The organism is Bacillus sp. N1(2025), from assembly GCF_053470005.1.
On the sequence record NZ_JBLTJB010000004.1, the window covers coordinates 278585 to 392620 of the forward strand.

Annotated in this window: 116 protein-coding genes (2 of these 116 only partly in view); 49 read left to right on the plus strand and 67 right to left on the minus strand. The window is 47.5% G+C overall.

What is annotated here, in order from left to right; genetic code table 11:
• Positions 1–394: the 3' portion of an acetyl-CoA C-acyltransferase gene (locus ACNFN4_RS11805; RefSeq protein WP_095060904.1), read on the plus strand. The gene continues 698 nt to the left of window position 1, outside the view; the window shows 394 of its 1092 coding nt (coding positions 699–1092); the start codon falls outside the window, past its left edge; it ends in the stop codon at positions 392–394.
• A 51-nt stretch (positions 395–445) separates the two neighbouring features.
• Entirely contained in the window at positions 446–1021 is a 576-nt protein-coding gene (locus ACNFN4_RS11810) for a histidine phosphatase family protein (protein WP_017417397.1), read from the plus strand.
• 15 nt (positions 1022–1036) lie between these two features.
• Here ACNFN4_RS11810 and ACNFN4_RS11815 read toward each other — a convergent pair whose 3' ends face one another.
• Positions 1037–1915 carry an ABC transporter substrate-binding protein gene (locus ACNFN4_RS11815; RefSeq protein ID WP_014417350.1) on the minus strand — a complete coding sequence of 293 codons (879 nt, stop codon included), beginning with the start codon at positions 1913–1915 and terminating at the stop codon, positions 1037–1039.
• A 489-nt stretch (positions 1916–2404) separates the two neighbouring features.
• Here ACNFN4_RS11815 and ACNFN4_RS11820 point away from each other — a divergent pair, with 489 nt between their 5' ends.
• Positions 2405–3553, plus strand: coding sequence for a S8 family peptidase (locus ACNFN4_RS11820; RefSeq protein WP_061862038.1), 1149 nt, complete (start codon positions 2405–2407; stop codon positions 3551–3553).
• A 44-nt stretch (positions 3554–3597) separates the two neighbouring features.
• On the opposite strand, the gene ACNFN4_RS11825 is transcribed toward ACNFN4_RS11820, so the two are convergent.
• Entirely contained in the window at positions 3598–4848 is a 1251-nt protein-coding gene (locus tag ACNFN4_RS11825; RefSeq protein WP_003155197.1) for a M48 family metallopeptidase, read from the minus strand.
• A 154-nt stretch (positions 4849–5002) separates the two neighbouring features.
• On the opposite strand from ACNFN4_RS11825, the gene ACNFN4_RS11830 reads away from it, so the two are divergent.
• Positions 5003–5398: a hypothetical protein gene (locus ACNFN4_RS11830; protein ID WP_007409201.1), complete on the plus strand. Its 396-nt coding sequence runs from the start codon at positions 5003–5005 to the stop codon at positions 5396–5398.
• Positions 5399–5445: 47 nt separating this feature from the next.
• Here ACNFN4_RS11830 and ACNFN4_RS11835 read toward each other — a convergent pair whose 3' ends face one another.
• The 4 genes from ACNFN4_RS11835 to ACNFN4_RS11850 form a co-directional block, all read right to left on the minus strand.
• Complete coding sequence (locus ACNFN4_RS11835) at positions 5446–6987, minus strand: fatty acid--CoA ligase family protein (RefSeq protein WP_014417347.1); 1542 nt, start codon at positions 6985–6987, stop codon at positions 5446–5448.
• A gap of 131 nt (positions 6988–7118) precedes the next feature.
• Positions 7119–7763: an SDR family oxidoreductase gene (locus ACNFN4_RS11840; RefSeq protein WP_032863814.1), complete on the minus strand. Its 645-nt coding sequence runs from the start codon at positions 7761–7763 to the stop codon at positions 7119–7121.
• Between the two features lie 80 nt (positions 7764–7843).
• A complete protein-coding gene (gene lplJ, locus ACNFN4_RS11845) occupies positions 7844–8839 on the minus strand; it encodes a lipoate--protein ligase LplJ (protein WP_003155205.1) in 996 nt (331 codons plus the stop codon).
• 12 nt (positions 8840–8851) lie between these two features.
• Complete coding sequence (locus ACNFN4_RS11850) at positions 8852–9586, minus strand: MBL fold metallo-hydrolase (protein WP_017417389.1); 735 nt, start codon at positions 9584–9586, stop codon at positions 8852–8854.
• 169 nt (positions 9587–9755) lie between these two features.
• On the opposite strand from ACNFN4_RS11850, the gene yhfH reads away from it, so the two are divergent.
• Complete coding sequence (gene yhfH / locus ACNFN4_RS11855; protein WP_370465857.1) at positions 9756–9878, plus strand: protein YhfH; 123 nt, start codon at positions 9756–9758, stop codon at positions 9876–9878.
• 234 nt (positions 9879–10112) lie between these two features.
• On the plus strand, positions 10113–11402 hold the full coding sequence (locus tag ACNFN4_RS11860; protein WP_007610442.1) for a cation:dicarboxylate symporter family transporter: 1290 nt from the start codon (positions 10113–10115) through the stop codon (positions 11400–11402).
• Between the two features lie 38 nt (positions 11403–11440).
• On the opposite strand, the gene ACNFN4_RS11865 is transcribed toward ACNFN4_RS11860, so the two are convergent.
• Positions 11441–12472 (minus strand): M42 family metallopeptidase, encoded by a 1032-nt coding sequence (locus ACNFN4_RS11865; protein ID WP_204283013.1) that lies wholly within the window; start codon positions 12470–12472, stop codon positions 11441–11443.
• Positions 12473–12603: 131 nt separating this feature from the next.
• Between ACNFN4_RS11865 and ACNFN4_RS11870 the strand changes: the two genes are divergently transcribed.
• Together ACNFN4_RS11870 and fabHB are read left to right on the plus strand one after the other, a co-directional pair.
• Positions 12604–12822, plus strand: a complete 219-nt coding sequence (locus ACNFN4_RS11870) for a hypothetical protein (RefSeq protein ID WP_017417388.1) — start codon at positions 12604–12606, stop codon at positions 12820–12822.
• A gap of 136 nt (positions 12823–12958) precedes the next feature.
• Positions 12959–13936, plus strand: coding sequence for a beta-ketoacyl-ACP synthase III FabHB (gene fabHB, locus ACNFN4_RS11875; protein ID WP_003155217.1), 978 nt, complete (start codon positions 12959–12961; stop codon positions 13934–13936).
• Positions 13937–13998: 62 nt separating this feature from the next.
• On the opposite strand, the gene ACNFN4_RS11880 is transcribed toward fabHB, so the two are convergent.
• The 6 genes from ACNFN4_RS11880 to ACNFN4_RS11905 form a co-directional block, all read right to left on the minus strand.
• Positions 13999–16332, minus strand: coding sequence for a YhgE/Pip family protein (locus tag ACNFN4_RS11880; protein WP_448200196.1), 2334 nt, complete (start codon positions 16330–16332; stop codon positions 13999–14001).
• 74 nt (positions 16333–16406) lie between these two features.
• Complete coding sequence (locus ACNFN4_RS11885) at positions 16407–16979, minus strand: TetR/AcrR family transcriptional regulator (RefSeq protein ID WP_003155219.1); 573 nt, start codon at positions 16977–16979, stop codon at positions 16407–16409.
• Between the two features lie 148 nt (positions 16980–17127).
• Positions 17128–18561, minus strand: coding sequence for a protoporphyrinogen oxidase (gene hemY, locus ACNFN4_RS11890; RefSeq protein WP_182072516.1), 1434 nt, complete (start codon positions 18559–18561; stop codon positions 17128–17130).
• Between the two features lie 27 nt (positions 18562–18588).
• Positions 18589–19524 carry a ferrochelatase gene (gene hemH, locus ACNFN4_RS11895; protein ID WP_003155221.1) on the minus strand — a complete coding sequence of 312 codons (936 nt, stop codon included), beginning with the start codon at positions 19522–19524 and terminating at the stop codon, positions 18589–18591.
• 75 nt (positions 19525–19599) lie between these two features.
• Positions 19600–20661, minus strand: coding sequence for a uroporphyrinogen decarboxylase (gene hemE, locus ACNFN4_RS11900; RefSeq protein WP_174532638.1), 1062 nt, complete (start codon positions 20659–20661; stop codon positions 19600–19602).
• A gap of 123 nt (positions 20662–20784) precedes the next feature.
• Complete coding sequence (locus ACNFN4_RS11905) at positions 20785–22926, minus strand: transglycosylase domain-containing protein (protein ID WP_448200197.1); 2142 nt, start codon at positions 22924–22926, stop codon at positions 20785–20787.
• Positions 22927–23048: 122 nt separating this feature from the next.
• On the opposite strand from ACNFN4_RS11905, the gene hmoB reads away from it, so the two are divergent.
• The 3 genes from hmoB (at position 23049) to ACNFN4_RS11920 (ending at position 26309) form a co-directional block, all read left to right on the plus strand.
• Entirely contained in the window at positions 23049–23549 is a 501-nt protein-coding gene (gene hmoB, locus ACNFN4_RS11910; protein WP_014417337.1) for a heme-degrading oxygenase HmoB, read from the plus strand.
• 118 nt (positions 23550–23667) lie between these two features.
• On the plus strand, positions 23668–25053 hold the full coding sequence (locus ACNFN4_RS11915; protein WP_017417381.1) for a membrane protein: 1386 nt from the start codon (positions 23668–23670) through the stop codon (positions 25051–25053).
• Between the two features lie 68 nt (positions 25054–25121).
• Positions 25122–26309, plus strand: a complete 1188-nt coding sequence (locus ACNFN4_RS11920; RefSeq protein ID WP_448200198.1) for a M20 family metallopeptidase — start codon at positions 25122–25124, stop codon at positions 26307–26309.
• Between the two features lie 20 nt (positions 26310–26329).
• Here the strand turns inward: ACNFN4_RS11920 and ACNFN4_RS11925 are convergent, their stop codons facing one another.
• From ACNFN4_RS11925 to ecsA, 3 genes are read right to left on the minus strand one after another with little or no spacing between them, the layout of a single operon-like run.
• Entirely contained in the window at positions 26330–27034 is a 705-nt protein-coding gene (locus tag ACNFN4_RS11925) for an EcsC family protein (RefSeq protein ID WP_020955586.1), read from the minus strand.
• Between the two features lie 42 nt (positions 27035–27076).
• Positions 27077–28303, minus strand: a complete 1227-nt coding sequence (locus ACNFN4_RS11930) for an ABC transporter permease (protein WP_007409219.1) — start codon at positions 28301–28303, stop codon at positions 27077–27079.
• Positions 28296–29039, minus strand: coding sequence for an ABC transporter ATP-binding protein EcsA (gene ecsA, locus ACNFN4_RS11935; RefSeq protein ID WP_003155231.1), 744 nt, complete (start codon positions 29037–29039; stop codon positions 28296–28298). Before ecsA ends, ACNFN4_RS11930 begins: the two co-directional genes overlap by 8 nt.
• A gap of 490 nt (positions 29040–29529) precedes the next feature.
• Between ecsA and ACNFN4_RS11940 the strand changes: the two genes are divergently transcribed.
• From ACNFN4_RS11940 to ACNFN4_RS11950, 3 genes are all read left to right on the plus strand, one after another.
• A complete protein-coding gene (locus ACNFN4_RS11940; RefSeq protein ID WP_104678847.1) occupies positions 29530–29967 on the plus strand; it encodes an HIT family protein in 438 nt (145 codons plus the stop codon).
• Positions 29968–30103: 136 nt separating this feature from the next.
• Positions 30104–31183: a 3-phosphoserine/phosphohydroxythreonine transaminase gene (gene serC, locus ACNFN4_RS11945; RefSeq protein ID WP_022553600.1), complete on the plus strand. Its 1080-nt coding sequence runs from the start codon at positions 30104–30106 to the stop codon at positions 31181–31183.
• 120 nt (positions 31184–31303) lie between these two features.
• A complete protein-coding gene (locus tag ACNFN4_RS11950) occupies positions 31304–31822 on the plus strand; it encodes a tryptophan transporter (protein ID WP_014417331.1) in 519 nt (172 codons plus the stop codon).
• A gap of 57 nt (positions 31823–31879) precedes the next feature.
• On the opposite strand, the gene ACNFN4_RS11955 is transcribed toward ACNFN4_RS11950, so the two are convergent.
• The gene (locus tag ACNFN4_RS11955; RefSeq protein WP_007409223.1) at positions 31880–32071 is read right to left on the minus strand and encodes a hypothetical protein; all 192 of its coding nucleotides are present in this window, start codon (positions 32069–32071) and stop codon (positions 31880–31882) included.
• 117 nt (positions 32072–32188) lie between these two features.
• On the opposite strand from ACNFN4_RS11955, the gene ACNFN4_RS11960 reads away from it, so the two are divergent.
• Both ACNFN4_RS11960 and ACNFN4_RS11965 read left to right on the plus strand, forming a co-directional pair.
• On the plus strand, positions 32189–32545 hold the full coding sequence (locus tag ACNFN4_RS11960) for a YtxH domain-containing protein (protein ID WP_007409224.1): 357 nt from the start codon (positions 32189–32191) through the stop codon (positions 32543–32545).
• A gap of 179 nt (positions 32546–32724) precedes the next feature.
• Positions 32725–33336 carry an HTH-type transcriptional regulator Hpr gene (locus tag ACNFN4_RS11965; RefSeq protein ID WP_014417329.1) on the plus strand — a complete coding sequence of 204 codons (612 nt, stop codon included), beginning with the start codon at positions 32725–32727 and terminating at the stop codon, positions 33334–33336.
• Here ACNFN4_RS11965 and ACNFN4_RS11970 read toward each other — a convergent pair.
• Entirely contained in the window at positions 33333–33674 is a 342-nt protein-coding gene (locus tag ACNFN4_RS11970; protein WP_003155243.1) for a YhaI family protein, read from the minus strand. The two genes, ACNFN4_RS11965 and ACNFN4_RS11970, sit on opposite strands and share 4 nt — an antisense overlap.
• 210 nt (positions 33675–33884) lie before the next feature.
• Between ACNFN4_RS11970 and ACNFN4_RS11975 the strand changes: the two genes are divergently transcribed.
• Positions 33885–34415, plus strand: a complete 531-nt coding sequence (locus ACNFN4_RS11975) for a DUF3267 domain-containing protein (RefSeq protein ID WP_007409225.1) — start codon at positions 33885–33887, stop codon at positions 34413–34415.
• Between the two features lie 60 nt (positions 34416–34475).
• Positions 34476–34694, plus strand: coding sequence for a hypothetical protein (locus tag ACNFN4_RS11980; protein WP_003155245.1), 219 nt, complete (start codon positions 34476–34478; stop codon positions 34692–34694).
• A gap of 56 nt (positions 34695–34750) precedes the next feature.
• Here ACNFN4_RS11980 and yhzE2 read toward each other — a convergent pair whose 3' ends face one another.
• Complete coding sequence (yhzE2, locus tag ACNFN4_RS11985) at positions 34751–34837, minus strand: sporulation protein YhzE2 (RefSeq protein ID WP_003155248.1); 87 nt, start codon at positions 34835–34837, stop codon at positions 34751–34753.
• 124 nt (positions 34838–34961) lie between these two features.
• The gene (gene yhzE1 / locus ACNFN4_RS11990) at positions 34962–35048 is read right to left on the minus strand and encodes a sporulation protein YhzE1 (RefSeq protein WP_017417375.1); all 87 of its coding nucleotides are present in this window, start codon (positions 35046–35048) and stop codon (positions 34962–34964) included.
• A 158-nt stretch (positions 35049–35206) separates the two neighbouring features.
• Here yhzE1 and ACNFN4_RS11995 point away from each other — a divergent pair, with 158 nt between their 5' ends.
• The gene (locus ACNFN4_RS11995; RefSeq protein ID WP_021494927.1) at positions 35207–36058 is read left to right on the plus strand and encodes a peptidylprolyl isomerase; all 852 of its coding nucleotides are present in this window, start codon (positions 35207–35209) and stop codon (positions 36056–36058) included.
• A 38-nt stretch (positions 36059–36096) separates the two neighbouring features.
• Here ACNFN4_RS11995 and ACNFN4_RS12000 read toward each other — a convergent pair whose 3' ends face one another.
• From ACNFN4_RS12000 to ACNFN4_RS12025, 6 genes are all read right to left on the minus strand, one after another.
• Complete coding sequence (locus ACNFN4_RS12000) at positions 36097–36324, minus strand: sporulation YhaL family protein (RefSeq protein WP_012117207.1); 228 nt, start codon at positions 36322–36324, stop codon at positions 36097–36099.
• A 114-nt stretch (positions 36325–36438) separates the two neighbouring features.
• Entirely contained in the window at positions 36439–37383 is a 945-nt protein-coding gene (yhaM, locus tag ACNFN4_RS12005) for a 3'-5' exoribonuclease YhaM (RefSeq protein WP_003155251.1), read from the minus strand.
• Between the two features lie 73 nt (positions 37384–37456).
• Positions 37457–40339: an AAA family ATPase gene (locus ACNFN4_RS12010; protein WP_448200199.1), complete on the minus strand. Its 2883-nt coding sequence runs from the start codon at positions 40337–40339 to the stop codon at positions 37457–37459.
• Positions 40336–41559 (minus strand): metallophosphoesterase family protein, encoded by a 1224-nt coding sequence (locus ACNFN4_RS12015; protein ID WP_448200200.1) that lies wholly within the window; start codon positions 41557–41559, stop codon positions 40336–40338. The genes ACNFN4_RS12010 and ACNFN4_RS12015 overlap by 4 nt, the downstream gene beginning before the upstream one ends.
• Before the next feature lie 110 nt (positions 41560–41669).
• The gene (locus ACNFN4_RS12020) at positions 41670–42929 is read right to left on the minus strand and encodes an ABC transporter permease (protein ID WP_014417324.1); all 1260 of its coding nucleotides are present in this window, start codon (positions 42927–42929) and stop codon (positions 41670–41672) included.
• Entirely contained in the window at positions 42922–43818 is an 897-nt protein-coding gene (locus ACNFN4_RS12025) for an ABC transporter ATP-binding protein (RefSeq protein WP_007409231.1), read from the minus strand. Before ACNFN4_RS12025 ends, ACNFN4_RS12020 begins: the two co-directional genes overlap by 8 nt.
• Before the next feature lie 105 nt (positions 43819–43923).
• Between ACNFN4_RS12025 and ACNFN4_RS12030 the strand changes: the two genes are divergently transcribed.
• Positions 43924–44109 carry a YhzD family protein gene (locus tag ACNFN4_RS12030; protein WP_015239502.1) on the plus strand — a complete coding sequence of 62 codons (186 nt, stop codon included), beginning with the start codon at positions 43924–43926 and terminating at the stop codon, positions 44107–44109.
• A 24-nt stretch (positions 44110–44133) separates the two neighbouring features.
• On the opposite strand, the gene ACNFN4_RS12035 is transcribed toward ACNFN4_RS12030, so the two are convergent.
• Entirely contained in the window at positions 44134–44901 is a 768-nt protein-coding gene (locus tag ACNFN4_RS12035) for an enoyl-CoA hydratase (protein WP_017417370.1), read from the minus strand.
• Positions 44902–45085: 184 nt separating this feature from the next.
• Between ACNFN4_RS12035 and ACNFN4_RS12040 the strand changes: the two genes are divergently transcribed.
• The 3 genes from ACNFN4_RS12040 to ACNFN4_RS12050 are packed head-to-tail and all read left to right on the plus strand — an operon-like array spanning position 45086 to position 47186.
• On the plus strand, positions 45086–45439 hold the full coding sequence (locus tag ACNFN4_RS12040; RefSeq protein WP_029973201.1) for a hypothetical protein: 354 nt from the start codon (positions 45086–45088) through the stop codon (positions 45437–45439).
• A gap of 27 nt (positions 45440–45466) precedes the next feature.
• Positions 45467–45964, plus strand: a complete 498-nt coding sequence (locus ACNFN4_RS12045) for a cation:proton antiporter regulatory subunit (RefSeq protein WP_012117200.1) — start codon at positions 45467–45469, stop codon at positions 45962–45964.
• Between the two features lie 7 nt (positions 45965–45971).
• The gene (locus ACNFN4_RS12050; RefSeq protein ID WP_003155266.1) at positions 45972–47186 is read left to right on the plus strand and encodes a cation:proton antiporter; all 1215 of its coding nucleotides are present in this window, start codon (positions 45972–45974) and stop codon (positions 47184–47186) included.
• A 24-nt stretch (positions 47187–47210) separates the two neighbouring features.
• Here ACNFN4_RS12050 and ACNFN4_RS12055 read toward each other — a convergent pair whose 3' ends face one another.
• The 3 genes from ACNFN4_RS12055 to ACNFN4_RS12065 form a co-directional block, all read right to left on the minus strand.
• The gene (locus ACNFN4_RS12055) at positions 47211–48500 is read right to left on the minus strand and encodes a lysine N(6)-hydroxylase/L-ornithine N(5)-oxygenase family protein (RefSeq protein ID WP_110124817.1); all 1290 of its coding nucleotides are present in this window, start codon (positions 48498–48500) and stop codon (positions 47211–47213) included.
• 101 nt (positions 48501–48601) lie between these two features.
• Positions 48602–50104, minus strand: a complete 1503-nt coding sequence (locus tag ACNFN4_RS12060; RefSeq protein WP_007409236.1) for a coproporphyrinogen III oxidase — start codon at positions 50102–50104, stop codon at positions 48602–48604.
• Between the two features lie 112 nt (positions 50105–50216).
• Positions 50217–51083: a Cof-type HAD-IIB family hydrolase gene (locus tag ACNFN4_RS12065; RefSeq protein ID WP_012117197.1), complete on the minus strand. Its 867-nt coding sequence runs from the start codon at positions 51081–51083 to the stop codon at positions 50217–50219.
• A gap of 383 nt (positions 51084–51466) precedes the next feature.
• Here ACNFN4_RS12065 and ACNFN4_RS12070 point away from each other — a divergent pair, with 383 nt between their 5' ends.
• Positions 51467–52606 (plus strand): DNA alkylation repair protein, encoded by a 1140-nt coding sequence (locus tag ACNFN4_RS12070; RefSeq protein WP_182072496.1) that lies wholly within the window; start codon positions 51467–51469, stop codon positions 52604–52606.
• Between the two features lie 38 nt (positions 52607–52644).
• On the opposite strand, the gene ACNFN4_RS12075 is transcribed toward ACNFN4_RS12070, so the two are convergent.
• Positions 52645–52995, minus strand: a complete 351-nt coding sequence (locus ACNFN4_RS12075) for a YlbF family regulator (RefSeq protein WP_014720937.1) — start codon at positions 52993–52995, stop codon at positions 52645–52647.
• 85 nt (positions 52996–53080) lie between these two features.
• Positions 53081–54214: a DUF445 domain-containing protein gene (locus tag ACNFN4_RS12080; protein ID WP_022553604.1), complete on the minus strand. Its 1134-nt coding sequence runs from the start codon at positions 54212–54214 to the stop codon at positions 53081–53083.
• 238 nt (positions 54215–54452) lie between these two features.
• Between ACNFN4_RS12080 and ACNFN4_RS12085 the strand changes: the two genes are divergently transcribed.
• The 6 genes from ACNFN4_RS12085 to ACNFN4_RS12110 all read left to right on the plus strand — a co-directional run bounded on the left by ACNFN4_RS12085 (position 54453) and on the right by ACNFN4_RS12110 (position 58497).
• Complete coding sequence (locus ACNFN4_RS12085; protein ID WP_017417366.1) at positions 54453–55544, plus strand: YheC/YheD family endospore coat-associated protein; 1092 nt, start codon at positions 54453–54455, stop codon at positions 55542–55544.
• Positions 55534–56892, plus strand: coding sequence for a YheC/YheD family endospore coat-associated protein (locus ACNFN4_RS12090; protein WP_110124611.1), 1359 nt, complete (start codon positions 55534–55536; stop codon positions 56890–56892). Before ACNFN4_RS12085 ends, ACNFN4_RS12090 begins: the two co-directional genes overlap by 11 nt.
• A gap of 82 nt (positions 56893–56974) precedes the next feature.
• The gene (locus tag ACNFN4_RS12095) at positions 56975–57190 is read left to right on the plus strand and encodes a YheE family protein (protein WP_012117190.1); all 216 of its coding nucleotides are present in this window, start codon (positions 56975–56977) and stop codon (positions 57188–57190) included.
• 224 nt (positions 57191–57414) lie between these two features.
• Positions 57415–57621: an alpha/beta-type small acid-soluble spore protein gene (locus ACNFN4_RS12100; RefSeq protein WP_022553606.1), complete on the plus strand. Its 207-nt coding sequence runs from the start codon at positions 57415–57417 to the stop codon at positions 57619–57621.
• 101 nt (positions 57622–57722) lie between these two features.
• Positions 57723–57848, plus strand: a complete 126-nt coding sequence (locus ACNFN4_RS12105; RefSeq protein ID WP_007610363.1) for a hypothetical protein — start codon at positions 57723–57725, stop codon at positions 57846–57848.
• A 28-nt stretch (positions 57849–57876) separates the two neighbouring features.
• Complete coding sequence (locus tag ACNFN4_RS12110) at positions 57877–58497, plus strand: NAD(P)-dependent oxidoreductase (RefSeq protein WP_029973208.1); 621 nt, start codon at positions 57877–57879, stop codon at positions 58495–58497.
• 39 nt (positions 58498–58536) lie between these two features.
• Here the strand turns inward: ACNFN4_RS12110 and ACNFN4_RS12115 are convergent, their stop codons facing one another.
• Together ACNFN4_RS12115 and ACNFN4_RS12120 are read right to left on the minus strand one after the other, a co-directional pair.
• Positions 58537–60558: an ABC transporter ATP-binding protein gene (locus ACNFN4_RS12115; protein ID WP_249684867.1), complete on the minus strand. Its 2022-nt coding sequence runs from the start codon at positions 60556–60558 to the stop codon at positions 58537–58539.
• Entirely contained in the window at positions 60555–62312 is a 1758-nt protein-coding gene (locus ACNFN4_RS12120) for an ABC transporter ATP-binding protein (protein WP_022553609.1), read from the minus strand. Before ACNFN4_RS12120 ends, ACNFN4_RS12115 begins: the two co-directional genes overlap by 4 nt.
• Before the next feature lie 421 nt (positions 62313–62733).
• Here ACNFN4_RS12120 and ACNFN4_RS12125 point away from each other — a divergent pair, with 421 nt between their 5' ends.
• Positions 62734–63234, plus strand: a complete 501-nt coding sequence (locus tag ACNFN4_RS12125; protein ID WP_007409250.1) for a universal stress protein — start codon at positions 62734–62736, stop codon at positions 63232–63234.
• A gap of 38 nt (positions 63235–63272) precedes the next feature.
• Here the strand turns inward: ACNFN4_RS12125 and ACNFN4_RS12130 are convergent, their stop codons facing one another.
• Positions 63273–63824: a hypothetical protein gene (locus ACNFN4_RS12130; RefSeq protein WP_014417310.1), complete on the minus strand. Its 552-nt coding sequence runs from the start codon at positions 63822–63824 to the stop codon at positions 63273–63275.
• Positions 63825–63932: 108 nt separating this feature from the next.
• Between ACNFN4_RS12130 and ACNFN4_RS12135 the strand changes: the two genes are divergently transcribed.
• Positions 63933–64517, plus strand: a complete 585-nt coding sequence (locus ACNFN4_RS12135; RefSeq protein WP_095060926.1) for a TetR/AcrR family transcriptional regulator — start codon at positions 63933–63935, stop codon at positions 64515–64517.
• Positions 64518–64558: 41 nt separating this feature from the next.
• Here ACNFN4_RS12135 and dat read toward each other — a convergent pair whose 3' ends face one another.
• On the minus strand, positions 64559–65410 hold the full coding sequence (dat, locus tag ACNFN4_RS12140) for a D-amino-acid transaminase (RefSeq protein ID WP_014417308.1): 852 nt from the start codon (positions 65408–65410) through the stop codon (positions 64559–64561).
• A gap of 256 nt (positions 65411–65666) precedes the next feature.
• Here dat and ACNFN4_RS12145 point away from each other — a divergent pair, with 256 nt between their 5' ends.
• Complete coding sequence (locus ACNFN4_RS12145; RefSeq protein WP_014417307.1) at positions 65667–66515, plus strand: polysaccharide deacetylase family protein; 849 nt, start codon at positions 65667–65669, stop codon at positions 66513–66515.
• 32 nt (positions 66516–66547) lie between these two features.
• Here the strand turns inward: ACNFN4_RS12145 and ACNFN4_RS12150 are convergent, their stop codons facing one another.
• The 3 genes from ACNFN4_RS12150 to ACNFN4_RS12160 form a co-directional block, all read right to left on the minus strand.
• The gene (locus tag ACNFN4_RS12150) at positions 66548–67279 is read right to left on the minus strand and encodes an NAD-dependent protein deacylase (protein WP_370531147.1); all 732 of its coding nucleotides are present in this window, start codon (positions 67277–67279) and stop codon (positions 66548–66550) included.
• 63 nt (positions 67280–67342) lie between these two features.
• Positions 67343–68458 carry a mechanosensitive ion channel family protein gene (locus tag ACNFN4_RS12155; protein ID WP_015239489.1) on the minus strand — a complete coding sequence of 372 codons (1116 nt, stop codon included), beginning with the start codon at positions 68456–68458 and terminating at the stop codon, positions 67343–67345.
• A 162-nt stretch (positions 68459–68620) separates the two neighbouring features.
• A complete protein-coding gene (locus ACNFN4_RS12160; RefSeq protein WP_003155299.1) occupies positions 68621–68725 on the minus strand; it encodes a YhdX family protein in 105 nt (34 codons plus the stop codon).
• A 169-nt stretch (positions 68726–68894) separates the two neighbouring features.
• Between ACNFN4_RS12160 and ACNFN4_RS12165 the strand changes: the two genes are divergently transcribed.
• Genes ACNFN4_RS12165 through crcB form a run of 3 tightly spaced genes read left to right on the plus strand, consistent with a single transcriptional unit; the run spans position 68895 to position 70364 of the window.
• Entirely contained in the window at positions 68895–69611 is a 717-nt protein-coding gene (locus ACNFN4_RS12165; RefSeq protein ID WP_063636877.1) for a glycerophosphodiester phosphodiesterase, read from the plus strand.
• A gap of 1 nt (position 69612) precedes the next feature.
• Complete coding sequence (locus ACNFN4_RS12170) at positions 69613–70008, plus strand: fluoride efflux transporter FluC (protein WP_014417303.1); 396 nt, start codon at positions 69613–69615, stop codon at positions 70006–70008.
• On the plus strand, positions 70005–70364 hold the full coding sequence (gene crcB, locus ACNFN4_RS12175; protein ID WP_017417357.1) for a fluoride efflux transporter CrcB: 360 nt from the start codon (positions 70005–70007) through the stop codon (positions 70362–70364). Before ACNFN4_RS12170 ends, crcB begins: the two co-directional genes overlap by 4 nt.
• 13 nt (positions 70365–70377) lie before the next feature.
• Here the strand turns inward: crcB and ACNFN4_RS12180 are convergent, their stop codons facing one another.
• From ACNFN4_RS12180 to ACNFN4_RS12190, 3 genes are all read right to left on the minus strand, one after another.
• Complete coding sequence (locus ACNFN4_RS12180) at positions 70378–71766, minus strand: hemolysin family protein (protein WP_007610337.1); 1389 nt, start codon at positions 71764–71766, stop codon at positions 70378–70380.
• Positions 71767–71997: 231 nt separating this feature from the next.
• Positions 71998–73242, minus strand: coding sequence for a beta-ketoacyl synthase N-terminal-like domain-containing protein (locus ACNFN4_RS12185; RefSeq protein WP_014417300.1), 1245 nt, complete (start codon positions 73240–73242; stop codon positions 71998–72000).
• Between the two features lie 32 nt (positions 73243–73274).
• On the minus strand, positions 73275–74459 hold the full coding sequence (locus ACNFN4_RS12190; protein WP_015417125.1) for a pyridoxal phosphate-dependent aminotransferase: 1185 nt from the start codon (positions 74457–74459) through the stop codon (positions 73275–73277).
• 179 nt (positions 74460–74638) lie between these two features.
• Between ACNFN4_RS12190 and ACNFN4_RS12195 the strand changes: the two genes are divergently transcribed.
• Positions 74639–75064: a MerR family transcriptional regulator gene (locus tag ACNFN4_RS12195; RefSeq protein WP_007409263.1), complete on the plus strand. Its 426-nt coding sequence runs from the start codon at positions 74639–74641 to the stop codon at positions 75062–75064.
• Positions 75065–75125: 61 nt separating this feature from the next.
• The gene (locus tag ACNFN4_RS12200; protein WP_003155308.1) at positions 75126–76460 is read left to right on the plus strand and encodes a hemolysin family protein; all 1335 of its coding nucleotides are present in this window, start codon (positions 75126–75128) and stop codon (positions 76458–76460) included.
• Between the two features lie 45 nt (positions 76461–76505).
• On the opposite strand, the gene ACNFN4_RS12205 is transcribed toward ACNFN4_RS12200, so the two are convergent.
• Positions 76506–77105: a lysophospholipid acyltransferase family protein gene (locus tag ACNFN4_RS12205; protein ID WP_007409265.1), complete on the minus strand. Its 600-nt coding sequence runs from the start codon at positions 77103–77105 to the stop codon at positions 76506–76508.
• Positions 77106–77347: 242 nt separating this feature from the next.
• Between ACNFN4_RS12205 and sigM the strand changes: the two genes are divergently transcribed.
• The 3 genes from sigM to ACNFN4_RS12220 are packed head-to-tail and all read left to right on the plus strand — an operon-like array spanning position 77348 to position 79183.
• Positions 77348–77839: an RNA polymerase sigma factor SigM gene (gene sigM, locus ACNFN4_RS12210; RefSeq protein ID WP_003155312.1), complete on the plus strand. Its 492-nt coding sequence runs from the start codon at positions 77348–77350 to the stop codon at positions 77837–77839.
• Positions 77829–78905, plus strand: coding sequence for an anti-sigma factor (locus tag ACNFN4_RS12215; protein WP_087920756.1), 1077 nt, complete (start codon positions 77829–77831; stop codon positions 78903–78905). The genes sigM and ACNFN4_RS12215 overlap by 11 nt, the downstream gene beginning before the upstream one ends.
• A complete protein-coding gene (locus ACNFN4_RS12220) occupies positions 78893–79183 on the plus strand; it encodes an anti-sigma-M factor (protein ID WP_003155315.1) in 291 nt (96 codons plus the stop codon). Before ACNFN4_RS12215 ends, ACNFN4_RS12220 begins: the two co-directional genes overlap by 13 nt.
• Before the next feature lie 36 nt (positions 79184–79219).
• On the opposite strand, the gene ACNFN4_RS12225 is transcribed toward ACNFN4_RS12220, so the two are convergent.
• From ACNFN4_RS12225 to ACNFN4_RS12240, 4 genes are all read right to left on the minus strand, one after another.
• On the minus strand, positions 79220–80575 hold the full coding sequence (locus ACNFN4_RS12225; RefSeq protein ID WP_072177634.1) for a sodium-dependent transporter: 1356 nt from the start codon (positions 80573–80575) through the stop codon (positions 79220–79222).
• Positions 80576–80689: 114 nt separating this feature from the next.
• Positions 80690–82093: an amino acid permease gene (locus tag ACNFN4_RS12230; RefSeq protein WP_014417297.1), complete on the minus strand. Its 1404-nt coding sequence runs from the start codon at positions 82091–82093 to the stop codon at positions 80690–80692.
• Between the two features lie 334 nt (positions 82094–82427).
• The gene (locus ACNFN4_RS12235) at positions 82428–83297 is read right to left on the minus strand and encodes an SDR family oxidoreductase (protein ID WP_017417350.1); all 870 of its coding nucleotides are present in this window, start codon (positions 83295–83297) and stop codon (positions 82428–82430) included.
• Between the two features lie 79 nt (positions 83298–83376).
• Positions 83377–84480 (minus strand): citrate synthase/methylcitrate synthase, encoded by a 1104-nt coding sequence (locus ACNFN4_RS12240; protein WP_094296109.1) that lies wholly within the window; start codon positions 84478–84480, stop codon positions 83377–83379.
• A 108-nt stretch (positions 84481–84588) separates the two neighbouring features.
• Here ACNFN4_RS12240 and ACNFN4_RS12245 point away from each other — a divergent pair, with 108 nt between their 5' ends.
• Positions 84589–85467 (plus strand): LysR family transcriptional regulator, encoded by an 879-nt coding sequence (locus ACNFN4_RS12245; protein ID WP_025649531.1) that lies wholly within the window; start codon positions 84589–84591, stop codon positions 85465–85467.
• 64 nt (positions 85468–85531) lie between these two features.
• Here ACNFN4_RS12245 and ACNFN4_RS12250 read toward each other — a convergent pair whose 3' ends face one another.
• Positions 85532–86356 (minus strand): C40 family peptidase, encoded by an 825-nt coding sequence (locus tag ACNFN4_RS12250; RefSeq protein ID WP_014417294.1) that lies wholly within the window; start codon positions 86354–86356, stop codon positions 85532–85534.
• A 458-nt stretch (positions 86357–86814) separates the two neighbouring features.
• Between ACNFN4_RS12250 and ACNFN4_RS12255 the strand changes: the two genes are divergently transcribed.
• A complete protein-coding gene (locus ACNFN4_RS12255; RefSeq protein ID WP_100261668.1) occupies positions 86815–88194 on the plus strand; it encodes an alkaline phosphatase in 1380 nt (459 codons plus the stop codon).
• A gap of 38 nt (positions 88195–88232) precedes the next feature.
• On the opposite strand, the gene ACNFN4_RS12260 is transcribed toward ACNFN4_RS12255, so the two are convergent.
• Positions 88233–89639, minus strand: coding sequence for a SpoVR family protein (locus ACNFN4_RS12260; protein WP_014417292.1), 1407 nt, complete (start codon positions 89637–89639; stop codon positions 88233–88235).
• Between the two features lie 169 nt (positions 89640–89808).
• Between ACNFN4_RS12260 and ACNFN4_RS12265 the strand changes: the two genes are divergently transcribed.
• From ACNFN4_RS12265 to ACNFN4_RS12275, 3 genes are all read left to right on the plus strand, one after another.
• Positions 89809–91323: a mechanosensitive ion channel gene (locus tag ACNFN4_RS12265; protein ID WP_014417291.1), complete on the plus strand. Its 1515-nt coding sequence runs from the start codon at positions 89809–89811 to the stop codon at positions 91321–91323.
• Between the two features lie 132 nt (positions 91324–91455).
• Positions 91456–91890, plus strand: a complete 435-nt coding sequence (gene nsrR / locus ACNFN4_RS12270; protein ID WP_007610306.1) for a nitric oxide-sensing transcriptional repressor NsrR — start codon at positions 91456–91458, stop codon at positions 91888–91890.
• Between the two features lie 178 nt (positions 91891–92068).
• Positions 92069–93523, plus strand: a complete 1455-nt coding sequence (locus tag ACNFN4_RS12275) for a C40 family peptidase (protein ID WP_014417290.1) — start codon at positions 92069–92071, stop codon at positions 93521–93523.
• Positions 93524–93567: 44 nt separating this feature from the next.
• Here ACNFN4_RS12275 and ACNFN4_RS12280 read toward each other — a convergent pair whose 3' ends face one another.
• Positions 93568–93891: a DUF3889 domain-containing protein gene (locus ACNFN4_RS12280; RefSeq protein WP_029973217.1), complete on the minus strand. Its 324-nt coding sequence runs from the start codon at positions 93889–93891 to the stop codon at positions 93568–93570.
• Positions 93892–94081: 190 nt separating this feature from the next.
• Here ACNFN4_RS12280 and ACNFN4_RS12285 point away from each other — a divergent pair, with 190 nt between their 5' ends.
• Positions 94082–94324: a YhdB family protein gene (locus tag ACNFN4_RS12285; RefSeq protein WP_003155335.1), complete on the plus strand. Its 243-nt coding sequence runs from the start codon at positions 94082–94084 to the stop codon at positions 94322–94324.
• 14 nt (positions 94325–94338) lie between these two features.
• On the opposite strand, the gene ACNFN4_RS12290 is transcribed toward ACNFN4_RS12285, so the two are convergent.
• The 13 genes from ACNFN4_RS12290 to ACNFN4_RS12350 form a co-directional block, all read right to left on the minus strand.
• On the minus strand, positions 94339–94863 hold the full coding sequence (locus tag ACNFN4_RS12290) for an NADPH-dependent FMN reductase (protein ID WP_448200201.1): 525 nt from the start codon (positions 94861–94863) through the stop codon (positions 94339–94341).
• Positions 94860–95507, minus strand: a complete 648-nt coding sequence (locus tag ACNFN4_RS12295) for a response regulator (protein WP_448200202.1) — start codon at positions 95505–95507, stop codon at positions 94860–94862. The genes ACNFN4_RS12290 and ACNFN4_RS12295 overlap by 4 nt, the downstream gene beginning before the upstream one ends.
• Positions 95507–96643, minus strand: coding sequence for a GAF domain-containing sensor histidine kinase (locus tag ACNFN4_RS12300; protein ID WP_014417287.1), 1137 nt, complete (start codon positions 96641–96643; stop codon positions 95507–95509). Before ACNFN4_RS12300 ends, ACNFN4_RS12295 begins: the two co-directional genes overlap by 1 nt.
• 143 nt (positions 96644–96786) lie before the next feature.
• Positions 96787–98529 carry a phospho-sugar mutase gene (locus tag ACNFN4_RS12305; RefSeq protein WP_014417286.1) on the minus strand — a complete coding sequence of 581 codons (1743 nt, stop codon included), beginning with the start codon at positions 98527–98529 and terminating at the stop codon, positions 96787–96789.
• A 139-nt stretch (positions 98530–98668) separates the two neighbouring features.
• Positions 98669–100336, minus strand: coding sequence for a glycerol-3-phosphate dehydrogenase (gene glpD, locus ACNFN4_RS12310; RefSeq protein ID WP_014417285.1), 1668 nt, complete (start codon positions 100334–100336; stop codon positions 98669–98671).
• A 138-nt stretch (positions 100337–100474) separates the two neighbouring features.
• The gene (gene glpK / locus ACNFN4_RS12315) at positions 100475–101965 is read right to left on the minus strand and encodes a glycerol kinase GlpK (RefSeq protein ID WP_095060939.1); all 1491 of its coding nucleotides are present in this window, start codon (positions 101963–101965) and stop codon (positions 100475–100477) included.
• Between the two features lie 16 nt (positions 101966–101981).
• Positions 101982–102809, minus strand: a complete 828-nt coding sequence (locus tag ACNFN4_RS12320; RefSeq protein ID WP_021494903.1) for an MIP/aquaporin family protein — start codon at positions 102807–102809, stop codon at positions 101982–101984.
• Positions 102810–102981: 172 nt separating this feature from the next.
• Positions 102982–103557 (minus strand): glycerol-3-phosphate responsive antiterminator, encoded by a 576-nt coding sequence (locus ACNFN4_RS12325; RefSeq protein ID WP_448200203.1) that lies wholly within the window; start codon positions 103555–103557, stop codon positions 102982–102984.
• A 16-nt stretch (positions 103558–103573) separates the two neighbouring features.
• Entirely contained in the window at positions 103574–104926 is a 1353-nt protein-coding gene (locus ACNFN4_RS12330) for an aminotransferase (RefSeq protein WP_448200204.1), read from the minus strand.
• A 242-nt stretch (positions 104927–105168) separates the two neighbouring features.
• Entirely contained in the window at positions 105169–106707 is a 1539-nt protein-coding gene (locus ACNFN4_RS12335) for a bifunctional GNAT family N-acetyltransferase/carbon-nitrogen hydrolase family protein (protein ID WP_007408451.1), read from the minus strand.
• The gene (locus ACNFN4_RS12340; protein WP_003155347.1) at positions 106700–107389 is read right to left on the minus strand and encodes an HAD family hydrolase; all 690 of its coding nucleotides are present in this window, start codon (positions 107387–107389) and stop codon (positions 106700–106702) included. Before ACNFN4_RS12340 ends, ACNFN4_RS12335 begins: the two co-directional genes overlap by 8 nt.
• 127 nt (positions 107390–107516) lie before the next feature.
• The gene (locus ACNFN4_RS12345) at positions 107517–107939 is read right to left on the minus strand and encodes a CBS domain-containing protein (protein WP_007408449.1); all 423 of its coding nucleotides are present in this window, start codon (positions 107937–107939) and stop codon (positions 107517–107519) included.
• A gap of 130 nt (positions 107940–108069) precedes the next feature.
• Positions 108070–108465, minus strand: coding sequence for a DUF5365 family protein (locus ACNFN4_RS12350; protein WP_007408448.1), 396 nt, complete (start codon positions 108463–108465; stop codon positions 108070–108072).
• 109 nt (positions 108466–108574) lie between these two features.
• Here ACNFN4_RS12350 and ACNFN4_RS12355 point away from each other — a divergent pair, with 109 nt between their 5' ends.
• Entirely contained in the window at positions 108575–109483 is a 909-nt protein-coding gene (locus ACNFN4_RS12355) for an RluA family pseudouridine synthase (RefSeq protein ID WP_022553621.1), read from the plus strand.
• Here the strand turns inward: ACNFN4_RS12355 and ACNFN4_RS12360 are convergent.
• Together ACNFN4_RS12360 and ACNFN4_RS12365 are read right to left on the minus strand one after the other, a co-directional pair.
• The gene (locus ACNFN4_RS12360) at positions 109480–110076 is read right to left on the minus strand and encodes a class D sortase (protein ID WP_038461316.1); all 597 of its coding nucleotides are present in this window, start codon (positions 110074–110076) and stop codon (positions 109480–109482) included. The genes ACNFN4_RS12355 and ACNFN4_RS12360 overlap by 4 nt on opposite strands.
• On the minus strand, positions 110073–112127 hold the full coding sequence (locus ACNFN4_RS12365) for a 5'-nucleotidase C-terminal domain-containing protein (protein WP_448200205.1): 2055 nt from the start codon (positions 112125–112127) through the stop codon (positions 110073–110075). Before ACNFN4_RS12365 ends, ACNFN4_RS12360 begins: the two co-directional genes overlap by 4 nt.
• A 193-nt stretch (positions 112128–112320) precedes the next feature.
• On the opposite strand from ACNFN4_RS12365, the gene ACNFN4_RS12370 reads away from it, so the two are divergent.
• Entirely contained in the window at positions 112321–112986 is a 666-nt protein-coding gene (locus ACNFN4_RS12370; RefSeq protein ID WP_448200206.1) for a spore coat protein, read from the plus strand.
• Here the strand turns inward: ACNFN4_RS12370 and ACNFN4_RS12375 are convergent, their stop codons facing one another.
• Together ACNFN4_RS12375 and ACNFN4_RS12380 are read right to left on the minus strand one after the other, a co-directional pair.
• On the minus strand, positions 112987–113889 hold the full coding sequence (locus tag ACNFN4_RS12375) for a hypothetical protein (RefSeq protein ID WP_025649518.1): 903 nt from the start codon (positions 113887–113889) through the stop codon (positions 112987–112989).
• A 120-nt stretch (positions 113890–114009) separates the two neighbouring features.
• Positions 114010–114036, minus strand: the end of a protein-coding gene (locus ACNFN4_RS12380; RefSeq protein ID WP_003155362.1) for a YhcN/YlaJ family sporulation lipoprotein. It continues 513 nt past the right edge of the window; only the last 27 of its 540 coding nucleotides appear in the window; the start codon falls outside the window, past its right edge — the gene reads right to left on this strand; its stop codon occupies positions 114010–114012.

The following is a 114036-nucleotide window of genomic DNA, read 5'->3' on the forward strand; positions in this document are numbered from 1 at the left end:
GCTGTCTCTCGGTTTAAAGCCGGGATTGCGTTTTATCGGAAGCGCGGTAAGCGGCGTCCATCCGCATTATCCGTCAGCAGCCCCGGTTTATGCCGTCAAAAAGCTTTTGAAGGAACGGAACCTGTCACCGGATGATATTGATATATACGAAATCAACGAGGCGTTTGCCGTCAAAATATGCGTTTTTTCACAGCAGCTTCAAGTGCCGTATTCTAAAATAAATGTCCGGGGCGGCGCTCTGGCCGTCGGGCATCCGTACGGGGCTTCCGGGGCGGCGCTTGTCACCCGGCTTTTTTATGAAGCAAAAAGACGCCCGGATGCCCGCTACGCAGCAGCAGCAATCGGCAGCGGAGGCGGAGTCGGACTGGCGCTTCTCTTTGAAGTGTTAACGTAACGGCAGTATAATAGATGATATCGATAAAAAATTGATCGGAGTGGAGACTTTATGACTGCCGTTTGTTTAGTAAGACATGGAGAGACTGATTGGAATGCCCAAAAGAAGCTTCAAGGCAAATCGGATATTCCGTTAAATGCGACGGGAGAGCGTCAGGCGAAAGAAACAGGAGAGTACTTAAAGGGGTCCGAATGGGATGTCATCGTCTCAAGCCCGATGAAACGGGCCAGAAAAACAGCTGACATTATTAACGGGTTTTTGAATCTTCCCATTGTCGTCATGGAAGATTTCAGAGAACGGAGCTACGGTGATGCGGAAGGAATGTCTTTACCGGAACGGTCGAAGCGCTACCCGGATAAAAACTACCCGAACATGGAGACAGCAGAAGAGCTGACAGACAGAATGCTTGCCGGTTTAGTGAAAGTTCAGGAGCGGTTTCCTGAGCAAAAAGTACTGATCGTCGCTCATGGCGCAGCCATTCACGCCCTCTTGTCCGCCATTTCTGACGGTGATACCGACATACAAAACGCAAAGCTTGTCAATGCGTGCCTGAGCAATATCGAACGAATTGAAAATAAGTGGCGCGTCAAAGATTACAATATAAGCAGCCACCTATCAGAATCATAACAAAAAGGCCCGAATTCAGTTTTGGGCCTTTTTGGCGAGCATTTTTTTCTGAAGATCATGTAATATGGCGTCCGCACCGTCAATGCTCCGGCGCTCCGTCCATACCGCCCTGTCCGCGCGGTAAACGTGTCCGTTTTTTACGGCTGTCAGCTGTTTCCAGAGGTGATTTTTTTCGAGTTCTTTCTCACCGTCCAACAGTACGATGTAATCAGGATCGATATGCAAAAGCTGCCCGGGCGTCATTTTGATAGAGTCTGATTTCCCGCCGGAATCCGTCTGGACCGCATATGTAAACCCTGCGAGCGTCAAAAGCCGGGATGTGAAAAACCGGTCATCCTTTACGGAAATGCTGTCATTTGCAGCGTCAATTAATAAAATCGTGCCGCCTTCTGCATCCAGCTTTCTTTTGATGTCATTCAGCTTTTCTTCCTGGGCCGACAATTGTTTCTCTATGATGCCATCTTTACCGACCGCCTTTTCAATAGTAAGGGCAGCGTCAACCGCATCCTGATAATCCGCAGCTTCATTTTGTAAAGCGATTGTCGGAGCGATCTTTGTCAGCTCATGGTATATCCCCTTGTGAAGGCTTGAGTCAGCAATGATGAGATCGGGCTTTAACGAAGTGATCTTTTTCAAATCGGGATGTGACGGGAGCCCGACGGACGGACTGCCGTCGTTTCGCTCTGCCCGGTCATCCGCCGCGGCCGCCGGCTTTATGCCGAGATCATGGAGGGTATCAATAAAGCCATCATTCAATACGGCGACGCGCTGCGGATGCGCAGCCACATGTGCCGTCCCCAGATCATGCCTGACGGCGGTTTCATGTTCCTGTTCTGAGCATCCCGTTATGAAGAGAACGGATAAGATCATCAGCATACTGAAAATTGGTTTCATCTGTTCCCCCTCTTTCATTTTTCCGCAATTATATCATTGACAATATAAGTATCAATGATATTCATTATCATTATTTTTATAAAATGGTTTCCCAGCTTTTCTACGTCAAGAAAGCCGAAGACTGATTCATGCCGGCCGCTTTATTTCATTCCGCTTTCGTTTCCATCAGACTTCTGCATTCAACAAAAGGTGACATTTATCCTGTTTTTGCCGCAGCTTCCAAAAATGGAATCAAACCGTTCGACCCAGCAAACAAGAGAGCGCTCACGGCTGTGTACAAATACTCATGTCCTTCCATCGGTTTTTTCCATTAAAATTTAAATATTTCGGGTTCCTATTAAACGAAAGAGAGATGATATACCTAAATAGAAATAAAACAAACTGAAAAAAATTGGGTCTACTAAAATATTATTCCATGCTATACAATTAATCCACAGAATAATCTGTCTATTGGTTGTTCTGCAAATGAAAAAAAGGAGAGGATAAAGAGTGAGAGGCAAAAAGGTATGGATCAGTTTGCTGTTTGCTTTAGCGTTAATCTTTACGATGGCGTTCGGCAGCACGTCTCCTGCCCAGGCGGCAGGGAAATCAAACGGGGAAAAGAAATACATTGTCGGATTTAAACAGACAATGAGCACGATGAGCGCCGCTAAGAAAAAAGATGTCATTTCTGAAAAAGGCGGGAAAGTGCAAAAGCAATTCAAATATGTAGACGCAGCTTCAGCTACATTAAATGAAAAAGCTGTAAAAGAGCTGAAAAAAGACCCTAGCGTCGCTTACGTTGAAGAAGATCACGTTGCACAGGCGTACGCGCAGTCCGTGCCTTACGGCGTATCACAAATTAAAGCCCCTGCTCTGCACTCTCAAGGCTTCACCGGATCAAATGTTAAAGTAGCGGTTATCGACAGCGGTATCGATTCTTCTCATCCTGATTTAAAGGTAGCAGGCGGGGCCAGCATGGTTCCTTCTGAAACAAATCCTTTCCAAGACAACAACTCTCACGGAACTCACGTTGCCGGTACAGTTGCGGCTCTTAATAACTCAGTCGGTGTATTAGGCGTTGCACCAAGCGCATCTCTTTACGCTGTAAAAGTTCTCGGCGCTGACGGTTCCGGCCAGTACAGCTGGATCATTAACGGAATTGAGTGGGCGATCGCAAACAATATGGACGTTATTAACATGAGCCTCGGCGGACCTTCTGGTTCTGCAGCGTTAAAAGCGGCAGTTGACAAAGCCGTTGCTTCCGGCATCGTAGTCGTTGCGGCAGCCGGTAACGAAGGCACTTCCGGCGGCTCAAGCACAGTGGGCTATCCTGGTAAATACCCTTCTGTCATTGCGGTAGGCGCTGTTAACAGCAGCAACCAACGAGCATCTTTCTCAAGCGTAGGTTCTGAGCTTGATGTCATGGCACCAGGCGTCTCTATCCAAAGCACGCTTCCTGGAAACAAATACGGCGCGTACAATGGTACGTCAATGGCATCTCCGCATGTTGCCGGAGCGGCTGCTTTGATTCTTTCTAAGCACCCGAACTGGACAAACACTCAAGTCCGCAGCAGTTTAGAAAACACCACTACAAAACTTGGTGATGCTTTCTACTACGGAAAAGGGCTGATCAACGTACAGGCGGCAGCTCAGTAAAACATAAAAAACCGGCGTCGGCCATGGCCCCGCCGGTTTTTTTATTATTTTTCTTCCTCCGCATGTTCAATCCGCTCCATGATCGACGGGTGGCTCCCTCTGAAGATTTTGACGAGAAACGGCGGGTTGACCCGGCTCAGTCCCGTATCGGCCAAGTCCTGAAACGTCTCAATCGCCGCTTCCCGGTTTCCGGTCAGCTCGATGCCGTAACGGTCGGCGGCGTTTTCCTGATACCTGGAGACGGCATTCGTAATCGGATCAGAAGCAAAACTGAGAACGGATATGAGCAGCAATAACAGCGGGAGGGCGGCCAGATCTTCAGGCCCCTTTATATGGAGCATTCGGCCGAAGAATTTGGACAGCCGCTTATAAAGCTTGTCAATGATATAGAACCCGGCTAATGACAGCAGCAGATACCCGGCCAGTCCGATGTACACGTGCTTCATCACATAGTGCCCCATCTCATGCCCCATAATGAACAAAATTTCCCGATCCTTCAGTTTGTTAAGCGTCGTATCCCACAAAACGATTCGCTTATTCGAACCGATCCCCGTCACATACGCATTCAGCGCATTCGTTTTCTCCGACATATTTACTTCATAAACATGGCTGGCCGGAATGTCGGCCTTGTCGGCAAGCGACAAAATTTTGCTTTCCAGCTCCTTGTCTTTCAGCGGATAGAAATCATTGTATAAAGGATCAATCACGACCGGCTGCAGGAAAAACAAAAACAGGGTAAACGGCACAGTAAGACACCAAGCGTAAAACCACCATTTTTTTGTATGCTTTGTGATCAGCCAGTAAAACACAAGCACACACACGGCAAACAGCGGAAAGCTGATCCAGAAATCAATGACATGGTCTCTTATCCAACTTGCTGCTGTCTGCGTCGAAATATGATACGCAAGCGAAACCCGATATCCGATCCACTCAAGCGGAAGCGAAGCCGCCGTAACGATGAGTGAAATCACAAATACGAAGCTTACGATTTGCAGCACCCGAAAGCGCACCGCTGCTTCCAGCCAATGCTTTATTTTTTTGGCAAGCCCCGTAATGAGCAGCAGAAAAAATAAAAACCAATCTAACGGCGCTCCGATGAAAAATAAAAAATCCTTTACATTTGAAAAGTTTTCAGCGGCTGCCAGGCGGCCCGGGTCCATAAACGAGGACGGATCGGCTTTCGTTCCCTTTACGGCCTCCGGGACGGCGGAGTCTCCTGTCATAAAGAAATACCAATAGAAAAAAAGGCCGTACAGCACATAGGCAAGTCCCGCTGCCGCTATCCATTTGCGCATAGAAGTCTCCCTCCTTAGCCTTATGACTTACTCCTATTGTAAGCATAAATGCAAATAAATAGAACCAAGCCTCCGAAACGGATGTTAATCTTTTCACAACAGAAAAGAATGGAACAACAGGAAGCGGGAAAGACTAAAAGACGGAGTGATGAATATGAAAAAAATAATCGCGTTTATTGTAGTAATCGCCCTTTTGGTTATTGCTTTCTTCTATGTATACAGCCGGACCGGCGATGTGTTTCCATCAAGCAACGCAGATCTGATTATTCTGTCTGAGCACGGAAAAAAAGAAATCAAAATTAAAGACAGGCAGAATGTAAAAGATATGCTCGATATCTTGAACCAAGGAAAACAAGTCAAACTGACCAAAAGCGTGTCTCCCGATTACGACGGAACGGTCAAATATCATGAAGACCGTTTTGATTCATTCAGCATGTGGCTCGAAGGCGGCAATTATATGATGTACAAGTATAAAAACACGTATTACAAACTGACCCGGCATGATACGAAGCTTGTGCAAAGCATCATTAAGGAAGAATCGCAGAGCTGACCGGATCAGCATGTAAAAGCGAAGCCCCCGGCTTCGCTTTTCGTCCGTCATTTCGGAAGCATGTCCCGGACCGCCCGTCTCAGCAGCTTCCCGGTCGCATTCTTCGGAATCTCATCAAGAAAAACCACTTCCGCCGGCCGTTTATATTTTGCCAAATGTGTTTCACAGTAATCAAAAACCGCCTGCTCTGTCAGCTCACCGTCCCCAGGCACTATATAAGCATGCACCGCTTCCCCCGTTTTGGCGTCAGGAACGCCGATGACCACGGCTTCTTTAATGCCCTCATGGCTGTAGAGCACTTCTTCTACTTCGCGCGGATAGACGTTGTATCCGCCGACGAGAATCATATCTTTTTTTCTGTCGACGATATAAAAATAACCGTCTTCATCGCGCTTCGCCAAATCACCCGTGTACAGCCAGCCGTCTTTCAGCGCGTGCTCCGTCTCCTCGGGCATCTTGTAATAGCCTTTCATCACATTCGGCCCTTTCACGATCAATTCTCCCACTTGATGGTCGGGCAATTCGCGTCCGAGTGTATCGACGACTTTATTTTCGACATGTAAAATATTCGTCCCGATCGAGCCCGGCTTTCTCCCCCGGTCAAACGGATTAAAACAAGTAACCGGAGACGCTTCAGAAAGTCCGTATCCCTCCAGAATGGTGACGTCAAAGGTTTGTTCAAACGTCTGCAACAGAGCGACCGGCATGGAGGCGCCGCCTGAAATGCACAGTCTGACGGACGCAAAATCCTCCGCCTTGCCGTGTTCATATTGATACAGATAGTTATACATCGTCGGAACGCCGGCAAAAATGGTTGCCTGACGGCTTTTAATCAGTTTAAATACAGAAGCCGGGCTGAATTGCGGCTCGATTAAGACACACGCTCCGCTCATCAGAGGCGCATTCATACAAACGGTTAAACAAAAAACGTGAAACATCGGCAATGCCGCCACAATTTTGTCTTTCTCATTCATTCCTAAGTATCCGGCGACATCATTTGCATTGGAGAAAAGATTCTGTTGGGTGAGCATGGCGCCTTTCGGTTTTCCGGTCGTCCCTGAGGTGTATAAAATGACGGCAGTATCATCTTTTGACAATGTCGGATAAGTTCTGCTGCGCTCCGCCGGGCGAAGCATTTTTGTAAACGTTGTCATTTTTAAGCGCAATTGAGGGTCTTCTGTCGATGGAGCGTTCTCTGCTGTCTGGCTGATAATGATATGCTCCAGCAGCGGCAGCGAGCCGTGCAGGCTTTCAAATACGGGAATTAATAGATCGATGCCGGCGATCGCTTTGACATCGCCGTTTTTCAGCATGTATGCGATTTCTGAAGGTGTATATGCCGGATTAACAGGTATGACGACAATTCCCGCTTTTAACGCGCCGAAAAACGCAATAACAAAATCAGGCGTATTTCCGAGCAGCAGCGCGAGATGATCCCCTTTTTTCAGTCCCCTGTCCTCCAAGCCGTTTGCAAATGCTTTGATTTTACCTGCCAGCTCCTCATACGTCATGTACTGATCTTGAAACAGACAAGCTGGTTTTTCCGGTTTCTGCGATGCCGTTTCTTCCAATTTGGAAACCAGATTCATTTTCCCACCCCTTTAAAAATGTAATGAATGAATAGTCATTCATTTATCCGGAATAAACGTTCACTTTTATTATAGAAAAATATAGAAAAACACTCAAGGGCAAAAAGCCCCGAGTGCCGTAAAACCGGAAACTATAATTGTTTCAGCGCTTCACTGACCGGCGTGCCGCCCGCCGTCAGATCGAATGCTTTTTCATACGTATTCGGTTCATCAAGGGATGCGATAACGGTCTTGGCGACATCGTCTCTTGAAATGGAGCCTCTTTCTAAATCGGCCGCGGCTTTGATATTTCCCGTGCCGGGATCATTTAATAACCCGCCCGGCCGGATAATCGTATACGTCAGACCGCTCGCTTCAAGAATTTTATCCGCATAATGCTTTGCGGCGTAATACGGCTTCAGCGCTTCATTCCAATTGCCGCGGTTATGAGCCTGAAGGGCGCTTACCATAATGAACCGCTTGATGCCGGCTTTCTTTGCCGCTTCTACCGCTTTCGCCGCTCCGTCAAGATCAATCAAAAGCGTCTTATCGTATCCGGTGCTTCCTCCTGATCCGGCGGTAAACACAATCGCGTCACAGCCTTCGGCGGCTTTCGCGATGTCTTCCGGGCTTCCTTCCAAATCTGCAAGAACGGCTTCTGTTCCCGCGGCTTGAAGCGCTTCTTTCTGTTCTTGTTTCCGGACCATCGCCCGCAGCGTATGCGTGCCGTCTTTTTGAAACAGCCCGGTCAGCCGCTGTCCGATCTGTCCGTTTGCTCCGATGAGAAATACTTTCATCATGATCCCTCCCTATTCATTATGGTTCTATCATTTCACAAAAACGGGCGCTGATTCAAATCATGCGTTCGGCAAATGTTCTAATAAATCAGCTCGAGGAAATCTTCCAGCTCTATTTTGCCGAAATACTGTTTCAGATCGATTCCGGCCAGCGCCTCCCTGATAGCGGTTCGGTCATACTGTTTTCCGGTCAGTGCCTGTTCGACTTCACTCACATCTTTCGCACCGAAGAAATCACCGAAAATTTTGCAGTCCTGAATGATTCCTTTTTTCACTTCAAGACGCAGATCAATCGATCCGACCGGATAACGTTTCGAATGCTGAAGATTAAATGCGGGCGACCTGCCGAAATTCCAGTCCCAGTTTTGATAGCGCTCTTCGGAAATCTTCCGGATCGCTTTCCAGTCTTCATCGGTCAGTTTATATTCCGGCACTTCGGAAAGATCATTTGTATTAAAAATATGGTGAAGCAGGTGCTTTTTGAATTCGTCCGCCGTCATTTTGTCATCAAGAAACTCGCTGATGTTGGCGACACGGCTTCTGATTGACTTAATGCCTTTTGATTCGATTTTGTCCTTTTTCACTTTCAAGGCTGATACAACATGATCAATGGCGGAATCCAGCATTAATGTTCCGTGGCTGAAAATACGCCCTTTCGTCGAAAATTGAGCGTTGCCGGAAATTTTTCTGCCGTCCGCGACGATGTCGTTTCGGCCGCTTAATTCAGCTTCCACACCGAGCTGGCGCAGCGCCTGAATAACGGGTTCGGTGAATTTTTTAAAATTGTGAAAGCTGTCCCCGTCATCCTTGGTGATAAAACTGAAATTCAGATTCCCGAGGTCATGGTAAACCGCACCGCCTCCTGACAGCCTGCGGACGACGATGATTCCGTTATCTTCTACGTATTTCGTATTGATTTCTTCTATTGTGTTTTGGTTCTTCCCGATGATAATCGACGGCTGATTGACATAAAACAGCAGGTATGTCTGTTCAGGGTCGAGATGCTTCACGCAATATTCCTCGATCGCGAGGTTGATCCTCGGGTCGGTTATGTTTTGATTGTCGATAAATAACATGGTGCTCCTCCTTTATTTCTCCCACTTCAATCCGGAAGCGGCAATTGTCACTTCGCCCCCGAACACGGATTCCGCTTCTTCTTTCAGCTTCCGGTGCTCGCCGAAATGAGGCAGATGCGTGAGAATCAGCTCCCCCGCTCCGGCCTCCTTCGCGATACGGCCGGCTTCCAAACTGTTCATATGGCCGGCTGACGTGCCGTCCTGGTCTGCGTAAAAATTGCACTCGCAGATCAGCAGATCGGCATTTTCCGCAAACGGGATAAACGCGTCCTGGTAGCTTGAATCAGCCGTATACACAACAGAAGCTGAACCGTCAGTAATCCGCATCGCATAACAGGTGACCGGATGCACCGTTTTCAGAAAGGTAATGGTGAACGGCCCGGCAGAAAGCGGGCGGTCCGGCTGATAGGCCACTCCTTTTGTATGCGTTTTATATGTAAGACGCTCAAACTGTTCTATATCAGCATCATGCCCGTAAATCGGCAGTGCATGCGTCCCTTTTCCGAGAAAGGAGCCGACCTGTTTGGCAAATTGAAGCGGCCCGATATCAGCGATGTGATCATGATGATAATGGGACAAAATGACGGCATCAAGCTCTTCTGCCGGAACATAGGCAAACAGCTTTGATAATACGGCGCTTCCGCAATCGACGAGCAGAGAATAGCCGCCGGACTGAAACAGATAGCCTGAAGTTGCTTCGTTTGCGGCCGGAAACCCGCCGCAGCATCCAATAACTGTAACTTTCATATAATCCTCCGAATGTTTATGATAAAAAGTTCCTTTCCTCCAATATACCTATTTTTCGTACAAATTGCATGTTTTAAACATTGTGCCAAAACAGCCGTTGATTTTCTCAAACTGTTATAATACAATGTAAAGACAAAACAATGAAAGAGGGATGGGTATGTTGGAAAAGATGTCGGATTTTTTCAGAAATTTACCCGGTAAGAAATGCGAAGAATGCGGAAATGAGATTGTTGAGCAGTATGAGTGTCACATTAATTTGTGTAATGACTGCTTGAAAATTAAGGATATGTGACAATAGGGCGCCGCACAATTCTAAGTTGTGCGGCGCCCGTTTTTTTCGTCCGTCATCATACTTTCTGAATAGGGCGTTATTCACCATTATTAGCAATTATCTGTACGTTTTAAAATATTCAGTATTTTCAATCTATATTTTTCTATAGACGGATTGTTTTCTTTTCTATTATAATTTGTTCTAATAGCTATCTTTTTAGATACTTATTGCACTTTTTTCTTCGGGAGGTAATCTATGAAAAAATTACGCTTTGGACTAGCGACGCAAATTTTCGTCGGACTCATACTAGGGGTTGTAGTCGGTGTCATCTGGTACGGCAATCCCGCCATTCCAACATATTTACAGCCTATCGGCGATTTGTTTTTACGCTTAATCAAAATGATAGTGATTCCAATTGTCGTCTCCAGCTTAATCATCGGCGTTGCCGGCGCGGGAAGCGGAAAACAAGTCGGAAAATTAGGCTTCAGAACGATTTTGTATTTTGAGATCATTACTACTTTTGCCATTATTCTCGGGCTGGCTTTGGCGAATCTGTTTCAGCCGGGGGCAGGCGTTAATATACATGAAGCTCAAAAGACAGATATCAGTCAATATGTTGAAACAGAAAAAGAACAAAGCGGCAAATCCGTTGCGGACACATTCCTGCATATCGTACCGACAAACTTCTTCCAATCATTGGCCGAAGGAGATCTGCTTGCCATCATCTGCTTTACCGTGCTGTTTGCACTCGGCATCTCGGCAATCGGTGAAAAAGGAAAGCCTGTCTTGGCCTTCTTTGAAGGTGTTTCTCATGCGATGTTCCATGTTGTGAACCTCGTCATGAAAGTTGCGCCGTTTGGTGTTTTTGCGTTGATTGGTGTTACCGTTTCCAAATTTGGGCTCAGTTCCCTGCTTTCACTCGGTAAACTGGTCGGTTTAGTATATGTAGCTTTGGCTTTCTTTCTCATTGTTGTATTCGGAATCGTCGGAAAGCTTGCCGGTTTAAACATTTTCAAATTCCTCGCCTATATGAAGGATGAAATTTTATTGGCGTTCAGTACGTCAAGCTCCGAAACCGTACTCCCCCGCATCATGGAGAAGATGGAGAAAATCGGCTGTCCGAAAGGTATTGTTTCCTTTGTTGTGCCGATCGGATATACCTTTAACTTAGACGGATCTGTGCTGTACCAATCAATCGCCGCTTTATTCCTCGCTCAGGTATACCACATTGACTTGACCATTTGGCAGCAGATTACCCTTGTGCTTGTCTTGATGGTCACTTCCAAAGGAATGGCTGCCGTGCCCGGGACTTCTTTCGTCGTCCTGCTTGCGACACTCGGCACAATCGGCGTTCCTGCAGAAGGCCTTGCATTCATCGCCGGTGTTGACCGGATTATGGACATGGCCCGTACGGTCGTCAATCTGACCGGAAACGCGCTGGCATCCGTTGTGATGTCAAAATGGGAAGGCCAGTATGATCCCGTTAAAGGCGCGAAGGTCATGAGCCTCGCCAAAACAGAACAAAACACAACCATCTCAGGTTAAAATAAACCCTGCACGGAATGATTTCCGCGCAGGGTTTTTTATGCCATCGGCGATAGAACGTACCGGTGCAAAAGCTTCGCCGTATTAAGAAGCGATAACTCATGCGTGCGTTCAAAAGCGTGTGAAGCATCAATTCCCGGGCCGATCAGCCCGTGGACGATGTCATGGCCCGAACGGATGGCTGCTGAGGCATCAGAACCGTAATACGGATAAATATCAAGCTGATAATCAATGCCATAGCGCTCCGCAAGGCCGGCCAGATGTTTTCTGAGCTGATAATGGTACGGGCCGCTCGCATCCTTCACGCAAATGGAGACGGTATATTCATCCGTAGACTGGCCGTCTCCGATCGCCCCCATATCAACAGCCAAGTATTCGACGGTCTCAGGAGGAATGTTGGAATTGCCTCCGTAGCCGATTTCTTCATTATTAGAAATCAGAAAATGCGTCGTATACGGAAGTTCGATTTTCTCTTCCGTGATGCGGCGGATTAAATTCAAGAGCAGAGCCACGCTCGCTTTGTCATCAAGATGACGGGACTTAATAAAGCCGCTCGGCGTAATCTGCACACGCGGGTCAAATGAGATGAAATCGCCGACCCTGATGCCGAGATCGGACGTCTCTTCCTTCGTCCGGACAGGCTCATCAAGGCGGACTTCCATATTCTCCTGATTCCGCTCTGCCTTGCCGGCGTCCTTGTAGACGTGCACTGAAGTCTGATGCATTAAGATGGTGCCTGTATAGGTTTTGCCGGAAGAAGTTTGGATCTCGCAATATTCCCCTTCAATCGAGTTATATCGGAAGCCGCCGATCAAATCAATCTTCAGCCGGCCGTCCGCCTTTATCTCCTTTACCATCGCGCCGAGCGTATCGACATGCGCCGTCAGCAATCTGTGTTTCTTGTCATCACGGCCGGGAATTGTGACAAAAAGACCGCCTTTGCGGTTCCTGTAAGAGGAGACGCCCCATTCTTTTAAAAGACTTTCTGTATAGGCGATAACCTCGTATGTATTGCCCGTCGGACTCGGAATCGACACCAATTCTTTAATCAGTTCCATCGTATGTTTCATATTTTCCACAGGTCATTCCTCCTATCAATTTTATTCTTCTTAAAATATACTCTTTTGATCCATAACCCGTCCAATCTTTTCCTTCTCTTTTTTCATAGAATGAAGGGAGCATGAGCATAGGAGGGAAATGTATGATCAGCCGTAAACCGCACAAGCGGAAAAGATTTCATAATGATTGGTTTGAGGATTGGTTTGAGGATAATTGGTCTGGTGCAGCCTTCTGGGGCTGTAAAAAAGAAAAAGATCACTGTAAAAAGAAAAAAGAAGACCCTTGTAAAAAGAAGAAAGATAAAAAGAAGAAAGATAAAAAGAAGCATCATCATTCATGCTGCCGCTGCCGTCATTGGTAATCGTTCACACAAGCCCGTTTTACAAATAGATTCTCATGCTCCCCAAACAGCGGATGCTGCTTGGGTTTTTTTATTAAAATTAGTACCAAGTAATAATATCAGGTGTTATAATCTGATATAAAGGAGTGATTTTTTCATGTCAAAATCTAAAATTACAGCAATCGGTACATATGCTCCGGCACGCCGATTAACAAACGCGGATTTGGAGCGCATCGTCGATACATCTGATGAATGGATCGTCCAGCGCACCGGTATGAAGGAAAGACGCATTGCCGGCGAACATGAATTCACATCGGATTTGTGTGTGGAAGCGGTGAAAAATCTTGCAGAACGATACAGCGGAACTCTTGATGATGTCGATATGATCCTTGTCGCCACAACGACGGCGGACTATGCGTTTCCAAGCACCGCGGCACGCGTGCAGGCTTACTTCGGCTGGCCGCACACGGGGGCGCTTGATATTAACGCCACATGCGCCGGACTCACTTACGGCCTTCAGCTCGCAGACGCATTAATTACCGCCGGTTCTCATCAAAAAGTGATTGTCATTGCCGGTGAAACATTATCAAAAGTAACGGATTATACTGACCGGACGACCTGCGTTCTTTTCGGAGACGCTGCAGGCGCCCTATTGGTGGAACGCGATGAATCAGCGCCGGGCTTTTTGGCAGCCGTGCAAGGAACAGCGGGAGGAAGCGCGGACGTGCTGTATCGCACCGGACTGAGCGCAGAATTAAACGGCGAGCCGCTTAAAGGCGGAGGAAACATGGTGCAAAACGGGCGCGAAGTATATAAATGGGCGGCCAGAACCGTGCCTGAGGAATGCAATGCCCTTTTAGAAAAAGCCGGCTTTTCAAAAGACGATCTGGATTGGTTCGTTCCTCACAGCGCCAACATGCGGATGATCGAATCCATCTGTGAAAAACTGCCCTTCCCGCTTGAACGGACATTGACAAGCGTTGAATATTACGGCAACACTTCATCGGTTTCTATTATTCTCGCTTTGGATGAAGCTGTGAAAGCAAAAAAACTGTCGGAAGGCCAGACGCTGGTATTATTCGGGTTCGGCGGCGGATTGACGTATACCGGACTGTTGGTAAGATGGGGATTTTAATAGCACGACGATCGAAATCTAAAAAAAAGAGGCCCTGAGCATCTGCTCAGAGCCTCTTTTTCTTATGCTGTTATTTCTTCTTCCGTTTTGTGTTCTTTTTTGCTTTGCACCGTAAAATACACGATGGTCAGCGCGATCATGACAACGGCGATGCCCAACAGAATGGATGCCTGCTGCCACATATAGCCGTAATCGCCATTTGAAATGACGGCGCGGAACCCGTTGATGCTGTAAGTCATCGGCAGTGCCCCGTGAATCACTTGATAGAATCCCGGCAGGAGTTCAAGCGGGAAGGTTCCTCCGCTTGCCCCGAGCTGGAGCACCAGAATGATGACAGCGATAAAACGTCCCGGATTCCCCATCGTTGTCGCCAATAATTGAATCATGGACAAGAACGCGATGCTGGTAATCATCGTAAAGAGATAGAATCTCCAAGTGCTCTCCACATCAAGCCCGATTCCTTTTAACAGAACCGTGGCGACAATAACGGATTGAATCAGTCCGACAAGCAGAATAACGCTGAATTTGCTGAGGAACCATTCAAAACCGTTTCTCGGACGCCCTGAAGCTTCACTCAGAGGGAATACGACCGTCAGCATCAATCCGCCGACATACAAGCCCATAGAGAGAATATAAGGCGTCAGTCCGGTACCGTAGTTAGGCACGGAATGAATCGCGTTATCGTCCGTTTTTACCGGATCGGCAAACATGCTGTACGTTTTGTCATCTGTCTTAATGTCCCCGGTTTGATCGGCCGCATCTTTCAGCTGGCTGGACAATTGTCCGGTGCCGTCTAAAAGTTTGCTTAAACCGGTGCCGAGAGATGCTTGACCCTGCTCAATTTTGGACGAGCCGTCATGGATTTTGTTTTGCGCATCCAGGAGTTTCGTTAAGCCGCCTGATACTTGGCCGCTCCCTGACACTAACGCTTCTGATCCTGATTTGAGCTGTCCGAACTTGCTGTTGTATTCGCCGATGCCGGCCGTCAGTTTATTTTGGCTTTCAAAGACGGTCTGCGCTCCGCTGTACAATTTATCAGTTCCCGCTGTCAGCTGGTTAATCGCGTCTTGTACCGCCGCTGCGCCGTTATACAGTTTCGATGTGGACTGAGGCAGTGCTTTCAGCTGATCAGCCTTCGCTTTTACATCTTTGAGCGCGCTTTTTATGACTGACATATCCGGAAGCTGAATATCTCCGCCGGACGGAAGCTGGCTGACGATATTGTCTAAATCCGGAAGGTCGGCCTTCGGAAGCTTCTCATTCAGTAGCTGAACAAGTTTCGCTTTTTGCTTATCCGTTAAGAAATCACTGTCCTTAATCACCTTTTTGACCGCGTCATCCCGGGCATCCAGGTTGTTTTTCAGATCAGAAAGCTTCTTCTTAAACTGCTGCAGGTCCTTTTCAGTCTGCTCGAGCTGCCCAACCGCGTTTTCAATGTCTGACAGGTTGACTGAATTGATCGCATCTTCAAATGCCGCCGCTTTTTGCGACACTTCCTGCGCCTTGCTGTTTAACGCGCTTAATCCATTCGTTAAATCCGGAAGCTTTTGCTGGAGCTGCTTTTGTGCGTCAAGGCTCGTTTTCAGCCCGCTGGCCACTTGGCCTCCTCCTGAAGCAATCTGTCCTGATTTATCTTGAATTTCGGCGCTTGCGCTCTGAAGTTTTGCGATAGAGCTGTCAAGCGTTTGAATTCCGCTTGTCACTTTCGCCGCTCCGTCTGCAAGCTGCTGCGTTTTATCGCTGATGGTGGCGGTGCTTTCAGTAAGCTTCGCTAAATTTTCCTTCAGCTTGGCGCTGCCGTCTTTCGCGTTTTTCGTGCCGTCGTCTATTTTCTTGGCTCCGCTGCTGGCTTTGCCGAGCCCTTTGGCAATATCTTTAAAGTTATCAAAAATGACTTTTGCGTATTGCTCTGTCACTTCTTTCGACACGGAGGCTTTCAGTTTGTCGATCGCCTTTTCCCCGATTGTCGCGCCGACATAGTTTGATCCGGCATTCGTATGATATTTCAGATCCAGCTTCTTCGGATTTTTATCCATTACCGTGCTGGCGTTTTTCGAAAAATCTTCAGGAATCTCGACCAATAAATAATATTTAGCATTTAATAAGTCCTTTAACGATTGATCAAGATCGCTTGAAAAATGCCAATCAAAATTATCATTTTTCTTTAACTCTTTCACAAGATCGTCACCGATCTGAAGATGTTTCCCTTCGTAGTCCGCCCCTTTATCCTGGTTGACAACGACAACCGGCAGCTGATCCACCGTGCCGTACGGGTCCCAGTACGCCTTCAAAAACACTCCGCTGTAGATCAGCGGAACGAATAATATGGCAATGATGGGGATTAACAGTTTCTTGTTCGTTACAATGTCTTTCCACTGGCTTTTTATTGTATTCAACCCTGTTGCCTCCTTCCGCAAACTGACTCATTTGACAAAACGGTCACGGCACCTAAAAAGTGAAGGATCATCTATTATTTAGATAATCCTTGACCAACATACATTTCCAGCAATTCGGCGATCGTCTCTTTTTCAAGAGGCGGATGGTTTTTTTCCCAGTCAAATATCAGCGCGATGTAGAGCTTGAGCATCACAAAAGCGGTCAGTTCCGGATCACACGGTTTAATGCTTCCGTTTTCAATGGCTGTTTCTATCTTTTCTTTAATGTATGACAGAATGGCCCGCTCCATTTTCGCAATGACATCCTGAACGGCTATTGTACCAATCTCGGCGTTCTCCTGAAAAATTTTAATAGTCAGCTGGTGTGTTTTTCTGAATTCCAAAATCGCGACAAGCGCCCGGTGGACATTTTCGTGAAATGAAAGCTCCGGTTTCATCGCTTCGTCTGCGTGTTCCTTCATTTCTCTTAAAATAGTGGTGAAAATATCATCAAACAGTTCTTCTTTGTTTTTGAAAAACGTGTAGATGGTTCCCTTCCCCACATTTGCAAGCTTTGCCACCAGATCCATTGTCGTTGCTTTGTAGCCGAATTGTGTAAAAGACTTCGTTGCCGCTTCCAGAATGAGCTTTTTCCGATCGACGGACATGTTTCCCACCTCGTTAAATTGACCGTTTGAACGTTTTAGTCATTTTGTACATAAGATAACTTATCACAGTCGCAAAGAAGATTCAAATGTTTTTTCTCTTTATTGGTGTTCCCTTTACAGAACGGGAACATGCAAAAAAACCTCCGTTTTACGATAACGGAGGCTGGTACGTTTCAAATAAATAAGCCAGTGAATCATATACGGCGGCTTTTCCCTGGTCGATACAGTCGGGGATGCCCACCCCTTCGAAAGATGCGCCCGTCGCGTATACGCCCGGATAGGAAGCTTTCAGCGCATCTCTGAACTCTTTGATGCGCTCCTTATGGCCGACATGGTATTGCGGCATGCTTTCGTTCCAGCGGGTCACACAGGTCATTTCCGGTTCGCCATTCATTTTCATTACTTTTTTCAAATCTTCCATTACGATTTTAATGATCTCGTTATCTGAAAGATCTACGATGGATTCATCTCCGGCCTTTCCGACGTACGCCCTGAGAAGCGTTTTGCCCTCCGGCGCCGCGTGCGGCCATTTTTTATTCGTCCATGTGCAGGCCGTGATGGAGAAGTCGCTGTTTCTTGAGATTACGAATCCCGTACCTTCATGCTCCATCTTGACGGCTCCCTCAGGAAAACCTAAGGCGACGTTGGCAACGGACGTAGAATGCATGTCTTTGAGACATGAAACCGCCGGCAGATCAGAAAGCATTTTCGCCGCGGCTTTATGCGGGGCTGTTACTATGCACCCTTCCGCATAGAGCACTTTGCCGTTATCAAGCGTCACGGAATATCCTTTCTCCTCGCGGCAGATATGGGTGACTTTCGTTCCTTTCATCACCTTTGTCAGCGTAAGCTGCTTTTCCAGCTCCTCCACCAACGTTTGAAGCCCTGTCGTCAGCGTTAAAAACTGGCCCTGCTTTTTGGCCGTCAGCTGCTGTCCCGAAGGCTGCGGACGTGATTTTTTCATACCGAGAATCAGGCTTCTGTGCTTTTGCTCAGTCTGATAGAATTGCGGAAACGTGGACATGAGGCTCAGCTTATCAATATCTCCGGCATAAATCCCTGATAATAGCGGTTCTATTAAATTCTCAACGACTTCGTCACCGACGCGTCTGCGGAAAAATTCACCCAGAGACTGATCTTCCTTCGGTTTGCTCGCAGGCAGGACAAAGTCAAGCGCCGCCCGCGCTTTTCCGGGAACAGAAAATAAACCGGTGGAGATGAACGGAGCGATTTTGGTCGGAATGCCCATCACCGCGCCCTTCGGCATCGGATGAAGCGTCTCGTTGACGAGCACGTAAGACTGTCCGGTCGCATTGTTGACGAGCAGATGCTCAAGCCCCAAATCCTTGACGAGCTGCGGCGCGCTTTTTTTCCTTTCCAAAAAAGAATCCGGCCCCCGCTCAATGATGTAGCCGTCTTTATGCGCCGTCTGAATTTTGCCGCCGGCTCTCGGGCCCGCTTCGATCAAGGTGACCTCAAGCGGCAGCTGTTTTTCCTTGATTTCTTTTTCCATGTAGAAGGCGGCGGCTAATCCCGTTATGCCGCCGCCGATGATGACCAGATGTTTTTTATCGCCACTCATTTTTATCGCCTTCTTTACCGTTTAATTCTACTTGTCCAGCTCTTTCAGCACGACCGCTGCAAGCGCGTCGATAAATTCAGGCTGTGCGTTCGGCATGGCCGGACGATAGTAGCTTGCGCCGACTTCTTCGGTCACAGCTTTGCATTCATAATCATTATCGTAAAGCACCTCTAAATGATCGGCAACGAAGCCTGCGGGCACGTATACAAATGCCTTATAAGGATGCTTTTGATACAGCTCGCGCGTGAGATCCTGCACATCCGGTCCGAGCCACGGATCAGGGGTGTTCCCTTCGCTTTGCCAGCCGACTGCGTAATCGGTAATTCCGGCACCTTCGGCAATCAGTTTTGCGGATTCCTCCAGCTGGTCAGGATACGGATCGCCGTATTCTTTAATTTTTTCAGGAAGGCTGTGCGCTGAGACGATCAGCATCGCGTCATCCCGTTCTTCTTTCGGCATTGATTCATACGTTTTCTTCACCTGGCCGACCCAATAATCAACGAATTTCGGTTCATCATACCAGCTTTCAACGGACTTGATGGTCAAGCCGCCGAGCTTCTCCGCTTCTTCTTTCGCGCGTTTGTTGTATGACTGGACGCTGAATGTTGAAAAATGAGGGGCGAGCACAAGGCTGACAGCTTCTGTAATGCCGTCTTTATGCATGTCCGCCACCGCGTCTTCAATAAACGGTTCAATATGTTTTAATCCGATGTACACTTTGAATGTTACATCATCCTGGATTTCATTTAAACGCTGTGCGAGCTTCTCCGCCTGCTCCTGCGTAATTTTTGCCAGCGGCGAAATGCCTCCGATCGCTTCATATCTGTCTTTTAAATCTTGAAGCATATGAGGCTCCGGCTTTCTTCCGCGTCTGATATGCGTATAATAACGTTCTATGTCCTCTTCTTTGTAAGGCGTTCCGTAAGCCATGACAAGAAGCCCCATTTTCTTTTTGCTGCTCATTTTGTTAAACACCTCTTTTGATGGTCTGTCTACCTTGATTTTGACAGGAAAATCTACTTATAACCAACGATCTGCTCAGGAAGATTGTTCCGTTTTTTTGGCCGCGGAATATTCATGTACAAACGCCGTCAGCTTTTTCAGCGTTGCCGGAGTGACATCAGGGAATACGCCGTGCCCTAAATTGAAAATAAACCCGTCCGTTTTCATGCCTTGATCAAGTATCGCTTTCGCTTTTTTCTCGATGACTTCCCAAGGCGCAAGAAGAAGCGACGGATCAAGATTGCCCTGAACCGTTTTTGTAATGCCTTGTTTTCTGGCGTCATCTATGCCGAGTCTCCAATCAAGACCGACGACATCAAGAGGAAGGTCATGCCAATCCCCGGCCAGATGGCTTGCGCCTACGCCGAACATGATCAGCGGAACTTGTTCTGCAGAAAGCTCCCGGAAAATTCTGTCCATCACCGGTTTTATAAACTGCCGGTAATCTTCGCGGTTCAGCGCGCCGACCCATGAATCAAAAATCTGAATGGCTTTTGCGCCGGCGTTAATCTGCGCTTTCGCATAAACGATAATCATGTCCGCGAGCTTGTCCATCAGCATTTGCCACGCTTGCGGCATACTGTGCATAAACGCTTTTGTTTTGTTGTAATTTTTAGAAGGCCCGCCTTCAATCATATAACTGGCCAGCGTAAAAGGCGCTCCCGAAAAACCGATGAGCGGAACATTCAGCTGTTCGTTTACGAGTAATCGGATCGTTTCCAGCACGTAAGGAACATCCTGTTCGGGATTCAGTTCGCCGAGCTTTTCAATATCCGCAGCAGAGCGCACCGGCTGATCGATCACCGGGCCGATTCCGTTTTTTATTTCAACATCCACTCCGATATAAGGAAGCGGCGTCATAATGTCTTTATATAAAATGGCAGCGTCCACTCCGTACTGCTCGACCGGGAGCCTCGTCACATACGCGCACAGCTCGGGCTGATGCGTAATTTCGACTAAGCCGTACTTTTCCTTCAGCTTGCGGTATTCCGGCTGCGACCTCCCCGCCTGTCTCATGTACCAGACAGGGACGTGATTTGTCTTTTCTCCCCGTGCCGCTTTTAAAAACGTATCATTAAACGCTTCTCGTTTACTCATCTGAATTTCCACCTTTCCTCCTGCAACCATACGTTCGTGTTCTTCGCCCATTACACTATACCTTGTTTTTTCAAAAGCGTATAGAATTGAGGCTTAATGTTCAAAAAATCGCCGAATTCATGATTAAGAAGAAAAAAGCTTCGGCTGAACGTATTCCGTTCCCTCTCCTTCTTGATCCGTCTGTGAATTATATGGAACGACTTTGTATGAAGCCCCTGAAAACAGATTGGCGTACGGTATGTCAAAGCTGCCTTTTCCTTTCACCGAATCCAGAAGCTTGTCTTTTCCGTCTTTCTTCTCATATATTCGGTAAACAACCCGATCATCCTTTTGAATATCCCATTTTAATTGAACCGTAATCAGTCCCATCGCCTTAAATGTATAACGGGCCGACAGGGACTTTACCGCCTCCAGCTCAATCGGGCTGCCCAGTTCCTTCACATTTTCAGGCTTTTTGAATGTCCGGCCGTTTTCCCCCGCTTTTGTAACGATATCTTTAAAGAGTCTGACCGGGTATTGGCTTCCGCCTTTCAGGTAATGGGTTTTATCCGTTTTGTCATAGCCCATCCAGACGGCTCCCGTCAGTCCGGGAGTGTATCCCGCAAACCAGGCGTCCTTTGTCGCGCCGGGGACGCCGGTAAATGTGGTCGTGCCGGTTTTCCCCGCCAGGTCACCTTGATAGCTGCCTTGTGAAGCGGTTCCTTCTTTTACGACCTGCTGAAGCATTCTCGTCATATTCCATGCCGTCTGTCCGCTGAAGACGCGCGTATTGCCGTTTTTAGGCCCGGACAACGTTTCTCCGTCTTCGTCCGTGATTTTCTCTATAAAAAATGGCTTCGTATACATTCCGCTTGCCGCAAAGGTATGATAAGCTCCGGCAAGCTGAAGCGGGGTGACGCCTTCAGACAGACCGCCCAGCGCAATCGCGAGTCCGTTGTCAGAAATGTTTATACCGTTTTTCTCAAGATACGATTTTCCCGTATCTACGCCGATCTGCTTCAATGTCCAGACAGCGGGCGCATTTATGCTGTAAGTGATCGCATCCTGCATCGTCACTTCCCCCTTGTACTGTCCGTCATAATTTTTCGGTTCATACCCGTCGTAGGACGTGAGTTTGTCTTGGAGAAGCGAATACGGTTTGAACTTGTCTTCCTGCATGGCGGGACCGTATACGGCAATCGGCTTAAACGTTGAGCCCGGCTGCCGCTTCGCCGTAACCCTGTTGTATCCTTTTGTCACGTAGTCGCGTCCGCCGACCGCCGCGCGCACGCCTCCGGTTTTATTATCAATAAAGACGGCGCTTCCCTCTGCCGCTTGATCCGTCCCCGGAAAATAGCCGCTTTCCTTCATGAGGGTGTATGCCGTTTTCTGCAGCTTGGAATCAAGTGACGTCCGGATCGTATAGCCGCCTTGAAGCAGCTGTTCACCCGACATCGAATAACGGGATTCCGCCTCCTTGATGACAAGATCGATATAACTGTCAAACCAAGGCGTTTCTGATGTTTTCTTGACATGAAGCCCCAATGTCCGGCCCTGGGCTCTGACGGCTTCCTTGGCGCTGATATAGCCTTGGTCGTTCATCATTGCAAGAATCGTATCGCGGCGTTCTTTATTTTTATCCGGATGCTGAATCGGCGAATAAAGAGATGGCGCCTTCGGAATCGCTGCCAGAACGGCTCCTTCCGCAACGGTTAAATCTTTTACTTCTTTATTAAAGTAGTAGTGGGACGCGGCTTGAATGCCGTAAACGCCATGGCCGAAATAAAGCTGGTTCAGGTACATTTCAAGTAGCTTGTCCTTGCTGTAATCACGCTCAAGATTGATGGCGATAATGACTTCCTTCGTCTTGCGCAAAAATGTTTTATCATGAGTCAGAAAAATGTTTTTCGCCAGCTGCTGGGTGATCGTGCTTCCGCCTTCCACCTTGCCGCCTGCTAAAACATCCCGGAACACCGCCCGGCCGACAGACTTCACATCAATGCCGTGATGTTCGTAAAACCGTTTATCTTCAACGGCGATAAAGGCATCTCTCACATCTTCCGGAACCTGCTGAATGGATACCGGCTCGCGATTTTCCGTATAGAGGCTCGCGATTTCATCACCGTTTTGATCGACGATTTTTGAAGATGCGTGCAGTATTAATTTCTTTTCATCGATGACATAATGGCCGAGAAATATAATGATAATGTATCCGATTAACGCGAGAAAAGCGGTTGCCGCCGCAATTACAGCCGGAATAAAGAATCTTTTTTTCTTTTTCAGCATAAGTCACCTCGCCTTTCTTAACTTGTAGTATGGGAAATATTGTTTCGAATTATGTCAGAATGAGTCGCCAATAGAAACTTATACCACTCTTTTGATATACTAGCAAGCAGGAGGTGGCTGATATGAAGGTTTATATTACATACGGGACAGCCGATTTTTTAAAGACGATTGCAAAGAAACACCCGAGTGAGAATATGGTGCTGATGCAAGGTGAGGATAATGCGGTTTTAATTCATGAAACAAATGGAGAAACCGTTTTTCAGGCGCCCCATTCCTATGAAAGCATCGACAGCGTCGGGGAAATCAAAAATCCGGGCTACGCCGTCCTCAACAACATCGCCGTTACCCAGGAAGGCCGTCCGCTGTTTGAAAACCGGTTTAAAAACCGCGCCGGCAAAGTGGAAAATGAACCCGGTTTTCAAGCCATCCGCGTATTAAGACCGCTCGAAGGCGATACGTATGTCATTTTGACCCTGTGGAAAGAGGAAAAAGCCTTTCAGGATTGGCAGCAGTCAAACTCTTATCAGGAAGCTCATAAAAAACGCGGAACATCTGCCGGCATCGACACGACGTCTATTTTCTCCCGGCCGTCTTATGTAACCGCTTATTACGCAATAGACTAAAAAACCGCCGGAGATTCTCCGGCTTTTTTAATGTCCCGATTTTACGCTTCGTTCTTTGCACCTTCCGCCCGCCTATGAATAACCTGTAGCAATCCTATTTATAAACGGAGTGGTTCAATTGGGGATCGGCGTCTACTCGGTACATCTGCTTTATGTTGCTTTTATCGCGGCCATTATCGTTTTTATGCTTCTCAGAAAAGATACAACCTTTATTTCACTCGCCGGCATTTTTGTGATTGCGCTATGGACGACGCATTCATTCTCCGCTTCGGTCAGCAGCCTGTTTCACAGCTTCACGTATGCCGCCGGAGAATTGCTGCCGACGATTTTTATCATTTGTTTTATCGTGGCGATGAGCGGCCTCTTGACCGAAACCGGTATTAATGAAGCGATGATTTCTCCGTTTGCAAAGCTGATGAAAGGGCCGGCTGTCGCGTATTGGGTTATCGGCTGTCTGATGTTTGCCATCTCTCTTTTTTTCTGGCCGTCACCCGGGGTGGCGCTGATCGGCGCTGTGCTGCTTCCCGCAGCGATCCGGGCGGGCCTTTCTCCGATCGCCGCGGCTATGGCGATGAACCTGTTCGGCCACGGATTCGCTTTATCGGGGGATTACGTCATTCAGGCGGCCCCGAAATTAACGGCCGATGCCGCGGGCATTCCCGTGGGCGATGTCATGCAGGCAAGTATTCCGCTCGTTTTGATCATGGGGTTAACGACGACAATCACCGCTTTCTTCCTCATCATGCGGGATCGAAAAAAAACGAAGGCCCCCCTCTCCTTGGACAGCTCCGGTTCTTTGGACACAAGTATGTATCTGCCGAAAAAACTCAGGGTGATCCTGGCGGTTTTCATTCCGCTTGTTTTTCTCGCCGATATTATCTGCATGATTGTATACCGTCTGCAAGGAAACGAGGCGACGGCACTCGTCGGAGGAACCGCGATCGGCATTCTCCTGATCGTTCATTTCATTGTATATAAAGAGCGGCATTTAGAAAAGATCACCGAGTATTTTATCGGCGGTTTTCAATTCGGCTTTAAAGTATTCGGCCCCGTCATTCCGATCGCGGCCTTCTTTTATCTCGGTGACGCGGGGTTTAAAAGTATTTTGAACACCCCGCTGCCGAAAGGATCTGCGGGGATCGTCAATGACCTCGGATTGGCCCTGTCCCATTCTTTTCCGATGTCCGGAGAATTCGCCGGCATCGCCCTGGCAGCAGTCGGTGCGATTACCGGGCTCGACGGGTCAGGGTTTTCCGGTATATCTCTTGCAGGCTCGATGGCAAAGCTGTTTTCCGCCGCGCTTCATACGGACCCGGCCGTTTTAACGGCGCTGGGCCAGATTTCAGCGATCTGGGTCGGGGGCGGAACATTGGTCCCTTGGGCACTGATCCCCGCTGCGGCTATTTGTAAAGTTGATCCGTTTGAGCTTGCCAGGAAAAACTTTATCCCGGTTGCGGCCGGGCTAGTCGTCACAACGATCGCCGCCATCATCATTCTCCCGTAGCAAAAGGATTGAAATCTTCTGACATTTTCTATACAATCATGGGAAAAGCAGACGAGGGGGCATCGCTTTTGACGTTAACGACACTTCAAAAAAGCTTAAACGCTCAGCTTGACGGGCTGTATGAGGAAATGGTTGAAATCAGGCGTCACCTTCACATGAATCCCGAGCCATCGTTTAAGGAGAAAAAAACACCGGCGTTCATCGCCTCATTTTATGAAAAGCTCGGCGTCCCCATCCGGACGAATGTCGGGGGCAACGGTGTCACAGCCTATATTGAAGGCGGTGAACCGGGACCGGCCGTGGCACTCAGAGCTGATTTTGACGCTTTGCCGATACAGGATGAAAAAGATGTGCCCTATGCTTCACAAATTCCCGGCGTCATGCACGCCTGCGGGCACGACGGCCATACGGCGGCTCTGCTTGCGGTCGGAAAAGTGCTGTACCGCAACCGGGAAAAACTGAAAGGGTCATTTGTGATGATCCACCAGCACGCCGAAGAATTATCTCCCGGCGGAGCAAAATCAATGATTGAGGATGGCTGCCTCGAGCATGTCGATGCCATTTTCGGCACACACCTTTGGGCGACTGAACCCGTCGGGACGGTCTTATGCCGCCCGGGCGCAGTGATGGCCGCCGCTGACGGCTTTACGATTAAAGTCATCGGCAAAGGCGGCCACGGCGCGATTCCTCACGATACGAAGGACGCCGTTTTAATCGGCTCACAAATCGTCACGGCTCTTCAGCATATCGTCAGCCGGCGGGTAAATCCGGTGCAGCCGGCCGTCATCTCAGCCGGCTCATTCATCGCTGAAAATCCGTTTAATGCGATTGCCGATCAGGCAGTCATATCAGGCACCGTCCGCTCGTTTGACGAAAGTGTGCGCAGCCTGCTCGAAGCAGAAATAGAAGCCGTCGTAAAAGGAATCTGTTCCATGCACTCCGCTTCCTATGAATATCGTTTCAAGCGCGGTTATCCCGCCGTCGTTAATCATCCTGAGGAAGCGGCGCACGCGGCGGCAGCCGCAGCGGAAACAGAGGGCGTCACGAAGGTCGTTGAAGGAGAGCCGCAGATGGCCGGAGAGGATTTTTCCTATTATCTGCAGCATACAAAAGGCGCATTTTTCTTTACGGGCGCCGCTTTAGAAAACGCGGAAACCATTTATCCTCATCATCATCCGAAATTTGATTTTAATGAAAAAGCGATGCTGACGGCCGCCAAGGTGCTTATCGGTGCCGCGGTGAGCTACCCCCGCTGACATAAAAAACAGCCGGTACATTACGTACCGGCTGCTGTGATTCTTAAATGAAAAACGTGCCTTGCCGTCTCACCGAGCTGTGACAGCAGTTTATAATTGGCCGCTCCGCCCACGGCGGCTCCGACGACCGGCAAAAGCTGAAACAATTTCACCACGTCCAGATAATCGCGGTATTCCTGCTGAAAAACTCTCCAATCGACATCATGCTTTTTCGAATCCCATTGTTCAATCATTGAGTATATGCGTTTCCGCTGTTCACCGCTTGAGAAAGCCAGCTGAAAAATAAACAGCAAAAACAATCGTTCATCCCTGTCTTTCACATCATAGCCGTAAATGGAGGCAAGATCGAACAGACATTTCATTTTAATGGATAACAGCAAAGGAAAATCAGCCATCCCTAAAAAAATTCCGCCGGCCCCCGTACCGATACCTTCGGCTGCCGCGACCTTTTGGTACGATGCGATGGTTTGTCTGGCGAGGGCATCTTTTTCAGCAAGCGTCATACCGTTTGTATCCCGCTTGCTTTTCACCAGATTTGAACCCGCCATTGTTGCTTCGGTCATTTTTTTAATGCTTTCTGTGATGACGGCATGAATTTTATCGGGAATCCGCTCATTTATTTTCGCCTGCATTCCTTTAGAAAAACGTTCAAGCATAGAATCTTTGCGCAAAAAACGCGCTTTCCATTGCAGTGCTTCCTGTATCAGCTGCTGATCGTCGGTCATCTGTGTCTCCTTCTTTCATTGAGGTTTCAAAAACCCGATTGATTACAGCTTGCCGTACTTTTTCAATCTTCCGCCCATATACGAAGGCATGATCACAAAAATCAGAACGGCTGAAGCAACAGCCGCATACAGCGCCCCGCTGACTCCCGCGGCATAAGCTGACGCTGCACAGAACAGCAGCGCCTGCACGGTTAACGCCGATTTCATCAGCGAAAAGAAACTTTGCAGCTTCGCTTTCTGATTGACCGGGTAAAGCTCCTGCAGAGAAAGATGATGAAAATGCCCGAACAGCGGCAGAAGCTGTATCCCCGTTATAAAGACGGTAAATACGGTTAACGCCGCCGTTATCCACGGATTGGCGGAAACGAGCATAATAATCAGGATAAAAATAATCGTGAGCCTGACCTGAATGCCGAGATAATCATTTGAACGCAGAAAGGCCCGCGCATACATATAGGAGAACGTTTTCCTCTGTTCAAACGGAATCATTCTGAGCAAAAAGTCGAGATACGCCCGGCGTTTTGCCTGTTTCTTCAGGTGAGGCACATCGGTAAACAGATTGGCGATTCTGTAAAACCGCTGCTTCCTTCTTAATTCATATTCAATATGGGCTTCCCATTTTAATGATTTATGTTTTGCGGCCGATGTGAAATACACATAAAGGCCGGCCATCACAATGTAGACGGCGGCAGCGTACACATAAAACGACTGTAAGACGAAGTATAAAAGCAGCATATTGCAGATAAAGCGTATGACCGCATCCATCATTTTCATGCTTCTGTCATTCATAAACGTCATCCGCCACTCCATGGCCTGATTCCACGCTTTTACCGCCAGCATCTGAATAAATACGGCGGCATACGACGCAAGCGACGCCCCCGGACTTACAGCGAAAAACAGAGGCATGCATACAAGCGACAGGGCAATAAGCGGAAACAGCTGTGACAGATAGCTGTACTTAAATGAATGCTTAAAGTATGTCCCCATTTTCGGTTCAAGCGGCAGCAGAAACACGAGGTCCGCTTCCTTTAACAGCGTCCGGACGTATGAACCGGTCAGCACAAATGAAAAGAGCACCGCCATCACCCAAAATGACGGAAAATGAACGGGAATGTCTTTGACCCACTTGCTGTACCAGCTTGCCGCGCCGGCAATAAAAAAGATCAGCACAATGACGAGATGATCATTGAGCATATATTTCATATACATTCTGGTTTCCTTTATATGCTCTTCAAGCCGGGACTGCCAAATCGTAGACATATTATTCATGGCCGGCGTCTTCCTTCGTCAGTTCGATATACAAGTCATCAAGAGCTGCGTCTTTCATGCCGAACTGCTCTCTCAGTTCTTCCAGTGTGCCGCTTGCCCGCACTTCGCCGTTATGTAAAATAATGAAAGCGTCACAGTAGCGCTCTGCCGTAGCCAGGATATGCGTTGACATCAGCACGCTTGATCCGGCTTTTTTCGCGGCGTCCATCCGCTCCAGCAATGCATTGATCGCAAGCGGGTCAAGGCCGAGAAACGGCTCGTCAATGATATAAAGCGAAGGCTCCGCGAGAAACGCGCACATGATCATGACCTTCTGCTTCATCCCTTTGGAAAAGTGAGCGGGAAACCATTTCAGCCTTTTTTCCATTCTGAATTCTTTCAGAAGCGGAGGAAGCCTTTTTTCAAGCGTTTCTTTGGAAAGGCCGTACGCCATGGCCGTCAGCTCCAAATGCTCTTTGAGCGTCAGTTCTTCATACAGCACCGGCGTTTCGGGGATGTACGTAAATTGCGAGCGGTAGCTTTCCTTATCCTCCGAAAACGTCTTGCCGTTCAGCTCGATCGAGCCTTTATGCGGGTCCATTAATCCGATAATATGCCGGATCGTCGTGCTTTTGCCCGCGCCGTTTAATCCGATGAGTCCGACAATCTGGTTCGGCTCAAGGGTGAATGAAACATTTTTTAAGACCGGGTTTCTCGTATAACCGCCGGTTAAGTCTTTTACCGATAGCAGAGACATAATTTCTCCCCTTCTGATTCGTTTTTCTTCATAGTACCAAAAATAAAGTCTGATTTGAAACGATTCCCTTTTTTTCTCACGTGAAAATCGTGCATAGTTATCGTTTTGGCGGACATCATAATGTATGTAGAAGGAAACAGCTTTAATCAACTGAAAATGAGGTGTTTATAAAAGACGTCTTAGAACAGTTGGATGAAAATCAACATGTCCTGTGCTTACAATTTCTTCACACACTGCTTTGATGATGTTCTTCATTCATGATGAAATAATCAAATGAGGTGTTTGTCCCAGGAATGATTAAGCAGACCCATAAGTCTTCATTTTAAAAACAAATGAGGTGCTTACAAAAGGCATATTCAATTTTCTGTGATAAAGCTCGTACTTCTGCATCAGGGTGAACGCGCAGCCGTTCATCCTGTTTTTTGTTTTGGCCGTTTTTGTGGTACGATGAGAATATACATATATTTCTTTTCAGGGAGGAAACCCATCTATGCACAAAGCGGACGATTGTATTTTCTGCAAAATCATTGCCGGTGACATTCCGTCTTCAAAAGTATACGAAAATGAACACGTCGCGGCGTTTCTTGATATCAGCCAGGTCACAAAAGGCCATACGCTCGTGATTCCGAAAACACATATCGAAAACGTGTACGAGTTTACGCCTGAGCTTTCTAAAGAATATTTTGAAGCGGTGCCGAAAATCGCACGCGCCATCCGCGAGGAATTCGAGCCGATCGGGCTGAATATTCTCAATAACAACGGTGAAAAAGCGGGCCAATCGGTGTTCCATTTTCACATGCATATCATTCCGCGTTACGGAAAAGGCGACGGTTTCGGGGCTGTCTGGAAGCCCCACGCCGAAGACTATACGCCTGACGATCTTCAGGAGATCGCTTCAACCGTCAGAAAACGGCTTGCCTCATCTTAAAGATGAGGTTTTTTTGCGTCCGGAAACACAAAATACATAAAATTATATTTTTTCATATCAAAAAAATCAAAAAATTGTGATAGGATAATTGTATTATTTCTTACACTAAAGCGGAAAACAGGGAGAGATCGTAAACATGGAACGTACAACGAATTTCAATGCAGGACCCGCAGCCCTTCCACTGGATGTGCTGCAAAAAGCACAAAAAGAATTTGTCAACTTCAATGATACCGGCATGTCCGTCATGGAGCTGTCCCACCGGAGCACGGAATATGATGCGGTGCACCAAAAAGCCAAAAGCCTTCTGAAAGAACTGATGGATATTCCCGACGATTATGATATTTTATTTCTTCAAGGCGGCGCAAGCCTTCAATTCTCCATGCTGCCGATGAACTTTTTAACACCGGAAAAAACGGCGCACTTCATCGTAACAGGCGCATGGTCTGAAAAAGCACTCGCCGAGGCGAAACTGTTCGGAAACACATCCGTCACGGCAACAAGCGCAGATTCAAACCACAACCACATACCGGAAGCGGACCTCTCAGGAATCAAAGACGGCGCCTACCTGCATATTACGTCAAACAACACGATTTTCGGAACGCAGTGGAAAGAGTTCCCGAATTCACCGATCCCGCTCGTAGCCGACATGTCAAGCGACATCCTGAGCAGAAAAATTGATGTCAAAACGTTTGATGTTATCTATGGCGGAGCCCAGAAAAACCTCGGGCCATCCGGCGTCACGGTCGTCATCATGAAAAAATCATGGCTTGAAAACGAAAACGCCAACGTCCCTAAAATGTTGAAATACTCCACTCACACAAAAGCCGACTCACTGTATAATACGCCGCCTACATTTGCGATTTATATGCTGAGCCTCGTCCTTGAATGGCTGGCTGAAAACGGCGGTGTCGAAGCGGCTGAACGGCGCAATCAGGAAAAGGCCGATGTCCTGTACGGCACAATCGACGCAAGCGGCGGGTTTTACGCGGGGCATGCCGCAAAAGACAGCCGTTCTCACATGAACGTCACGTTCACCCTCCGCGACAGCAGTCTAACGAAAAAATTCGTTGAAGAAGCGAAAGCGGCTAAAATGATCGGACTCGGAGGCCACCGCTCAGTCGGAGGCTGCAGGGCGTCTATCTACAACGCCGTCAGCCTGGCTGATTGTGAAAAACTGGCTCAGTTTATGAGAAAGTTCCAGCAGGAAAACGAATAAATTTCTTCTAACATAACGGTTCCTTTGATATACTGTTTGCATATCAATTTTTCCGGCCATCGCAATAAATGACGAGCATATTATTGGATGGCGAAAAAGCTTAGCAGAGGAGAGCTTAGTATGAAAACAAAAGAATTAGTCATTATGGCCCTGTTTGCGGCAATCGGAGCGGTGCTTCATTCCATTATGCCGCCGGTATTATTCGGAATGAAACCCGATATGATGCTTGTGATGATGTTTATGGGTATTCTGTTATTCCCCCGTGTGCAGAACGTGCTGATGATCGGGATTGTAACGGGAATCATTTCCGCACTCACGACATCTTTTCCGGGCGGACAGCTTCCGAATATCATTGAAAAACCGGTAACGGCGTTTCTGTTTCTCGCGCTGGCGCTTTTGGTGAAAAAGAGCGTGAAAACTGCGGCCGCCGCCGTCATTACGATAGCCGGCACCTTCATCTCCGGTTTGCTCTTTTTGGCGCTGGCCCTTCTGATTGTCGGCCTGCCGGGCGGATTCACCGCCTTGGTGCTCGCGGTCGTCCTTCCGGCGGCTGCGCTGAACGCGATCGCCATGATCATTATGCATCCGATTGTGCAGACGATCTTAAAACGGTCCAATATGATTGAAACGGTGAAATAACCGCATACCGAAACCTCTTCCGGCCGGAAGAGGTTTTTTAATGTGTTTCAGCATGTTTTATACGAGAAGTTTTGTGAAAAAGATAAGGAACAATGCGAGGGCGGTTCCTGCTGAGCAGACAATGGCCTTTTGGCGGACGACCCGCTTCGGCGGATATGAAGCGGCCTGGCCGAGCAGTTTCAGGTAATAAACGGCGCCCGCCGCAAAGACAAGAGCCATACAAGATAAAACAATCATAAAGACAGACAACCTTCTCCCTCCTTTTCCCTTAAAAAATATGCTAAAATAAAGCAAGCTATGTATAGAAGTTTATTCTTCTGAACAAAAATGATAAAAGTTATGAGAAAAAAAACGGGGTGATTTCAAATGGCTGACGGACGTTCCCTTTTAACAGGCCTTTTCGTAGGCGGATTGATCGGAGGCGCAGCGGTGTTACTCTCGGCTCCTTCATCCGGAAAAGAGCTGCGGGGCAAAATCAAAGCGAATTGCAATTCAATTGAGGACACAATCAAACGGTTAAAAAAAGACGGAATGGCGCTTAAGGACCAGCTTGTCCAAACGGCGAAAGAAAGCGCAGAAGTCATTAAAGACGTAGGCGGAGAGCTTCAGACCAGCATTAAAAGGTGGCAGGAGGAAATCAAGCCGCACCAGCAGGATCTCCAAAAGGAAATCGCTGATATCGAAGAGAAAATCAGACAGCTGGAGAAAACCTTACAAAACTAATATCCTATACAACCAAAAAAAGTGCGGACGTATTGCGTTCCGCACTTTTTTTTGCGGTTTAAAGCCTTTCCCAGCAACGGATGAAGAATTTATTATAAAATTCTTAAATTTTCATCTTTATTAATCTTTATTTTATTGGCATAATAGAGGAAAAGAAAATGTGAAGCAGGTGATCTGTATTGAATCGTGTTGAACCGCCTTACGATCTAAAAGAAGCTTTAATCTATACCCAAAAAATGGCGCAGCTGTCCAAAGCGCTCTGGAAATCTATCGAGAAAGACTGGCAGAATTGGCTGAAGCCGTACGACCTTAATATTAATGAGCATCATATATTATGGATTGCCTATCAGCTTAAAGGAGCTTCTATTTCAGAAATCGCCAAATTCGGCGTTATGCACGTATCAACTGCATTTAACTTTTCAAAAAAGCTTGAAGAACGGGGATATCTGAAATTTTCCAAGCGGCTGAATGATAAACGGAACACGTACATTCAGTTAACTGAAGAAGGGGAAAATGTATTCGAAAGCCTGCTTGAGGAGTTTGATCCATCGAGGAACGCGGTGTTTAAAGGCTCACAGCCGATCTACCACTTATTCGGGAAGTTTCCTGAGGTTGAAGAATTAACCTGTGTCATCCGCCACATTTACGGCGAAGATTTTATGGAGATATTCGAGAAATCATTGACAAACATAAACAATGATTTTGAAAGTGAAGACGGAAGGCTGAAGAAAAAAACGGACGAATCGGCTGTCCATGAAACGGCTGAAGAGCTGGAACCGATCAACAGTTAATCAAAGTGCTTCATAATCTCAATAAATTCTTCCATCAGCGCTGTATAAAGCCCCTGCTCATACAGAGCAAAAATCGTTTCATGAACATCTAATTTTTCGTTCAGCTGTCCCGCAAAAAGCGCAAGGAGCTTGTCAAACGTCACAAAGCCTTGCGCTTTTTGCGACTCCAGCTCGTCCTCCAATTCGCGGCAGATCCGCCCGACCTCTTCTCCTTCTTCTTCGGTCAGCCCTTTTTCAATCATCATCGCATAAAAAGGGTACTTATCCATATCCACCGTTTTCACCAGCAATTGTATGTAATATTCTAAACGCCCGATACGCTGATCCATTGAATCCATCCGTTTCACTTCTTTCTATCTTTAATCTTATTTTAGCTGATAATGAATGGAGAAGAAAGGTTAAACCGTACATTTCCATGTTTCACCGAGCTCTTCTGTTCTTCTCTTTCCAGGTTTATTTTTTTCTTTAAAAAAGGATTGATTTTTTCTCCTGAAGAGAGTAAATTATTTTGAGATTGTATTCCATCTTTGTACGGAAGGATGACTCTGATGAATTGCTGGAAAACCATTAATCTGATCAAAGATTATGGTGCGGTTCGTTTATTATTGACTGCTGTAGGTTTTATGATCCTGTTTTTTATATGCAACTTCTTGGCATTCGGGCTGCTGCGTCCGAATATCAGTTTAAGTGACGGGCACGTGTTTGCTTTTTGTGTTCTGCTCGTTGTTACTTTATTTGTACATAAAGTCATACATGTCCTGCCGATGATCTGTAAAAAAAGAAAAAAGGAAATGAAAATGTACTTCTTGCGGATGCCGACATGGAAAGGCATACCGAAAACGACGATGTTGATTTCAACGATCAGCCCGTTTTTATTCATTACGCCGTTATTGTTTTATGCCGGACTGGCATTTCCGAGACACGCTCATTACTTTTATATGATTTCGAGCATTCATGCGGGGTATTGCCTGCCGGATCTTCTGTTTGCGCTCCATCTGGTCAAAGCGCCCAAATCATGTCTGATTGACCAGGAATCCGACGGTTTTGATATTTTAGTAAAAAAAGTGCCGGAGTCTTGATGTCCCGCTGATTTTTCAGGTTACATTCTATCTTTTTTAATAAATATTTGGTAATGTAATATGGGAGCAGTTCAGAGAGAGGGGGAATCTCCCATCATTTTATTCTATTTTATCGTGGCTGCCCTGTTTATTCTTTATTTCATAAACAGGCTCACAAATACATTATGCCTTGTCAGAGAGATTCCTGAAGACCGGCAGGATAAGGTATTCCGTTTTATTAATGTATCTATTTTAATTTTACTGATCTCTTCATTCGTCGAGATCTCCTTTACTGTGTAAACAGGCAAAAAAATATGGCTGACGGAGGTCTGACCCCCGACAGCCATATTTTTTTCTTAATAAAGCCAAGAAGCGCCGATGATGATCAATAAGATGAACAGAACAACCAATAATGCAAAACCGCCTGCAAATACTTCACCCATCTCCAAAAGCACCTCCTACAAAACGTTTTATTTTTCCAATTACATCATATGCAATGTACTTCTGAAACGATTAGGCGCCCGGGTAAGAAAACGGACCGCTTTTAGAAAAAGCGATCCGTTTCGCTTAACAAATGTAAGCTGCACCTACGATGATAAGCAATATGAACAGTACTACGAGCAGCGCGAAACCGTTTGAATATCCTCCGCCCATGGTTCATTACCTCCTTTTCATGATCAATATATTTGTATGTATCAGGAAAAAGTTTGACTAGACGAATGCCCTTTATTTAAAATCTTTTTACAGAAAGCCACAATATGTTATGATACGCATATGCAATTTAATTTGGATGATTAGGAGTGTTTAAAGGAATGAAGAAAATCGCGATAGCAGCTATTACGGCAACGAGCGTCCTGGCTCTCAGCGCTTGCAGCAGCGGCGACAACGACGTAATCGCCAAGACAGATGCCGGAAATGTAACAAAAGGCGAGCTCTACACGAACATGAAAAAAACTGCGGGTGCAAGTGTGCTGACACAGCTCGTACAAGAAAAAGTATTAGCAAAAAAATACAAAGTAACGGATAAAGAAATCGATAACAAGCTGAAAGAGTACAAAACGCAGCTCGGCGATCAGTACAGCGCCCTTAAACAGCAGTACGGCGAAGATTACCTGAAAGATCAGGTGAAGTACGAACTGCTTGCACAAAAAGCGGCGAAAGACAACATCAAAGTGACTGACGCTGATACGAAAGAATATTACGACGGCTTAAAAGGTAAAATCCGTGCGAGCCACATCCTTGTCGCTGACAAAAAGACAGCTGACGAAGTGGAGAAAAAGCTGAAAAAAGGCGAGAAGTTTGAAACGCTTGCGAAAGAATACTCAACTGACACATCAAAAGACAGCGGCGGCGACCTTGGCTGGTTCGATAAAAAGTCAATGGATGAAACATTCAGCAAAGCTGCATTCGGCCTGAAAGTCGGACAAGTCAGCGATCCGGTCAAAACAAAATTCGGTTATCATATCATCAAAAAGACGGAAGAACGCGGCAAATATGATGACATGAAAAAAGAACTGAAAGAAGAAGTTCTTAAACAGAAATTAAACGACAACTCAGCTGTACAGGCGGCAATTCAAAAAGTCATGAAAAAAGCTGACGTAAAAGTGGAAGACAAAGACTTAAAAGACACGTTTAACACTTCAACATCTTCTGAATCTAAATAAAAAAACTGTGCGGGCTCTCGGCGAGCCGCACAGTTTTTTTATGCGATGGAATGATTGGAGTTTTCTTCCGCATCCCCGTTTTCACTTGCGGGCGCAGCCATACGGCGCTCGCGTTCCTGTTCCATCCGTTCAATATACACCCTTCCTTCTTTTTCAATAAACGACTGGTCAAGCTTTTCCTCTTCTTTAGCTGTTGTGAAAAGCTTATATGCGCTGAAAATAATTCCGATAATGCAAAGGTATACCCACCAAGGAAAAAATAGCACGTCGGTTTCCTCCTTTTTTCACCCAGAGTCTTTATTCTAAGCTATGCTTGATAAAGACAAGTTATGAGAGCTGAACGTAAAAAAGACCGATCATAGAGAATCGGCCTTTTTATCTTATTGATGGAAAGTCGGTTTGTAGAAAGAACGGTTTTCAAGCGCAAATACACGCTCTGTGTATTCGCCCGGCTTCACCCGTTCCAGCGCTCTGTCCATCATGATCATTTTTGCATCCAGATTATCAATGTAGTGCAGAATTTCCGCTTCTTTCACCATCGGCGGTTTCGGGCTTCCCCATTCCGCTTTTCCGTGATGGCTTAAAATCAAATGTTTCAGAATCAGCACTTCTTCAGCGTCAATCTGAAGCTCTTCGGCTGCTTTTGAAAGCTCTGTCACCATGATCGAAATGTGCCCGAGCAGATTCCCTTCCACGGTGTACGTTGTGGAGACGGGGCCTGAAAGCTCTTTTACTTTGCCGAGATCATGCAGAATGACTCCGGCATACAGTAAATCCCGGTCAAGAGACGGATACAGATCGGCAATCGCTTTTGCCAGGTTCAGCATGGACACTACATGATACGCGAGCCCGGAGACGAACTCATGGTGGTTTTTAGCCGCAGCCGGGTAATCCATAAACTCAGCCGCATATTTTTTGACCAGATGTCTTGTGATCCGCTGGATGTTTGGATTTTTCATTTCAAAAATGTATTGAGTGACGGTTTCCATCATTTCATTTTTCGGAATTGGCGCCGTTTCCAGAAAATCATCAATGCTGACATTTTCGTTCTCGCCGGCCGGCCGGATGTTTCTCAGCTTAAGCTGGTTTCGTCCGCGATAGTGATGGACATCTCCGATCACCTTCACGATCGTCTGCGCCGCGTACGTTACTTCATCAGTCGGCTTGGCATCCCACAGCTTCGCTTCGATATCTCCCGATTGGTCCTGCAGCATTAACGTCAGGAATGGTTTTCCGTTGCTTGCGATTCCTTTAGTCGAAGATTTAATCAGAAAGTATTGATCGACCTGCTCGCCGACCTCGTGCAGCATAATACCTTTTGCCATTCTATTAAAAGCTCCCTCCATATCTTACATAATACCAGTATAGCACATACCTCTTTTTTGAAAATAAACTCTATTATGACAGGAGCCGCATGACTTGTCCGCTGTGAAAAGACCGGCTGACATGCTCATGGCAGGTGAAATAAAGTATCTGCCGCCCGCCTTCTGAAAGCTGATTCAGCACATCAAACAGCCGCTGCAGCCGCTGCCTGTCAAAATGGACAAAACTGTCATCAAGTAAAAACGGCAGTGATACCGCAGACTCCCTCTCTGACGCAAGGGCAAAACGAATCGCCGCATAAAGCTGCTCGCATGCCGCCTGTGACAGTTCGCCTGCAGAAAACACCGTTCCGTCTTTCCGCATGACCATAATAGAATCATCAGCCTCGGAAAAATACAATTTGTGATAGCGTCCGTCCGTAAGCGGTCCGTATAATGCACCGGCGGTTTCTAACAGACGGGGAAGCGTCACTTTTTTATGCCGCTCCATTTTTTCCCTGATAATGTGTCTGACCGTCTGTAATGCGGCCCACTCTTTAGCGGTTTTTTTCACGCGCTCCTTCTGCATTTCTGTCTGATGTTTTAAATCGGATACAAGCCCCGAGGACTCCAGCTGCTCTTGCTTCACCGTTAATAAAGCGGTTTGCTCACGGAGCTGGGCGCTTTTTTCCTCAAGCGTTTTTTTCTCTGTTTCCTTCTGAACGACTGTATGTTCAAGTTCGGACACTGTGCGGCTCATGCACGGCTCCAGCTGTTTTCCGCCTATGCCGGACAAGTGCGTTTTGATTTCGCGCAGCTGCCGCTCTGTTTCCCGGCGGCTTTCATTCAGCCTGGCGAGTTCACAAAAGTGTTCGCGGTTTTTTGCGCCTGCCGCCATGAAAAGCTGTTTGACCTGCTGTTCGTAGTAATGAACTTCTTCGTTTAATTCACGCATTTGCTCTTGTGCATGCAGCAGATCCGTTTCGAGCGCCTGTTTTCGTTTTGCTTCCTCACGGGCCCGTTCCGCCTGCGCCAGCAAAACGTGCAGTCTTTCTTTTACGGACAGCTCCCTTCCGTCTGAAGGACTCAGCTTTTTGACCCGGTCCTCAAATGCTCTTTGCAGCTTTTGCAGCCGGCCCGCTTCAATGGTCAGCTCATGCTTGTTAAGGATTTCTTTTTTGACATCTTTCATCACATGATATGCGTCAAGAAGATGGGAAGGACTTCCTGAAAACCCCAGCTCCTTCATAAAAAGTTCCGCCTGTTTTTCAGACGGCGCCATTTCCGCCTCCCATTCTTCATATTGGCGGATGATTCTTTCATATGCCGCTTCTTTCTGTTCAAGCACGGCTTGATCCGCAATCAGCTGCTGCCGGTGCCGGCCGTCACGCCAAAGCTCTTCCTGCAGAAGATCAGCCGCTTCTTTAGAGATCGCCGGCTTCTTTTTCTTGTGTCCGGGCCCTCCTCTTTCTGACGGCAGCGGCTTTTGCATGCCGGACAGCATATACAGCAGCAGAGCGCCGGTAAAAAGGGCGGCGGGCAGCCATTCTTTTAACATAGCGAAAATCGCAATGAACAGAATGCCCGCACCGAGAAAGAGCTTTTTTTGTTTGGCGCGCTGTTTTTCCAGATGCTGAACATGTGCCTGCCATTCGTTTCCTTCTGTATCAGCCGTTTGCTTATATGATTGTAAAGCGGCTTCTTTTTCTTTCCTGACAGCGGGGTCCAAAATGTTTTCCGCCGTCACGGCATGTTTTCGTTCGGCTTCTTCCAGCTCCAGCCGCGCTTGTTCGAAAATCGCATCAAGCTGTGTCTTTCTTTCTCTTGCCTGTCCGGCGCTCTGCACGGCTTCCTGCAACCGCCATTCATATTCATAATCGGTGTTCAGTGAAAGAATGCCGTCTTCCTCATGTCTTCCGAGCTGCTGCAATCCTGACGAAACGCGGGCAGATGTCTGCCGGATCTGTGATTGGATGGCGGCAAGCTGTTCGCCGCGCGATTCGTACATATGCTGCTCGCCGGAAAGCTCCTGCAGCTGCCGCTCTTTTTGCAGCAAGTCCTCATTTGGAGCGAGCAGCTCAGCCTGTCGCCGGAGTTCATCCGCTTTTGCCCGAAGCCCCTCAAGACGGGCCGCTTTCGGATGGAGATGCGATTCGTATTTTTCAAGCTGATGCATTCCGTCCTTCGGGAATTGCTTCAATGCTTCCGGATAAGAAGAAAGTTCGCTTTCCAAGGCTGTTTTTTTGTCTGCGAGCGGCTTTGCTTCTATCGCTGATTTTACTGTTTTGATTTCTTCAGTTATGTCTTTCAATCGTGCTTCGGCATCCTGCAAACGGCCGCCGGCGCTTTTTTTCTCTTCCAGAAGGCTGTGATAGCCCGCTTCCGCAGCTTCCGCCTGTTTCAGCTGGGCGCTGAGCCGCTTTAATGTATCCAACTCCTGATTTAAGCGGGGGTTCCGCCCGTTCGGCTTATACATCCTGTCAAGTTCTTTTGCCAGCCGCCCGTCAAGCTTTGCCGCCGCTTCCGACCCGAATAAGCTCGAATACAGGAGAAACTCGCCGATTTTGTCCCGGTTAAAAGCTTGAATCTCCTGCAGTCCGAATACATCGAACGAATAGATCGCTTCGTACAGCGCCCGGTCTGTATCGGAGAGAAGCTGTTTGAGCCATTCTCCGTCCTTGATTTCGCCTGAAGCCGTATACACTCTGACTTTTTCGGCAGCGCCTTTTGTCCGTTCGATTTTGACAGCGCCGTGATCGTCATGCTTCAATTCTACAGCGCCGCCGTAAACCCCGCCGTTTTTCGGTTCGTATTTTTTTGATTTCGGAAAACCGAACAGCACGCTTTTGATAAAGGACATCAATGTCGTTTTGCCCGCTTCATTTAACCCGTAGATCACTTGCACGGGAGAATCTGACAGCTGAAAACTTCGGTCGGAAAATTTTCCGTATTGGTAAATATGCATCGCCGTTATTTTCATCGCTGAAGCTCCTTCATCTGGCGTCTTAAAACGGCTTGAGCCTGCCGCTTAATATCCAGTATCTCTTCAACTGTAAATGAAGCCATCTGACGCCGGTATACGGGATGACGCTCAAGGGCTTCAAATACACCGCTCATGTCCGCGCATTGTTCTATGTCCTGAAGGAGCCCTTTTAAAAACGGATCGGGCGGCACGCTGTCTGTTTCATCCGTCCGATCCTCAAGCGCAAGCGGCCAGACGAAACATTCCTCTTCGGCCTCTTCCTCCTGTAAAGCGGAAAGTAGCTCCTCCGCGATGCCTGCGGGCGCCTCCGTCCAAAAGCGGGGCGCCGCGCCGCGAAGCACCAGCCTGACACATGCCGGGCGGCCCGCCGCGCGCAAGCCGGAGAATGTATCCGATGCGGCTTTCAGAAGTGAAGTCATATGTTCAGCTCCGGAGATATCCAGATCAATTTCCTCCCATAACACATCATGCGCTTCTTTGAATTCCCAAGACATCTCACCGTTTGCCGCCCGGATGAGATAATATCCCTTAGGTCCGGTTTCTTTTAAATGCCGGGCTTGAATATTCCCGGGGTAAATGGCGGCGGGATGCTGGGCGGACAGAACCTGCCGTTTATGAATGTGTCCGAGCGCCCAGTAATCCATGCCGCTTTTTTCAAGGTCTTCTTTCGTAAACGGGCAGTACGGGTCATGCCCTTCCGCTCCTGATAACATGCCGTGGAGCATGCCGATATGATAAGGCGCGCCGGTCATTTTCCGGTAACGGGCCGCCTGATTGACCGTTACGCTTCTTTCTTGATAGCTGCATCCGTATATGCTTGCCGCAAGCTCTCCGTTTTTAAAGAAGGATTTTTCCTCCGGTGTATCCGAGGTGAAGATATGTACATTTTCCGGCCATTCAATCGGCGTCCACTTACCGCCCAAATGATCATGGTTGCCGAATATGACGAACACTTGGATATCCGCTTCCTGTAATCTCGTAAACTGTTTTCTCAAAAACAGCTGGGCTTTTAAACTTCTGTTGGCTTCGTCAAACAGATCCCCCGAAAACAGCACGAAATCTGCCTGCTCCCGGAGTGCCCCGTCCGTCAGTCGGCGGACGCTGTGAAATGTGCTTTCTTTAATACGCGCATATACCGGTTCAGGCAGATTCGAAATGCCGTAAAACGGGCTGTCCAGATGCAGGTCAGCGGCATGAATAAACGTCAGATCAGTCATCTCGCCCTCCCCTTTCTGCAAATTGAATTACCCTTATTTTAGCACCGTTTTTATACGAATGCACGTTCTGCAAAATAAAAAAACAGCCCGGCTGTTCCGGGCTGTTTCTCTTATTTTTTGGAGATGCGCAGCGCTTGTTTAATCGCTTTGAATCCGCTGGCGTTTCCGTAAATCAATACGCCGCCTTTGTAAATTTTCGCGCCGACCGCCGCAAAGATCACGATAGTGACCAGTGTCAGGGCGATTCCGGCCGCAGCCTGCCAAAACGGGATATCGAGCATCCCGACGCGTAAAAACATAATCATCGGCGTGAAAAACGGAATGTAAGATGTAACGGTAATAAAACCGGCGTCAGGATTGCCGATGCCGAACATGGCGATCATAAAACCTGCCACGACTAAAAAAACCATCGGCTGAATCGTCTGCTGTACGTCCTCTATCCGGCTGACAACACTGCCGAGAAACGCGGCAAGCGTCGCGTAAAGAAAATAGCCGAGCAAATAGAAAATGACGGCATAGACTATCGTCGAGACTGGAACATCCGTAAAATTGAGAAATGCACTGATCGGCGACGACGCCTCATTATGAGGGTTCAGCTTCAGTGAGAGATAACCCGCCGCAATCAGCACCGCAAACTGTGTGATCCCCACGAGCGCGATACCGAACAGTTTGGCAAACATCTGCTGAATCGGCGGCATGCTTGAAATTAAAATTTCCATGACGCGGGACGATTTTTCCGTCGCCACTTCCATCGCAATCATGCTTGCGTACATGATAACTGAGAAGTAGATGACAAACAGCATGATGTATACAAGCCCCATTACCTGACCGAGCTCTTCCTCAGATTTCGCCCCTTTTTCCAGCGCGTCTTTGCTGACTTCCGGCGGAGTGTAGAGGCTGCTGACTTTTTCTGCCGAAATGCCGAGCTTGGCGGTTTCGACAGCGGTTTTTGTCTGGGTTAAAGCCTGCTTGAGCAGTTTATACGCTGATTCATCGGAAATGGTCAGCGCCTTGTATGCTCCTGTTATCGTTCCTTTTTGATCTTGTCTGATGATAAACAGTCCGTCCCATTCACCGTCTTTGACACGCTTTACGGCATCTTTTTCGGACTCCTTCGTCTCCATTGCCTGCAGATCATTGTCTGTATCCGCCGCTTTAAGCTGTTTTGCAAACGCCGGGTACAGCCCGCCCGTTTCATCAATCACCGCGATCTGCTGCTTGCCGTCATCCGATTGAAACACGGAAATAATCGATTGCAGGTTGGTCACCGCTAATACCAATAAAACGGTAATGGCGGTCGAAATAATGAATGACTTTGCCGCGATTTTGTTTTTGTATGTATGAAACAGCATAATCCAAAATTTATTCATAAACGGCCCCCACCTTTTCTATAAAAATATCATGCAGTGACGGCTCTTCCAATTCGAACTTCCGTATAAAACCTTTCCCTTGCAGCGCCCGGAAAATATCCTGAGAAACCGGTTCATTCGCGACCTGCAGTCTGATCCCGTCATTTGTTTCCTTCCATTTCACGACGCCTTCATGCGTTTTTAAAAAGCTGAGGTCATCATCTGAATGAACGGTGACATTTTTTTTGCCGAAAGACCGCTTAATGTCTTTCAGATTGCCTTGAACGACGGGTTTTCCCTTCTGGAGAATGCACAAATTCTCGCAAAGCTCTTCCACATGCTCCATTCGGTGGCTTGAAAAAACGATGGAAACGCCGCTGTTTTTCAAAGAAATGACCGCTTCTTTCAGCAGCTCGACATTCACCGGATCAAGACCGCTGAAAGGTTCATCGAGAATCAGCAGTTCAGGCTTATGCAGGACGGCCGAAATGAACTGGATTTTCTGCTGGTTTCCTTTCGACAGCTCTTCGACTTTCTTATTCTTGTAATCTGTAATGCCGAACCGCTCGAGCCATGTCATGAGCTCTTTTTCCGCCTCTTTTTTGCCCATTCCTTTTAATCTCGCCAGATAGACAAGCTGGTCACTCACCTTCACTTTCGGATACAGCCCCCGCTCTTCCGGGAGATAGCCGATTTTTTCACTGATGGAATAATTGACCGGCTGCCCTTTCCAGGTGATATGCCCGTCAGTCAGGCTTAAAAGACCTAAAATCATCCGAAAGGTCGTCGTTTTTCCCGCGCCGTTTGCGCCGAGCAGCCCGAACATTTCCCTTTCAGGTATTTGCAGGTTCAAATTGTCAACAGCGGTAAAGCTGCCGAATGTTTTCGTTACGTTTTCAATTGTAAGCACGAATCCAACTCCTTCCTTGACCCATTATATACTAATAATGGGTAAAAATTAATGGAGGATTTTAAATTCTTTATCAGAATATCATTCTATAAAGGGGGTGACATGATGGGACAATATGTATTGACCGCATTCCATGCATCGGGAGAAACGCTGCTGAATGAACGGATCGAAGCGGATAATGAGGCGGAGGCGAAGGCCGCCGGAGAGGCTTTATTGAAGGAAAAAAAGCTTGAGAACAGTACTCATCGCTTGGTAAATGAAGCCGGAAAGCTGATTTTATTCCACAGATAACAGAAGCTTTCCGGCTTCTGTATTTTACCGGTTAAATTGCGGCGTCCGTTTTTCTAAAAAGGCGCGGATGCCCTCTTTATGATCATCCGTTTTTCTCATATTTTCCTGGGCCTTTCGTTCAAGAGACAAAACGTCTTTTAACCGGCTGATATGGAGGCTCTGATAAATAGCCTTCGTTTCAATCATCGCTGACAGCGGCGCATGCAGCAATCGGTCGATATACGGTTGTGCCCCCTCACTAGGGCCGCCGCTGAACAGCCCGTCGGCAAGCTTGAGCCGCACCGCTTTTTCAGCCGGCAATTTTTCACCGCTCCAAATCAGTTTTTTCGCTTCGATCTCACCGACGCGTCTCATTAATAAATAATGGCCTCCTCCATCGGGAACCAATCCGATGCCGATGAAATTCATCGCGAGGCGGGCGTTTTCTTCGGCGAGCACCACATCGGCGCACAGCGCGAAACTCAGCCCGAGCCCGGCCGCGGCTCCGTGGATGGCGGCAATCACAATTTTTTTCATATCATAGAGGGTCAGCGTAATGGATTCGATCATTTTCATGAGCCGTTCATATTCTCCTGAATCATGATCAGACGTCATCATCTGAATATCACCGCCCGCGGAAAATCCCCGGCCTTCCCCCCGTAAAAGCACGATAAGCGCCTCACTGTCGGCTGCCATCACGCATGCATTTTCCAATTCCCGGAGCATTTGTTCATTCAGCGCGTTGTAACTGTCAGGCCGGTTCAGCACAATCTCCGCGATCTTTCCCTTTTCTTCATAACGAATATACTGCATGTTTACATCCCCCTTGAATCCGCTTACATATTTTGTTCAAATGATATATTCCTTTCCCCGAAGCCAAACTCCTTTATTTTTCAAGGTCAACAGATACCGAAAAATGCATATCATTTGAAACTGAACATACATTTTTATATAGTGAAATTGATATACAAAACAAAAGGGGGGAAAAACGCCGATAATGAAATATGTGATACTCAGCTTGTTACTGAGCTTTTTTATGGTGCTGTTCCCCCCTTCGGATGTCGCTCTTCCTTCCCAATTGGTGACAGAAACAGACAGCCATGTACAAATTTCGGTTTACCCGCAGGAAACGGATTCGGCAAAGACGCCGGTTCAAACCAAAACCGCTCCGCAAGGCCTGTCAAAAGGATACGGTGCGTTATCCCGGATGATCTCCCTGTTATCTGTCAAACCTCTTGATCAATTCATTGATTCCACAATGGAAAGGACATGCGCCATTCCGATACAATACCAGTCAAATTACCTCCGGCATCGGACCATTTCTCATTGCCAATCTGTATTTACGGTGTAAAAACAGTATATTCCGGAGGGATTTTTTATGAATATTAAAGAAAACGATCTGCCCGGCATCGGGAAAAAATTCGAAATCGAAACGAGAAATCATGAAAAAATGACAATCATCATTCATGATGACGGCAGGCGGGAAATTTACAGATTTGATGACCGCGACCCTGATGAGCTTCTGGCAAGCATTTCACTTGATGATGCGGAAGCAAGACAAATTGCCGCGATTATCGGCGGGATGGTGTATAAACCGCAGGCGCTTGAATCGATTGAAATGGCGTTCAACGATCTGATTATCGAATGGTTTAAAGTTGAAAAAGGGGCAAAAGCGGCAGGGCGGACGCTCGGCGAACTGGATGTGCGCCAGAACTATGACGTGACGGTCATCGCCATCATTAAGCATAACCAGAAAAAGCTTTTAAACCCGGGCGCTGATTCGCTCCTTGAAGCAAACGATACACTCGTCCTCTCAGGTGAAAGAAAGCATCTGAAGAAACTGATCCAAGACTTCCTCTCCAGAGACGGAGTGTGATCTGTTTATGGACCATCTCGTATTTGAAGTCGGTACGGCGTTAGTTCTTGTGGCCATTGCGAGTGTCATCGCCAATAAAATTAAATTCTCGATCATTCCCTTCCTGATCATTTTAGGAATGCTTGTCGGGCCGCACGCGCCCCAAGCGGGCATCATTGACCTGACGTTTATCGAAAGCCGGGAAGTGATTGAATTTTTCGGACGGATGGGCGTCCTGTTCCTCCTCTTTTACCTCGGGCTTGAATTCTCGGTCGGAAAATTAGTCAAATCCGGACGTTCAATCGCCGCCGGCGGAACGATTTATATTCTGATTAATTTCAGTTTAGGGCTGATCTACGGCTTTATCACGGGCTTTTCCTTTTTGGAAGTGCTTGTATTGGCGGGTGTCATCACGATATCATCAAGCGCCATTGTCGCAAAGGTGCTTGTCGACTTAAAGCGCACGGCCAATCCGGAAACGGAGCTGATTCTCGGCATCATTATGTTTGAGGATATCTTTCTGGCGGTTTACTTGTCCGTCGTCTCCGGGCTTGTTCTGGGAGACGCGACGTCTGTCGGAGGCGCGCTGATGTCAATCGTGATCGCTTTCGGATATATGCTGCTGTTTTTCATTGCCGCCCGAAAATTGCCGCCTCTGCTGAACAAGCTGCTTGATATCCGTTCAAACGAGGTATTTGTCATCGTCATTTTCGCCGCGCTCTTTTTCATTGCCGGCTTTTCCGAAACGATTCATGTCGCTGAAGCGATCGGCGCGCTCTTGCTCGGACTCGTGTTTTCGGAGACGGCCCATTCTGACAGGATTGAGCATCTTGTCGTGCCGTTCCGTGACTTTTTCGGGGCCATGTTTTTCTTCAGCTTCGGTCTCAGCATTGATCCGTTTTCACTCGGAGATGCGGTATGGCTTGCCCTCGGCGCCGTTCTGCTGACGATTGCCGGAAACTTTATCGCCGGCATGATCGCCGGACGCCGGGCGGGGCTTTCTCATAAAGCATCGTCTAATATCGGGCTGACCATTGTGTCACGCGGCGAATTCTCCATTATCGTCGCAAATCTCGGCATCGCCGGCGGCCTGTCCGCTTCACTTAAACCTTTCGCCGCCTTATATGTTTTGATACTGGCCATCTTCGGCCCTTTGCTCACGAAAGAATCGAAGCGGATATATCTCCTGTTGAACAGCGTGTTCAAATGGAAGACGCCTGAAAAGAAACCGCAGAAATCATAAAAAAACTGACCTCTTCATAAGGGGTCAGTTTTTTTGAGCGGGAAGAAATTGCTGAAAAGCCGTTTTTTTATTAATGGAGAAATGCTCTTTCCCCAGAATGGTATTGATGATTTTTTGGTTTCTGTAAACAGACAGCTTCAAATTCGTAGCGCCCGTTCCGTGAGCATGATCAAGATTCGTTAATGTGAAAAAATGATGCCTCCTGTCGTCCTTAAAGACAAGACGGGAATCGGCCGTCACTTTAAACCGTTTCTCATCCTCCCATTCGATATCGGGGGCAATTGCCGTAAACCATTCCGGAATATGAGGTTTAAAGCCGGTCGCCAATATCACTTTTTCTGAATCGGCCGTAAAGGTTTCATCCATCTGCCATTGATGAAAGCTCAGTACGCAGCGCCCGTTTTGCTTTTCAATTTTTTCAAGCTCCGCCATCGGCTGAATATACACGTCAGGCGAACCTCCGCTGATCGATCTGTGATACAGGGCATCGTAAATGGCGGCAAGTGTGTCAGAATCAATGCCGTGGCGCAGTCCGTCCAGCTCAGGGAGCGTGTTCAGCCGTTCTTTAAAAGGCAGGCGGTTAAAATATTCCACATAATCAGGTGTAAACATTTCCTGCCCGAGCTTGGCGGTTTCCAATTCTCGAAATCCGGCGGAGCGTGTCACCCATTGCAGCCGGCTGCGGCGGTATTGTTCATCGTGCAATAAGTCAGAAAAGATCTCCGCGGCGCTCTGTCCGGAGCCGACCACTGTAATTGATTCGGCGCCGGCGAGCTCGTCTTTCCGAAACAAATATTCCGTGCTGACCATCGTGTCCTGAAGCGCTTCGCCAGCAATCTCTGCGGGAATAAGCGGTTCAGACCCCGTCCCCATGACGAAATGCTTCGTTTGATAGACACTGATGCTTCCGTCCTCAATGTTCTTGACGCTGACGTCATAATGTCCGCCGGCATTTTTCACGCCGATTACCTCTGAGCCGAAACGGCATGATTTGATTTCTGAAGCCGCCCAGCTCAAATAGTCGTTAAATTCCCGTCTCGGAATATCAAATTCATTAAACGTATAAAACCGGTACAGCCGGTCATGTTCATGGAGAAAGTTTAAAAACGTGTAGCGGCTTTTCGGATCGGCGAGCGTGACCAGGTCCGCCAGAAACGCCACCTGTAAATCCGTCCCTTTAATTAATAGACCGGGATGCCACGCAAATTCTTTCTTTTTATCGAAAAAAAGAGCGTCTGTTCCGGGTATATCCTCTAATAATGCGGCAAGCCCTAAATTAAACGGCCCGATTCCCGCTCCTATGACATCATACATAATTACACCTCTTACGAATAACAGTCTGATGGTCTTTTCCCGTTTTTGCAGACGGTTAAACATAAAAAAAACGGCACGCTGATTCCGTGCCGTTTTTGATATTATAATGCAGATTTGACGAACATCTCATCTAAGTATTTGATTTTCTCTTCTGTATAATGCTCGAATCGGTCATTATATGATTTCGGATCTTTCGGATTGGCGAAGTGCGTGATTTTTCCGGTTTCCGGATGAATGAATTTGCTTGCCGCGCCGCAGCCGATGCCGATAATCGTCTGCACTTCTTCCATAATCATAATGTTGTAGATGCTTTCCTGACCAGGGAAGGAGTAGCCGACATTTTCAAGGTTTCCGAGAATGTTTTTCTGCCGGTACAAGTAGTACGGCGTATAGCCGTGCTCTTTTGTCCAGCGGACGGCGTCATCCATCATGCGGGACACTTCCTGTCTGTCGGCAACCTTATACTTATGCTTGTTTCTCGTCATTTCTGACGCCCGTTTAAAAGAAAGCGTATGAACGGTCAAAGATTCAGGCATCAGCTTTTCCGTTTCCTCAAGACTGTGCCTGAACTCAGCCGTCCCTTCTCCCGGCAGGCCGATGATCAGGTCCATGTTAATGTTATTCATGCCGTGTTTGCGGGAAAGATGGTATTTTTCGATGGTTTCTTCAACTGTATGGTGTCTGCCGATGGCCTTAAGCGTTTCGTTTTCATAAGATTGCGGGTTGATGCTGATTCTGTCAATCTTATACTTATTTAAAACGGCCAGCTTCTCCTCCGTAATCGTGTCGGGTCGGCCCGCTTCAACGGTAATCTCCCTGATATTCGCGACATCCGGGAAAGAGCGGACCATTTCTTCATATAAAAGATCCATTTCTTCAGCGGTAATGCTTGTCGGCGTGCCGCCGCCGAAATAAATGGTCGTCACTTTGATATCATGCCGCTTCAGCCATTCTCCGATTTTCTGCATTTCATAGTGAAGCCCCCATAAAAAGGAGCCGACTCTTCCCGCCTGTCCTTGAATGGCATAAGCCGGAAACGTGCAGTAGGCGCATTTCGTCGGGCAGAACGGGATGCCGATATATATGCTGACTTCATCTTTGACCCGGTACAGATCGGGAACCGCCGCGAGCTGGCGGTCGACAATCTCCTGCATCAGATTGATTTTTTCATCATGGATCAGATAATCTTTTTTCAGATCGGCGTGCGCCTCTTCTTTTGTCAGGCCGCTCTGCAGCTTTTTATGAAGAAGTTTAGTAGGCCTGATGCCGGTTAAGATTCCCCATTTTTGTGTCATGCCCGTATGCGATTGAAGAAGATTTAAGTAGACGTATGACAGCGTGTTTTTCACCTGTTTAAATACTTCTTTTTCGCTCCATCCGGCAAGAAGCGGTTTCGTATGATGTTCCTTTTCGCCGGTTCCTTTGATTTCTCCGGATACCGACACGCTGTCTGCATCTTGAGAAATGGCAAGTGAGATGACGAGATCAGAGGGTTCCTCCGTTTCGCCGTACGCAAGAACACACTCTTCAAAAAATAAATTCGCGATGTTTTGCAGCGGACGATGCAGCCTGTCATCCGTGATGCCGTCTATTTTTATTTGCAATGTGATCACCTTATTTTTCAGATTCAAAACTTTCTTTAGTGTACAGAAAGAACAGGCTAAAATCAATCCGCGAAAAAGCCGCAGACCGGCGTTTCGCGTCTGCGGCTCTTGATTACGGCCGTTTCATATGGAACTTATCGAGAAAGCCTTTGCGGTGCTGCATGCGGAAATATTCCTTAATCATATAGGCGACTCCCTGTTCATCATTTGACCTTGTCACCCAGTCCGCTTTTCTTTTTAATTCATTTGAAGCATTCCCCATCGCGACGCCGAGACCGGCCAGCTCGATCATCGGCAGATCATCTTCCTGATGGCCGATAGCCACAACCTCTTCCATTGAAAGCCCGAGTTCAGCGGCGACCATCGAAAGTCCGCTTTCTTTTGAAACCCCTTTAGGCACGATGTTCAGTTTTTCTCCGTTGACGCGGATCACATCGACGGCCGGGAATGCTTTCATTATCGTATCCGTTATATCAGCCTGCAGGCCATCTTCGGCATGCACTTCAATGACGGGCGCTGAAACCGGCTCATCAAGGAGCAGGTCACTTAATGATTCGACAAACTGCACCGGATAAAAAATCGGGTCAGACGGATGAATCATTGTTTTCCCGACCAGATTGGAGTTCACTTTCTTCTTGTTTCCGATCGAATATTTTTCGTGAAGAAGCCGGATATTGCATGGATAGCTTTCCAGCACCTGGACAATATTAAACGTGTGATCTTCTGATATTTTCTTTTCAAAAAACGGCTCATCTATTTTTTCAGAAATGTATGCGCCGCTGTGGGTAATCAATTTTGCATTCAGCTTTAATATTTTCGCCACTTTTTGAGCGGAGCGAAAATGGCGGTTTGTGACCAGTGTGACGTAAATTCCTTTTTTCTTGACGTATTCGATGGCATCCTTTGTCGTCTGATGAAGTTTGCCGTTGGAGCGAAGAAGCGCTCCGTCTATATTTAACGCCAGCATTTGTTTTGACACAGAGAAGTCCCCCTCCTTGATGACTGTACTTGTCATTAGGATATGACCCTGTCTCTTTGTTTAGAACAACCTTTTCTCCGCAGCAAAAAAGCCTGCCTCAAGCAGACTTTGAACTGTCGTTTTGTTGGGATACGATCGATTTGCTGCCTTCTCCCCAATGTGTATTTCCATTTACGAAATATATCAGGAACCCCTTATTTGACCGTTGATGCGCTCGTTTCACTTACTCTCTGTTGCTACCCCTTAACATACCAGGCAGTATAGGCGACCGTATCCTTAGATCATCTGTAAGTGTAGGCGCTTTCAGAGTTATTATCTCAATTATATTGTTAAAAAACAAGGGTTTTTTTAACTAAAAAAATCAGAGAAAATATCTGTGCTGAATGTATGATAAAGTTGAAAGAGAACATACATTCGCATATAATAAAAGAAAAAAAGCGGTGACTGTCATGTCTCTATTAAAAGATATTTATAACGAAGAATTTGCAGAAGCACTGCTCAACAGAATCAAATCGGCGTATCCGGCTTTTGAGCGGGACAAGTGCCGGGCGCTGATATTTCAGGAAGATTGGCCCGGACTGACGTTAAAACAGCGGATGCGCCGGATCACAGACTCTTTATATGAAACACTGCCGAAGGATTACATACGGGCGCTTGACGTCTTATATGAGACAGCTCCCCGCTTCTCAGGGCTCGCCGGGATTATTTTTCCCGATTATGTCCAACAGTACGGAACGGATCACTGGGACGAATCCATGAAGGCGCTTCAGTATTTCACTCGTTTTTCCACTTCCGAATTTGCGGTCCGCCCGTATATCAGGCTTGATCGGGAGCGGATGTTCAAAGAGTTCCTTTCCTGGACGGAGCATCCGGACGAACATGTCAGAAGGCTTGCCAGCGAAGGCTCAAGACCGCGCCTGCCATGGGGAATCTCCATTCCGGCTCTTCTTGACGATCCTTCTCCGATTCTCCCTGTTCTGGACCGCTTGATGCAGGATGACTCGTTATATGTCAGAAAAAGCGTGGCGAATAACCTGAATGACATCTCCAAAACACATCCGGATCTTCTGGTACAGATCGCAGCCGAGCGGTTCGGAAGCTGTCCGCACACGGACTGGATTTTGAAACACGCCTGCAGGACACTGTTAAAAAGAGGAGACAAACAGGCGCTTGCGGTTTTCGGGTTTGAAGACGCCTCCCGGATTTCATTGGAACGTTTTACACTGAATTCGGAAACGGCCGCCATCGGAACAAGCATACATTTTTCTTTTCAGATCCGCTCATCCGCCCGGCAAAAAGTCAGGGTTGAATACGCGATTGATTTTGTAAAGAAAAGGGGGCACCGCAGCCGCAAGGTGTTTAAGATGTCGGAGTCCGCCATGGATAACGGGGACGTAAAAACCTTCAGCAAACATCATTCCCTTAAAGATTTAACCACCCGCAAGCATTATCGGGGAATTCACACTCTGTCTGTCATCATTAACGGTACGGTAAAAGGTTCGCTTGATTTTTCTGTTGAATAAAAAAACCCCTCCATTTCATAGATGGAGGGGTTTGGAGCTTATTCCGGGCTGCCGTAAAGCTCTTCAAGAGGTTTCATAATGATTTTGTTTAACTCGCCGATCAGCATGCTCATGCGCTGTTCCGCTTCCATCAGCTGAGAAATCAATTCATGCTGCTGTACGAGAGCAACCGTTTTTTGTGCCTGCTCTACCTCTTCCTGAGTGATTTCTTCACCTGACATCTGTTTCTGCTGAAGCTGCAGCTGTACATTGCGGAAGTTATCAAACATGCGTTTTGCGGATTCATCTGCGTTTACTTGATCATAAAGCCCTCTCAGACGGCTGTATTCATCACTGTTTCGCAAAGCTTTTTCAAGATCATATGCTGCATCATAAAAATGAACTGCCATAGTAACCGCTCCTTTCTTCCTTTCGGACATACCACTCCACTATAACAGACTGCGGAGCGACTTTCATCATCGGCGTATGTTTTCCTTAGAAAAGAATGACAAACAAAGCCTGAATTGCTCCGATTATCCCGCCGAGCAAACCGCCTAAATACGTTATCATCTTAAATTCTCTCTTGGAAATCGACAGCACCATTTCCTCCAGCCGTTCAACGGGAAACTGATCAACCTGCTCTTTGACCACTTCCTCAAGACGCAGCCGTTTCAGCACATCCTCCAAATGAGCGGCAATACCGCCGAGTGCCGCATCAAGCAGCTTCGGCGCGTACGTCCCCGTAATCTCCCCTTCATAACGGGAGATGATGTCACCGAGCCGGCATTCGAAAAAGGGCGCGGTTTGAAGTGCGGCCAAAGCCCGCTTTTTCATGCTGAACAGCAGATCTTTCGCATTCCACTTTTCATCGGCCTCATAAAGTGTATAAGATTTGAGCTTGCCCCATTCTTGAGAAAGCAGATCAGCCAGAAGCTTTTTCGTTTCCTCATTGCGCAAAAACTTTAACAGCTCAGGCAGCACACGGTCTGCCAAGCTTGAATTGCCGAGGAACATCTGCACCATGCCGCCGAGCATCCCCCGGGAATTCAAAAAGTCGTCAATCATATTTCCGAGCCTGTCTTTCCCTTCTTCGCTCTCAAAATAATCAATGCTCCGCTTCAGAATATAATCTGCGGCCATCGGGACTTTTGCATCCAGCTTTTCCTGCAGCTCATCAGGAAGCCAGTCTTTTATGGCGCGGTGCTCATATTTCCGGTACAGTTCCGAAAGCTTTTCATCGGTAAAACGGTCAATCCAGGCATCCGTCTTTTCCTGCGGATTCCGGATGCCCGCGGCGGCCAAAGCTTCGTGCACCGTCATCTCGGAAGCGGCCATTTTTTGTGTGAATTGTTCGGCGAAAAGAAGCGCCTGGTTTTTAACGGTATCTGATAAAAGCCGTTTTTTTATTCCTTCCGGGGTTAAAAGGTGGTTCGTCACCATGAGCCCCATTTGTTTTGCCAATTCATCCCGTCTTTTCGGGATCAGCCCCGGCGTAAACGGAACCCGTTTTCCGAACAGGTAATACGGCCGGTACGGACGAAATAACATCTGAATGGCAAGATGATTCGTCACCGCGCCGATCGCGGCTCCGATCACAATCATAAATAGAAACGTTCCTGCTATGCCCATTCCTTTTCTTCTGCCTCCATCTAATGTTCTATTTTCTTGATGATATATCTATTCGTATTATAGAGGCTGGCGTGCATGCGGGCAAATGAAGAACCTGAATTGTTGTTTGTGAGGAATAAGGCAAGATGCTGTTTCGTACTCTTTACAGTAGATCATCTTTTATGATGCGCCTTAGCATATTTATTGGATGGAAGGGCCGTTCCATCAGCGGCTTTTTGAATAAAGGGGGAGTAATAATATGACAACACTCGGTTTTATGTCTGTATCCCGCCGGCACGAAGAAGATTACGCCGGGGAATTGGCTGAAAGAGCGCCTCAATATAATGTGCGCTTAGCCCGCTTTACACCGTTTGATATATTTCCGGATTCTTTGCGCGTAAAAGCGCTCGTCTATCACCCGCAAAGCGGAAAGTGGAACGAAACGGAAATCGATATTCCCGAATATATTTACGACCGCTGTTTTTACGGAAAATCCGCTGAAGCGCAAAAAGCCAAACCGATCGTCGAATGGCTGAAAAAATATCGGAAAACGGAATTTATCGGCCGGGGGCTTCCTGATAAATGGACGGTCACGGATGCGCTCCAAAAACATCATCTGATCAGTCCCTATATTCCTGAAACCGCCGAAGTCAGCCGCTATGAACAGGTGCAATCATACTTAGCCAAGGAAAAAGCATGTATACTTAAGCCCGCTTTCGGCGCGGGAGGCAGAGGCATCATCCTGCTTGAAACAGGCAAAAAATCAATTACGGCCACTTACTATATCGGAAAAAACAAACAAACAAAATCATTTTCCAATCACGTGTCTTTTAAGTCCTGGTGCAAAAAAGTGCTGCAGCACCGCTATTTGCTTCAATCCTACTTAAATATCAAGGATAAAGAGCGGCATCCGTGCGACATCCGTATTTTCATGCGCAAAACTGAGTCAGGCGTTTGGGAAACGGTCGGAAAAGCGGTCAGAAGGGGTTATCAGAACGGTCTTTTATCTCATTTCCCCGGAGGATCAGAACCGATTAAGTTTGACACATGGTTTGAGGAAATTCCGAGAAAGCAGCAGGCCGTTTTATTGGATGATGTCTTTTCGATCACCCAATCCGTCCCTTATTTCCTTGACGAACGGTTCGGGCCGCTGTTTGAGCTGGGGCTCGATATTTGTTATGCCAAAGACGGACGCATCTGGCTTTTGGATGTCAACTCAAAGCCGGGACGGAAAGCTATTTTAAGCGTGGCTCCGGAGGCGAAAGAGGATTTGTATACGAGTCCGCTAAGACGCTTCCGCGAACTTCAGTCACAGGAAAGCCGGAAAGGAGTATTACCGCGTGAATCATAAAGGGATGATTGTCGGCATCGATAAAAAAAGCAAAAATACGCTGTTTCTCCCCTCCTCCATGAAACGGGAAGGGCTTTTATCCGCTGCCTTCGGGACCAAGGTTGTCAAATGCCGTGTAGCCTTTTCTCAATCACTTGAAAAAAGCGCGCTCCTTTCTGAAGATTTGTTTGAGGAGCTGTTGATACCGCATAAAAGCCGGGCTGATTTTCTCATACACGGCCAGACGGTGCACATCGGTCCGCTGATCGGCGTTTTCACAGCCGGGTTCACATCATCGCCGACCCGCCCGTTAAGAGACCGCACAGACTTCTTTTCCAAGATGCTCTCTCTTCATGAACAGGCGAACGGATATTGTTTCGTTTTCGGTGCTCATCAGATCAACTGGGAAGAAGGCACCGTCCAAGCGCTGATTTATAAAGAAAACAGCTGGAAACGGACGGCCGTCCCGCTTCCGAATGTCGTATATGACAGACTCCCGAGCCGAAAAACGGAAGAAGTTCCGCTTTTACAGCAGACAAAACAGAGGCTGATGAATGACTATCAGATTCCGTGGTTTAATCCGCAATTCTTTAATAAATGGGACATTCATAAGCTTCTGGAAAAAAACAGTCTCACCGCTTCACTTCTGCCAAAATCTGTCCTGCACCCGAATGCGGAAGCGTTAGAAACGTTATGCAGCACGTTTGACACCGTCTATATCAAACCTGCAGACGGCGCACTCGGAACGGGGATTTACAAGGTGGATAAAACAGATGCCGGCTTATCTGTTAAACACACGAATGAGGAAAAAACGGTGGTGACGGCAGAGTATTCAGATGCGGCATCCTTCATGACATCATTTAAAGAAAACAATGATCCGTCCGCATTTTTAATTCAGCAAGGCATTGACCTGATCCGGCTGGATGGGCGCCCCGTCGATTTCAGGGTGCACACGAATAAAAACGCCGAGGGGAAATGGACAGTGACGGCCATTGCGGCAAAAATTTCCGGTGAAAACAGCATCACGACGCATCTGGCAACCGGCGGAGAAGTCAGAACGTTAGCTGAATTATACGGCGATCCGCGCGAGAGAGTCGGCATGATGCGGAAACTTTCAAAAGCCGCCTTGGCGGTCAGCCGCGTGTTAAATGAGCACATTGAAGGTTTTATCGGCGAAATCGGTTTTGACCTCGGCGTCGATCATTCAGGGAAAGTTTGGATGTTTGAAGCCAATTCCCGCCCCGGGCGCAGCATTTTTTCCCATCCGAAGCTGAGATCGGTCGATTACCTGACAAAACGGAGAAATTTTGAATACGCGTCTTATTTATCAGAACGGTCCATCACCGCCCCGGAAAAACTTTGGCGGTGAGGCTGTCTTTTTTTTGGTTTACCCGGGACAGGCAATGAACGATGAGCTACAATGAACAAGATCAACATTTCCCATAAGGAGCGTGAACGTCATGATTTCGCACTTCAGCTGGAAACCGTTATTCAAAAAAGAGAAACTGCCCGGATGGCGGATTTCATTTTACTGGCAGGGTACGCATTACGAAGGGATTTACCATAAGTCCGGAGACATTGAATGGGGACACACACATCCGGGAAAAGAAGAGCCGGCTCTCGTAAAAGAGCTGCATGAATTAATGCTTTATCACATATATGACTGAAAGCTAAAAGCTCAGCCGCACCAGGCTGGGCTTTTCTTTTTCCTTCCGCTATTTACCACACCCTTTTCCGAATGAGATGCCGTTTGATTCACCATAATACGTAGTACAAAGCGGCAAACAGCATTGGGTGAAGCCGAGCTGGCAATGGTTTTCATTCCGAAAATCATCGGCTGGTGCAATTCCAGCAAACCCAACCATACTACTTTATAAAGGAGATCATACAAATGGCAAACAACAACTCTTCAAACCAACTAGTAGTACCCGGCGCTGCTCAAGCAATCGACCAAATGAAATACGAAATTGCTTCTGAGTTCGGCGTAAACCTTGGCGGAGAAACAACTTCTCGTGCAAACGGTTCTGTCGGAGGAGAAATCACGAAACGTTTAGTATCTTTCGCACAGCAGAACATGGGCGGCCAAGGCATACAATAACTCAATAAATGGCTTACAGAAGGCGCGGGATACCGCGTCTTCTTTTATGCCGTCACCCTTTTTTCCTATTCCACATACCCTAGGAAAAAAGGAGCGAAAACATGTCATTCATTGCCTCAGTCAATTGGGAGCTGTTTCAGTTCGTAAGTGTTTCTTTGGTCAATGAATATGTTGCCCACCATTTCCCGTTTATTCACAGGTATTCTTTTCCCCGCTGCTTTGAATGATATAATGAGCGGCGAGGAGGTTTTTCACATGAACATCGCTTTACTCGGAGCAACGGGAAGAGTCGGACAGGCTTTTATAAAAGAAGCGCAGAAACATGGACACATGGAGATATTCGCTCTTGTCAGATCAGCCGGAACAGTCCTTCCCATTCCTGAAAAACAAATCATAACAGGGAATGCGAGGCGGCGGGAAGATGTAAGCCGATTGATTTCCAAAGCGGACACAGTCGTGAGCTGTCTCGGCACGGACGGTGACGATACCCTTTCAGCCGCTATGACCCATATCATAGACGGCATGAAACGACATCATGTTCAGCGTCTGATTACGATCGGCACCGCAGGTATCCTTCAATCACGGCTTATGCCTGATCAATACCGTTTTGAATCGGCAGAATCAAAACGAAAATCAACAAGAGCCGCAAAAGAACACGCCCGCGTATACGAGATGCTGCTGGCAGAGGATCTTGACTGGACGATCATCTGTCCCACCTACCTTCCTGACGGAGATGCTGCCGGAGTTTACCGGTTCGAACAGGATCGCCTTCCTGAAGACGGCGCTAAAATCACCGTCGGAGACACGGCGCATTTTCTGTACCGTGAGCTGATCAGCCCGCAGTTTGTCAGAAAACGGGTGGGACTGGCTTACTGAATGAAAAAAAGGGCGAATCTTTAGATTCACCCTTTCCGATTACACCGCGGACTTCGCCGTTCCTTTCTGCAATTCATACATTTGATGGTACTGCCCCTTTTGCGCCATTAATTCGTCATGGCTTCCCTTTTCAATGATGCGGCCCTTTTCCAGCACGAGAATCTGGTCTGCGTGTCTGATCGTGGAAAGCCGATGGGCGATAATAAATGTCGTACGCCCTTCTTGAACGACTTGCAGCGCTTTTTGAATGACTGCTTCTGTTTCGGTGTCAATGTGCGCCGTCGCCTCATCCAAAATTAAAATGGCCGGATCAAACACAAGCGCTCTTGCAAAAGAAATCAGCTGACGCTGGCCTGAGGACAGTGTGCCGCCTTTTTCAGTGACGGGCTCTCTGATGCCCTTCGGCAGGGATTGCAGAAGACTTGCGGCGCCGACTTGGCGAAGCGCTTCTTCCGCCTGCTCCAAAGAAATACGCTGATCATCGAGTGTCACATTGGAGCCGATCGTGCCCGAGAAAAGATACGGGTCTTGCAGCACAATGCCCATATGCGACCTCAGCTCCTGCCTTGACATGCCGTATATGCTCTGACCATCCAGCAGAATATCCCCTTTTTGAGCATCATAAAAACGGAACAGAAGATTCAGGATGGAGCTTTTGCCGGACCCCGTATGGCCGACGAGGGCGACCGTCTCCCCTTTTTCAGCTGTAAAGCTGATGTGTTTCAGCACCTCTTCTCCCTTTCGATATCCAAAAGAAACATCGCGGAATTCCACAGTTCCTTTCGCCTTTCTGTCTGCGGGAGCGCCTTCTTCTTCCGTTTCCTCCTCCTGTAAAAGCTCGAATACCCTGGCGGCAGAGACACGGGCCAATTCAAGCTTCGAAAATTGGTTGACAATTCCCGTAACCGGCTGGAATAAACGGTTTAAATAATCAACAAATGCATATAAAACGCCGATCGAAACAATACCGGCCGCACTCAGACTCGCGCCTCCGAAATACCATATCAGCCCGACAAACGCCAGATTGCGCAACACATTGACAAGACTGTGGGACATGAGAGAATTTAAGGACAGCATTTTGTTTTTGTAGCGGAAATGAGATTCATTCAATTCTTCAAATTCCTTCATCGTTTCCTTCTCTCGGCGGAACGCCTGAATAATCGGCATTCCTTGAATGGATTCGTTCATTTTCGCATTGATGTCACTGTTAATGGAACGGATTTTTTGGTTGAAGACGGATGCGTATTTGCGGTACACAACCGACCAGACCATTAAAATCGGGATAATCAGCAGGCAAACGGCGGCCAGCCTGACGTCAAGCATAAACAGCGCCGTAAAAATGCCGAGCATATAAACGCCGCTTGTGATAAATGTCGACAGCACCGTTACATATAAATCCCTGACCGCTTCTGTGTCATTCGTAATGCGGGCCACGACTTTTCCGGCAGGCAGATTATCAAAGTAGCGGATCGGCATTTTCTGAATGTGTGAAAATACATCCTGCCTCATGCGCTGTATGATCCGGTTCGCTCCCATCTGCAGCAGATAATGCTGGCCGTAATGAAAACATACGGAAAACATGAGCAGTCCCGCGTAAATGGCGGTCAGCGTCAGCAATCCTTTTATTTCGGGACGGTAAAATTGAAAAATCTCCTGTCTTGATAACGTAATGGCGGGATATGACCTGCTTTCTTTACCGTTTGATATTGTCAGCCGGCCGTCAGACACCGAACGGTTTCCGTCAAAACTGACGGGACGGTCAACAAAATAGTAGCCCGCACCGACTTGATAAATGTGCGCCTCTCCGGTTTTGTCCGCCCCCGGTTTGAGGCGGTCCTCCCTGACATAATCATGCCCCCGGAACCTGACGGCGCCCGGATCGTCCGCAGAGGCTTTAACCCATGTTTTTTCAATGCCGAGAATGTGGTCGTCAATCATTTTTTTTCCGATAAACGGGCCGGTCAGCTCAGTGCCCACCGCAATGATGAGCAGGACGACCGCCCATATCAGCAGCTTCTTATATTGAAGCGCGTAATTCCATAATCTTCTCCCGGTCTTCATGCGCCCGTCCCCCCTTCTTCAAGAGAGGACAGCTGCTGCCTCTCATATTGTTTTCGATACCAGCCGTTCTGCGCCAATAGCTCCCGGTGCGTGCCTCTTTCAGACACCCGGCCTTCATCCATGACGAGAATGAGATCTGCGTGTTCAACTGCCGAGAGCCGGTGGGTGGTGATAATCGTTGTTTTATGCCGCCGTTTTTTACGGATGCTGTCAATGATGGCGGCTTCCGTTTTCGCGTCTACGGCAGAAAGCGAATCATCTAATATGAGAATGTCCGGATCGGTCAAAAGCGCTCTCGCAATTGAGATGCGCTGCTTTTGTCCGCCAGAGAGCGCTACGCCCTTCTCGCCGACAAGCGTCTCAAGCCCGTCGGAAAGCATACCGATATCGTTTTCAAAATGCGCATCTTTCAGCGCGCTGCCGATTTCCTCTTCGTTTGCACCCTGCCGGCCGTAAAGCAGATTCTCCTTTACAGTCTTTGAAAATAAAATATGATCCTGCGGCACATAGCCGATCCACCCGCGGAGCTCCTCAAGCGGAATCTCCTGAATCGGAACGCCTGTAAACGTGATTGCTCCCTCACCGGGCGGATATTCACGCAACAGCTGCTTAATGATCGTCGTCTTTCCGCTTCCCGTCTTCCCGACGATGCCGAGTGTCTGCCCTTTTTCTACGGAAAAAGATACATCGGAAACCGCCGGTCCAGCTCCGCTCGGATACGTGAAAGTCACTTGTTCAAAAGCAAGACGCCCGGGCTCCTTGATGCCGGCGGGGTGCTTGGGTCCTGTCACGTCAGGCTCATAGGAAAGCGTCTCATTGACACGATCCAAGGAGGCATTTCCGCGCTGCATGATATTGATTAATTCTCCGATCGCAAACATCGGCCAGATCATCATTCCGAGGTACACGTTAAACGATACCAGCTCTCCCAGCGTCAGCCGGTTTTGAAAAACGAGATAAGCGCCGTAGCCGAGACCGATGAGATAGCTGAGGCCGACGAGAAGTTTCACAGTCGGTTCAAAAAGTGAATCGATAAACGCCACTTTCATATTTTTCTCATATACATCCGCCGTCATATCACCGAACCGGCTGACATCATTTTTTTCCTGCACGAATGCCCGGATGACCCGGACGCCGGATACTGACTCCAGCACCTTGTCATTTAATGATCCGAAAGCATCCTGCGCTTCCGTAAACCGCTCATGGATCTTTTTTCCGTACAGGCTGACCGCAGCCGCCATTATCGGCAGCGGAATAATCGCGGCAAATGTCAGCTTCCAGCTGATGAGAAGCCCCATTGTCAAAAATATCGTCAGCATATACATCGTCGAATCAACGAGCGTTAAGACCCCGAAGCCCGTCGTCATACTGACGGCCTGCAAGTCATTTGTCCCCCGCGCCATTAAATCGCCCGTTCTGTATTTCTCGTAAAACGGCGGTGACATTTGAAGAAGCCTTCCCATCAGCTTTGAACGGAGAATCTTCTCCATGACATTCGCCCCGCCGAAAAGCTGATACATCCAAAAATAAGACAGTAAATAGACGGCTGCCGTTAATGCGAGAAAAACACATATGTAAAACAGCATCCCGCTTTTTGTAAACACACCCGCCTTCATATCGTCTATCGCGTTACCAAGAAGTTTAGGCGGAAACATTTCAATGACATTCACAATCAATAACAGAACAATCGCTGTCGTATAGCGCAGCCAATAGGCTCTAAAAAACCACGCGAGCTTTTTTAATACAGTAAACAAATACCGTCATCCCCTTTCATCAATCAGCCGCCCTCAAGCTTTTCCGGATTGTTTTTCATTGTTTTCGCTAATACCGCCACATGCATCACACCTGTCTTTCTTTCATTTTTTTGTATAAAAAAAGACATGAAGCCTCAGCTCCATGCCTCTTATTATTATAAATAAGGTACAGACCCGCCGTTTATGCGCGACTGCCCCGTTTTTAAGCAAATGTTCAGAAAACGGAAGCTGTATGGGAGTCACGCCGGTATTCAGCTGAAGATGAGTTGACAAGCTTTAGTTTTGACATGATCCATACCTCCTTTTTCCCTATATTGTTCCTTCATCATATAAACAAATCCTTTTTTTGTCAATGCAGGTTTTACATTTCTGCCATACGGGTATTGTAAAACAAACCTTTTTTACTGAAAGGATGAGGCCGATGTTTCACGCGGACCGGTTGATAGCAGCTTTTGACGGAAGTGATGATAGTAAAAAAGCGCTCCAAAAAGCCATAGACCTTTCAAAAACGTTTCACGCGGATTTAACGGTCGTACATTCCCACAATGCAAAAGATACCCGGACGATTGTTGATCCCCCGAGGCCGGGAGCCGGGGCAACGTATATCGGCGGCGGGATTGCAAGCGTTCCTGACCCGCTCCAGGCGGAAAGAATCTCCCCTGATCCGATGATTTATGAAGACCGTACGGAAGAAATCGTTGCGGAAGCGAGAATGCTGATGAACGACAGCCAGATTGACGGGGATATCGACATTTTAGAAGGTGATCCCGCTGATGCCATTATCGAGCATGCCGACCGTATATCGGCGGATTTGATCGTCATGGGGAGCCGGGACCAGAACAGGCTGAAAAAACTTTTATTCGGAAGCGTCAGTGAAAAACTGTCATCGAAATCCGATATTCCCGTGCTGATCGTAAAATAATTCTTTCTGTAAAGCAGCTTAATCAAAAGCTGCTTTTTTTACAGCTCCCGGCTGTTTCTTCTTTTTTTCGGCATCACAAAAAAACTCGCCATGATCAAAAAATCGATGCACAATACGACAGACCAGCCCTTTAACAGTACGCTGAGCGCTTCGGTGCGGGAAGCGTCCTGAATGAGAAATACCGTTCCGGCTAAAAGAACGCCGCCGATGACAAACGCTAATACATGTCTCCCCCACCCTTTTGCATAATGTTTGGCATAATCCAGTCCGTACCGTTTGACCGGTTTTGCCCCTTCCTTGACCACATAATAGCGGAACCGCTCATCCGCCCATTGAATCATGCTTTTCCCGAAGGCGACAGACACTCCGATATAAATGGCCGCCACCGCATGCGCCATAGTCGCCGCCGCCCCTCTGTATAAATCAGCTGCGGCCGCCAGAAACAGTACGGCATCCAATAAAGGAATGAGAGCGAAAAAAAACATTCCGAGCTTTTGCCGCCTGAATATATAGCGCGCCGCCAATCCGAAGATGACAGCCGCCCAAAACGCAGCCTCACAAATGACAATCAACCAAGCAATCGCGTTCAATCCGGTTCCCCCTTATCGTTTTCTAAAATGCATTGTATCACTGCTTTTTATTTAATACAACTGTATTACAAAATTGCAAGAAAAAATATTTCCTGTTACACTGGAACCATGCCTAAAATAATCGATCATGAAAAAAGAAGAAAACAAATAGCCGAAGCCACTTGGCGGACGATTTTGGAGCGGGGAATGGAAGGAGCGACAGTGAGAAACATCGCCCAGGAAGCGGGTCTTTCTTTAGGCGCGCTGAGGCACTATTTCACCACCCAGGATGAGCTTTTAGGGTATGCGATGACACTCGTAAAAGAAAAAGCGGCCGCCAGAATTAACGAAGTTGCCATGAAAGATCTGCCGCCGAAAGAAAAAGCGGTGCGTCTGATGCTTGAAATCATCCCGACTGATGAAGAAACGATGGCTGAAATGGAGGTATGGTTCGCTTTCACAGCTTATGCCAGACATAAGGGAGAAGAGTTTCATCCCCAGCAGGACGGGATCTTGGCATATATCCGCGGCCTGATTGACTGGCTGGATGAAAATAAGCTTCTGAAACCGAATCTTGATAAAGAGATCGAAGCGGAGAAAATGTACGCCATCGCCGACGGATTGGCGCTGCATGCCATGCTTGAACCTGAGCGTCTTTCAAAAGAGAAGATCTCCCGTGTGCTCGTGCAGCATATCGAATCTCTTTTTATCTGACTGAAGCAAAAAGGCCGGATGTGTTCCGGCCTTTTTTCAGCTTATGACTGAACGCCGAGCTCTTGCTGAATGTGCGACTGAAAAGCCTCCTGAATCGTTTTGGCTACAGGTCCCGGCGCGCCGCTTCCGACCGGTTTTCCGTCAAGGGTTACGATCGGGATTAATTCAGCCGTCGTTGACGAGATGAAAATTTCATCCGCATCCCTGAGTTCGTCTTCGGTAAGAGCCTTCTCCCGCACCTCAATCCCGTTTTCTTTCATCAGCTCTAACAGTTTCATCCGCGTAATGCCGTTTAAAATCAGCTCATTTGCAGGATGCGTCCGGACAGTGCCGTTTATGACGGCGTATACATTGGAAGAGGTTCCTTCCGTAACCGCTCCGTCCCTTATCAGCACCGCTTCATAAGCGCCTGCTTCATAGGCTTTTTGTTTAATCATCACATTATACAGTAAATTCAGACTCTTAATGTCACACCTCAGCCAGCGTTTGTCTTCCGCCGTTATGGCCTGCGCTCCGGCTTTTTGTTCATTTTCCGGTTTTTTCACTGAAAAGGTGTATGCCGTCGTCTGCGGTTCCAATCCTTCGTCATACTGGTGCTTCCGCGGCGCCTTCCCTCTCGTCGTCTGTATATAGACCCCGCCGTCAATGAGTTTGTTTTCCTGTACGAGCTTTTGCAGATCCCATTCTATGTCCTCTGCGGAGAACGGCAGGGTGATGCCGATTTCTGCGGCGCTTCTGAAAAGACGGACGATATGCTCACGCAGACCGAATAAGGCGCCGTTATACACTCTGATGACCTCATACACACCGTCACCGAATTGATATCCGCGGTCCTCAATATCAACTGCCGCTTCTTCACGATCAATCAACTGGCCGTTTACTAATGTCTTCATGTAAACCCTCCTAATCGTTATCTGCCGTGATGTACATTCTCAGCTGTTATTGTCAACTATTCTATCATACTGAACGAGCCGGCTGCGGAGTTTATTTTTTTCTTAAAATCTTATTATTCGACATCTTTTCTATGTCTTTTCCAGTTTTGTTCCTGTATACTTGATTCGACATACATATGCTGTTAACTTATGGCACTTCGCAAGCCTCCGCTGTTATCGGCATTATGCAGAAACTTATGCTACTGGAGAGATTGTTATGCGCAACACAAAAGAAGGTGCTTCCCCTTCTCTGTTTTCATTGGCTTTTAAACTTACGAGTTTAGCAGTTTTGTGCGGACTGCTTCTGGTAATCGTCATAATGGGATATTCCGCTTCCGCCGCAAAAAACAAACAGGTCACCGTGACCGCAAACGGGCAGCTTCGGGATGAAGCAGAAAGCCTGCGGCTGAAAAATGATTCTCCCGACGTCTTAATGAAACATTTGCAGAAAGAGCGTGACCCAGGGAAAAAAACGGTATATTTAACCTTCGACGACGGGCCGTCTCCATATACTGAACAGCTGTTGAATGTATTGAAGGCAAATGGCGCAAAGGCCACTTTTTTTATGCTTGAACCGCGGATGAAAGCCTATAAGCATTCCGTGCAAAGAGCGAAGCAGGAAGGAATCGCGCTCGGCCTGCACGGCGTGACGCACGATAATCACCTGTTTTATCAAACACCGACATCACCGCTGAACGAAATGCAGCAGGGACGCGATACGCTCGAGGCAATCACCGGAGTAAAAACGGATCTTGTCCGCACGCCTTACGGCAGTAAACCGTCATTGACGGCTGCCCAGATTAAGAATCTCGAAAAAGGCGGATTCGTGTACTGGGACTGGACGATAGACAGTGAAGACTGGAAGTACAAAAACGCACGGTACGTGCCAGAAGTATTGAATCAGCTCGCATATTTGGAAAGCGTTCATACGAGCAGGCCGCATGTCATTTTAATGCACGATCTGCCTGCGACGGTGCACGCTTTGCCTAGCCTGATCCAAAAACTGAAAGCCCAGGGCTACTCCTTTGATGTTCTGACGGATCAAATGATTCCCGTCCATGAATAAGAAAAGCCGGATCTGTATATGATCCGGCTTTTTTATGTCGCGGCGCTGATCCGTTTTGCAAATTCACCGATCTTCTCATGGATGACAAGATCAAATAAATGGTCGCAATATGTCGGCTCAAGGTTAATGATCACCTGCTTCAAACCGGGAATCCGGCCCGCATCCTCAGGGACAAACCTTGCCGGCGCCACTTCAAGCGAAGTGCCGATCACAAGAAGAAGATCAGCTTTATCAAGCTTTTCATAAAGGGTTTCAAAATGCTGAACGAGATCGCCGAACAGCACGACATCCGTTTTTAATACGGTGCCGCATACCGCATGATCACCGATTTCCGCCGTACATTCCGGCACTTCGTCCTTCAGCAGATGAGAAAGCCCGTAGCGCGCTCCGCAGCGGGGGCATGCGGCGGTCTGAATTGAACCGTGAAGCTCATAGACACTGCTGCTTCCCGCTTTCTTATGCAGCCCGTCAATATTCTGCGTGAAAATGTCTACCTGCTTTCCCCGCTTTTCAAGATCCGCCAAATACGTATGGCCGGCATTCGGCTCATAGCCTCCGCTCATTTTCATCTGAAAGAGCTGTTTGAATTTAGGCCAGAATTCACGCGGACGGCGTTCAAAGTATTCCCTGCTCATCGCTTCCATTCTGGAGGTGTCTTCGGTCCATATACCGCCCGCCGAACGAAAATCAGGAATGCCGGATTCCGTGCTCATTCCCGCTCCCGTCAGCACCACGATACGTTCCGCCTGATTGATCAATGTCATAAACGCTTCCACTCTTCCACCGCCTTTTCTTTTTATCATATCATGAAAAAAGAACGGCGCCTGTTATGCCCGTTCTTTTTCTCCGGAATGATCCTTCACATGAACCGGATCATCATGGCTCTTCTGTTTTACGAATACATTCTGGCCCGGATAGGCGAACTCCACGCCTTCCTCAGCAAAAATATCAATAATCCGGCGGTTGATATCCTGCCGCACGTCCAAGCTTTCCGCCCAGACGATGGTCTTTGTGTAAAAGTTGAAAAACAGATTATAATAGCTGTCCGCAAACACGTCAAAGTTAACCATAATCGTATCATCATGCACGCCTTCATGTTCACGAAGCATTTCTCTGAGCCTTGTGATGCACCGCTCTAAACGATCAATCGGCGTCGCATAAGAAACACGAACAGAAAACGTGACCTGGCGCTTCGTCATCCTCGTCCAGTTTGTGATGGCTTCCATAGACAGCGTTGAATTGGGCACGGTAACAAGCGCCCCCTGCGCCGTCCGGAACCTTGTGCTTCGGAATGTGATATCTTCAACGCCCCCCGTTACAGATGACGTCTCGACCCAGTCGCCGATCGTAAACGGCTTTTCCGTAATGATGATAATGCCGCCGAAAAAATTGCTGATCGTATCTTTAGCCGCAAGCGCGAAGGCCAATCCGCCAAGTCCGAGTCCGGCCACGAACCCGTTTACATCATAATTGAATTCCTGCGCGATCACACTGACGCTGAGCGCGAGAATGACAAAGCGCAGCACCTTGGATAAAAACGGCGCCAAAATGTCATCCATATCAAGTTCAAAACGCTGATTGACTTTATGAAATAAAAACGAAGACGCCGATGTCAGATTGCAAAGCCCCCAGGCGATCAGCGCAACGATCAGAGAGCGGTACAATTTTTTGACAATGTCCATCTGCCCGTCTAAAAACGGCGAATACTCAATCGCCAAAAACAGACCCAGCGCCACGAAAAACCATCTGGCCGGCTTGTCAAACGCTACGGCAATCTGTTTGAATATGTCGGTTTTCGGCTTGTTCGCCAATTTGTAAATGAGCTGAAAAAAGTATTTGACAAACAGTTTTCTCAAAACGAGAAAAGCCGCTAAAATTCCGATGCTGATACTGATCTGCGAAATATGGTCAAGCGTAAAAAAGCTCTGAAATTGTGTCATCATGGCATATGCTCCTTTGTTTTGTCGAAAATCTATTATACTAAAACATTCGGACATCAGCTTCTTTTAATGTCTTTAGGCAGCCTGAAAAACCCCGGCATCAGAGCACAGCCGGGGTTTTCACACATTCGTTCATCTTTCAGCCAGATACAACAGGGTCAGGCACTATTTCTTCTTTGATTGTGTCTGTTTCAGGAGAGTCGCTTTTTGGATTTCAGCATCGGTTTCGGCCTTAATTCTTTCTTCCACTTTCAATCTCCCTTTTCCCATGATCTCGCCTCCTTTTTGCCATTATAAATCATCACTGCGGATTGTAAACCGAAAAAAGCACTATCTTTATTCCGAAAAAATACTGTTTCGCACATTCACCAGTTTGAATCGCTGTGCATATACGAATCTGATATAATAACAGAAATGCCCATGAGGGGAGCTGACAAGCTTGTATACCATCGCTCATCGCGGCGCATCCGGTTACGCGCCCGAAAATACATTTGCGGCATTTGATATCGCTGCCGAAATGAACGCTGATTTCATTGAGCTTGACGTCCAGCTCACAAAAGACGGCCAGATTGTCGTCATCCATGATGACAAAGTCGACCGGACGACGGACGGCTCCGGTTTTGTAAAAGATTTTACGCTGAAGAAGCTGCAGTCTCTGGACGCCGGCAGCTGGTATGGGGCTGAGTTTAAAGGAGAGCGGATTCCCCTGCTCGAAGAGGTCTTGAAGCGTTATCATTCTAAAATCGGATTTTTAATTGAACTGAAAGGGCACGTTTCTCAAGTCGGTCTTGAAAAAGCAGTCGGCCAGCTGTTAAGCAGGTTTTCCTTTTCCATCCACCCTATCGTTCAATCATTCAGCCTCAAGTCGATTCAGACCTTTCACGGCATGTATCCGTCCGTTCCGACTGCAATTATTGCAAGACCCAGCTTCGGGATGTTTTCCAAAAGCCAGCTGGCCGCCTACAAATCAGCCGTACATTATGTCAATATTAAATATACCCGCCTGAATCGGTTCTTGATTTCCACCGCTCACAGACACGGCCTGAAAGTGTTTGCCTGGACGGTCAGAAATCAAAAGACGGCCCAAAAGCTGCAAATGATGGCAGTTGACGGCATTGTAACTGATTTTCCGGATTTTATTTCTAAGGATGGCTGATATGAAACAATACATCGCAATTTTTATCGGAGGCGCGCTTGGCGCTTTGCTCCGCTTTGAAATGAGCGCGCACATTCACAGCGGTTCTTTCCCGGCGGCCACTTTCCTCGAAAACGCGGCGGGAAGCCTTTTACTCGGTCTTATTACGGGTTATTTCATCATTCGGGCTAAACGCCCTCTTTTGACCGCCTTTTTAGGAACCGGTTTTTGCGGAGGTTTCACGACGATGTCAACCTTCGCAAAAGAAACCATTTTTCTGCTGCAATCGTCTCCCGCAGCGGCTTTTTGTTATGCTGCCGCGACTTTAATCTCTGGCATTGCCCTTGCATACGCGGGCATTTTCTGGGGACGGCGGATTGCCCTTCACGCAGCGGGAAGGGGGCATGATACGCCATGACGATTGTCCTGATGCTTATCGCAGCGGGTATCGGAGCGGTATTACGGTCTCTGCTGGGTAAAGCAATTTCAGAAAGAACAAAAGGTTTTCCGATTCCGCTTGGAATGGCTGCGGTCAACCTGCTCGGCTCCTTCGGCCTCGGCATGTTCACCGGCCTGGGCCTGGATAATCCTTCTGCCGGCATCATCATCGCGACGGGCTTTTTCGGTGCGTTTACGACTTTTTCCACGTTCAGTATTGAAGCCGTGCAGCTGATGATGAACAACCGCATAAAGGAAAGCCTGCTCTACATCGCTGTTTCAGCAGCCGGAAGCCTTTTGGCGTTCTGGTGCGGCTTTGTTATGATATCCATTTAAAAAAACCTTGAGCTTATTTTTCGCTCAAGGTTGCGTTATGAAGCATGACCGTTTCAGGCACGGGCAGCTGGCGGTTTATTGTTCCCTGACCGCCCGGGCGGCCCTGTTCTTCTTTGAGTTCAAGCTGTTTAATAAACCGGCCGTCCATTTCTAATATGAGGGCAGTGTATCCCCCGATTTGTATCGACTCACCCGCACAGATGTCAATATTCCGTTTCAGCACAAGACCGCCGATCGTGTCGACTTCCTCTTCAATCCCTGCGCCGAGAAGATGATTCACCTGATCAATCCGAACCTTTCCGTCCAGCACATAATGGCGTTCGGACAGCTTTTGAATCTGCGGCTGTTCGTCTTCATCAAATTCGTCTCTGATATCGCCGACGATTTCTTCAAGGATGTCTTCGGTCGTCACAAGACCGGACGTTCCGCCGTATTCATCAGACAATATCGCCAAATGAATCCGTTCTCTCTGCATTTTTATCAGCAGGTCGTGTATCGGGATCGTCTCGATGACTTCAATCACCGGGCGGACGTAAGACGTGATGGATACTTCCGCTTTTTCATCTTCTGTCATAAACAGCAGATCTGAAAAGAGATGCTTCGTATTGATCATGCCGATGACACTGTCTTTGTCCCCGTCCGTTACGGGCCAGCGCGTATATTTGTCTTTCAGCATCATATCAAGCATTTCCGGCACGTCCATATCAGTGGAAACAGCCGCGATTTCTTTTCTCGGGATCATGATTTCCTTGGCGATCCGATTATCAAAATCAAAAATTTTATTCACAAATGTATATTCAGACGGATTGATTTCTCCGTTTTTTAAACTTTCTGACAGCAGGATCCGCAACTCTTCTTCAGAGTGGGAGCCTTCATGCTCAGATGCCGGCTTTAATCCGGCCAAACCGGTCAGAATTCTCGCGGAGCCGTTCAGCACCCAAATAAACGGGAACATGAACACGTAAAATAACCGAAGCGGTCCGGCAATCCATAACGTCAGCTTTTCCGCTTTTTGAATCGCAACCGTTTTAGGCGCAAGCTCACCGACGACGACATGTAAAAACGTAATCAGCCCGTACGCCGCAGCAAAAGCAATCACATGCTCAGCAGAATCCGGCAGCCCCATACCCTGAAACACAGGATGAAGCATCCGCTCAAATGCAGGCTCTCCCAGTACGCCGAGCCCGATGGATGTGAGTGTAATGCCAAGCTGCGAGGCGGATAAATACTCATCAAGATCCGTAATGATACGCTTTGCGAGCACCGCCCGTCTGTTCCCTTCTGAGATGAGCTGATCGATTCTGGATCTTCTCACTCTGACGATCGCAAATTCACTCGCCACGAAAAATGCGGTTAACGCAATGAGCACACCGATTAAAATCAAACTGTCAATATCGTCCATTTCACCTTATCCCGAATTGAAGGATAAGGACGTCACCTCCTGATTTCATCGTTTTTTCTTAAGCGAGAGGAACGAAATGGGTGATTGACTACACAGAGGGCCCCATCCTGCCACCTCCTAAGTCAAAGCATGATTGTCATTTGTATAGTTTATTGTATCACAACTCCATTCTTTCATCATTTTCAGATTTTTTTATCATATAAAAAACAGCCTTCAAAAAGAAGGCTGCCGTTATCTGCTTCGGAAATGATTTTCTAAACAAAGCGCCGTATTAATCCCCCCGAATCCCATGCTTAAGCTTAACGCATGGTGTACGGTATGGATGCTCGGCCCGTCGGTCACCCACTGAAAAGAATCGTCAATCGGCTCCGTTAAGTTTCGGATCGGATGAAGCTTGTTTTCCCGCATTTGCAAGAGAGCAGCAATGATTTCCACCGTTCCGGCCGCACTCAGACCGTGTCCGGTAATCGATTTTGTCGCATTAATCCGCGCGTGCGACAGGCCGCTTTCAGAAAGCGCCCGGCATTCAGTCTTATCACCGATCGGCGAACCGGTGCCGTGCGGGTTGATGTAATCGATCTCTTTTGCTGAAAGACCGGCCCGCTCCAGCGCCTGGCGGATCACCGTCATTTCGCCCTCTGCTGAAGGATTCGGGTTGCGGTTTGCATCGGAAGCCATCCCCCAGCCCTTTAAGCCGGCCCACGAACGCGCGCCCCTCTGTTCGGCAGATTCAGCGCGTTCCAGCACAATCGCCCCGCACGCCTCTCCGAATATAAACCCGTCCGTATGCCGGTCAAACGGGCGGCAGGCGGCTTCAGGCCGTTCAGCGTATGTATCAGTGCCCATCGCTCCCAAAGAACGGAGAGCATGACACTCCATGTACGACAGATCGGCCAGCGCCCCGATCACGATGCACCGGTCAAACAGGCCTCCTTTGATTCCTTGAGCAGCCTGAATAACCGCCGCCTGGCCGCTTGCCGACGCGCCGCCGACCGTAAAGGCCGGCCCTTTTATCCCGAATTGCTCCGTACAAAGCCCCGACAAATCACTATCCATAAAAGAAAGCCCGTATGTCGGATTTACAAATTGCGGCGTTTCACCGTTTTTCTCAAAGACCTGCAGCAATTCGCGCTGCGTCATATTCGAGCCGCCGATGATCAGACCGGTGCGGCTGTGGTCAGCGCCGTCTAATTGAGCGTCATGCCACGCTTCATATAAAGCGATAAGCGCCGTCTTTCCTGATAATGCGGCCCTTCGGTACAAGCGCTTGGACAGCGCGTCCGGCGGCGTTAATTCGCTAAGCTCCGCGCCGATAAACGAACTGCCTTTCTGCCGGCCGGGCCGTTTCATCACATCAAAGGCGTGCCGCCCCTCCATGAGCGCATCGAGAAACGCCTCCTTGCCTTGTCCGACCGCGGTTAAGACTCCGATTCCTGTAATGCTGATGTCTGACGTGCCATTATTTCTCCTCGACATTTGTCCGTTCTCCCATCTTTATGTATTGGAAGCTATGAAGAAAAATCTTGATACAGTGCTTTGAAAATATCGCGCGACTGTCTGATCTGTTCTGAAGGCACGCTGAAAGATAATCGGAAATAGCCGCTTTTTCCAAATCCGCTGCCGGGTACGATCAATAGTTTGTATTTCTGTGCGGCATGCATGCAGAACGCCACCTCGTCTTCAATCGGTGATTTCGGAAAGACGAAAAAGCCTCCTTTCGGCATTTCAAATTCGAAGCCGGCTTCTGTGAGGATGTCCACCATAAGGTCTCTCCGCTTTCTGTAAGGTTCAGCGTCAATCGAAAGATCATCCATTTTCGCCACGGCGCGCTGCATCATGACCGGAGCGTTCACAAAACCGAGCGTCCGGTTGCAGAAAACGAACGCATCCGTCAGAAGATCGCCCTCAGGCATTTGGGCGTCTGCCGCGATATACCCGAGCCTTTCCCCCGCAATGCCGAGATCTTTACTGAACGAACTGACTAAAATCACGCGGTGATACGCCTGAAACGGATTCGCCTGCTCTTCTCCGTAGATCAGCTGGCTGTACGGTTCATCAAATAAAATAAATATGCTTTGGCCGTTCCGCTCTTCGGCTTCTTTTAATAAGGCGCCCAATTCGTTAAGGTTTTTCTGGCTGAGCACAGTCCCCGTCGGATTATGCGGCGTATTAACGATCAGTCCTTTCGTACGGGGGGTGATCGCACCTTTAACCGCTTCAATATCAATCTCAAATGAGTCAGTCAGCGGGCAGATGACGGGTCTGCCGCGGTAATTTTCAACATACGCTTTATATTCCGCAAAATAAGGCGAAAGGAGGATGACTTCTTCCTCCGGGTTTAAAATGCTCTTCAGCGCGACATTCAGCGCCCCGCCGGCTCCGACCGTCATGACTGTATGCCTGGCGGAAATTTCTGTCTGAAACCGCTCTGACAAAAAGCGCGCAACCTTTTCTCTCGCCTCCGGTAGCCCCTGGTTTTGTATGTATCCGTGCCGCCCTGTTTCAGCCGCTTCGCAAAGCGCCTTTTTAAACGTTTCAGGCGGCTCCGCAACCGGATTTCCTATTGAAAAGTCAAACACCTTATCGGCGCCGAACTCTTTTTTCAGCCGCGCGCCTTCATCAAATAGTTTGCGTATCCATGAACCTTTCTCCAGATTCTGTGTCACTTCCCGTGATAAACCGGCCACTGTCATCTGTCCCTTCTGTCTTTTTCTTCCGTTTCTATTTACAATGATTATGAAAGATTTACCTGGCGCAGTCAACGCTTTTTCAGACAGCCCGCCGCGCCGTTTCAGGAGAAAGACGGAAAACAATAAACTTGTGCAAACTCCCCTTCATATATTAAACTATTCTCATAACTATAACGTGATGGTTGGGGAGGGATTTAGATGGGGCTGAGACTTATCGCATCAGTGAATTAGCAGAGCTTGCCGGTGTAACGAAACGCACGGTGGATTACTACACAAACCTCGGGCTTTTAAAGCCTGACAGGTCTTGTTCGAACTATCGTTACTACGATACACTTGCACTTAATCGGTTAAAGTTTATAGTCGCTTGTAAAAAGCAGCGATTGGCCCTGTCTGATATAAAAGATCGACTGGAGAACCAGTTTCCCTCTTCAGCCCTGCCTGACGATATTGGAAATCTGGCATCGGAAATTGATCACATGAATCAAAACATCTCCGTGATCTTGAATCGGTTTGAAAAGCTTGAACCAGAGGAGCGCGCCCAGCTGAAAAAAAGGCTGGCTCCAGAAAAGCTTGCAGTGCTTCAATCATTTATGCTGCTGTTAAGTTAAACCATTATCTTACTAACAGGAGGTGTTACCTTCATCTTCCCAAAAGGAGTGAAGGTTCTAATTGGACATTGTGAATTTGATTTTAGTCGCGGTTTTAATCGCGCTGACGGCATTTTTCGTAGCATCTGAGTTTGCGATAATCAGAATCAGAGGCTCACGGGTTGACCAGCTTATAGCAGAAGGAAATAAAGCCGCAATCGGTGTCAAAAAAGTGACCACGCATTTAGATGAGTATTTATCGGCGTGCCAGCTCGGCATAACATTGACTTCCATCGGTCTTGGTGTCTTAGGCGAATCAACGATTGAACGCTTGCTTCATCCGCTTTTCACAAAGATAAACGTACCAAGCTCATTATCACATATTATTTCATTTATTCTCGCCTACGCGATCATTACATTCTTACACGTGGTCGTGGGAGAATTGGCGCCGAAAACAGTCGCCATCCAGAAAGCGGAAGCCGTTTCAATGCTGTTTTCGAAACCGCTCATTTGGTTTTACCGCATCATGTTCCCGTTTATCTGGCTTCTGAACAACTCCGCCCGTCTTTTAACGAAGACGTTCGGTCTGGAGACGGTGTCTGAAAATGAGCTTGCCCACTCTGAAGAAGAGCTGCGCATCATTTTATCGGAAAGCTATAAAAGCGGTGAAATCAACCAGTCTGAATTTAAATATGTGAACAAAATCTTTGAATTTGACGACAGACTTGCAAAAGAAATCATGATTCCGCGTACGGAAATCGTCAGTCTGCCGCATGATATCAAAATTTCTGAAATGATGGACATCATTCAGATTGAAAAATATACCCGGTACCCTGTCGAAGAGGGTGACAAAGATAATATTATCGGCGTTATTAACATTAAAGAAGTGCTGACCGCCTGCATAAGCGGCGAAGTATCAGTCGACTCGCCGATTACCGATTTTGTCAATCCGATCATCCATGTGATTGAGTCGGCACCGATTCACGATCTGCTTGTAAAAATGCAGAAGGAACGGGTTCATATGGCGATTCTGTCGGATGAATACGGCGGCACCGCGGGGCTTGTCACCGTTGAAGACATTATTGAAGAAATCGTCGGGGAAATCCGTGATGAATTTGATATCGATGAAATCAACGAAATCCGCAAACTCGGCGACGGCCATTACATGCTTGACGGCAAGGTCCTGATTGATCAAGTGAACGAACTCCTCGGCATCCATTTGGAAAATGACGAGGTCGACACCATCGGCGGCTGGTTCCTTACCCAGAAATACGACGTCGAACAATACGACTCGATTATCGAAGAAGGCTGTGAATTTATCATTAATGAAATTGACGGCCACCACGTCGCATATATCGAAGTGAAAAAACTGGCGTTTGATGAACTGCTGGAAACCGCCGAACAAAAAGAAGCATAACAAAAAAGCTTGCGCGTCTGATACAGACGGCAAGCTTTTTTTCATTTACAATTGTTCAAGTTTTTTCTCAAGCTCTTTAATTCTGGCATTCAGCTCTTCTGTCATGGCCGCAAGCCTCTCCTTCGGCGCAAGATCGGAAAAGTCCTCCAAAAAAATCGGCTCTCCGATGATAAGCCGCATTTTTCCCTTTTTAAACAGCGCTTTTCCCGTAGACGGCCCTTTATATGCGGCCGGAACGAGCGGCGCTTTTCCCATTTGGGCGATGGTCACGGCCCCTCTTTTCAGCGGGACGTCTTCTGATGTTCTCGTACCGCTCGGAAAAATCCCGACAATCTTCCCTTCCTTCAGAAGCTTAATCGGCGTTTTAATGCTGCTCGGGCCCGGATTTTCACGGTCAACCGGGAACGCGTGAATCTTCTTCAAAAAACGTCCGATCCACTTTTTCTGAAACAGCTCTTTTTTCGCCATATAATGAATCTGATGGGGCAATATCCCGACACCGAGCGTGAGGACGTCCACCCAGCCCGCATGCGTGCACGCGATAACGAATCCTTTATCAGACGGAAGATTCTCTTTATTGTACACTTTCACTCCTCCGCGCAGGGATAGAATGCATTTGATGGCATTTGCACAAAACTTATACATAACGCACTTCCTTTGTTGTAATGATCAAAAGTGTTCTCTCTCTCTCTATTATAACAATATTTTTTATTACCTGGTACTAATAATTATATTTTTCCTCCGCCGATCTCTATCTTTTATGACGGATTTTGGGTACTATAGAGAAATGGTGTTTGATGAGGTGAAAATGAATTTAAGCCGTTTGCATGGAACGTGCAACTTTAAACCTTTCTTATGCGTGTATAACATAGAGGGGAGAAAAGGCAGTGACGATCGATGAAATTTACCAAATGTATATGAATGATGTTTACCGGTTCCTGCTCTCCATGACAAAAGACAAGCATCTCGCTGAAGATTTGCTGCAGGAAACCTTTATGAGGGCATACATACACATTCACTCCTACGACCACAGCAAAGTAAAGCCATGGCTTTTTCAAGTGGCGAGAAATGCGTTTATAGATTATGTCAGAAAACATAAAAAGGAAGTGACCATTTCCGATGACTTAATTGGGAGCCTTTTTCAGACGGCTGTTCAAAGCCCGGCTCATCAGATTGAAATCAAGGAAGTGCTGACAGGGTATATGTCCGAACTTCCCGACAATTATCGGGAGGCCTTAACACTGTATTATTTAAAAGAACTGAATTACAAAGAAGCATCCCATATTATGAATATTTCAGAGGCTAATTTTAAAAGTGTTTTATTTCGTGCCAGACAGCGGCTGAAAGCACTTTATAATAGAGGTGTTAATGATGAATGAAGAATTTAAAAAGCGTTTTTACCAATACAAAAATGGAGAAATGAGCGACCGGGAAATGGCCGCCTTTGAAGAAGAGCTGGAAAAGCTGGAAGTCTATCAGGAGTTGATTGAAAGCGAAATGCAGGACGACCGGGAATGGGACGTCGGCATCAGCCCGGAAAAACAGAAGGCCATTTTATCATACGGAAAACGCAAATCGTATTTGCGGATTTCAGTTCTCGCCGTCATCTCCACTTTGATGATTTTGCCGCTTTGCACTTTGGGAAGCTACCTCTATTACGGTCTGGGAGGAAAGGAAAGCACCGGCAATCAATTAATGGAGACCGCGGCAGTGACGGTGGCGACCACAATGCCGAACGTCCTCGTCGATACCTCCGGACTGAAAAGCCAGGTGAAGCTGTTTGGAATGAATACGGAATTTCCGCTGCAAAAGCAGATCGGCACAAAAACGAAATCCGTCGGCGGAGAACGGATTGAAATGTTTTTAGATACGGTCAAATCGCCTGCCGTTAACTACTATGATCTAGACGCGGCACAGGCAAAGCATTATTTCGCCCATCCTTCCGGCTTAAAGGAACGCACGATCGAAAAAGCCGGTCAGACATTAAAAAAATTGCCTGAAGGAAGCGTGGCGGAGGTCTATCTTTCTTATGACCGGGCCTACCCTTCTTCTCAAGTATATTCAACTTTTAAAAAATACGATGTGAAGTTTTTATGGAATGCGGTCGAAACGGAGAAAAATCTGAAAGACAGTCCTTATGCCGAGCCGTTAGGATTTCCCGGGAAAGATTCTAAGATGGTGTCCTCTTTCGAAACGCAAGGACAGACAGACCGTGAACAATTTATCAATGCCCTTGAATTTATGTCCCGCCATAAAAAATGGGCGCATGCAATATCGAAACGAAAAGACATGAATCTTGGCAGCCGAATCGACTATGTTGAACATCACGGAATGAACGTATACGGCTCTGTCGTGACGGGGCCGACAAAAGAAATCGAACGTCTGCTGAAAAACAAAACAGTAAAAGCAGCAAACATCGGTGAGGTGGAATTATGGAATTGGTAAGAATTTTTAAAGAGCATAATGTTTTCGGCTGGATATCAGTCGGTACCGCGATTTTGTCGCTGCTGCTTTTGAACGTGGCAATCATCAGCAATGTGACTTTCTATTCTTATCAGATGCTGCCGTTTGCGATGGCCGCCGTGCCGTTCGGCATCATTGAGCTGTTTATTAAAAAAGGACGGACGGGCCCGGGACTGCTCGGTGTCATTCTCAATCTGTTCGTCATTGTCTGTGTATATACGATCGTTGCGGTTGATACGAATCTGCAATTCGGTTTTTAAACATAAAAACAGGCCCTTTTACGGGGGCCTGTTTTTTTAAAATGAAAGAACGCCGATTAAATGCAGCAATACGACGATGATAGCCAGCGGCACGAGATATTTCAAAAGGAAATACCACACCTGAAAGAAACGATAGCCGATGGCGGAACCGCTTTTCATCTCGGCAAACAGCTCCTGCTTCGGTATTTTCAGCGGGACGAAGATTGATATTAATAAAGCGCCGAGCGGAATCAGCACATTGCTGACGGTGAAATCCGCAAGATCAAAAAACGTTTTTCCGAACAAATGAACATCACCGAGAACACCGTATGATAAACAGGACGGAATTCCGACTAAGAAAATGAGCAGACCGCTTGTCCACGACAGCTTCTTTCTTTTCGTTTCATCACCTTTCCCGACAGTCGCCACGATAATTTCCACCATCGAAAAGGCCGAAGTCAGTGCGGCGAAGAAAAAGACCGCCAGAAAGCTGATAAAAAACAGCGAGCCGAACGGCAGCCGATCAAACACAGCCGGCAGCACGGTAAACAGCAGTGTAGGCCCTTCATCCGGTTTAAAGCCGAACGAAAAAACCGCCGGGAAAATGGCCAGTCCCGCAAATAGCGTAACGAGTACATTCATCATAACAATGGAACCCGCCGAACCCGGAAGATTTTGGGTTTTCGGCAGATACGAACTGTATGTCACCATGACCGAAACACCGAGCGTTAATGTAAAAAACGCCTGTCCTAAAGCATATAGGATGGATTCCGGCGTCAAATCTTCAAAGTGCGGAACCAATAAAAATTTAATCCCCTCAACGGCATGATCGAGCGTGACTGATCGCAGCACAAGCAATAGAAACAGCACGAATAAAATCGGCATCAGCACCGCACTGACACGTTCAATCCCTTTCTGCACGCCTTTTGCGACGACCGCTACCGTCATGATCATAAATACAAGCTGCGCGGCGAGAGTCTGGATCGGATTTTCAATGACCGTCCCGAACACCGTGCCGTACTGCTCCTGAGTGAGCCCGGATAAAGAACCGGTAACGGCTTTTAACACATAAAGCAATATCCACCCGCCGACAACACTGTAAAAAGACAAAACTAAAAAACAGGCCGCCACACCCACATAACCCGTGAGGTGCCATACCGACTTCGGCGCGGCTTGTTTGTAGGCATCAATCGCATTTGTCTGGCTCCGTCTTCCGAAAATAAATTCACCGAGCAAAAGCGGATAGCCTAAAAGCACGGTAAAGAGAACGAAAACAAGAAAAAAAGCGCCTCCTCCGTTCGTACCCGCTACGTAAGGGAACTTCCAAATGGCTCCCAGGCCGATCGCCGAACCGGCAGCGGCCATAATAAATCCTATTTTTGAGGCCCATTGAACCCTTTTTTGGTCAGACACGACTTTCCACTTCCCTTCCGCCCTATATTATCCCTTATTCACTGCGATAACTTAAGCCCATTTCAATATGTTTCATTATTCCGAAAAATAAAAAGGAGCGGCGGGTGCCGCTCCTTACAAATCCCCGTTTAATTTCGAATGCTTTCTCGAATATAAGAAATAAATCACCAGACCGATGATCAGCCAGATAAAGAAACGGAATATGGTGGTGGCGCCGAGGTTAATAATCAAAAACACGCAGAACAGAATGGACAATATCGGAATAAAGGGAACCCCCGGACATTTAAAAGCCCTCGGCAGATCAGGCTGTTTCTTTCTCAATACGATAACCGCCACTGAAATCAGGACAAACGCGGCAAGCGTGCCGATGTTCACCAGCTTCGCCAGTTCATCAAGCGGGACGAGCGAACCGAGTAATGCTGACAGGATGCCGAACACCCACGTCACCACGTGCGGCGTTTTATGCTTCGGATGGACTTTTGAAAGCGCCCCCGGCACTAAACCGTCACGGGACATGGCAAACATCACCCTCGTCTGGCCGTACAGCATGACGAGCATCACCGTTGTCATTCCCAACACTGCGCCGATATCAATAATCCCGGCCACCCAATTCTGTCCTGCCATCTGCAGGACGAGAGACACGGGATGGTCAACGCCTTCAAAGCGGGCAAACGGAACGACGCCCGTCATAATCGCCGATACGGTCACATACAGCACAGTGCAGACGATTAATGAAAAGATAATTCCTTTCGGCAGATCCTTTGCTGGATTTTTCGTTTCTTCAGCGGCGGAAGAGACGGCGTCAAAACCGATAAAAGAGAAGAAAACGAGCGCCGCGGCACTGAAAACACCGCCGAACCCCATCGGTATAAACGGCTGCCAGTTGTGAGGTTTGACATATACGGCCGCAACGGCGATAAACAATAGAACAACCAGAACCTTCAAAATGACCATAATATTATTGACCCGCTTCGATTCCCTAATGCCTAAGTAGAGGAGGAATGTAATCGCAAGCACGATAACAAATGCGGGGAGATTAAAGAATGTGACCGTGCCTTTTATTGACCCCGGCGCGGCCGTTAATGCGGTCGGAAGATGAATGCCGAAGCCCGCCAAGAATGATTGAAAATAGCCGGACCATCCGACCGAAACCGCGCTGACGGCGAGCATATATTCCAAGATTAAATCCCATCCGATAATAAACGCGAGAAGTTCACCCAGTGTCGCATAAGTAAACGTGTAGACGGAACCGGAAACCGGGACGCTTGAAGCAAATTCAGCATAGGACAGAGCCGCAAATAAACACGCAAGAGCGGCGATGACAAATGAAACGGTCAGCCCCGGCCCCGCCGTGACAGCGCCTGTTCCGGTTAATACAAAAATCCCCGTTCCGATGATGGCCCCTATCCCCAGAAGGGTCAAATCAAAGGCCCCTAACTCTCTTTTCAGCGACTTTTCCCCGCCCGTTGCGGCAAGCAGGTCCTGAATGCTTTTCTTTCTGAATACGCTCCCCTTCATCTGCTTCACTCCTTGTAAACCAATATATGTTAGAATATTCAGATAACAATAGCAATAATGACTAAATTCTTATTTTTCGCATGAAATGTTTCAGCACATCATTCCTTTCTCCTACATCATATTATAGCGAAAAATATAAAAATGAAAATAACTTTTTTGAAAATTCTATATATTATTTTTAGTTTTCATGAAACAGAACTCAGCGGATTTTCCACTGTGAAATATTAACATTAGTGATTCAGCTAGCGACTTTTATTTTTTTTAAAATCGTATTCATATGTACGTTCAAATAAAAATCCCGCCCTTTTTAAAAGCGCGGGATAAGACTTGCGTATTATGTTGAAATAAATCTGCCGCCATTTACGTGAATGGTTTGCCCCGTCATATAGGAAGATTCGTCTGAAGCCAGAAGCACGTAAGCTCCGGCGTGTTCCGCAGGCTGTCCCGGTCTTCCCATCGGAGTGTCCAAACCGTGCTTTTCCACCTTTTCTTCAGTAAACGTCGCCGGAATCAGGGCGGTCCAGATCGGGCCAGGGGCCACCGCATTTACTCTGATCCCCTGATCGGCCAATGACATCGCCATTGAACGCGTAAAGGAAACGATGCCGCCTTTCGTGCACGAATAGTCGATCAATGATGTGTCTCCCTGATAAGCGGTAATAGACGTTGTATTAATGATGGCGCTCCCTCTTTTGAGATGAGCCAGCACGGCTTTTGTCATATGAAACATGGAAAACATGTTTGTACGGAATGTCTTCTCCAGCTGTTCAGCTGTAATATCAAGAATCCCGTTTTGCGGATGCTGCTCAGCCGCATTATTAACGAGAATATCTATTTTTCCGTAGTGATCTAAGACTTGCCGGACCGCCTTCTGACAATGCGCCTCATCACCGACGTCTCCCGGTATTAACAGGCATTCGGCCTGGTATTCTTCCGCACGCTTTTTCGTTCTCTCGGCATCGGCATGTTCGTCTAGGTACAGGATGGCAAGATCCGCCCCTTCCTTCGCGTAAGCGATCGCCGCCGCTGCGCCGATGCCGCTGTCTCCGCCTGTGATGACGGCGACTTTTCCTTTTAATCTGCCCGACCCTTTTACATCCGGGTCCTCCAAGAGCGGTTTCGGCTCCATGTCTGACTCAATGCCGGGCTGGCGGTTTTGCACCTGCGGCTTTTGTCCTTCCGTCTGTCTGTCCATCGGATTCATATTCTCACACTCCTGCAATTGGTATTACTGAGACGATACCACGCAGTGCAGGGAGTTAAACGGACAAATATGCCGGTGATTAAAGCTGCTGAGCCGTTTCGGGAAAAGCGCCGGTGTATTTGGCAGACGGCCTGTAAATCATGTTGTCAGCGGACTGTTCAAGCACGTGTGCGCACCAGCCTGCCATTCTGCTTGCTGAAAAGGTCGGCGTAAATAAATCATTGTCGACATCAATGGCCTGCATCACAGCCGCTGCGTAAAACTCCACATTCGTATACAGCTTCCGTCCGGGCTTATATTGCTCTAACAGGCGGATGGCTTCCTTCTCCACATAAAGCGCCAAGTCAAGCGACGGATCATTTCCCGCCACTTCTTCAGCCTTTATGCGCAGCGCTTCCGCCCGCGGGTCTTTTGTTTTGTACACCCTGTGCCCGAAGCCCATCAGGCGTTCTCCCCTCATAAGCTTCGCTGTCAAAAACGCTTCTGCATTTTCTTTTTCTCCGATGTCTTCAAGCATTTTCGTGACGCCTGAAGGCGCGCCTCCGTGCAGCGGTCCTTTCATCGTACCCAGTGCGGCAGTGACGGCAGACACTAAGTCCGATTCAGTCGAAACGGTGACTCTCGCTGAAAAAGTCGATGCATTCATGCCGTGCTCCATCGCCAGAATCATATACGTCTCAAGCGCTTTCTTTTGGGCTGCGGACGGCTGCCTGCCTGTCAGCATATACAAATAGTTTTCAACGTGTCCGTATCGCGCCTCAGGTGACAACGCTTCCTTCCCTTGTTTACGGCGGTATCTGTACGCAATAATCGTCGGTGTGACGGCAATCAGTTTAATCGCTTCTTCCGGCTTGGGCGGATATGTAAATGAATCTGTGCCCAAACCTGAAACAGCCGTTCTCAGCACCGCCATGTCGTCCATTTCATCCGGAAGCGTTTCCAGTAAGCCGATCAAATGTTTCGGAAGCCCGCGCTCGGCTGCAAGTTCTTCCTGAAACGCAAGCAATTGCCGCTCATCAGGGAGCGCCCCGTTCAAAATGAGATACGCCGCTTCTTCAAAACTGAATTGCAGCGCGATATCCTTTGCATCATAGCCGCGATATATTAAATGCCCCTTTTCTCCGTCAATGTGGCTGATCGCCGTTTCTGCACAAGTAATCCCTTTCAATCCACGATAAATCAATTTCATTCCCCCTTATCCTCTTCTGTTATTATAGTAAATATAATATTTAAAAAATAATGAATATTTTTAAGGGAATTAATTAAAACTTTTAATCAGAGGAGTGCATCTATGGATTTTAAATGGCTTCACACCTTCGTCACCGCGGCAAAATATGAGAATTTCAGAAAAACGGCGGAAACGCTTTTTTTATCTCAGCCGACCGTCACCGTTCATATAAAATTATTAGAGAAAGAAATCAGCTGCAAGCTGTTTCAGCGAAGCGGCCGGAAAATACAATTGACGGAAGAAGGAAAAGCATACGTGCCGTTTGCCATGAGGCTTTTGGAAGACTATGAAAACAGCATGGCGGAGCTGCACAGGGTGCGCCAGGGCTACTCGCACACGCTGACACTCGCTGTTTCGCCGCTTATCGCCGACACCGTTCTCCCGTCTGTCATGAAGCGTTATACAGAGGACAATAAAGAAACCGAAATGACGGTCACCATTTTCGAATCGGAAGAAATCGCCTCTCAAATCAGAAACGGCTCAGCCGATATCGGACTGAGCTGCTTAAAGGTGCAATCATCTTCCCTCACTTGCCGCCCCCTGTACAATGACCCCGTTGTCCTCGTCGCGCCGCCCGGCCGAAAACCCGGGACAGGGAAGGCGGATGAAGTGAAAGACCTGTTCGGACAATATCTGCTTTTGACCCATAACCACCCTGACTATTGGGATGATTTGCTCCGCCAGGTCAGAATACAGTTCCCTTTCGTCAGGACAATGAAGGTGACACAGACGCATATTACGAAACGATTTATTAAAGAGGGGCTGGGTGTCTCATTTCTGCCGCTGTCAGCGGTACGGGCCGAACTCGCCGCAGGCAGCATGATTGAAATTCCGTGCGAATTCGCCCAGATGCCGAGCGCGGGCGCGTACGCCATCGCCCTCTATGAAAATGAGAAAAAGAAAACCTTTTTAGATTTTTTATCACATTTTCATTTTAGGTGAAACAAATGGAGCTCTGTCCCGTCTAAATAAAAAACCCGTTCTGATGAACGGGTTTCTATCGCTGCTAGAATCTTTTCGCGCCAAGGTAGCGAGGTTTCCAGTAGCTGTTATTCAGATCACTTGTTGTGACGCCGTCAGAACCGGCATGGATGAACTTGTTGTTTCCGATGTACACACCCATGTGTGAAGGGCCGGCCTGATATGTTGTAAAGAAGACGAAGTCTCCTCTTGACGGGCTGGACACGCTCTTCATTGAGCTCCAGTATCCCGCAGTGCTTGTTCTGCCGACACTCGTCTGTTTGTTTAACAGGTACCAGATAAATCCGCTGCAGTCAAAGCCGGAAGTCGTTGTTCCGCCCCATACATACGGCGTGCCGATTAAAGATTGCGCATCAGAAATCAGCTTGTTTACATTCAGGCTCGTCTGTGCAGCATTATGGCTGGATGAAGGCTGCTTTGATGACGAAGATCCTGAAGACGTTGAACCGGAAGTTGATCCCTTTACTTTAAGAACTTGTCCGATGCGGATCAGGTCCGTTTTTAAACCGTTTAAACTTTTTAATTGGTTTACCGTCATTTTATATTTATTCGCAATTTTCCAAAGGCTGTCGCCTTTTACGACTTTATATGTAGACGATGATGACTTGCTGCCCGAATTTGAACCTGAAGATGATTTACCGTTGATCGAAAGCGTCTGGCCGATGTAAATGATATCCGATTTTAATTTGTTCTCAGATTTAATGGAATTAATTGACGTTCCGTACCGATTTGAAAGTCCCCATAATGTATCGCCTTTTTTTACCTTAATCGTTTGCGCAGATGCCGCGCCCGCAAACAAAGTCGTCCCCAAAACCACTGCCGTTGTTGCTGTAACAAGTTGCTTTTTCATGTTTTCCTCCCCGAATGATTCTATCTATTTTATGTGTCTCTTTTTTAAAGTTTTTATCTGTTTCCTATTATAAGGTTCAATTTCCACTAGAAATAGACTTGACTTCCCGTGACAAATTTCTTACTAATTCGTTTTTAAAAAAAGTTTTTAAGGGTATTAAATATTTCAATTTGATTTCAAACGTGACGAAAAATGAGTCAATTTGTCATGTTTTTTTCCTGTGATCCTCGTATTTTGGAAAAACAAAGCAGTTTATTTTCCAAATAACCCCTTGTTAAAAAAATCCTCGTCTTTTTCAAAAAAGTGAATGGTTTTCACTCTTTCTTGAAAACATAAGTTACACCGGAATTTACATTTCTAACAATGTTTCACCTGAAATTTACAGGAGGAACAGGCGCTCTTTACAAACATCCCCTACCATTAGACATGCAGACAAGATTAAAGGAGGACGAGTGAGAATGAGTCTATTTAAACAGGTTCGATCAAAACTTCTGCCGGCGGCAGCCGTATCCGTGCTGACAGCCGGTCTGATTGCGGGCGCGGGGCTTCAGCACTCCGAACAGGCTGCGGCAAAAAAACAGCCTGACAAAAACGAGATCAGAAACGTCATCTTCATGGTCGGCGACGGAATGGGCGCTCCCTATATGAACGCCTACCGTTCGGTCATTAACAAAGGAAAGCCTGCAGACGGCATGAAACTGACGGCATTCGACCCCAATCTCACCGGTATGATGATGACTTACCCTGACGATCCTGATTCCAATATTACCGATTCCGCGGCGGCAGGCACGGCAATGGCCACAGGCGTGAAAACGTATAACGCGGCGATCGGAGTCGATAAAAAAGGAAAGCGGGTAAAATCCGTCCTCGAAGAAGCGAAACAAAGAGGGAAATCCACCGGACTTGTCGCAACTTCGGAGATTGCCCACGCCACCCCCGCGGCATTCGGAGCCCATAACAAATCCAGAAAAAATATGGATGACATCGCAAGCAGCTACTTTGATGACCGCATCAACGGAAAACAGAAAGTCGATGTGCTCCTCGGAGGCGGCAAATCAAACTTTATCCGTAAAGACCGCAATGTAACAAAGGATTTCAAAAAAGCGGGATACAGCTATGTGACATCAAAACAGGAGCTCAAAAAGGATCGTAACAAGAAGATTCTCGGCCTGTTTGCCGATGGCGGACTCGACAAAGCAATCGACCGCTCGAACGCCGTCCCTTCATTAGAAGACATGACAACGGCAGCGATCGACAGGCTGAACAAGAATAAAAAAGGGTTTTTCTTAATGGTCGAAGGCAGCCAAATTGACTGGGCGGGACATGACAATGATATAGTCGGCGCAATGAGCGAAATGAAGGATTTTGAAAAAGCGTATAAAGCAGCGATCGCATTTGCCAAAAAGGACAAACATACGCTTGTCGTTGCCACGGCCGATCATACCACCGGCGGATTGACGATCGGCGCGAATGACGATAAAAACTGGCATGTTGAACCGATTCTTGCCGCCAAAAAAACCCCGGCATTTATGGCTGACCAAATCAAAGCGGGCAAATCCGTATCTTCCGTGCTTGCGCGTTATACAGACCTGAAATGGTCAAAAGCTGAAATCAAACAGATCGAAACGGCTGCAAAACAGGATGCTGACAAGAGCGTCTACAAAGCGATCATTAAGCTCTTTAATGCGAAAACCAACAGCGGCTGGACAACCGGCGATCATACGGGCGAAGAAGTTCCCGTTTACGCATACGGTCCGGGAAGAGAGTCATTTACGGGGCTTTTAAACAACACGGACCAGGCCAAAAAGATCTTTCACATCCTGAAACACGGAAAATAAAAAAAGGATGCGGGGGTTTCCCCGCATCCTTTCTTCTTTTACAGATATCTCCGGTGCACTCCTTTGCCGTCATAAGAAAACATCACTTCTCTGTCTTCAAGAACAGATTCGATGTGCACGCTCCTGCCCCACAGCTGGTACAGATACGGCAGCACTTTCTCCAAATATTTCAGATCAAGCTCAATTCCCTCATACCAATGTTTAATATAAAGCTCATTATTCTTCAGGTAATCCCCGTCATTGACGGTCAGATAAGGAAATCCCCCGTTGACCCGCATGTTCACGAGCTGGTCGCGCACGGCCTTCCATTCTTTGTCGATCACTTTATAGTCCCTGCCCTGTTTTTGAAATAAATACAAATCCTCACGCATCACGAGATCTTTCGTCAAATAATTGCGGATAAATGATATATCCGATTCAATTTCCCTGACCTCAAACATTTTCTCGCGTCCGGAACCGGGCTTTACTCCTGTTTTTTTCATTTCATCTGTCGGGTTGTCATAACGCTCTTCGATGTCTTCAAAAATTTTCAGCCCTAAATAATACGGGTTGATTCCCGTTTTTGACGGCTGAACGACGCCTGCGTTCAGCTTCGCAAATTCGATGGCTTCATCTGAAGTCAGGTCAAGCTCGCGGATAATCCGCTGATGCCAATAAGATGCCCAGCCTTCGTTCATGATTTTCGTTTCCAGCTGCGGCCAGAAATACAGCATTTCTTCTCTCATCATGGTTAAAATGTCACGCTGCCACGGTTCAAGCTCCCGCGAATGTTCTTCGATAAACAGCAGAATATCTTTTTCCGGCCGGGGCGGAAACGGTTTTTTCCCTTTTTTCTTTTTCACCTGCTTCGGCTTATCCATTCCCCATAAATCATCGTAAGGCGATGGCGCGGTTTCTTCTTCGTCCTCCTCTTCGTCATCGACGCTCCACAGCAGCTTCGGCCTGACGAGCGACGGATCGATATGCTCCTGAATCGCCAGAATGGCATCTAAAAAGGACTCCACCTCTTTTATCCCGTGCATTCTTTCATAATGCTTAATCCGCTCCGCCGCAGCCGCCATACTCTCAACCATGTCCCGGTTCGTATTTTGAAAGCGGCAGTTATGTTTGAAAAAATCACAATGGGCAAGAACATGGGCTACAATTAATTTATTTTGGATCAGCGAATTGCTGTCCAGCAAAAAAGCGTAGCAAGGGTTGGAATTAATGACAAGTTCATAAATTTTGCTCAAACCGAGATCATAATGGAGTTTCATCTTATGAAATTGTTTGCCGAAACTCCAGTGGCTGAATCTCGTCGGCATGCCGTACGCACCGAATGTATAAATAATTTCAGCCGGGCAAATTTCATATCTCATCGGGTAGAAATCAAGGCCGAAACCCTTGGCAATGTCGGTTATTTCCTCAATTGCCCGCTGTAAACCTTTTGTCTCCTCCGCGTTCAACCGAATCCCCCCTACTTGGACTTATTTATAATGTATGACCCCTCCTCTCAAAAGATGAAATAACAGACCGGTTTCCGGCTGAAAACTTTCGGCACATCCGCCCCGTTTGCTTTATATGTAAGTGGGTAAAACACACACCATACCCCAAAAAGAAAAGGAGCGATTCTACTTGAATACAGCAGACATGCTTACGACGTATCTCAGCAAACTCCCGAATCTGATCATTGCACTGCTCGTCCTGCTTATCGGCTGGGGCATTGCCAAAATCATTGAAAAAGCCGTATACAAAGGCCTGCAAAAAACAAAAATCGACGACAGGCTGTTCGCCGAAAAAAAGCCGGCGCGCTATTCCTCAGAAAAAGTCATCAGTAAAGTCATTTATTTTATCGCATTAATCATCGTTTTTATTCTATTCTTTAACATTCTGCATCTGACAACCGTGGCTTCGCCTTTTGTCAGCATGCTGTCAGCGATAACGGCGGCTGTGCCGAGCATTTTAAAAGCCGGCCTGATTCTGCTGTTGGGCTGGGCGGCCGCTTCGCTTTTCAGCTATCTCGTCAAAAAAGCGGGCATGAAACTCGCTGAAAACGGCCGGCTCAGAAAATGGACAATGGTGTCTGAAGAAGCGGAAATGAGCAGATCCGTTACGGCCGCTTCACGAATCGTTTTTTACTTCGTCTTGCTCTTGTTCCTGCCCGGCGTCTTGGCCGCTCTCCAAATCAGCGGAGTATCAGGGCCGTTTACAAATATGATCCAAAGCGTTTTGTCCTTTATACCGAAATTATTCGCCGCGGCGCTGATTGTTTTAATCGGCTGGCTTGTTGCCCGTCTCGTCCGTGATATCGTCACAAACTTTCTGGCGAGTATCGGCACGGAAAGGCTTGCCGCACGTATGGGGCTTTCTATTTATCTGAAGGATACAAGCCTGTCGGCAATCATCGGAACGATTGTCTACGTGCTGATTTTCATTCCGGTGATCATCTCTGCGCTTGACCGGCTTGATGTGGCGGGTATTTCTGAACCGGCGTCAGCCATGCTGCACACGGTCTTCACAATGCTCCCTAATATCATCATCGGTATTGTGCTGATCATCGCCGGCATCTGGATCGGAAAATGGGTCAACAGCATTGTATCCGGGCTCTTGCACCGGGCCGGTTTCGACTCTCTTCTCGGTAAAATGGGCTTTGAACAGGCGGGTACCCCGAAGCTGACGCTTTCTCAGACGGTCGGAATGATTGTTCAGATCATCATCGTCCTGCTCTTTACGGCAGAGGCGCTGCAGCTTGTCCATCTCGAATTTCTCGTCGTTATCGCAACCGGTATTATCGCTTACCTGCCTAATGTTCTGGCCGCTGTATTTATTCTCGGAATCGGGCTTTTGGCCGGACAGCTCGTCAGCAGGCTGCTTGCCGGCATGCTGAGCGGAAAGGAATTCAGATTCCTGGCGCCGCTTGCGAAATATACCATTATCACTCTTTCAATCTTTATGGCGCTGGATCAGCTCGGTGTCGCCGACACGATCGTAAATGCCGCGTTTATTCTGATTCTGGGCGGTTTCGCGCTTGCCTTCGGACTTTCATTCGGTCTTGGCGGAAAAGAATTCGCCTCCCGTTATCTCGCAAAATTGGATCGCAAAATTGAAAAACATCAATCGGCTGACGATCGTAAGCCGCCGATGTCTTAACGAAAAAAACGTGTGCTCAGAAGGAGCGCACGTTTTTTTTTGAGTTAAAGGGGCAAATTCCTTTTTTTTCATTTTAAATTCATATATGATAGACTGTAACAGAAGCAAAATCTCTTTTTTCGAGGTCATTCTATGAAATTAACGAACTATACCGATTATTCTTTACGCGTTTTAATTTTTTTGGCTTCCAGACATTCCGACGAACTTTCCAACATAAAAGAAATCGCAGATACTTATTCCATCTCTAAAAACCACCTCATGAAAGTCATTTACCGCCTCGGACAGCTCGGATATGTCGAAACGATCCGGGGCCGGGGAGGCGGAATCCGATTAGGAATGACACCGGAAGACATAAACATTGGAGAAGTCGTTCGAAATACAGAAGACGACTTTAACATCGTAGAATGCTTTGACTCCAAAAAAAATCTCTGTATTATATCTCCCGCCTGCAACTTAAAGAACCTTCTGAATGAAGCCCTGCAAGCTTACCTGGCCGTTTTAGACAAATATACGTTAAGGGATCTGGTCAAAAACAAAGAGGAGATTATGAGACTGCTCAGAAGCTGAAGGAATGTCCGCATTCCTTCTTTTTTTATGCCGGCATAAGAAAAAAGGACTATTTCTATTAATATGATAAACGATTGCAGACAAGTGCCGATATAAAGATTATCATTACTGATATCCTCACCTTGCGGCTGCAACGAATGGGGATAGAAAAATTATCGCAGGAAAAGGGAGATTCACTATGAAAAAAAAGGTAGCGGTCGGTTTGACTGCATCTGCGATCGTCGGGTCTGCGTTAGCTGTAACACCGGCAGAAGCACAAACGATTAAGGTTAAAAGCGGAGATTCATTATGGAAGCTTGCCCAAAACTACAATACAAGCGTGGATGCCATTACATCAGCGAATCATCTAAAATCCACCGTTCTTTCTATCGGGCAGACGCTCAACATTCCTAACGGCAAATCAGATTCCGGCAGCAAAAAGCCATCTTCAAAGAACAGCGGCACGACTAAAAGCGTTTATACAGTGAAAAGCGGAGACTCGCTGTGGCTGATCGCATCTGATTTTAAAATGTCCGTACAGGAACTGAAAAAATTGAACGGTCTGACAAGCGACTTAATCCGCGCCGGACAGAAGCTGCAAGTGACGGGGAAAGTTTCCTCAAGCACCGATCAGAAAAAAACCGCTCCTGGCAGCAGCTCAAACAGCAGCAAAAATCAGTCATCATCTTCCGGGACGTATAAAGTCAAACTCGGTGATTCCCTATGGAAGATCGCAAACAGCGTCAATATGACCATTGCGGAACTCAAAGTATTAAACAACTTAAAAACGGATACGATCTACGTAAACCAAGTCCTGAAAACAAAAGGAACGTCTTCTTCGGGAAACACGCCGTCAAAAGACAATTCAAACCAAAATAAAAACCAGACGCAAACGTCCTCTTATACAGTAAAAAGCGGAGACTCACTCTGGAAAATCGCAAACGCATACAATATGACGGTTCAGCAAATCAGAAGCATCAACAAACTGACGTCAGACATGCTGCGGGTCGGACAAGTGCTTAAGCTGACCAAAACGTCATCTTCCGGCTCTTCGACTTCACCGTCAACTCCGAACCAGTCCGGAGATACAGGGAAAACCACTACATATACCGTGAAAAGCGGGGATTCTTTATGGGTTATCGCCCAAAAGTTCAATGTGACCGCCCAGCAGATCCGCGAGAAAAACAATCTGAAAACAGATGTTCTTCAAATCGGACAAAAGCTGACGATTACCGGGCAGCAGACAAACACGACACCGAATCAGTCCGGCAACACAGGCGGCACAGGTTCAACAAGCGCGAAGATTAATGTAATGATCGATGCCGCAAAAGCTCAACTGGGCGTACCGTATGTATGGGGCGGGACAACGCCGAGAGGCTTTGACTGCAGCGGTTTCATTTATTACGTTCTCAATAAGGTCACTTCTGTATCCAGACTTTCAGCCGCAGGCTACTGGAATACGATGACATCAGTCAGCCAGCCGGCGGTCGGTGACTTTGTCTTTTTCTCAACTTATAAAGCCGGACCTTCCCACGTCGGTATTTATCTCGGGAACGGCCAGTTTATTAATGCCAACGATTCGGGTGTCGTTATTTCCAGCATGAACAATTCCTATTGGAAACAGCGCTACCTCGGCGCAAAACGTTTCTTCTGATATCTGACAAGCTGTACGGCCTCAATTAGGCTGTGCAGCTTTTTTTACAGTCTGAAAATATTAATGCTGATCACGTGTTTTGTTACGGGATGGAAATACACTTCAGCACGGGATGAAAACGTTTCTTTTGTTGTTTGCACCGTTACGCGAAACACATCTTTCGTCTGTTCCCGGTTCACTTTTGTACGGCCCATGTACGAATAATCAGTAAGCTCGGCCCCCTTGTATTCACGTTCAAGCTGGTTCCATGCGAGCTGCTCCCATTTTTCAACTGATGGATCAAGGTGTTCTGTATGCCCTTTTTCAGAGATCGAGGCAATGAGAATGCCGCAAAACAAGAGGGCAAGCGCAAATGGAAGGGATTTCATCTTATGTTCTCCTGAGTCGTTTTTTGTCAATCTTAGCGTGTCCAAAGAAGAGACGGATATGCGGTTTTATTTTATGTCTCCCTCATATTGCTATGCCGCAGTGATAAGGACACCAACTTTTCCCCCGTTGCATCCGGGCTTCAGCGGCATAAACTAACGGAGAACTTCTCATTGAAAGGAGAAGCGTTAGATGGATCATGCCGATTATGACAAAGCCTTGTATTACACACACCGATCTCAATGGGACAATTTGTTAATATTGATGGTTCGTACAAAAGATGATTTATTATCAAAGCGTATTGAGCACTTTCTGCACGCGTATCATTTCGAATATGATCATGCGGTGCTTGAAAAAGAGCTGTATTCTCTTCTCGGGTATATTGATCATGCGACAGAGCTCGCTTATGAAGATCAATTAGCCATGCTGACATAAAAACAATCCCGGCGTCAGACGCCGGGATTTCTTGTGTTTGTGAACATATTCAGCTCTTCGATCATCTCTTTCAGGCTGACCGCTATATCCTCAGATACGGTCCGGCGCTCCATGTCAATGTGAATCGGGTCTAAGACCAGCTGTTTCGGGATGACATTTGCATAAACGCCCCGCATGACCGTCCGCATATTCGCCAGCGCGTTCATGCCTCCTTTTCCTCCGCCCGCCGCGGCAATGATTGCCACCGGTTTGTATGCCCAGTGATCGCTGCTTAAAAAATCGATGGCGTTTTTTAAAGCGCCGCTCATGCCGCTGTGATACTCGGGAGATAATAAGACGACGGCCGCCGACTTTTTCACCTGCCGCCTTAACTCTTGCACTGAAGGCAGCTCGTTCTGTTCTTCTTCACCGTTATAAAGCGGCAGTTCACTTTCGCTCAAATCAATAAAATCGGTATGAAACCGATCTCTGATATAAGAAGCGGCAATTCTAGTCCGCCCGTTTTTTCTCGGTGTTCCGCTGATCACTAATATGCTCATAATTTTACCGCCTTTCCAAAAATATTATATTTTACCGCATACAATGCCGCCTGCGTCCGATCGGAAAGATTCAGCTTTGACAGCAGGTTGGATACGTGGGTCTTCACTGTTTTTTCAGAAATACACAGTGCCGCCGCAATTTCCTTATTGCTTTTCCCTTTGGCTATTTCTTGAAGAACATCTTTTTCACGGGGGGTCAGCTGATAATATTTTTCCTTATCCTGATCATCCTGAACCATATGGGTCAGCACGTGAGGCACAATATCCGCCGACAGCCGGTAACGTCCGGAATACACTTCCCGGAGCGTTTTCACTAAGTCATCGGGCTGGGCGTCTTTCAGCTGATATGCTTTTGCGCCGGCTTTAAGGGCGGGAATGACATGCTCCTGATCAGAATAGCTCGTCAAAACGACGATACTGATGTCCGGAAATCGTTCAGCCGCAATTTTTGCCGCTTCTATGCCGTCCATATCAGGCATTGATAAATCCATCAGAATGATGTCCGGCTCCGTCTTTTCAGCTTGCTGAAGCGCTTCAGCACCGGTGGACGCCTCACCGACAACTTCAATGTCTTCCTGAGTGGCGAAGAAATAGCGCAGTCCTTTGCGGACAACGTGATGATCATCAGCAATCACAATTTTCATCAATCAGACCTCCTGTCCCGAAACGGAAGCCGAACGGAGACAATCGTTCCGGCGCCAAGCTCGGATTGCAGTGTAAAGCGGCCTCCGATCGCTTCAGCCCGCGCTTTCATGCCGGCCACGCCGAGCGATGGGAGCACAGCGTGCGCATCAGCGCTGAAGCCCGCTCCACGGTCGCTGATGTGAAGCTCAGCGCAATCCGGCTTTTTAACGGCGGAAATGATAACCCGGTCCGTTCCCGCATGCTTTTTACAGTTATTCAAGGCTTCCTGGGCGATCCGCCAAAGCGCGTGTTCCTGTTCATCCGTAAGCTCCAGCTCATCCTCCATTTCACAAACGGCTTCCAGGCCGATAAGAGCGGCATAGCTTTTGATCGACGCATACAGCCCTTTCGTCAAACTTTCCGGCTTCAGCTGCCAAATAAGCGCCCTCATTTCTGTTAGCGCATCCTGAGACAGCTCTTGAATAAACGTAATCATCTGCCGGAGTCGATCATCATCTGTAAAGCTCTTTGCGGCTTTTGCCGTTAAGCTGACAGAAAACAGCATCTGATTGACGGAATCATGCAGCTCTTGCGCAAGTCTGCTTCGTTCCATCAACAGGGCGTTCTGCTGCTCAAATTCGGCCAATTTCATCCGCTGAATCGCCGTTCCGATTTGAAATGCAACCGCTTCAAGCAGATGCAGTTCTTCTTCGTTGAAAAATGTCTTTTCACTTGCGGCGACGTTTAATAAACCGAACTTCCGGCCGCCGTCCTCAAGCGGTACGGTCGCATGATGGGTAATGCCCTCCGTATCGCGGCAGTTCGTCGTCTGTTCCGCAAATTCAATCCGTTTACAATTCATTATGTTTACGGCTTTTGTCAATCCGCCATTGCTGAATTTGGTAAGACAATAGCATTCCCCGCTGCACATGAGTGCATTTTCCCGCTGACCGAGAGCCGGCGGTAAATAAGCGGATGCGGCGAGCGTATAAGACCCGTCCGGCTCAATCAGAAAAATCCACCCTGTCTGCAGCCCGGTCAGGCTGAGCAGTTCGCGGAGCACTTTATCAAGCGCTTCCTTTAAATCGTGGCTTTGGTTTAAGGTTTCCGCAATCGCTTTTAACGTTTTTAACGTTTCTACCGTCGTTTTCGTCAATTTCCCTCACTCCGGCCAATCAGAATTATCCATATTATATCAATTCTTTTCTGTATATTCCTTTGTTTTCAGCATGAATTTTCCTCATACTTTCGGATGAGACGTAAAAAAAACCGCCGGATGTCGCTTCCGGCGGTTGTTGTTTATTTCGTATTTTCCACTATGCCATCCACCGTTTTCATGACGGCTTCAGATAATGCGGCAAGACGCTGTTCGCTGTCTTGTAAAGAAGTTCCCTTCACGGCGAAATAGAACTTCACTTTCGGCTCCGTTCCCGATGGACGAAGGCAGAACCAAGAGCCGTCTTCAAGGAAATATTTCAGGACATTTGACTTCGGAAGATCAATATCTTCTTCACGATGATCGGCAAATACAGTCCGTTTTCCCGTTGAATAGTCCTCAGCCTGTGTGATTTGTTTTCCGGCCATCTGCTTCGGCGGATCGTTTCGGAATGAAGTCAGGATAGCGGAAATCTGCTCTGCTCCCTGTTTTCCTTTTAACGTCAATGACTTCAAACCTTCACGGTAATAACCGTATTCTTTAAAAATGGACAGCAGCGCGTCATAAAGAGACATGCCCTGCTTTTTATAAAAGGCGCATACCTCGACGGCTAACAGCGCAGCCTGGATCGCGTCTTTGTCACGCGCGAAATCGCCGATTAAGTAGCCGTAGCTTTCTTCATACCCGAACTGGAACGTGTATTGGCCTGTTTTTTCATATTCTTTGATCTTTTCACCGATAAATTTGAAGCCTGTCAGCGTGTCAATCGTATCTAACCCGAACGATGAAGCGACGGCGCGGCCCAATTCGCTCGTGACAATCGTTTTCATGACGACACCGTTTTCAGGAAGGGTGCCCTGTTTTTTCTTCTCGGAAAGCAGGTAATGCAATAAAAGCGCGCCTGTCTGGTTTCCCGTCAGCACTGTGTACTTGCCTTCGCTGTTTTTTACGGCAATGCCGAGACGGTCGGCATCCGGGTCCGTAGCGACGAGAATATCGGCATTTTGTTCTTCTCCGAGTTTAATGGCATATTCGAATGCCGCGTGCTCTTCCGGATTCGGCGATTTGACGGTTGAAAAATCCGGGTCCGGCAGCTCTTGCTCCTTTACGACGGTGACGTTTTTGTAACCGAGTGCTTCAAGACCGCGGCGTACCGGTTTATTTGCCGTGCCGTGCAGCGGAGTGAACACGACGCTGACATCCACTTCATCCGAAAGCTCGGGATGTACGGAGATGGAAGTCAGTTTTTCAGTATACGGTTTATCAATTTCTTCACCGATTATTTTAATCAAACCTTTTTCTTTCAGCGACTGTTCATCTTCAACTTGAATCGTTAATTCATTTTCTATGGCATTCACTTCCGCAATGACGATGTCCGCTTCTTTCGGCGGCAGCTGTGCGCCGTCATCGCCATACACTTTATATCCGTTATATTCAGGCGGGTTATGGCTGGCCGTCACGACGATACCGGCATAAGCGTTCAGCTTTCTCACCGCAAAAGACAGCTCAGGCGTCGGGCGGAGCTCATCAAATACGTATGTTTGAATGCCTTGGGAAGCAAGGGTTTTTGCAGCTTCCATCGCAAACTCAGGAGATTTATGACGGGAGTCGTATGCGATCGCAACCCCTCTTTTTTTCGCGTCTTCTCCCTGTTTTTCGATATACGCCGCAAGTCCGGCGGATGCTTTGCGGACCGTGTAAATATTCATCCTGTTCGTACCCGGCCCGATTTCTCCTCTCATGCCTCCTGTTCCGAACTCAAGATTTTTGTAGAAAAAATCTTCCAGCAGCTGCTCGTTTCCTTCTGCGTCCGCCAATAATTTTTTCAATTCTGAATCTAATTGTTCGGCCTGATTCCAGCGTTCGTAGCTCTTACTCCAACTCATGTTCGTCCTCCTATAATTTCAGCTTATGACCATATTTTAATATGAATCGGCTGCCCGTGTCACTTGATAACCTAACCAAATGCTTTATGTAAGAAGATAAAAGAAGGGCTCATGCCTTTTCGGCACAGCCCTCCGGTTATTATTGTTCGAGCGGAACAACCGCGTCGTGCAGCAGCGTATTTAACCACTCAGTGTGTTTTTCTTTCGTTGCGTCATTCCATTGGAATCGGTCGCTCATGTAATCAATCACGGCCGTTTTATACGTTTGCACCCATTTGATGTCGAAGAACAGTCTTCCCGTTCTGCGGACGAAGAAATCGGCAGGTGTCGCAGCCATTTCTTCTTCGATGCTGTAAGCCGCTTCAGCCAGAATGTGAACCGGAATCTGGCGTTTTTCCGCTTCGTCTTTCAGACCTTCAATCCGGCTGAATACATTTTCAACGTTAGAGCCGTATCTGATGGCTAACTGCTTAGCGGTTTCCTGTGATAAACCGATTTTCAAGCCGTCTTTTGTCTTTGCTTCCACAAATGACTCGAAGTTTTTAGAGCCGCCGACATGTCCGCCGGAAATCGGCATCGTCTTCGTCTTGCAGCCGCCGAAGTCCTGGCCGCCCTCTTCTTTCAAGCGGTCGCGGACAAGATCGACAATGTGCTCAGCCATTTTACGGTAGCCCGTCAGTTTTCCTCCGGCGATCGTAATCAGGCCTGATTGAGATGTCCAGATTTCATCTTTACGGGAGATCTCAGACGGGTCTTTCCCTTCTTCGTGAATAAGCGGTCTGAGGCCGGCCCAGCTTGATTCAATATCGTCCGCCGTAATGTTCAGTTCCGGGAACATATAATTGATGGAGCTGACGACATAATCGCGATCCTGCACCGTCATGCGCGGATGCTCAAGTTTTTGTTTGTAAACCGTATCGGTCGTACCCACGTATGTTTTTCCTTCACGCGGAATGGCGAACACCATCCGGCCGTCCGGTGTATCAAAGTATACCGCCTGTTTAAGCGGGAATACGGATTGGTCGAATACGAGATGGACCCCTTTTGTGTGCTGAAGATGTTTTCCGCTTTTACTGTGGTCTTTTTCTCTCAGCTCGTCGACCCACGGACCTGTCGCATTGACGATTTTTTTGGCGTAAACTTTGTATTCCTTGCCTGACAGCAGATCTTCAATTAAAACGCCGACAACTTTTCCTTTTTCATAAAGCAGTTCTTTCACTTTAGAGTAGTTGACAGGCTCCGCACCGAATTTAACGGCTTCTTTCATGACTTCAATCGTCAGTCTCGCATCGTCCGTCCGGTACTCTACATAATAGCCTCCGCCTTTTAAGCCGTCTTTTTTGACGAGCGGCTCTTTTTGCAGCGTTTCTTTAGCAGACAGCATGCTTCTGCGCTCTGATTTTTTTACTCCCGCTAAATAGTCATACACACGCAGGCCGATAGAAGTAGAGAATGAACCGAACGTGCCGCCTTTATGAAACGGCAGCAGCATCCATTCCGGCGTCGTGACGTGCGGGCCGTTTTCGTACACGATGGCACGTTCCTTACCGACTTCTGCAACCATTTTGACTTCAAATTGCTTCAGATAACGCAAACCGCCGTGGACAAGCTTTGTGGATCGGCTTGATGTGCCGGCCGCGAAATCCTGCATTTCGCTCAAAGCGACTTTCATTCCCCTTGAAGCTGCGTCAAGCGCCGTACCGGCACCCGTAATACCTCCGCCTATAATAAACAGATCGTATGTTTTTTTAGTCATGTCTTCCAGCATATGATCCCGTTCCAAACTTGAAAATTGGTGATTCATCATTACGTTTCCTCCTTGTTGTCACGGTATAGAAAAAGAGACCACAACAGCCAAAGCGCATGTCATCACTTTGGTGCTGTGGTCTCTCCTCATCTCAGGACCGTTCCTATTAACTTGTTTTCAGTATACCACATTTTTATCTTATTTAAAAGCCATAGCTGCATTTACTGCTTTTTTCCATCCGCCGTACAATTCATCGCGTTTTTTATCTTCCATTTCCGGTTTGAATTGCTTATCAAGGTTCCATTGATCGGCGATTTCAGTGCTGTCCTTCCAGTATCCGACAGCGATTCCGGCCAAATACGCGGCACCGAGCGCCGTCGTTTCATTAATTTCCGGACGTTCGACCGGCACATCAAGCAAGTCGCTTTGGAACTGCATGAGGAAGTTATTTTTTACCGCTCCGCCGTCTACACGCAATGTTTTTAAAGAGATGCCTGAATCAGCCTCCATGGCATCAAGTACATCTTTCGCCTGATAAGCGAGAGATTCAAGCGTAGCCCGGATAAAATGCTCCTTCGTCGTTCCGCGTGTCAGGCCGAAAACTGAGCCGCGCACGTCACTGTCCCAGTACGGTGTGCCTAATCCGACGAAAGCGGGCACGACATAAACACCGTCAGCGGAATCCACACGCTCTGCGTATGTCTCGCTTTCTTTTGAATCCTGGAACATCCGCATGCCGTCTCTCAGCCATTGGATGGCAGAACCTGCGACAAAGATGCTTCCTTCCAGCGCATACTCGACTTTTCCGTCTAATCCCCAGGCGATTGTCGTCAGGAGGCCGTGATCAGAAGTGATGGCTTTTTCTCCGGTATTCATCAGCATAAAGCAGCCTGTGCCGTATGTGTTTTTCCCCATGCCTTCTTCAAAGCACGCCTGGCCGAACAGCGCTGACTGCTGGTCTCCCGCCGCTCCCGCAATCGGAATGTTTTTACCGAAGAAATGATAATCAACCGTTTTCGCGTACACATGAGAAGACGGTTTCACTTCCGGCAGCATTGATTTCGGCACGCCTAAAATATCAAGCAGCTCGTCATCCCATTTTAATTCATGAATATTAAACATCAGCGTTCTTGAAGCGTTGGAATAATCCGTTACGTGCGCCGCCCCTCCGGACATTTTCCAGATGAGCCATGAATCAATCGTTCCGAACAGAAGATTTCCGTTTTCCGCTTTTTCCCGCGCGCCTTCTACATTGTCAAGAATCCATTTGACTTTCGTTCCTGAGAAATAAGGGTCGATCAAAAGTCCCGTTTTTTCTCTGAATGTATCATTATATCCTTTTTCACGAAGCTCTTCGCAAATGCCGGATGTTTGTCTCGATTGCCACACAATCGCATTGTATACCGGCTTTCCGGTATCTTTATCCCATACGACCGTCGTTTCCCTTTGGTTCGTGATGCCGATGCCGGCAATTTGATCAGCGCTGATTCCGGACTCGGAGATCACAGTCGCGATAACGGCGAGCACCGATCCCCAGATTTCGTTCGCATTGTGCTCCACCCAGCCCGGCTGAGGGAAATGCTGTGTGAATTCCTTTTGAGCGGAATGCACGATTTTTCCTTCTTTATTAAAAAGAATCGCTCTTGAACTTGTTGTGCCTTGGTCAATTGATAAAATATAGGTCTCCATGATGCCGCTCTCCTTTTTAAATATATTCAGAATTTGATAATATTTTCCGTGATTGAGATTTCTTGGTATAAATATAGAGTATGAAAAGCACTACAACCATTATAACGCTTACAAACCAAAAGCTAGGTGTCACATTTCCTTTAAACGCGGCATTGTAAAATACGCCGCCGAACGCACCGCCCATGATCGGACCGACTACGGGAATCCAGGCATATTTCCAATTTGACGGCCCTTTTTTCGGAATCGGCAGAAAGGCGTGAGCGATTCTCGGCCCCAAATCCCGCGCAGGGTTGATCGCATATCCGGTCGTCCCTCCAAGAGAAATCCCGATGGCAACGATGAGGAATCCGACAATCAGCGGGTTCAGCCCTTTTGTAAATTCATTCGCTCCGATTGCCAAAATGCCGAGCACAAGCACAAACGTACCAATGACTTCACTTATCATATTCCCAAATGTATGAGGAATACTCGGGCCGGTCGAGAAAACGCCCAGTTTAGCGGCCGGATCATCCGTCGCCTTCCAATGCGGCAGATAATGAAGGTACACAACAACCGCACCGATCATTGCTCCGATCATCTGCCCCGCAATATAAACAGGGACCTCTTTCCAAGGAAAGCTGCCTTCAAGCGCAAGGCCTATCGTTAAAGCCGGATTCAAGTGGGCGCCGCTGATACTGCCGACGGCATATGCCGCCATGGCTACTCCCAATCCCCAGCCGAATACAATAACAATCCATCCGGATTGGTATGAAAGCGATTTCTTTAAGTTGACTCCCGCACAAACGCCGCCGCCGAAAATAACAAGCAGCATTGTACCGATTACTTCTCCCCAAAATGCTGTCATCATCATTCCTCCTAAATGACAAAATAGCAGGTTTGACAGAGTTATAGAGAATAAAAAACCCACAACAAACCGCTTTACGCTTTATTGCTTCCGTAAAGAGCTGTTGTGGGTCTCCGGGTCTCCATCACATAGTATTAACCTAGGTCTATTGTAACAATGGGTGTAAGCGGTGTCAATCTTTTTTTGTCATAGAATGTTCATATTTAGCCCATAGTTCGGTGTCTGAAGTCGTCACGGCTGTGGCTCCTGCCTGCAAGGCGTTTTCAACGTCCTGCTCCGTGCGGATGAAGCCGCCGGCAAAAATCGGAATCCCCGTCATTTCTTTAATTTCTCTGATTAAAGTCGGAACGATGCCCGGGAGAACCTCGATAAAGTCAGGCTTATGCTTTCCGACGAATTCCATGCTTTTCTCCATGGCGCTCGTATCCAAGAGAAACAGACGCTGGATCGCGTATATTTTCTTTTGTTTCGCTTTGACGATGACTGATGATCTCGTCGAAATGATGCCCGCGGGCCGGATTTCCTGACAAATAAACTCCGCACCGTATTCGTCATGCTTAATGCCGTGAATTAAATCGACGTGAACCATCAGAAGTTTTCCGTGTTTTTTTGCTTCATTCACGACACCTTTTAATTGACCGAGGTGGATATCTAAAATGACGCCGTATAAGAACGGACTTTCTAAAAATGCATCGAATTGCTTCATGTTCCGGATTGCCGGTAGAATCTGCTGGTTGTGAAAACTCATGTTTTACTCCTTTACATTAAAAATCAATGCTCAGCACGCTTTCCTTGACGGTCGAAATGATGAAAGAGAGCTCCTCGTCCGACAGGCAAAAAGGCGGAGACAGCTGAATGACATTATTATATCCCGCTACAGTATCGCCATTTTTCCCGACAAGCAGGCCTTTTTCTCTGCACGCGGTGATGACGTGCTGCACAAGAGCGGCATCAGCGGGTTCCTTCGTGATTTTGTCCTTGACGAGCTCAATGCCGGCAAGAAGGCCCTTGCCCCGTACATCTCCGACCGCCGGATGTTCTCTGAGCGGCTCAAGCTCACGGAGCAGCCTTTCTCCAAGCTCACGGGAGCGGGCGATCAGATTTTCGTCCTCCATCAATTGCAGGTTTTTCAAAGCCAGGGCGCAGGCTGCCGGATTGCCTCCGAATGTATTCACGTGCCGGAAGCGGCCGTACGGCTCACCGCCCGAATACGCCTCAAAAATCTCCCGTTTTACTGCCGTTGCCGACAGCGGCAGATAAGCGCTCGTAATGCCTTTTGCCATTGTGACGATGTCCGGTGAAACGCCGTAATGCTGAAATCCGAACGGCTCTCCCGTGCGGCCGAAACCGCAAATGACTTCATCACTGATCAGAAGCGCGCCGTGGCGGCGGCAAATGTCCTCTACCTTTGCCATATACCCGTCCGGAGGCATCAGTATCCCTCCGCCTGTAATAATCGGTTCCATAATAACGCCGGCAATCGTTTCGCTTAACTCCCACGTCATGATCCGGTCGATGTCATGCGCGCTTTCCAATGTGACGGCATCTCCGGGATTCCGATAAAGATCAGGCGGCACCGCATGCAAAAACCCTTGTGAGAGCGGCTCATATTTATATTTTCTCTGCGCCTGGCCGGTAGCGGCGAGCGCCCCCATCGTATTGCCGTGATAGCCTCTGTACCGGGAGATGAATTTGAAGCGGCTGTGATCGCCGTTTTCAATGTGGTATTGGCGGGCAATTTTGAACGCGGTTTCATTTGCTTCCGATCCGCTGTTGGAAAAGAAGATCACATAATCGCCGCCGAGCCATTCATTCAGTTTTTCCGCAAGCTCAATCGCGGGTTGATGGCTTTGGGTCAGCGGATAATAAGGAAGCTCCTTCAATTGGCTGTAAGCCGCATCGGCAAGCTCCTTTCTCCCGTATCCGATATTGACGCACCACAGGCCTGACATGCCGTCCAAATACCGTCTGCCGTCAATGTCCGTAACCCAGGCGCCTTCCCCTTTTTGAACGATTATGCTGTCATCCGGCTCCGCCCCTTTCATCGCGTGCCAAATCAGCTCTTTATCCTTTTGTTTGAGTGACTGATTTTTTTGTACATGTTCCACACCGCTCATCTCCCTTTCAATATCATTGCACTGTATCGAAAGCTGCCCGGCTTCTGACGCCGATTCTCTTGGTGAAGTTTTCCTCTTAATAAGAATATAAAGGCGCGGCATGGGCGAGTCAATAAAGCGGCGGCAATTAAAAAAACGCTTTCTCCCAGAAAGCGAAAGGGCTACAAGAGCATATCCCGAAACCGGGGCCGGCGCAAGTGTTTTTATAAAAAACCCGCCCCTTAAGCGGAGCGGGCGTTTTTTTATTTCAGGTGCGTAATCCGGTAAATATCTTTGCGCCGGTCTTTCAGCTGGCGCACGGTTCCGTTTTCACGCTGCCTTCTTAAGATTTCAAGGTCCACGTCCCCGATCACGACCATTTCGATATTCGGATTCGTTTCACCGACGATTCCGTCTCTGGCGAATTCAAAATCAGACGGAGCAAAAATGGCTGACTGCGCGTATTGAATATCCATATTTTCTGTTTGCGGAAGGTTTCCGACCGTACCTGAGATGACGGTGTAAATTTGGTTTTCAACCGCTCTCGCCTGAGAGCAGTACCTTACGCGCAAGTAGCCTTGGCGGTCTTCAGTGCAGAACGGCGTAAAGATAATTTTCGCCCCTTGATCGGCGGCAATTCTCGCAAGCTCCGGAAATTCGATATCGTAACAGATCTGAATGGCGATCTTTCCGCAGTCCGTATCAAATACGCGCACCCTGTCTCCGGCGCTGATGCCCCACCATTTCCGCTCATTCGGCGTAATGTGAAGCTTATATTGTTTTTCAATCGTGCCGTCACGTCTGAATAAGTAGGCGATGTTATAAATTTTCCCCTCTTCTTCAACGAAGTGAGAGCCGCCGATGATGTTGACATTATATTTCACCGCCAGATCTGTAAAGAGGCTGATATAGTCCTCGGTATATTCGGTAATCCTCTGAATGGCCAGACTCGGAGAACGCTCCTCGAGAAATGACATGAGCTGCGTCGTGAAAATTTCCGGGAACACCGCGAAATCAGATCTCGCATCGGAAGCCACATCGACATAATATTCAACCTGATTGGCAAATTCCTCGAAGGAGTAAATCTTTTTCATTTCATATTGAATGACGCAAATGCGCACCGGAAATGCCGATTTGTAATAGCGCTTCGACTGCGGCAAGTAATCGACATTGTTCCATTGCATTAATGTCGCATATTTAATGGACGCGGTGTCATCCGGGAGATAATTCGGATTGATCCGCATGAGCGTAAATCCGTTCATCAGCTGGAAAGAAAGCACCGGATCATAAATCTGATGGCGCGTCACCTGTTCGACATAGGCTCTCGCCGTCATTTCTTCCGCATACTTATGATAATTCGGAATCCGCCCGCCGATAATGATGCTTTTCAGATTCAATCGTCTCGCCAAGTCTTTTCTCGCCTCATACAGCCGGTGTCCGATTTTCATCCGTCTGTATTCCGGGTGAACCATTACCTCAATCCCGTACAGATTCAATCCGTCCGGGTTGTGGTTCGTGATATAACCATCGTCTGTAATGTCCTGCCACGTGTGGCGGTCATCATATTCATCGAAATTGATGATCAGGCTTGAGCATGAACCGATAATTTCCCCTTCATACTCGGCGCAAAACTGACCTTCCGGAAAGTGCGCGAGATGGCTGATTAAATGCTCAGGCTCCCACGGCTCCATCCCCGGAAAACAATCCTTTTGCAGCTCAATAATTTTGTTGATATCTTTCTCTTCCATATTCCGTATGACCATTTTCTTTTCAAAACGGGTCAGATCAAGTTTCTCAGACAATGCTGCTTCCCCCTGCCGGTTCGTTTTGATCGTTCAATCGCTGTAAGAGTAATTCAAGTTCCATTTCCGCCATCGATTCCAGTCTGTGATCGTATTCTTCAAATAACAGGGCGCTTGTTACCTTATTCGGGACGATGACACATTTCATTCCGGCGCGTTTGGCTGCGATTGAGCCGTTGACCGAATCCTCAAAGGCCAGACATTCAGATGGTTCAACGCCTAAATGTTCCGCAGCTTTCAGATAGAGCTCCGGATTCGGCTTCACTTCTTCTACGTCGTCAGCCGTCTGAATCACTTCAAATTCATCAAACAGGCCTAATTCCTTCAGATGGCCCGACACCCATTTAAAATCTGAGCTGGAAGCGAGCCCCACCTTCAATCCTAATTCTTTTGCCGCGGCTAAATAAGCTTCCACCCCGGGGCGCGCCGTTTCCGTCTTCATCCGCTGTTCGAAGCGCCCGCGCCTGATCGCCGTCAGTTCATCATGATCGAGCTTTCTTCCCAGCTGCTCCTCTAAATATGCGAATGGCTTAAACCCCGCGGCCGTTCCGATCACCTTTCCCCAGACGGATAAAGGCAATGTTGAACCGTGTTCTTCAAACATTTCCTGCAGCACTTCATATTCATGGGTTTCTGTATCTAAAATTAACCCGTCAAAATCAAAGATTAATGCTTTTATCAATGGTTACAGCTCCTTTAGCTAAACGTACTGACCTATGTATACACTATACCGTGAATTTCTTTCGCGTTCAAAATGTAGCATTCTCACGGAAAGAAGAGCCTGCATGAGTGCAAGCTCTCTTCATCCGTTACTGTGTGTTTTGACTGGAAATATTGGAAAGAGCTGCTCCCGCAGACTCATTTGAACGCTGATCGACCGCTAAGTCTCCAAGCGCAACGATCCCGACCAGATGATTTTGATCGACAATGGGAAGGCGGCGGATTTGGTGTTGGGCCATCAGATGTGACGCCTCTTCAAGACTCATTTCCGGGTTTCCGGATACAACTGCAGAAGACATCACGTGTGAAACAGGTGTTTGGCCGTCGCGGCCTTGAGCCGTTGTTCTCAATGCGATATCACGGTCTGTCAGCATTCCTTTTAATTCCCCTCCGTCAACGACGGGAATTGCTCCGACATTATGCTGGTGCATCAGCGCAGCCGCTTCCTGAATCGTTTGATTGGGAGAAACGGTAGCCACGTGGGTAGTCATTGATTGTTTGATTGAACTCATTGTAAAGCACCCCTTTCGACATTTATTATGCTCGGGGATTTGTCTCATTATAAAGGGAGTTAGAGGAAAGAAATTGTGGTATCATGTCAAGGAAGCAAAAAAGAGCCTGTTAAAAGGCTCTTTATACCCGTCAGATCAGCCTTCTGTGACCGCAGGCTTCTGATCCGGCCCCTGTCTCGAAATCATCATAGGTAAAGGGAAAATTCATTCCGCATTCATTCAGCAAAGCGCAATTTTTATCAAACAGCGCCCGCTCTTTGACGTCATATACCGGGTGCGGCTTTGACAGCATGATATGTACCGTTTGCAGACAAGCCATAATTTGAAACGCTTCTTTTAAAGTTCCTTGGTAACGTTGGTTTTGTAATGATAATACGCCCCTTTTTTTAAAGCGCTGAATTTCCAGTTCGGAGAAATAAAGAGGAAAGACATTTTGAAACAATTCAGAGGAAAGCTCTTGTATCGCGCTTTCTTGTCCGTCAGTCGCTGCGTTCACAATTCTCACATCAATCACCTTTCTTGCCATGTGAATATCCTTAATCTTTATCAAGAATAGCATAGAAAAAAACGCGAAAGCTAAGGTAAGTGTTTCCTATTGAAACAGCCGCTTTCCGCTTGAAAAGGAGCTTTATGATATGAAACAAAATGACCGCGGTCTGGAACTCCTGATTACGGAAAAGCACGCCGGACAATGGCTGTTTTCAGTCCTGAAATCTGAATTCCAGGCGTCAAAACCCGTAATTACGGAATGGATGAACCAAGAAAGCATTCAGGTGAATCGAACATCCCCGAAAAACAACATCATACTGAAGACCGGAGATCGCTTATTCATTGATCTTCAGGAAAAAACGGGTTCTTCAGTGACTCCGGAATACGGAGAGCCGGACATTTTATTTGAGGACAATCATATGCTGATTGCAAATAAGCCGGCGGGAATGCCGACTCATCCAAATGAAGAGGGTCAGACCGGCACCCTCAGCAACCTGATCGCTTACCATTTTCAAATCAACGGCGAGCAGGCGAAAGTGCGCCACGTTCACCGTCTTGACCGTGACACGTCAGGCGCGGTCGTTTTCGCGAAACACCGCCTGGCCCATGCAATCCTTGACCGTCAGCTCGAAACCAAAACATTAAAACGCACCTATATCGCCGCGGCGGAAGGAAAAATCACGCCGAAAAAAGGCATGGTTGACTCGCCGATCGGCCGCGACAGGTCACATTCCGTCAGACGGCGCGTCTCACCCGGCGGACAAGCCGCCGTCACCCATTACAAAGTGAAAGGCTATCATCCCGGTGCGCGGCTTACATTGGCAGAGCTTGAACTGGAAACCGGGAGAACACATCAAATCAGGGTGCATATGGCAAGCATCGGCCATCCGTTGGCGGGCGATGACCTGTACGGCGGAAGCAGGAAGCTGTTTCACAGGCAGGCGCTTCACGCCAAAAAAGTCAGTGTCGTCCATCCGATCTCAGGAGAAGAAATCGTTGCCGAGGCGCCGATGCCGGCTGATCTGGCTCATTTTACCGAAACGTATTTTTCTTAAACCGGGTCGGCATATATAATATATCGTTTCGGCGCATTTCCAATGTAAGAAAACGGATAGCAAGTGGTCAGGATCAGTTCCTCCCGCTTGTGCTGAAGGGTGATGACAGATGTATCATCCCGGCTGACGATTTTTGTACGGCTGATTTTATAAGAAAACGTGCCGTAAGACAAAATCACGTTCAGTCTGTCTCCTTTTTTCAGTTCGCCGGTCCGGCGGAACACCGTGTCCCTGTGGCCGGATAACACAATTTGGCCGTGATCGCCCGGATAATAGCTGTCCTTATAATGTCCGACGCCTTTTGCTAAATCATCTGCGTCAGTCCCTTCGACGATCGGGAGCTCAGCGTCGATTTCAGGAATTTCTAAAATGCCGCTTGCCTCACCCGTTTCGGGGTGAAATTCTTTTTTGCGCTGTGCCAGCACAGCGCTTTTTGTTTCGTTCTTTTCCAAGACAGGTTCTGTTGCTTTTTTTGCTTCTTCAAGCGATTGGTTCGTTTTCATATGTGAATCAATGATCTTCCAGCTTCCGTAACATGTGATGATGATACCGGCGATGATGACGAGAAACGGAATATGTTTCAGTTTGTTCATCGTGTGCGGGTTCCCCTTTTCTTTCTGAAAAGCCAATATACGCCGGCACCCGTGATCACCAGGCCGGCCAATGCCGTCTGATGGCTGCCCGCTGAAGTATCAGGCAATGGGCGGCCTTTTTGTGTGCCGCTTTCAGTCTGTTTTGTGCTTTGTTCCGAATTTGCGGCAGACGCCGGACGGGATTCGGGAATTGACTGCACTGTATCAGATGCTGTTTCTTCTGCGACAGGACGTTTAGGTTTTTTGGTTTGATCAGGCTGTTCTGCTGCATCCGGTTTTTTAGCGGGTTTTTCCGCTTGAGGTTTTTCTCCTTTATCAGGCCTGGTGCCGCCCGGTGTTTCCCCGCTTCCCGGCTGATTGCCGGTGTCATCAGGTGTTTTTGCGGCTGATGCCGTGCGGATGCGGCCGTCGGTTTGATAAGAAATCGGTGCGGAAAAGCTTTTGACATAGTCTACTGTCGCTTCCAAATCCTCAGGCCCCGTCACCGGATTCTTGCCGAGTTTCCCGATCGGACCGTATTTTGCCCCCGCTGCCGTCGCCATAAATTGATTGACTGTTACTGTATATCCTTTTTCGGGCTGTATGTCTGTCCCGTCCGCCATTTTCAAATCAACCGCTTGTCCGGTTTCCGTGTTCCATGTATAGGAAAATCCGCTGATGCTGTAATCCGGACCGTACACCGGAGAAATTTGCGCGTTGATGATCTCCCGCAAATCTTTTCCTTTGATTTCAAGCTTCGTCAGCACATTGCCGAACGGCTGTACATTATAAAGGTCTCCCCATGTGATCGGCCCTTTTTTTATGCCGTCCCGGATGCCTCCTCCATTCATAAGCGCAAAATCGGATTTCATCTTCGCTTTCATACCGTCGGCAATCAGATTTCCGAGCGCCGTGTCGCCGTCATTTGAATACCCGCCCGTTATATCATGGGCCGCTTCCCCGACCGTTTCGCTGATAATCGGTTTCACTTTCTCTTCATATTTGCTTAATATGCCTGCCGCAGCCGGGTCAGGCTTGATTTTACTTTGATCGATATATTGGATTTCCGCTGATTTTTTCACGATATCCTTCGACTCTTTATCAAGTTCAAGATCGGCGATTCCGATTGCTTTTCCGTATTCAAATGCCTGCACGATCAGCTTGCCGTTGATTTCTCCGTTTACGACTTTATGATTGTGCGCGGCGAAAATCACATCAATCTCTGAGTCTGTTCCGCTTGCAAGCTTTGCGGATTCTCCAGTGATGGCTGAGCCATTTTGTTCAGCAGACATATGGGCGAGTACGGCGATTGCTTTAATTCCTTTTTTCTTCAAGTCAGCGGCAGCGTCATTGACGGCCTTTACCTCATCCGTAAACGTAATATTTTTAATTCCGTCCGGGATGACCATGCCTGCCGCCGATCTGGTTACAACCCCGATAAATGCGACCGGAATTCCGGAAACGTATTTGATTTCATACGGCGGCAGAAAGGACTCCCCTGACTTCAGTTTACAGTTTGCGCAGACGAGCGGGAAATTTTGGCCGTCATAACCGCTTGTCCCCTTACCGTCCGGATGATCTCCTCCATTGATGATCCGTTTAAGCTCATCCGTTCCTTCATCGAATTCGTGATTGCCGACAGTTCCGACATCAAAACCGATGTCTTCCATCAATTCTACTGTCGGTTCATCCTGAAAAAGGGCTGACACGGGAGAGCTGCCCCCGATCATATCGCCCGCATGCACGACAAAGGCGTGTTCTTTCTCGGCTTTCGCCTTTTTAATGTACGCGGCGGCGTAGTCCATCCGCCCGAAAGTGCCATCCGGTTTACCGTCTCCGTTAAGGTCAAGCTCATATTGCTGATCAATTTTTCCGTGCAGATCATTCATGCTGATGATTCTGAGCGGGACACGGCCCGAGTCTTCAGTCTGCCGTTCTTTATACGCTTTATCCGTTCCAGCTTCATTCAGTGATCCGGCTTGTCCGATTGCTTCCGCATCTTTCACGCTGAACATCATAAAACAAACCGTCAGCAAACAGCACGAAAGACGCATACCCCTTTTTTTCTTCATTCATTTCCCCCCCTGTCTTCTAAGAAATACGTTAGCTTATTTTCTTAAAAATCACATCACTTTTTTGTAAAGATTGTCTTCACTGGCACAAAATAGTAAATAATCCCCACGTAACGAAATAGGTCTTGATGTATAACGGATCGGCTTTTTTCACATCTTAATGATGATTTGACATGAAGGAGGAAAACAACCAGTGGAACAGCAGCAGAATCAGCAGCAGCCGCCAGTAAAACAGGGGATCCCGGGTTCACCGCAAGTGAATCACGGAGGACATGAGCTTTTCGATATGCATGAAGTGCTGGCCGGAACAGTCGGCGTTTTGGATCAATTTATGATGCTCAGACAGTTTATACAGGATCAGCAGCTGGCCGACATCCTTGACCGCCAGTATCAATTCATTCTCGGACTCTATAATCTGACGGCAGAATGCTTTAAAACCGGCCAAAAGCCTTCTCAGGAAACGTCGACATATATGATGAAGGAACAGAACCAGGCCGTCTACGGTATAAAACCGACTCAGCCGAAAAAACCGAATCAATCATTAAATGATGTCAAAGATCTCGGGATCAGCGGCCATATGCTCGGCCTGATTAAAGCTCAAGCTTCTCTCTTGACGATGAGCTCGCTTGAAATGACCAATCCCGTCACAAGAAGAGTGCTTTCCGCCCAAATTCAGCAATATGTCGAAATGGCGTTTGAAATCTTCTTATACCAAAACAAACACGGTTATTATCAGGTTCCTCAGCTCAATGCACAAGATATGCAGACCATGCTGAATTCATTTGCACCGGCCCAGGGACAGCCGCAAATGCCTCCGATTAAAGGACAAATGGGACAGCAGCAGCAAAACCTCCATTGATTAAAAAACGGCGTTGGAAACCTGACTCTCCAATGCCGTTTTCTTTTTTTCATATGCTTTTGTGAAATCATGTTCAAATCGTTTTAGGCTTTCTTTCGTAGCCGCTTCAAAGCCTTTTTCAAAATCCTGTGTTTCGGCGGTTTTGTTGATAATGGTTAAGATAATGCCTTCTCCGAATGTTTCGGTTAAGTCCTTTATCATATAGAAGCTTTGCAAATAGACATCCGTTTCATATTCCATACGCGATTTCTGCCATTTTCGGTCGGTCGTTAATTGATCAAACGGCACGACGGAAAATGCAATCGGATCAATGACTACATCATAATGCGCGACCCACTCGCTCAGCCCCTCATGAAACCAAAGCGGAAATACAGACGTATCCGTCCCCAATTGCCGCGTTTTTTGATGAAACGCGTAGTGTGTGTATTCATGTATAATCAATTGCTTATACATGAAAACGGCCAGCTCATCTTTTTTCAAAAGCTGTTTTTTCTCTTCAGGCAAAAGCCCCATCATCTGCTCCTGTTCTGAATAAAAACCGACTACATTTTTCAATCCTGAATATTGCTCCATTTCAGCTTCATCCGAAAAAAAAATGAGTTCAAGTGGCGCTGCACCTTTATAGCCGACAATGATTTGATTGATACGCTTTGCGTGGTCCAGCGTAAGCTTGGTCAGATCCAAGAGCGGCTTTTCATCCGCCGTATAGTAAATCGCTGTATGTTTGTAAATTTCTTTATTCATGTGTTCAGTCACTTGTTCCTTCGTCGGAACAGAGCGGCTGTTTTGGCCTGACAGGACGTACATCATACTTACTGAAACGGCTGAACTGACAGCCAATATGACAAGGACTCCGCACAGGATCAGAGTGAATGCCGCCCGTTTCCCCATGCCGTCACGCAAACAAGCTCCCCTCCCCGATCCTTTAATTTTCATCTCATTCTTTACTTTATGCTCAGGAGCGCTGGGTCGTGACGGCAGATAAAATAAAAAAGCCGCAGTAAATGCGGCTTATCCATTCATTTATTTATTGGGGTTTGGGAATACACG

Bases quoted from the DNA above. Each gene is read 5' to 3' on its own strand.
- ACNFN4_RS11865 (WP_204283013.1), bottom strand. From the start codon at position 12,472: ATGAAACATACGATGGAACTGATTAAAGAATTGGTGTCGATTCCGAGT.
- ACNFN4_RS11835 (WP_014417347.1), bottom strand. From the start codon at position 6,987: ATGAATCTGGTTTCCAAATTGGAAGAAACGGCATCGCAGAAACCGGAA.
- ACNFN4_RS12235 (WP_017417350.1), bottom strand. From the start codon at position 83,297: ATGAATCCGATGGACAGACAGACGGAAGGACAAAAGCCGCAGGTGCAA.
- ACNFN4_RS12080 (WP_022553604.1), bottom strand. From the start codon at position 54,214: ATGGGCATAGCAGGAACGTTTCTATTTATGATTGTGATCGGAGCCGCG.
- ACNFN4_RS12110 (WP_029973208.1), top strand. From the start codon at position 57,877: ATGAACATCGCTTTACTCGGAGCAACGGGAAGAGTCGGACAGGCTTTT.
- ACNFN4_RS12030 (WP_015239502.1), top strand. From the start codon at position 43,924: ATGGGACAATATGTATTGACCGCATTCCATGCATCGGGAGAAACGCTG.
- ACNFN4_RS12355 (WP_022553621.1), top strand. From the start codon at position 108,575: ATGAAACAAAATGACCGCGGTCTGGAACTCCTGATTACGGAAAAGCAC.
- glpK (WP_095060939.1), bottom strand. From the start codon at position 101,965: ATGGAGACCTATATTTTATCAATTGACCAAGGCACAACAAGTTCAAGA.
- ACNFN4_RS12330 (WP_448200204.1), bottom strand. From the start codon at position 104,926: ATGAGCGGTGTGGAACATGTACAAAAAAATCAGTCACTCAAACAAAAG.
- ACNFN4_RS12180 (WP_007610337.1), bottom strand. From the start codon at position 71,766: ATGGACGATATTGACAGTTTGATTTTAATCGGTGTGCTCATTGCGTTA.
- ACNFN4_RS12135 (WP_095060926.1), top strand. From the start codon at position 63,933: ATGCCTAAAATAATCGATCATGAAAAAAGAAGAAAACAAATAGCCGAA.
- ACNFN4_RS12010 (WP_448200199.1), bottom strand. From the start codon at position 40,339: ATGAAAATAACGGCGATGCATATTTACCAATACGGAAAATTTTCCGAC.
- ACNFN4_RS11930 (WP_007409219.1), bottom strand. From the start codon at position 28,303: ATGAATAATATGTCTACGATTTGGCAGTCCCGGCTTGAAGAGCATATA.
- hemY (WP_182072516.1), bottom strand. From the start codon at position 18,561: ATGAGTGGCGATAAAAAACATCTGGTCATCATCGGCGGCGGCATAACG.
- ACNFN4_RS11970 (WP_003155243.1), bottom strand. From the start codon at position 33,674: ATGGATTCAATGGATCAGCGTATCGGGCGTTTAGAATATTACATACAA.
- ACNFN4_RS11885 (WP_003155219.1), bottom strand. From the start codon at position 16,979: ATGTCCGTCGATCGGAAAAAGCTCATTCTGGAAGCGGCAACGAAGTCT.
- ACNFN4_RS11815 (WP_014417350.1), bottom strand. From the start codon at position 1,915: ATGAAACCAATTTTCAGTATGCTGATGATCTTATCCGTTCTCTTCATA.
- nsrR (WP_007610306.1), top strand. From the start codon at position 91,456: ATGAAATTAACGAACTATACCGATTATTCTTTACGCGTTTTAATTTTT.
- ACNFN4_RS12070 (WP_182072496.1), top strand. From the start codon at position 51,467: ATGTATGATAAAGTTGAAAGAGAACATACATTCGCATATAATAAAAGA.
- hemE (WP_174532638.1), bottom strand. From the start codon at position 20,661: ATGAGTAAACGAGAAGCGTTTAATGATACGTTTTTAAAAGCGGCACGG.
- ACNFN4_RS11940 (WP_104678847.1), top strand. From the start codon at position 29,530: ATGCACAAAGCGGACGATTGTATTTTCTGCAAAATCATTGCCGGTGAC.
- ACNFN4_RS12290 (WP_448200201.1), bottom strand. From the start codon at position 94,863: ATGAGCATATTAGTGATCAGCGGAACACCGAGAAAAAACGGGCGGACT.
- ACNFN4_RS11825 (WP_003155197.1), bottom strand. From the start codon at position 4,848: ATGCGCAAATGGATAGCGGCAGCGGGACTTGCCTATGTGCTGTACGGC.
- ACNFN4_RS12115 (WP_249684867.1), bottom strand. From the start codon at position 60,558: ATGAAGACCGGGAGAAGATTATGGAATTACGCGCTTCAATATAAGAAG.
- serC (WP_022553600.1), top strand. From the start codon at position 30,104: ATGGAACGTACAACGAATTTCAATGCAGGACCCGCAGCCCTTCCACTG.
- ACNFN4_RS12075 (WP_014720937.1), bottom strand. From the start codon at position 52,995: ATGGCAGTTCATTTTTATGATGCAGCATATGATCTTGAAAAAGCTTTG.
- ACNFN4_RS12250 (WP_014417294.1), bottom strand. From the start codon at position 86,356: ATGAAAAAGCAACTTGTTACAGCAACAACGGCAGTGGTTTTGGGGACG.
- ACNFN4_RS12145 (WP_014417307.1), top strand. From the start codon at position 65,667: ATGCGCAACACAAAAGAAGGTGCTTCCCCTTCTCTGTTTTCATTGGCT.
- ACNFN4_RS11995 (WP_021494927.1), top strand. From the start codon at position 35,207: ATGAAGAAAATCGCGATAGCAGCTATTACGGCAACGAGCGTCCTGGCT.
- ACNFN4_RS11860 (WP_007610442.1), top strand. From the start codon at position 10,113: ATGAAAAAATTACGCTTTGGACTAGCGACGCAAATTTTCGTCGGACTC.
- ACNFN4_RS12170 (WP_014417303.1), top strand. From the start codon at position 69,613: ATGAAACAATACATCGCAATTTTTATCGGAGGCGCGCTTGGCGCTTTG.
- ACNFN4_RS12150 (WP_370531147.1), bottom strand. From the start codon at position 67,279: ATGACATTGATCAATCAGGCGGAACGTATCGTGGTGCTGACGGGAGCG.
- ACNFN4_RS12255 (WP_100261668.1), top strand. From the start codon at position 86,815: ATGAGTCTATTTAAACAGGTTCGATCAAAACTTCTGCCGGCGGCAGCC.
- ACNFN4_RS12125 (WP_007409250.1), top strand. From the start codon at position 62,734: ATGTTTCACGCGGACCGGTTGATAGCAGCTTTTGACGGAAGTGATGAT.
- ACNFN4_RS12105 (WP_007610363.1), top strand. From the start codon at position 57,723: ATGTCATTCATTGCCTCAGTCAATTGGGAGCTGTTTCAGTTCGTAAGT.
- hemH (WP_003155221.1), bottom strand. From the start codon at position 19,524: ATGAGCAGCAAAAAGAAAATGGGGCTTCTTGTCATGGCTTACGGAACG.
- ACNFN4_RS12245 (WP_025649531.1), top strand. From the start codon at position 84,589: ATGGATTTTAAATGGCTTCACACCTTCGTCACCGCGGCAAAATATGAG.
- ACNFN4_RS12320 (WP_021494903.1), bottom strand. From the start codon at position 102,809: ATGACAGCATTTTGGGGAGAAGTAATCGGTACAATGCTGCTTGTTATT.
- yhzE2 (WP_003155248.1), bottom strand. From the start codon at position 34,837: ATGGGTGAAGTATTTGCAGGCGGTTTTGCATTATTGGTTGTTCTGTTC.
- crcB (WP_017417357.1), top strand. From the start codon at position 70,005: ATGACGATTGTCCTGATGCTTATCGCAGCGGGTATCGGAGCGGTATTA.
- ACNFN4_RS12055 (WP_110124817.1), bottom strand. From the start codon at position 48,500: ATGTATGATGTCATAGGAGCGGGAATCGGGCCGTTTAATTTAGGGCTT.
- ACNFN4_RS12160 (WP_003155299.1), bottom strand. From the start codon at position 68,725: ATGGGAAAAGGGAGATTGAAAGTGGAAGAAAGAATTAAGGCCGAAACC.
- ACNFN4_RS12325 (WP_448200203.1), bottom strand. From the start codon at position 103,557: ATGAGTTTTCACAACCAGCAGATTCTACCGGCAATCCGGAACATGAAG.
- ACNFN4_RS12020 (WP_014417324.1), bottom strand. From the start codon at position 42,929: ATGAATAAATTTTGGATTATGCTGTTTCATACATACAAAAACAAAATC.
- hmoB (WP_014417337.1), top strand. From the start codon at position 23,049: ATGAAGGTTTATATTACATACGGGACAGCCGATTTTTTAAAGACGATT.
- ecsA (WP_003155231.1), bottom strand. From the start codon at position 29,039: ATGTCTCTGCTATCGGTAAAAGACTTAACCGGCGGTTATACGAGAAAC.
- ACNFN4_RS11850 (WP_017417389.1), bottom strand. From the start codon at position 9,586: ATGAAAGTTACAGTTATTGGATGCTGCGGCGGGTTTCCGGCCGCAAAC.
- ACNFN4_RS12220 (WP_003155315.1), top strand. From the start codon at position 78,893: ATGGAATTGGTAAGAATTTTTAAAGAGCATAATGTTTTCGGCTGGATA.
- ACNFN4_RS12230 (WP_014417297.1), bottom strand. From the start codon at position 82,093: ATGAAGGGGAGCGTATTCAGAAAGAAAAGCATTCAGGACCTGCTTGCC.
- ACNFN4_RS12190 (WP_015417125.1), bottom strand. From the start codon at position 74,459: ATGACAGTGGCCGGTTTATCACGGGAAGTGACACAGAATCTGGAGAAA.
- ACNFN4_RS11840 (WP_032863814.1), bottom strand. From the start codon at position 7,763: ATGAAAGTATTTCTCATCGGAGCAAACGGACAGATCGGACAGCGGCTG.
- ACNFN4_RS11810 (WP_017417397.1), top strand. From the start codon at position 446: ATGACTGCCGTTTGTTTAGTAAGACATGGAGAGACTGATTGGAATGCC.
- glpD (WP_014417285.1), bottom strand. From the start codon at position 100,336: ATGATGAATCACCAATTTTCAAGTTTGGAACGGGATCATATGCTGGAA.
- ACNFN4_RS12085 (WP_017417366.1), top strand. From the start codon at position 54,453: ATGACAACACTCGGTTTTATGTCTGTATCCCGCCGGCACGAAGAAGAT.
- ACNFN4_RS12015 (WP_448200200.1), bottom strand. From the start codon at position 41,559: ATGACTGATCTGACGTTTATTCATGCCGCTGACCTGCATCTGGACAGC.
- ACNFN4_RS11830 (WP_007409201.1), top strand. From the start codon at position 5,003: ATGAAAAAAATAATCGCGTTTATTGTAGTAATCGCCCTTTTGGTTATT.
- ACNFN4_RS12205 (WP_007409265.1), bottom strand. From the start codon at position 77,105: ATGTATAAGTTTTGTGCAAATGCCATCAAATGCATTCTATCCCTGCGC.
- ACNFN4_RS12285 (WP_003155335.1), top strand. From the start codon at position 94,082: ATGGATCATGCCGATTATGACAAAGCCTTGTATTACACACACCGATCT.
- ACNFN4_RS12345 (WP_007408449.1), bottom strand. From the start codon at position 107,939: ATGAGTTCAATCAAACAATCAATGACTACCCACGTGGCTACCGTTTCT.
- ACNFN4_RS12280 (WP_029973217.1), bottom strand. From the start codon at position 93,891: ATGAAATCCCTTCCATTTGCGCTTGCCCTCTTGTTTTGCGGCATTCTC.
- ACNFN4_RS12360 (WP_038461316.1), bottom strand. From the start codon at position 110,076: ATGAACAAACTGAAACATATTCCGTTTCTCGTCATCATCGCCGGTATC.
- ACNFN4_RS11905 (WP_448200197.1), bottom strand. From the start codon at position 22,926: ATGCTGAAAAAGAAAAAAAGATTCTTTATTCCGGCTGTAATTGCGGCG.
- ACNFN4_RS12185 (WP_014417300.1), bottom strand. From the start codon at position 73,242: ATGTCGAGGAGAAATAATGGCACGTCAGACATCAGCATTACAGGAATC.
- ACNFN4_RS12100 (WP_022553606.1), top strand. From the start codon at position 57,415: ATGGCAAACAACAACTCTTCAAACCAACTAGTAGTACCCGGCGCTGCT.
- fabHB (WP_003155217.1), top strand. From the start codon at position 12,959: ATGTCAAAATCTAAAATTACAGCAATCGGTACATATGCTCCGGCACGC.
- yhfH (WP_370465857.1), top strand. From the start codon at position 9,756: ATGTCGGATTTTTTCAGAAATTTACCCGGTAAGAAATGCGAAGAATGC.
- ACNFN4_RS11975 (WP_007409225.1), top strand. From the start codon at position 33,885: ATGAATTGCTGGAAAACCATTAATCTGATCAAAGATTATGGTGCGGTT.
- ACNFN4_RS12365 (WP_448200205.1), bottom strand. From the start codon at position 112,127: ATGAAGAAAAAAAGGGGTATGCGTCTTTCGTGCTGTTTGCTGACGGTT.
- yhzE1 (WP_017417375.1), bottom strand. From the start codon at position 35,048: ATGGGCGGAGGATATTCAAACGGTTTCGCGCTGCTCGTAGTACTGTTC.
- ACNFN4_RS12050 (WP_003155266.1), top strand. From the start codon at position 45,972: ATGGACCATCTCGTATTTGAAGTCGGTACGGCGTTAGTTCTTGTGGCC.
- ACNFN4_RS11960 (WP_007409224.1), top strand. From the start codon at position 32,189: ATGGCTGACGGACGTTCCCTTTTAACAGGCCTTTTCGTAGGCGGATTG.
- ACNFN4_RS12215 (WP_087920756.1), top strand. From the start codon at position 77,829: ATGATGAATGAAGAATTTAAAAAGCGTTTTTACCAATACAAAAATGGA.
- ACNFN4_RS12040 (WP_029973201.1), top strand. From the start codon at position 45,086: ATGAAATATGTGATACTCAGCTTGTTACTGAGCTTTTTTATGGTGCTG.
- yhaM (WP_003155251.1), bottom strand. From the start codon at position 37,383: ATGGCAAAAGGTATTATGCTGCACGAGGTCGGCGAGCAGGTCGATCAA.
- ACNFN4_RS11870 (WP_017417388.1), top strand. From the start codon at position 12,604: ATGATCAGCCGTAAACCGCACAAGCGGAAAAGATTTCATAATGATTGG.
- ACNFN4_RS12295 (WP_448200202.1), bottom strand. From the start codon at position 95,507: ATGAAAATTGTGATTGCTGATGATCATCACGTTGTCCGCAAAGGACTG.
- dat (WP_014417308.1), bottom strand. From the start codon at position 65,410: ATGAAGACATTAGTAAACGGCCAGTTGATTGATCGTGAAGAAGCGGCA.
- ACNFN4_RS12305 (WP_014417286.1), bottom strand. From the start codon at position 98,529: ATGAGTTGGAGTAAGAGCTACGAACGCTGGAATCAGGCCGAACAATTA.
- ACNFN4_RS11980 (WP_003155245.1), top strand. From the start codon at position 34,476: ATGGGAGCAGTTCAGAGAGAGGGGGAATCTCCCATCATTTTATTCTAT.
- ACNFN4_RS12045 (WP_012117200.1), top strand. From the start codon at position 45,467: ATGAATATTAAAGAAAACGATCTGCCCGGCATCGGGAAAAAATTCGAA.
- ACNFN4_RS12350 (WP_007408448.1), bottom strand. From the start codon at position 108,465: ATGGCAAGAAAGGTGATTGATGTGAGAATTGTGAACGCAGCGACTGAC.
- ACNFN4_RS12275 (WP_014417290.1), top strand. From the start codon at position 92,069: ATGAAAAAAAAGGTAGCGGTCGGTTTGACTGCATCTGCGATCGTCGGG.
- ACNFN4_RS12155 (WP_015239489.1), bottom strand. From the start codon at position 68,458: ATGATGACACAATTTCAGAGCTTTTTTACGCTTGACCATATTTCGCAG.
- ACNFN4_RS12035 (WP_017417370.1), bottom strand. From the start codon at position 44,901: ATGCAGTATATTCGTTATGAAGAAAAGGGAAAGATCGCGGAGATTGTG.
- ACNFN4_RS11950 (WP_014417331.1), top strand. From the start codon at position 31,304: ATGAAAACAAAAGAATTAGTCATTATGGCCCTGTTTGCGGCAATCGGA.
- ACNFN4_RS11925 (WP_020955586.1), bottom strand. From the start codon at position 27,034: ATGACCGACGATCAGCAGCTGATACAGGAAGCACTGCAATGGAAAGCG.
- lplJ (WP_003155205.1), bottom strand. From the start codon at position 8,839: ATGTTATTTATCGACAATCAAAACATAACCGACCCGAGGATCAACCTC.